The sequence below is a fragment of the Merdimmobilis hominis genome (assembly GCF_900104615.1).
Classification (GTDB): Bacteria; Bacillota; Clostridia; order Oscillospirales; family Ruminococcaceae; genus Merdimmobilis; species Merdimmobilis hominis.
In genome coordinates this window covers 1821071-1935093 of sequence record NZ_LT629939.1, presented here as the reverse complement: position 1 = coordinate 1935093, position 114023 = coordinate 1821071, and the positions used below count along the sequence as shown (strand labels likewise).

The window sequence follows — 114023 nt, the reverse complement described above, 5'->3', positions numbered from 1 at the left end:
GCTTAACATCAGAGGACTTCTTGGTGTCGATGGTCACATAGTAGCCGTACTTGTCAGTGTCTTTAGATTTCAGGTACTCGATATCGACCTTCTCAACCAGCTCTGCACCGCTTCTGTAGTCAACTTTGACCTTGACTTTATCCATTTCTTTCTTTTCATCATCAGTGTCAAAGGTATTATCCAGCTTAATGCAGACTTTATCGCCTTTTCTGATTTCCTTGTCAAACTCAACTACGCTATCGCTGTCATCATAAACACCCAGTTTTTCATCAGCAAAAGTGACATTACCAGTAGCAGCAAAAGCAACAGAAGCGGTACCGGCGACCATCAGAGCAGCCAGAACCAGGGAAAGTGCCTTTTTCATGGGATTTCATCCTCCTAGAATTTTCTTACAGTCTGCCAAAGGCATATACTCTCCAATATATTCCTCTGAACTATCGCTATTATACCGTATTTTGGCAGGGAATGCAATACTTTCCTCCGTTTTTCTGTCATAATTTTGTAATATTTCCAAAACAAAAACCCCTCAACCGGGAGAGACGGTTGAGGGGAATTGCAGAAACCTATTGGAGGTTTACTTGGCCGCGCATTTTACGGCAACGGCACCTGCCGCAATAAGGGACACGGCCGAAACCGCCAGCGCGAAGGTAATCACAGCGATAAATTATCTACCGGTGTTGGGGTTGTATTTGTCACCGGGGTTGCCGCCAGTGGTGCCGGTGGTGCCACCGGTGGTGGGGTTAGAGGAAGAAGTGCCGGAGGAGGAAGCGTCCCCAGAAGAAGAGGAAGCGGACAGATCCAGCTCGGTGTCGGAGATCACATAGGTGCCCAGTCTGCGGGTTCTCAGGTACCAAGCGCCGTAATCCTCATCGTACTCAGCTTTGGAAACCTCTTTCAGGCCGTCAGCGGTCACTTCGTACAGGAAGGTGTCCTCATCAGCGTAGATGTACAGGTCACCAGTTCTGTTGAAGGTGGGGTTAGCGCTCCATCTGACGAACTCCAGGTTAGCCTCGGGGTATTTAGCAGCGATATCAGCGTCAAATTTGGTGTCAAATTTGACATTGACTTTGCCCTGGCCAGTTACATCAACGGTGAACAGAGCATCGTTGCCGGACTCACCGAACTCGATGTCGATAACATCCTCAATATCGTCGAAGTCCAGAACGGGCTTATCATCATCATAGGTAACGCTGTCGGTGACTTCTTCTTTGCCGTAACCAACTTCGATCTCAAAGTCAACTTTCTCAGCGTCAGCAGAGGTGGTCTTGGCAACGCGGATGGTGCCGGCCAGGTCGCTCATCTTGGTGCTGTTGCTGTCTTTCAGATCAACGTAAGCAACCCAAGCGTACTTCTTATCGGTCTTAGCAGTGTCTTTCTCATAGTAGTAACCAAAGACTTTTTCCTTCAGATCGTTGTCTTTCAGAATCTCTGCCTTGAGGTTATCCAACACAGCTTTGGCATCAGAAGAATCATCTTTCTTCACCGCAGACTCAACGCGGGTCTTAACCAGAGCCTCAATTTTTGCTGCTTTCTCGCTCTCACCAACAAAATCGGTAGCTTTTGTGGTACTAAGAGTAACAGTATAAACTTCACCGTTATAGCTTACATCCATCTTAGGAGCAGAAGGAACATCTTTTCCTTTGTACGCCCCAGTAACAGACTTCTCTACTTTTTTGTACTCAATGTCCATGTCCTCGACCAGGGAAGAACCAACTTTCCAGTCAGCGAACACACGGAACTTATTGATGTTCTTGGTCTCATCATCTTTAGAATCGATCAGATCACCTTCCAGCAGCATAGCAACTCTGTCGCCATACTCAAAGCTGGTAGCCTCAGAGTAGTAGCCATCGGAAGATTTCCATACATAGTAAGGGCTGCTAGCGTCAACAGACAGATCCTCTTTAGGAGTAGCAAAAGCAACGGAAGCAGTACCAGCAACCATCATTGCAGCCAGAATCAGTGCAAGAGACTTTTTCATGGGGTTATTTCCTCCTTACAATTTTTCAAATAATCAGTTTTACCGCGGGGGCGCTCTCCACATCCCCTTGGTGTAACCCCATTATAGCCGATGCTGGAACAAATTGCAAGACCTTTTTGATATTTTTTTGTAATTTATTTGTAACTATCTAACTCCCCTGGTGAAATTCGTTACAAAGATTGTAACTTTTTGGCGTCCCTATGCGGGTTTGCAGGCCCACGCAAAAAAACACCCCCGGCCCAGAGCCAGGGGTGTTTTTGGAAGAAAAGATTCTCTATCGCGAATTATTCCTCGTCTTTGGAAGCTTTTTTGTAAGCTGCTGCGCCAGCGGCAACCAGGGAAACCGCAGCAGCGGCTACGGCTGCGCTCACCATGTCAGCAGAACCGGTGTTGGGGTTGCTGGGCTTGGTGGTGGTAGAACCGCCATTGCTGGAACCGCCGTTGCTGGAGGAGCTGCTGGAAGAGGAAGAATCATCCTCCACAGCGGAACCGTTGTAGGTCAGCTCCATATCGCTGATGGCGTAGGAGGTCAGGGTTCTGGTCTCAAACACATAAGCGGAAGAATCCTCGTCGTATTTGGCGTTCAGCTTTTTCAGGCCGTTTTCGGTCACTTCGTAGATGTAGGAATCCTCATCGGCGTAGATGTAGAACTCACCGATACGGTTGAAGGAAGGCTTGCTGGAGAAGGTGATGAAATCAATGCTGGCATCCTCGTTCTGGTCGATGATGCTGCTGACGGGCTTCTCGGTGTAACCCAGGAACAGCTCGTCCTGATTCTTGGCATTGACAATGAAGGTGAAATTGTTGCCGAAGGTCAGCTCCACTTCGCCATCCACATCGTCAAAGGTGACAACAGGGGCATCTTTGGAAACTTCCAGGCTGTCGCCGTCTACGTTGGCTCTCTCATAAGCAACCACTGCGTTGACCTCCACAGAGCTGGCGGAAGAGGAGTTGCTGCTGGTCTTCTTGACCACCTTCACGGTGCCGTTCAGATCGACCTCTTTGGTGCTGTAGGAAGCTTTGGTGTTGATCTGGGCCACATATTTGTAATCGGTTTTAAATTCCTGGGTGTAGGTCTTGATGACTGCCGCTTTCTGCTCTTCGGTCAGGGGGACCTCAGCAATGGCGGCAGCACCGGAAGAGCTGGAGTTGTCTTCCACTTTTACAGCGTCGACGGCAGCTTTCAGAGCGTCCAGGCTATCATAGGAAGCAGCCAGGCCGTACTGGGGGTTCTTGGTGATGTATTTGCCGGTGGCCTCCGCTACCTTTTTGGTGGTGATGGAAGCGCTTTCAAAGCTGGATTTGCCGGTCTGCCAGTCGGTGACAACTTTGTACTGGCCAGCCAGTTTGGTGGGGATGTTCTCACCAGCGTTCTCAGGCAGAATCTCGATGAAGAACGAATCGCCGGGCTCCAGGGACAGGTTGCTGCCGTCGACTTTGTTCAGGACGTTGCTGTCTTCGTCTTCCAGCATATAAATGGCAGAAGTCTCGTCTACCTTAATGGTTTTGGTGTCGGTGGTGGTGTCAGCAAAAGCCACGCTGGACATGCTGGCCAGCATTGCACAGGCAATTGCAAGGGCGAGAGTCTTTCTCATGGGTGGTTTCCTCCTTGGTTTTTGGTTGATGATGAATCGTTTCGGCCTAGTGGGTCTTCCCCATCGGCTGTCGCCATTATACCGTGGCTTTTTCAAAACGGCAACACCCCAAATTGAAACCACTTGTCATTTTTTTGTAACTATTTTATATTATAGTTGCACAATTAATTTTGTTTATTTCAGTTTTTTCATTGTGATTTTATACATTTTTCTACAAAACACTCGCCCAGCATTCCCCACTGGTGGCAGTGGCTTCCGATTCCATCCCCAGATATTGCAAACCTATTTTGCACTGGCGATTCCTTCCAAAAGCGAAAGCCCAGCTTGCCGTTTTCCCGAAAAACCCCTTGACTGCGCCATTTTTCGCCCTCCTATTCCCCGGTTATCCCAGCAAGACCTGCTTGGTTGCCACCTTCTCGCAGAACATTCTGTCATGCTCCACAAACAGCATGGTGGGCTGGAATTCCTCAATCAGCACCTCAATCTGGGTGCGGGAGATCAAATCCACATAGTTGAGGGGCTCATCCCAGATATACAGGTGAGCCGGCTGGCAGAGGCTCCGGGCCAGGAGGATTTTCTTCTTCTGCCCTTGGCTGAGGGCCTCCAAGGGCTTCTCCAGCTGGGCACGGGAGAAATCCAGTTTCCGTAAAATGGCTTTGAACAGGCTTTCGTCCAGCCCTTCCCGCTGGATAAATGCCCGCATCTCCCCCGCTAAAGAGGAGGTGTCCTGAGGCACATAGGAGAGCATCAGGCCACTGCCCATCCGCAGCGTGCCAGACGCCTTGACTTCCTCCCCCAATAGAAATTTGAGGATGCTGGATTTCCCCGACCCGTTGCGCCCCACCAGGGCCACCCGTTCCCCCCGCTTGACGGTGAAGGACACTTCCTTTACAGCAATTTTCTCCCCATAAAAAAGGGATAGGTCTGTCGCCTCCAACAGCGTTTCCTTATAATAAGGAGTATAGGGGAGCTTGAGGCGGCCAGCCTGTTCCAGGTTGTGGAGAAGCTCTGCCTTCTCCTGGGCGGCATCCTCCCGCCGGGCTTCGATGGATTTGGCCCGCTTCATCATTTTGGCGGCCTTGTGGCCGATGAATCCCCGGTCGGGCCGCAGCCCGGCGTTGCGGGTTCCCTTTTTGGTTTTCTCCACCGCGTCCGACCATCCAGCGGTCCGGCGGGCGGCCTGCTCCAACCGCTTGATATCCTTTTTCAGCTGCTCGTTCTCCGCCAGTTCCCTTTGGTCCTGGCGGTCCTTGTTCTGCTGCCAGGAGGAGTAGTTCCCCCGCTGCACTTCAATATCCGCCCGGTTGATGGACAGCACATGGTCCACACACCGATCCAGGAAAGCCCGGTCGTGGGAGACCAAGATAAACCCCTTCTTCCCCGCCAGGTACTCCCCCACCTTCTCCCGGGCGAGGGTGTCCAGGTGGTTGGTGGGTTCATCGATCAAAAGGAATCGGTTCTCCTTTAAAAAGAGGGCCGCCAGCAGAGTTTTGGTCTGTTCTCCATTACTTAAAGTAGAAAATGGCCGGTATAATACCCCTTCCTCCACCTCCAACAGGGAGAGCTCCCGCTGAATCTCCCATAGCTGCGCCTCGGGGGCAATCCCTTCCAGGATGGTCAAGGTCATCTCTTCCCGGTCTTCCACCGGGTAGGGGAAATATTCAAACTCCACCGAGTGGGTGATGGTTCCGGTATATTCATACCTCCCCAGCAGCAGGTTTAAAAAGGTGGTTTTTCCCCGGCCGTTGCGGCCAATAAAGCCCAACTTCCAGTCGGTGTCGATCTGGAAGGAGACATCTTCAAAAATGTTGTCAAAGCTGCCCTCGTAGCCGAAGGTCAAATGGGACACTTGAATCATAGACATTTGCATCGCCTCCAAACAAAATGGCCCCACAGGGCGAAAAAAGCCGCGAGAAAGAATTCCTTTCCCACGGCTTTGCGACGCACAGGGCTATCCCCTTAAAAAGGGACGGCATCCGCTGGAATGAGGCAACTCTTTCTTGCAGCGGGCAACACAAATCGGGCGGCCATCTGCCGCCAGCCATCGGTTCCCCAAATCACTAGCAAGAAAAATTGCGCACATTCCCAGCTCCCATCTGTTTGAAATTATGGGTATCATAGCACATTCCAATGGCAGTGTCAATGGAAACGCCCCATTAAAACAGGGTTCCCAAGACGACCTCCGGCCATGCATCCCGGAAGGGCACCCCATCCAGAGACGCCTGTTCCAGGAGGAGGGGGATGCTGCCATACCCCGTTTCCCGCTCCCCTTGGCAGAGGGAAACATAGGCCACCTGGGTATCCCGGGAGAGGAAGTATTCCCTCCCCCGGTAGGTAAACTCCAGCTCCCGCCCCGCTTCGATCAGATAGGCAAGCGCCGGCAGGGATTTTTTCTCGTATAACTCCTGGACCATGCGGTCGTGGAGATCGACAGGCGACGGCTGCAAAGGTACCCTCTCCCTTCCCGGCCGCTTATTGCAGCTGGCCCCACTCTCTAAGGTACTGCTCCTTGGTCATAATGGGGCGGAATTCCTCCTTCACCCGAAGGGCCTCTCTGGCGCCGTCGCACAGCAGGTCCACCACCGTCATGGCCAGGGCCTTGCTGGATACAATATAGGACATCTCCTTGTCGGCGATGGAGTAGTTGCTGTTGTGGGAGATGCCTGCGGCTCCGGTGGTCCTGCCTTGGATAACTGGCATCAAAGCGGAGAGGTCGCCCAGGTCGGTGGAACCGCCCATCATGCCGTGGTCGAAGAGGACGTTCTCCTCCCCTAAAAGGGCGCAGTAGTTCTCGTACAGCAGCTGCTGGAGGTTTTTGTCCGGCTCCACCGGCATATAGCCGGGGATTTCGGTGATCTCGCACTGGGCCCCCACCGCGTCGGCGCCGGCTTTAAAGGCCCGGTTGACTTTGGCGGAGGCATCCAGAATGGCGGAGACGCTGGAGCCGCGGACATAAGTCTCAATGCGGACATCGGCGGGGACCACATTGACCAAATCGCCGCCCTTGGTGATGATGGGATGGACCCGAATGTGGTCTTTGTCCTGGAAGGTTTCCCGGTTGGCGTTGACCGCCGCCAGTCCGATCTGGGCGGCGTTAAGGGCGTTGATCCCCAGGTGGGGCGCGCCGCCGGCATGGGCCTCTTTGCCGATGTAGCGGACCAGCTTGCCGGTAAACCCGTTGTAAGCGCCGCCCGCCTGAGCGAGACCGCCGTTCTCCAACAGGCTGGGGACGGTGAGGTGGTGCATGACCACCATGTCCACATCGTCGAAGAGGCCCAGTTTGATAAACTCCTGCTTGCCGCCCAGGAAGGTGATCTTGCCCTCTTTTTTCAGCTGGCTGCGGTACTCAATCTCGGCGTATTCCTCAGCGGGGATGGCGATGAGGGTGACATCGCCGGAGAGTTCTTGCAATACGCCGCTGTATTTTAGGCCGTAGCCCACCCCCACCATGGCGGCGATCTGAGCATTGTGGCCGCAGGAGTGGGCGGCACCAGTCACGGGGTCGGCAAACTCCTGCTGGGGTGCGATAATGGCATCCAGTTCCCCCATGACCGCCACGTTGACCTTAGATTCCCCGCCCTTCAGTTTGGCCATCACTCCGGTGAGGGCCAAGCCGCTCTGGTAGGAGAAGCCCAGTTTGTCAAACTCCTCGCAGACCTTCGTTGCGGTGCGGGTCTCCTTATACCCCATTTCCGGGTGGCGGAAGATGTCCTCCCCCAGGGCGATGATCTCTTCCCGGTGCTGGTCGATGGCAGCGCAGATTTTTTGCTTTAGCTCGGTTCTATCCATCTTGTCCAAATCCTCCTAACCTTTTTTTACAGTAATTGCAAAAAGAGAGCGCCGGAAACCGGCGCCCTCTTACAAGGCAGATTATTCGATGTGGCCCCAATCCTTCAGGTACTCCTCTTTGGTCATGAGGGGTTTGAAGTGGGATTTGATCTCCAGGGCCTTGGCAGCGCCGTCAGCCAGCAGGTCGATGGTGGTAGTAGCCAGCAGTTTGGCAGCGGTGATGTAAGCCAGCTCCTTGTCCGGGACCTCAAAGCTCTCGCTGTGGAAAATGCCTTCCGCACCGCCCACATGAGCGTGGATGATGGGCATGATGTGGGACAGGTCGCCAGCGTCGGTGGAACCGCCGGTGCCAGGGCCTTCCAGGTCGACTTTGATCTTGTCAGTGTCAACCAGCTTCAGGGCGTTCTGATACATCACGTCATCCAGCTCGTTGTTGACCACGAAGGGCATATAACCAGGCAGCTCGGTGACTTCGCACTGGGCGCCCACTGCGTCGCCGCCGGCTTTGAAGGCACGGGTGACTTTAAAGCTGCCGTCCAGGATGGCGGGGACGTTGTTGCCGCGGACATAGGTCTCGATGCGGACGTCGGCGGGGACCACGTTGACCAGGTCGCCGCCCTTGGTGATGATGGGATGGACGCGGATCTGATCCTTGTCCTGGAAGGTCTCCCGGTTGGCGTTGACAGCCATCAGACCGATCTGGGCGGCGTTGAGGGCGTTGATGCCCAGGTGAGGCGCGCCGCCTGCGTGGGCCTCTTTGCCGATGTACTGCACCAGTTTGCCCACAAAGCCGTTGTATTTCTGGCCGCAGTTGATGACATTGCCCAGCTCGGTGTGCTGCATGACGCAGATGTCGATGTCATCGTACAGGCCCAAACGGACAAACTCCTGCTTGCCGCCCAGGAACCAGATCTTGCCAGCTTTGCGCAGCTCGTTGCGGTAGCCCAGCTCCACATACTCTTCTGCGGGGACAGCCATCAGCACCACGTCGCCGCCCAGCTCTTCCAGGATGCCGGTGTCTTTGAAGGCGTAGGCAGCGCCGACCATAGAGGCGATCTGAGCATGGTGGCCGCAGGAGTGGGCAGCGCCGGTCTCTTTGTTGGCGCAGCGGTGGTTGGGGGCGACAACGGCGTCCAGCTCGCCCATGATGGCGACCTTCACTTTGGACTCGCCGCCCTTCAAAGGAGCGATGATGCCGGTGATGGCGTGGCCGTCGGTGTATGTATAACCCATCTCGTCAAAGGCTTTTTTCACCTTTTCAGCGGTTTTAAACTCCTTGTAGCCCAGCTCAGGCTCGGAGAAAATCGCATCGCCCAAAGCGATGATCTTGTCACGGTTTTTGTCGATGGCTTCGCAAGCTCTCTGTTTGAGTTCTTCTCTAGTCGCCATAATAAACAATCTTCCTTTCCATCTTAAAAGTGCAGCACCCCTCTTTCTAGAAGAGGGAAATTGAGGGAACTGTATGTGCAGGACGGACAAAACAGCCCCTTATGCTCTTTAAGTATAAACGAATTTTGGAAGTTCGGCAACTGGTTTTTTCCAAAATTTCCGGTTCTGCCCAGGGAATGGCCCATTTCACCAGTATTTTTATTAATATTATGAATTCCAACCAACCGGGAGTTCTCCCCCTTTTTATAAGGTGGCTCCGCCTGGCTGCCACAGGCTCCTTCCAACAAAAAGGGACCGCCGAAAGCGGTCCCTTTTCCTACGTATTGGCGCTGCTCTTACAGGTTTCCCCACTCCTTGAGGTATTGCTCCTTGGTGTAAGGGGCCTTCCAGCTCTCCTTGATTTTGAGACCGCGCTCAGCCCCATCTGCCAGCAGGTCGATGCAGCTCATCAGCATCATCTTGGTGGCGACGATGTAAGCGTTCTCTTTGTCGGTGATCTCATATTCCGAGCTGTGGCCCACACCGGCCGCACCGGCGATGCAGGCGTGGACGGTGGGAACAATATGGGCGACGTCGTTGGCGTCGGTGGTGTAACCAACGCCGGGGCCCACATTCTCTTTGCCTACCAGGGCTTCCAGGTTCTCGGTGACCAGCTCTTTCAGGGGCAGATGCTCATAGGGAAGCATGTAGCCGGGCAGATCGATGATCTCCACTTGAGCGCCCACGGCGTCGGCGCCGGCTTTCAGGGCCCGATCCACCTTCTTGGAGGCGTCCAGGATGGCGGGCTCATTGTTGCCGCGGCAGAAGGTCTCGATGCGGACATCGGCGGGGACTACGTTGACCAGGTCGCCGCCCTTGGTGATGATGGGATGGACCCGGACGGAATCCTTATCCTGGAAAGTTTCCCGCTGCGCGTTGATGGCCATCAGGCCGATCTGGGCCGCGTTGAGGGCGTTGATGCCCAGGTGAGGCGCGCCGCCCGCATGGGCCTCTTTGCCGATGTAGCGGATGTATTTGGCGATGAAGCCCTTGCCGACAGCGCCGCCGGCAGTGGCCTTGACATTCTCGTCCACCATGGTGTGCTGCATGATCATCATATCGATGTCGTCAAACACGCCCTCATAGATGAACTCCTGTTTGCCGCCCAGGAAGTGGATCTTGCCCTCCTTGATCAGGCCGGCGCGGTATTCCAGTTCCACGCCCTCCTCGGCGGGGACGCCCATCAGCACGATGTCGCCGGACAGTTCATCCATGATGCCGCTGTCTTTCAGCGCCAGGCCGCAGCCGATGATGGAGGCAATCTGCACATGGTGGCCGCAGGAGTGGGCAGCGCCGGTGACCGGGTCTGCGCAGCGGTGGCCGGGGCAGACAACTGCGTCCAGCTCGCCCATCAGGGCCACTTTCAGCTTGGATTCCTTGCCTTTAAAAGGGGCGATGACGCCGGTGATGGCATGGCCATCGGTGTAGGCGACGCCCATCTCCTCAAAGGCTTTTTTCACTTTGGCGGAGGTCTTGAACTCTTTGAAGCCCAGTTCCGGCTCTGCAAAGACCGATTCGCCGAAGGCGATGATCTTGTCCCGGTTTTTGTCTACTGCTTCGCAGGCTCTTCTTTTCAGTTCTTCTCTGGATACGCTCATTTGCAGCACTTCCTCTCTTTGTCTCAAGCGGGGGTGCCCCGCGTGTATCAAGACGGGCGGGCCGCAGGTGCGGCCCCTCCCCTTCTTCCGGTTGGTTGAGGGCTACATATTGCCCCACTTTTTCAGGTATTCCTCTTTGGTCATCTCCGGCTTGTAGTTGTTTTTCACCTCAATGCCCTTGGCCGCGCCATCCCACAGCAGGTCGATACAGGTCATCACCATCGCCTTAGCGGGGACAATATATGCCAGCTCTTCGTCGGCGATCTCATAGCTCTCGCTGTGTCCGATGCCAGAGGCCGCCGCAAAGAAGGATTGAACGGTGGGCATGATGTAGGAGAGGTCGCCCTGGTCAGTAGACCCAGAATTGGCCGGGCCGGTGACCGCCACATTCTCCTCACCGATGAGGCCGGAAAGGTTGCCGGCCATCAGCTCGTTGAGTTCCATGGCCTCGATGGTGGGCAGGTAGCCGGGAAGGTCGGTGATCTCGCACTGGGCGCCCACCGCATCACCGCCCGCTTTGAAGGCACGGGACACCTTAAAGCTGGCATCCAGAATGGCTTCCATATTGGAACCGCGGACATAGGTCTCCAGCCGTACGTCGGCAGGGACCACGTTGACCAGGTCGCCGCCCTTGTTCATGATGGGGTGTACCCGGATGTGGTCTTTGTCCTGGAAGGTCTCCCGCTGGGCAGCCAGCGCCGCCAAGCCGATGTTGGCCGCGTTGAGGGCGTTGATGCCCAGATGGGGCGCGCCGCCCGCATGGGCCTCTTTGCCGATGTAGCGGATCAGCTTGCCCACAAAGCCGTTGGATCCGCAGCCGCAAAGGACCTTTTTGCCCTCATAGGCATATTCCGGGGTGGTGAGGTGCTGCATGACCATCATGTCGATGTCATCCATGACGCCCAGTTTGATGAACTCCTGTTTGCCGCCCAGGAACCAGATCTTTCCAGCCTTCTTCAGCTCGTTGCGGTACTCGATCTCCACATATTCCTCCGAGGGGACGGCCATCAGCACGATGTCGCCATCCAACTCTTCCATGATGCCGGTGTCCTTGAGGGCGTAAGCCACCCCCACCATCGAGGCGATCTGGGCGTTGTGGCCGCAGGAGTGGGCAGCGCCGGTTTTGGGGTCCGCACAGCGGTGGCCGGGGGCAACTACCGCATCCAGCTCACCCATGACCGCCACCCGGATATTGGATTTGCGGCCCTTGCGGGGGGCGACAATGCCGGTGATGGCCACCCCGTCCTGATACGCATAGCCCAGCTCGTCAAAGACCTTCTTCACCTTGTCGGCGGTTTTGAACTCCTTGTAGCCCAGCTCCGGCTCACTGAAGATGGAACGTCCCAGGGCTACGATCTTCTCCCGGTTCTGGTCGATGGCCTCACAGGCTTTCTGCTTCAGTTGCTCTTTGGTCATGCTCATGAAATACTTCCTTTCCGTATAAAATCAATAGAATATTACAGATTCAGCCGGTAAATCCGGTTGGCATTGCAGAAAAACACCTGCTCCCAGTGCTCCTCCGGCACAATGCCCTTGATAAAGGCGATGTACTCCCCCAGGTTGACAATGGGCCAATCGGTGCCATATAGGATATCATCCCACTGGCAGATGGCGGTGAGCCAAGTGCGCAGCAACCCCACATACCCGGATTGCTCCCGGAAGTAGCGGGGCAGGTCCACCCTTCCCTCCAAGAGGCCGGAGAGATCGGCGGCCACATTGGCATTTTTCTCCACCACCGCTGCCGCCGCTTCCAAAAACGGGTTGCCGAAATGGCACATGACGAACTGGGTTTCGGGGTGGTCGGCGGCCACCTCGTCCAAGGCCAAGGGGTGGCAGTATTTTAGATGGGCTCTGGGGTGGGCGGTCAAACCCATGTGGACGGCCACCGGCTTATCATAGTGGGCAGCCAGTTCATAGACCGGCTGGTACACCGGGTCAGAGAGCCAGATTTTGTTGTACCCGGGGTAAAGCTTCACCCCGCAGCACTCCTCACGCTTTAAGTGCTCCTCCACTTGGGCGGCCAAATCGGGGATCACCCGATCCCCCTGATCCATCAAAACGCTGTCCAGCCCCACGCAATAGTGGAACAGGTCGGCGGGATAGTTGTGGTACCCCACTTCGAGACTGCGGTTGCCCATCACCACACCGTGGACGATATCCAACTCCCCAAATGCCTGCCGGAGATGAGCAACTGAATTTTGGTGGCCCACTCCCTGTGCCATAGCGTCGGTCTTGGGTTCAGAGGGGAAAAGATGAAGATGGGCGTCGATGATTTTCATGGGGTATTTTCCTTTCTCGCCTTGGGGGCTGTTGCATGAATGCAGTCTATATCTATTTTGGATTGGAGCTGCCATGACCTATTGCGGTTCTCACTGGCGGGAGGGTTCTCCAGCGAAAACAAAGAAAACCCTCCCCGCTGTGTTCCGGTTGGCTACAGGTCCAACCCGCCCCAATCCCGCAGGTACTGTTCTTTGGTCATGGGGGCTTTAAAGTTGTCTTTTACCTTCTGGCCGAGGACAGCGCCCTCTGCTAGCAGGTCGATAGCAGTGGTGGCCAGAATCTTAGCCGCGGTGATGTAAGCCATCTCCTTGTCCACAATTTCGTAGTTGGCGCCGTGGCCAATGCCTTTGGCGCCGCCGATCCGCATGTGGACCACAGGGATGATCTGAGACAGGTCCTGGGCATCGGTGGAGCCGCCCGAGCCGTTGCGCACTGCGGAATCCCCCATCAGGGCGTGCATATTCTCCCAAACCACGTCTTTAAGCTCCTCGCTTTCATAAGGGAGCAGGTAACCGGGCAGGTTGGTGATCTCACACTTGGCGCCCACCGCGTCAGCGCCGGCTTTAAAGGCCCGGTCCACCTTGGCGGAGGCGTCCAAGATGGCTTCCATGTTGCCGCCGCGGACATAGGTCTCGATGCGGACATCAGCGGGGACCACGTTGACCAGGTCGCCGCCTTTGGTGATGATGGGATGGACCCGGATGGTGTCCTTATCCTGGAAGGTTTCCCGGTTGGCATTGACCGCCGCCAGGCCGATCTGGGCTGCGTTGAGGGCGTTGATGCCCAGGTGGGGTGCGCCGCCGGCATGGGCCTCTTTGCCGATGTAACGAACCAGTTTGCCCATAAAGCCAAGGCCGGTGGAACCGCCGCAGTTGCCTTTGATTTTTCCCGCCTCATCGCCGTTTTCGGTGGTGGAGGTGTGCTGCATAATCATCATGTCGATGTCATCGAACACACCCAGGTAGATAAACTCCTGTTTGCCGCCCAGGAAGTGGATCTTGCCCGCTTTACGCAGCTCGTTGCGGTACTCGATCTCCACAAATTCCTCCGAGGGGACAGCCATCAGCACAACGTCGCCGGAGAGCTCTTCCAGGATGCCGGTGCCGGCCAGAGCGTAGCCCACACCCACCATTGAGGCGATCTGGGCGTTGTGGCCGCAGCAGTGGGCCGCGCCGGTCTCCTTGTTGCACAGGGCGTGGCCGGGAACGACCACAGCGTCCAGCTCGCCCATGACGGCAACCCGGATCTTGGACTCTTTGCCCTTCAGGGGGGCGATGACGCCGGTGATGGCCACACCGTCCTGGTACTGGAAGCCCAGCTCATCAAAGACTTTTTTCACCTTATCGGCGGTTTTAAACTCCTTGTAGCCCAGTTCCGGCTCCATCATAATGGATTCGCCCAGGGCGATGATCTTATCCCGGTTTTTGTCGATGGCTTCACAGGCTCTTTTCTTTAATTCTTCTCTGGATGCTGCCATAAGTAGTACCTCCCTTGCTCCGGCCTTAAAGCCGGCTTTGTTGTTATGAAGCAAATGCCGGTAGAAATACTTCTACCGGCATTCTGACGCTCCAGGTTATTTGGTCATCAGGCCCCATTTTTCCAGGTACTCTTCCTTGGTGAAAGTGGGTTTGAAGTTGGCTTTTACCTTCAGGCCCAGTTCTGCGCCATCGGCCAGCAGGTCGATCGCGGTCATAGCCAGGCATTTTGCTGCGGCGATGTAAGCGATGTCCTTGTCGGCGATCTCGTAGTTTTCGCTGTGGCCGATGCCTTCAGCGCCGATGAAGTAGGAGTGGATCATGGGCATCAGGTAGGAAATATCGCCGGCATCGGTGGAGCCGCCGCCTGCGGTGTTCTCGTACCGGACGAATTTCTCGTCGCCAAAGACTTCCTTCATGTTCTCATACATGATGTCGAACAGGTCATAATTCTGGATGGTGGGCAGGTAACCGGGCAGATCGGTGATTTCGCACTTGGCGCCCACGGCGTCTGCACCAGCTTTGAAAGCGCGGGAAACTTTGGCGGAAGCATCCAGGATAGCATCCACGTTGGCGCCGCGGACATAGGTCTCGATGCGGACGTCGGCGGGAACCACGTTGACCAGGTCGCCGCCCTTGGTGATGATGGGATGGACGCGGATGTGGTCTTTATCCTGGAAGGTCTCACGGTTGGCGTTGACAGCCATCAGGCCGATCTGGGCTGCGTTGAGGGCGTTGATGCCCAGGTGGGGTGCGCCGCCCGCATGGGCCTCTTTGCCGATGTAGCGGACCAGTTTGCCCATAAAGCCGTTGCCGGTACCGCCGCAGACGCCCTTGACACCGGTGCCATCAAAGGTGGAGGTGTGCTGCATAATCATAATGTCGATGTCATCGAACACGCCCAGTTTGACAAACTCCTGTTTGCCGCCCAGGAACCAGATCTTTCCAGCCTTTTTCAGCTCGTTGCGGTATTCGATCTCCACGTACTCCTCAGCGGGGACAGCCATCAGCACAACGTCGCCGGAGAGTTCTTCCATAATGCCGGTGCCGGCGAAGGCATAGCCGACGCCAACCAGGCCGGCACACATGCAGTTATGGCCGCAGGAGTGGGCAGCGCCGGTTTCTTTGTTGGCGCAGCGGTGGCCGGGGGCAACTACCGCATCCATTTCGCCCATGACAGCGACCCGGATTTTGGATTCTTTGCCCTTCAGGGGGGCGACTACACCGGTGATGGCCACGCCATCCTGGTATTTGTAGCCCATCTCATCAAAGGCCTTTTTGATCTTTTCAGAGGTTTTGAACTCCTTGTAGCCCAGCTCGGGCTCGCTGAAGATGGAATCGCCCAGGGCGACGATCTTATCCCGATTTTTGTCAATGGCTTCGCATGCTCTTCTCTTGAGTTCCTGTTTGGATACCGCCATAACTTGAATCTCCCTTTCCTATTTTATCTGTATAACTCTCATGGATGAGCCGCCCCATAGGGGGCGGCCTCACCCTTGGTTACGGAGATGCGGGGGGATTGCTTATTCGATGTGGCCCCACTCTTTCAGGTACTGCTCCTTGGTCATCTGAGGTTTGAACTCGGCCTTGACCTTTTCGCCCAGGACTGCACCGTCAGCCAGCAGGTCGATCACGGTCATGACCAGAGCCTTGGCAGCGCCCAGGTAAGCGGTCTCTTTATCGGCGATTTCAAAGCGCTCGCTGTGGAAGTCGCCCTCTGCACCGCCGATGTCAGCCTGCAGAGTGGGAAGGATGCTGGCAACATCGCCCACGTCGGAGGAGCCGCCGCCTGCTGCGGGATTGGTGTTGACATGCTCTGCACCAAACAGCTCAACCAGGTTGCCGGTCATAATCTCTACCAGGTTCTTATCGGTGACAACAGGCATGTAGCCGGGCAGCTCGGTGATCTCGCACTTGGCGCCGACAGCGTCTGCACCGGCCTTGAAGGCGCGGTTGACTTTGGCGGAAGCATCCAGAATTGCGGGGACGTTGGCGCCGCGGACATAGGTCTCGATGCGGACGTCAGCGGGGACTACGTTGACCAGGTCGCCGCCCTTGGTGATGATGGGATGGACCCGGATGTGGTCTTTATCCTGGAAGGTCTCACGGTTGGCGTTGACAGCCATCAGGCCGATCTGGGCTGCGTTGAGGGCGTTGATGCCCAGGTGGGGCGCGCCGCCCGCATGGGCCTCTTTGCCGATGTAGCGGACCAGCTTGCCCACAAAGCCGTTGGAAGCTCCGCCGGGAGAAGCCAGGATGCCATCAACGGTGTTGGCGGTATGCTGCATAATCATAATGTCAATGTCATCGAACACGCCCAAGCGGATGAACTCCTGTTTGCCGCCCAGGAACCAGATCTTTCCAGCTTTGCGCAGCTCGTTGCGATACTCGATCTCCACATACTCCTCAGCGGGGACAGCCATCAGCACCACATCGCCGGAGAGCTCTTCCATAATGCCGGTATCTTTCAGCGCGTAAGCAACGCCAGCCAGGCCGGCGCACATGCAGTTGTGGCCGCAGGAGTGGGCAGCGCCGGTTTCTTTGTTGGCGCAGCGGTGACCGGGAGCCACAACGGCATCCATCTCGCCCATGACAGCGACACGGATCTTAGACTCTTTGCCCTTCAGAGGGGCGACAATACCGGTGATGGCCACGCCATCCTGATATTTGTAGCCCAGCTCGTCAAATACTGCTTTCAGCTTAGCGGAAGTTTTCACCTCTTTGTAGCCCAGCTCAGGCTCGCTGAAGATGGAATCGCCCAGGGCGATGATCTTGTCCCGGTTTTTGTCAATTGCTGCGATTGCTCTTTGTTTGAGTTCTTGTTTGGATACTGCCATTTTAAACTCCTCCTATTATAATAATGTATAGAAATTGGTATAAGCTTACTCTTTCATGCCGCCCCAGACGGTGAGGTACTCCTGTTTTGTCATCTTGGGGCGGAAGTTTGCCTTGACGGCCAGGCCGGTTTTTGCCCCATCGGCCAGCAGGTCGATGGCGGTGGCAACCAGAAGTTTGGCCGGTACAATGTAGGCCAGCTCCTTGTCACCGATCTCAAAATTCTCGCTGTGGAACACCCCCACTGCGCCGCCGATGCTGGCTTGGATACAGGGCATAATGTGGGAGACATCCCCCAAATCGCCGGAAGCGGTGCTCAAAGGGGCTTGGTACCCTGCCTGCTCCTCGCCGATGATCAGCTTCAGATTCTCATAGTTGAGATCGTAGAGGTCTTTAGAAAAATCCGTCGGCAGATAGCCGGGGAGATTGGTGATCTCACACTTGGCGCCTACGGCGTCAGCGCCAGCCTTAAAGGCCCGGTCCACCTTGGCGGAGGCGTCAAAGATAGCTTCCACTGAGCCGCCGCGGACATAGGTTTCGATGCAGACGTCAGCGGGGACCACGTTGACCAGGTCGCCGCCTTTTGTCATGATGGGATGGACCCGGATGTGGTCTTTGTCCTGGAAGGTCTCCCGCTGGGCGTTGACCGCCATCAGGCCGATCTGGGCCGCGTTGAGGGCGTTGATCCCCAGGTGGGGCGCACCGCCGGCATGGGCTTCCTTGCCGATGTAATGGACCAATTTGCCCAAAAAGCCGATGGTCTCCCCTCCGGCATAAGCCCGTTTCTGCTCCCCTTCGTAGTTGGCGGAGTGCTGCATCAACAGGACATCAACATCATCCAGGTAACCCAGGCGGATGAACTCTGGTTTGCCGCCCAGGAAGTAGATTTTTCCCTCTTTTTTCAGCTCGTTGCGGTAGCCGATTTCCACGTATTCCTCCGCGGGGACAGCCATCAGCACAATGTCGCCGGAGAGCTCTTCCATAATCCCGGTGTCCTTTAGGGCATAAGCCACGCCGGACAGGGCGGCGATCATGCAGTTGTGGCCGCAGGAGTGGGCAGCGCCGGTCTTGGGGTCGGCACAGCGGTGCCCGGGGGCGACTACGGCGTCCAGCTCGCCCATGACGGCGACCTTCATCTTGGATTCTTTGCCCTTGCGGGGTGCAATGACGCCGGTGATGGCGGCGCCGTCCTGATATTCATAGCCCAGTTCTTCAAATACCTTTTTGATTTTGGCCGCGGTCTTGACCTCTTTAAAACCCAATTCCGGCTCAGCGAAGATGGAATCACCCAAGGCGATGATCTTATCCCGGTTTTGGTCAATGGCTGCAAAAGCCCTCTCCTTCAATTCCTGGCGGGAAACTGGCATGGTATTCCTCCCTTGGTTCTGCGGGGCCCCGGAAAGCGGCAGCCCCCCCACTCCATTAAAATAATGTATCTTCTCCCAATCGCCCAGTCTACTGGATCATTCCAACGGGATTCATGGGGAAACTTGCTAAAAAAGTACAATTGCATTGTAAATACTGCACAACTGCAATCCAATTCCAACCAAAAGACTATCTATAATATACCACACAGGGGGTTCGATTTCAACGAAAAAGGAATGCCCAGCCGATGATTTAACCATTATAGCCAATTTGTTTAAAGATTCCTATGGAGTTTAGCTAGAGACAAAAACGAATGTTTTGTCCTCCAGGGGAGAAATATCGAAAATATCAATAACAAGCTGCTGCTCTATCTATATCCACCTTTCCCAAGGCAAAAAAAGCAACCAGGAATCAAGGGATTTGTTAGAAATGGATGGCACGGCAGGGGCAATTTCCCTGCAAAAATAGTATCGTCATGCAAAAAAATTTATATTTTTTAGAAAATTAGACAAATTCCTTTAGCAATCATGATCAATATTCACATACACCGTCTTTATGTTGCAATTATTTTGCAGGGATTCCCCCACTTTTTTTATGCAAATTCGTTAGGATTTTTTGAAAAAGCTGTTTAGAATATCAAAATCGTCTGCCGCACTCCCCGGAAAGATTGCATTTGTATTTACATTGTGTTAATATCTTAGACATGAGACCAAGGAATGTTAGGCTTTCTCCTCATTCGTATCGTTGAGAAGGCCTACTATTCTTTGTGGTCACACACAGTATTGAGAAGGCGGAGCAGGACCTGCCTTCAAACAAAACAAAGAAAAAGGGGTTATGTCATGAAGTATCTCAAGGATTGGAAAGTCCACGCGCTGTGCTTTGTCATGGTGATCGTCAGTGAGCTCATCGGTAAGCATTCTTTTAACTTCGGACCGGTTGGCTTCACCCTGTTCCCCATGCTGTACGCTCTGATTATCGGTATCATCCTGGCTCAGTTCAAACTGATTGACAGAGAGATGATGACCACCGCTTCTCCCTACATTACCATTTCGGTAATGTACCTGACCGCCAAGATGGCCTCTTCCATCGGCCCCAACCTGGAAGCTGTTCTGAACGCTGGTCCCGCTCTGATCCTGCAGGAGTTCGGCAACCTGGGCACCATCTTCCTGGCGCTGCCTATCGCTGTCTGCGTCTTCAAAATGGGGCGTGCTGCTGTTGGTGCTTCCTTCTCCACCTCCCGTGAGGGCTCCATCGCCATCGTCGGCAACCTGTATGGTCTGGACTCCCCCGAGGGCCAGGGCGTTATGGGCGCTTACATCACCGGTACCCTGCTGGGCACCATCTTCAACGGTCTGATGGCTAGCATGCTGGACAAGACTGGCCTGTTCCACCCCTATGCGCTGGGTATGGCTGCTGGTACCGGTTCCGCTTCCATGATGTCCGCTGCTTTGGCTCCCGTTGTTGCCGCTCACCCCGAAATGGCCGGCCAGATTGAGGCTTATGCCGCCACCAGCCAGGTGCTGACCAGCGTCGATGGCATGTACATGTCCCTGTTCGTGGCTATCCCTGTCACCAACTGGCTGTACAGAGTTCTGAAACACGAGAAAAAACCTGCCAAGGCTGCGAAATAAGAGGAGGATTATACACTATGGAAAAAACAAGCATGATGGAAACCTGGATCACCAGGGGTAAGGTACTGCTGTTCAGCGGTGTCTTCGCTGCAATTGCAAACTATATTTCTTCCTCCAAAACCGGCGCTCCTGTTACCCCCCTCGAGGCGGTTCCCGGCCTGGCTATGATGCTGTTCTGCGTTGTTGTAGGCTGCATCCTGGATGACACCCTGCGTAAATTTAAGATCAACCTGCCCAGCATTCTGTACATCTCCGCTATCTCCATGCTGCTCAGCATCCCCGGTTTCTCCCCTATCGCTGAGTATTTCTGCGCTGAGCTGAACAAAATGAACCTGATGTCTCTGTGTACCCCCATTCTGGCTTATGCCGGTATCTCCATCGGTAAAGACCTGGATGAGTTCAAGAAACAGGGCTTGGGTATCATGTGCACTGCTATTGCTGCTTTCATCGGTACCTATGTTGGTTCCGCACTGATCGCACAGGTTGTTCTGATGATGACCGGCGTTATCTAACCGAATATTCTTTTTCCAAAAAAAGCGGCTGCAATTGCAGCCGCTTTTTTTATACCCCTGTTCCATCTAAGATCCCCATCCTTCTGGTTGGTCTGTATTTCCCCCACAGGCTGTGAAGCTCCTCCTCTCGCCAGGGCACATGCTATTTTTCCAGCCTTTCTCCCTGTCATCTTGCCCAACCCGCTTTTTCTCACTCTATCACAGGAAATATGATAAAAATTGTATCATTCTGTCCTTCGATATAGTAAGGCTGCCTGTAACTTTGCCACATTTTTGTACGAATTGTCCGCCTACGAAAGAATATTAAGAATCCTTTGTTTTATTTCATAAAAAATATTAACAAATCATAAATATTTCATTGAAAATATATAGTGCTTATGATACTATAAAGATACAGAGTAGCTACTGGAAAACCCAAAGACAGGCGCCCAACCTACCCACGATGAACCAGCCAAGCGTATCCGTCTAATCGTACCAATTGTTTCTATCTGGGCACCGTTTGCCCGGAGAAATACTGTGTGAGAAAAGGGGTTGCATTATGAAGTATTTGAAAGACTGGAAAGTTCATGCCTTCTGCTTTGGAATGGTCTTGGTCAGTGAGCTGATCGGCTCCAAGCCATTCAAATTCGGACCGGTTGGCTTTACTCTCCTTCCCATGTTGTATGCTCTGATCATCGGTATCATTCTGGCGAAAATGAAACTGATCACGATGGAGATGATGACCACCGCCGTTCCCTACATCACCATTTCGGTCATGTATTTGACAGCCAAAATGTCTTCTACTGTTGGTCCTAATCTGGAGACGGTATTTTCCGCCGGACCCGCTCTGTTGGTCACTGCGGTCACCAAAAAGCTCGCTGTCCCCTTGTTGGCAGTTCCCGTCGGCGTTTTAATTTTTAAAATGGGGCGCCAAGCCGTGGGGTGCGGTTTCTCCACCTCCCGTGAGGACGCCATCGCCATCATCGGCAACATGTACGGCCTGGATTCTCCTGAAGGCCAGGGCGTTATGGGTGGTTATATCACCGGCACCTTGTTGGGCACTATCTTCAATGGCCTGATGGCCTCTCTCTTCTGCAGCTTAGGCTTCTTCCATCCTTATTCTTTGGCTATCGGTGCAGCAGTTGGTTCCTCTTCTATGATGGCCGCTTGTATGGGCGCTATTGTAGAAGCATATCCTCAATATGCTGATCAGATTCAGGCGTACACCGCAGGAGGACAGGTAATTGGCAGTGTCACCGGCATGTATGTCACCTTGTTCCTGGCCCTGCCTTTGGCTAACTTTATGTATCGGATCTGCAAACGGGAGCCTAAACCTGCAAAAGCTTCGGCCAACAACAAAGCAGAATAAAGGAGGATTGTGTTATGTCTGAAACTTGGATTACTCGAATCAAAGTCCTGTTCCTCAGTGCGGTATTCGCCTCCATCGGCAACTATATTTCCTCGTCCAAAACAGGCCGTCCCATCACTCCTTTGGAAGCCGCTCCTGGATTGATCATGATGTTCCTGGTGGTTGTGGCCGGATGCTTGGTGGATGACCTGGCCCGCAAAACCATCAAAGTAAAACTTCCCACTATTATTTATATCAGCCTGCTTTCTATTTTGATCAGTATTCCCGGTTTCTCCCCCATTGCGGAATACTATGTGGCAGAACTGAATAAAATGAATCTGCTCTCTCTGTGCACCCCCATTCTCGCCTACGCAGGTATTTCTATCGGCAAGGATTTGGATGAATTTGTAAAACAAGGCGTGGGCATTGTTGTGACCGCCTGTGTCTCCTTCTTTGCCATTTTCTTTGGTTCGGTGATCTTCGCACAGGTTATTTTGATGACGACAGGCGCTATCTAGCTGGTGTTATGCAAAGGAGGCGGAAATCCGCCTCCTTTTTCTTTTGCCTTGACTTCATCACCCAAATATTGTATGATATTTGAGTAATAAATTGGCCGCTGTGGTGGAATCGGCAGACACAAGGGACTTAAAATCCCTGGCTGGCAACAGTGTGCGGGTTCAAGTCCCGCCAGCGGCACCAGGCTGAGCCTGGACGCAATCCGCGTTCCAGGTTCAGCTTTTTCTTTTGCCTTGCCGCTTGCGCTTATAGCAGGTATCTATTTTGTCAGCGCTTCCCAGCGGCGAGTCACCGCAGACAGATCGCGCACTCACTTTTGTGGGTGCGCTTTATTTTGGTTCCCGCGCTGAAAATATCGATTTTAACCGTCCTTTGTATTTATGGTAAAGCCTGGAGCCATTTCGCGCTCCGGGCCTTTGCTTTGGCCCAAATTTGCGCCTGCGTCCCAAGAAATCTAAAGTGACCCCACTATTCCTTTTTGCGTACAACAACCGGATCCTCTGTAAAAAGGCCTTTTCCTTGACGGTGAAAACACAATCGGATATCATAAAACCATAGGGATTCTAAGGCTACACAAGAAAGGCTGGGGACAAAATTGAACACACCGTCGACCGACAATCCACAATTGGAGGAAGCCAAAGCCCTCACCAGCCGTCTGATGCATATGCATTACTGCGATGGCAATTCCAAAGGCATCACCGCTTTTTTAGCGCCGCAGTTCTCCTGGCTTGGCACCGGAGAAGAGCAATACATCACCGGTCAGGATTCGGTGGATGCCTTCTTCCAAAAGCTCACCGGGAATATTCCCCCCTGCCGGATTTGGGATGAAGAGTATGACGCTTTGGAACCGGTTCCCGGGCTGTATATAGTCACCGGCCGGATGTGGATTGCCACCAACCCCGAAACCAAAATGTTTATAAAGGTGCACCAGCGGGTGACCTTTGTTTATCAGCGGATGGAAGAGGAGTTCCGATGCGTCCACATCCACTGTTCCAACCCCTATCAGGAGCTGGTGGGGGACGAGCTTTTCCCCGAAAAAACAGGCAGGCAGTCCTACCATTTTGTCCAGGAACGCCTGACGGAATTGGAACAGCAGGCTCTCCAGCAGAATCGGCAGTTGGAGGTTGTCATGTCCTCCATTGCAGGGGGGCTGAAAATCAGCAATGACGATGACGCCTATTCCTATGCTTTTGTCAGCAAAGAGGCGGCTGCCCTGTTCGGCTACACAGTGGAGGAATTTTTGACCGTTACCGGCGGCACTGCCGTGGGCGCCGTCTATCCCCCTGATCTGAAGCGCGCCCTCGCTGATTGCGCCGAAGCCTTCCGGGACGGCGGCCTCTCCTACTCCACCCGGTACCGGGTGCGCTGCAAGGACGGTTCTTTAAAATGGATCATAGACAGCGGCAAAAAAGCCCAAGATGCAGAGGGCCATTGGATGGTCAACAGCCTATACCTGGATGTGACCCAGTCGGAGGAGGATTCACAGCGCATCCGGGAACAATCCCAGCTCTTGACCAGCATCTACGACACCGTCCCCTGCGGGATTATCCGGTTCATCCGCCGTGCCGGCGGAGAGTTTGAACTGATCTCCCTCAATCAGGCGGCCCTCTCCCTTTTGGGGTATAAGAGCATGGAGGAGGGCCTGCGGGATTGGCATGGCGGTTTACTGGGTTCTGTTCTAGAAGAGGACCAGGAGATGCTGCGGCAGACCTATTTTCAGCTGCACCGGGTCGGGGACAGGCAGGACCGGGAATACCGTGTCCGGTGGGGCGACGGCTCGCTCCACTGGCTGGAGGGCACCAATATGGTGGTCGGATCTACCGAAGACGGGGATTCCATCATCCAGCGGACACTGATCGACATCACCCAGCGCAAAATCCTACAACAGCAGCTGAACCAGGAACAGGAGATGTACCGGGTGGCCATGGAGTCCAGCGCCGACATCATGTTTGAATACCTGACCGATTCCGATACCTTCATCAGTTATGAACCTCGCCCCAGACAAGGGGTGAAGCGCCGGGAGCTCTCCGGGTATTCCAAGCTTCTTTCCGACAAATCCTTTATCCACCCAGAAGATGCCCCCGCCGCCATGGACAATATCTGCAACGGCTGTGGGGAATCCTTTGAAATGCGGGTAGTCACGCCAGACAGCGCCCCCGGCTACTATCAGTGGCACCGGATCAGCAGCCGGCCCATCTACCACAGCGGCCGCCTCACCCGGGTGGTGGGAACCATCCGCAACATCCATGCCATGAAGGAAACCCTGCTGGAAAACAGCACCCGCCTGCATATGAACCAATCGGCGCTCCAGGCCATCAGCGGCGTTTACCTCAGCATTTTCTATGTAAACCTAACTGGAGGACCAATACTACGCTGTGCGTCTGTCCCAAGCCCGGGAGGGCCTCCCCTTCCCCCGCATTGGCAGCTTCTCCGGGGGGTTATTCCAGCGTTTGCTCGCCCTAGCCGAAGAGCAGGACCGCCCGCGGGTCGCCCAGCTTTGTGACCGGGGACGACTGCTCTCCCGATTCTCTGAGATCAGCGGGCACACCGAAGTGGAATTCCGTCAGGGCCCTTCCAGCAGTGGGGGGCACCTTGGCTTCGTCTGGAAATCCACCCAGTTTCTATGGACAACGCACAGGAAAAAAACGCCATCGTCACCCTGCGCAATGTCAGCGAGGAGAAGCAACGGGAATTGGAGCGCCAAGCCGAGGAAAAAGCCGCCAAACAGGCGTTGGAAGAAGCCTATGAAGGGGCCCGCCGGGCCAACTTGGCCAAGTCGGACTTCCTTTCCAAAATGAGCCACGATATCCGCACCCCTATGAATGCCATCCTAGGCATGGCCGCCATTGCGGAGCACCAGCTGGACGACCGGGACAGGCTGGCGGACTGCCTGGAAAAAATCCGCTCCTCCGGCAACCTCCTCCTGGGGCTGATCAACGAGGTACTGGACATGTCTAAAATTGAATCTGGCAACATCGGCCTCAATGAAAGTGCCTTCCGCCTCAGCGACTGTCTGACCGCCGCTGTGCAGATGATCCGCCCTGACGCCGAGGGCAAAGGCCAGCAGCTCTCCCTGGCTATCTCCGTACAAAGCGATGCCGTCCGCGGGGATCCCACCCGAGTGCAGCAAATCCTCCTCAACCTGCTGTCCAACGCGGTAAAATACACCGGTGAAGGCGGTCACATCTCCTTGAAAGTGGAAGAAAAGCTCTCCGGTAAGAGCGGGGTCGGCTGCTTTGAATTCCTGGTGGAGGACGATGGGATCGGCATGTCCCAAGAGTTCCTCGGCAAGGTGTTCACCCCCTTTGAACGGGCGGAAGACCCCCGGGTGAATGCAGTCCAGGGCACCGGCCTCGGCCTTGCCATCACCCACAACCTGGTGCAGATGATGAACGGTACCATCCGGGTGGAAAGCAAACTGGGCGAAGGCACCCGGTTTGTGGTAACTATCTTCTTAAAACTAGCCCAGCAAGGGGCATCCGAACCAGCCAGCACCGATCCAGCGGTGGAACTTCCCCCCTTCCCAGTGGGGACAAAGCTCCTTTTGGTGGAGGACAACGACCTCAACCGGGAAATCGCCCAGGAGCTATTAGGCATGGCCGGCTTGGACACCGTCAACGCCACCGATGGCCAGCAGGCGGTGGATCTCTTTTCCTCCAACCCGCCAGGGACCTTCGCTTTGATTTTAATGGACATCCAGATGCCGGTGATGAACGGCTATGAAGCTGCCACAGCCATCCGCCGTCTGGCGGAAACCGGACAAAGGCCTGACGCAGCCACTATCCCCATCATCGCCCTGACTGCCAACGCCTTTGCCGACGACGCCTACCGCGCCCGGCAGGCCGGTATGAACGAACATGTGGCCAAACCCTTAGAAATGGACCGCCTGTTGGGGGCGCTCCACCGCTGGATCAGCTGACCTAGCCCATTTGGCACTGCCATTCCATATTTGCACTTAAAAAGGCGGAGAGGTTTCTCTCCGCCCTTTTGCGCTATTTTTAATTGTTACCAAGTCAGAGCATCCAAGCCCGCCTTTAAATCTGCGATGATATCCTCTGGGTTTTCCAAGCCCACCGACAACCGCACCAATCCCTCAGAGATGCCCACTGCTTTAAGCTCCTCTGCACTATAGGGGGAATGGGTCATGGATGCAGGGTGCTCGATGAGGGTTTCTGCGTCACCCAAGCTGACTGCCAAAGTGCACAGCTTCAAACTGTTGAGGAGTTTCGCTCCGTTGGCACGGCCGCCCTTGACCTCAAAGGAGATCATGGCACCGGGGCGGGACATCTGCTTCTTAGCGACCTCGTGGCCGGGGTGCTCCGGCAAGCCGGGGAAGTTGATGGCCTCCACCGCGGGGTGGCCTTTGAGGAACTCCACGATCTTCTTTGCAGAATCGCAGTGGCGATCCATCCGCACCTCCAATGTCTTCATGCCGCGGAGGATCAAAAACGACTCAAAGGGACCGATGACCGAGCCGGTCATATCCTTGATGCCGAACAGCTTGACCTGGGATATGTAATCGGCTTTTCCCACCACAGCGCCAGCGATGACATCTCCATGTCCATTCATGTACTTGGTGAGGGAGTGGACCACCACATCCGCTCCCAGTTCCAGGGGACGCTGGAGATAAGGGGTGGCAAAGGTGTTGTCACAAATCACCTTGATTTCTGGATTGTAAGCGTGTACCAGGTCGCTGACCGCCTTGATGTCGGTGATTTTCAGGTTGGGGTTGGCCGGGGTTTCCAGGTACACCACAGTGGTGTTAGGGCGCAGGGCGGCCTCGATCTCCTCCAAGCTGCTGGTGTCCACAAAGCTGACATCCACGCCATAGCGGGAGATGCCGTGGGACAGGTATGCATAGGTGCAGCCATACAGCGTGCCGTCGGAGATGATGTGATCCCCCGCCTTGCAGATGGTCCAGATGGCCGAGGTGATGGCCCCCATGCCGGAACTGGTGACCGCGGCGGCTTCCCCGTTTTCCAAAGCGGCAATCTTCTCCTCCAAAATGGTAGAGGTGGGGTTGCCCAACCGGGAGTAAATATACCCGCGCTCCTCTCCGGCAAAGCGGGCGGCACCCTGCTCACAGCTGTCGAACACGAAGGTCGAAGTTTGGTAAATAGGGGTGGTCAGTGCTCCATTGACGGTGTCCTTTTTGTTCCCGGCGTGGATGGCGCGGGTCCCGAAACCGTAGTTGCTTTTCTCCATCACAGATTCCTCCTTGCTGTCGTGGGTGATTTCCTTACAATTCCATTATAGCTTTTCAACAAAAATAGTGATAATATGTTTTTGAAATGGTTTGTTATATCCAAAAGGAATAACCAACTGGAGATTATTTCTAACAGCTATGGAAATGCACCAAGAAAAAGGGAGGGGTTCTATGACATTTCAACAACTACAATATGTCCTGGAGGTGGCCCGCTGCGGTTCCATCAACAAAGCTGCCCAGGGGCTTTTTGTCTCCCAGTCGAGCATCAGCAAATTGCTTAAGGATTTGGAGGAGGAATTGGGGGTCACCCTCTTTTGCCGGACTAACCGGGGCATCACCGTCACCGACCAGGGCAAGGAGTTCATCGGCTATGCCCGAATTTTAGTGGAGCAGAAGAGGCGGCTGGAGGGGCTTTACTCTGCCAAGGAAGAGACCCCTTCCCTGCACTTTTCCATCTCCTCCCAGCACTATCCCTTTGCAGTGGATGGGTTCCTGCGCTTTCTCGGGGACTGCAACCCTCCCCAGTATGTGCTGCACATGATAGAAACCGACATGTACCAGGTCATTGAGGACGTCTACCAAAGCCGCAGTGAAATCGGGGTGATCTTCCTTTCCAACCTCACCGAAACCTTTATCAAGAAGGTGCTCAAATCCAAAGGCCTTGTCTTTCACCAGCTGCAAAGCCTCCTCCCCCATGTGTATGTGGGGGTCCAGCACCCTTTAGCGGGACGGGAATCGGTGCGGCTGGAAGAAATTGAAACCTACCCCATTGTGGTGTTTGAGCAGGAAAGCGGGGTGGGGATGGATTTTTCAGAGGAAATCGCCCTCCTGGACCTGCGGCGCACTGGCCGGATCATCTACATCAAAGACCGCTCCACCTTCTACAATGTTGTGGAAAACACCGATGCCTTCTCCATCGGCAGCGGCATTCTGCCCCGTCGGTTCAGCAGCGACCGGGTGGTTTCTATCCCTATCGCAGGGGAGCAGGACGCCATGAAACTGGGGTGGATTGCTCATCAGGACAAGCCGGTCACCCGAGAGATGACCGCATTTCTCCACCACATGACCGAAGCCCTCAACGACGCCCTCTCCCCGTCGGAGGAGATGCGCCAGTAGAAAAACCCCCTCCACAGTTGGAGGGGGGAGTTGTTGGGCTGGGGCTGCCGCAATAAGGGAACTTCCCCCATTGTGGTCGCCGCGGCAAAACTATACAATTTGGATATTTTTTAATCCATTTTACTATTTAGATTAAAATTGATACTCTCGAGGTGGGTTCCCGGAGAAGTCAGCGAGTACGGCGCGGGCCTCTTCCAAGTAGAACACCACAAAAATTGGGTTGTCTGCGGTCTGGTACTGGCTTTTGACAATGGGGTTGCCCATACACATCTCCTTGGCCTCCCGGCTGTCTTCAAACACGGCTTTGCCGCTGAGCCGGATCCAGGCGTAAGCAGGGCTTGCCACCGATACTTCCACATAGGGGTTTTCCACAATATCCCGGTAGACATCTTTTTGGTTGTTGGTGCAGAACCACAGTTTGCCGTCCAGTTCCCCGGCGAACATAAAGGGGCGGCATTTGGCCCTGCCGTCCCGGCCAACGGTTGCCAGATACTGCACTGGGTTTTCCCGCAGAAAGGCGATTGCTTCATTCATGATTTGTACCTCCTTGGAATGGGTTTGCTTGGGGCTTGCTTTTTCCCCCTGCTGCCTTTATAATAAATCCATAGAGTAATTATGTAAAGTAAGCATAATTTTGTACTGTAGGTACCAAAATGATACTATTGGATTTACAAAGGGGATGATTCCATGTCTGAAAGAACTGCCACCCAGTTGCCCGCCTGCCCAGTAGAGACCACACTATCCCTGATCAGCGACAAGTGGAAGGTCCTGATCCTGCGGGACCTCCTGCCCGGGACCAAACGGTTCGGGGAGCTGAAAAAATCCATTGGCCACGTCTCTCAAAAAGTGTTGACTGCCCAGCTGCGGGAGATGGAGGCAAGCGGCCTCCTCACACGGACAGTCTATGCCGAGGTTCCACCCCGGGTGGAGTACACCTTGACCGATTTGGGGTATAGTCTCAAACCCATTCTGGACGCCATGTGGGACTGGGGGGAAGGATACCAGAAAAAGTGCCGCCAATAGCCCTCTTCCGTTTGACAATTTCCCCCTACGACAGTACAATGGATATCGTAGTGGCCCAAAAGGGGATAAGCTGCGTTTCATGCCGCTTTCGCCGGTGGGGCCTCCCCATTTTTCCGAATAGAATTGGGGGAAATCGCCCATGCTGGTCTGAGAATGGATGGATATGGAGGTTGGCTGTATGAACCAAAAGCGGATTTTAATGATAATTGGCTCCCTGCGGAAGGAATCGTTCCAGCGGCAGTTGGCCCAATTGGCCCAGGAAATGCTGGGGGAACGGGCTGAGGTCGCGTTTCTCGATTACACGCAGGTTCCCTTTTTTAATCAGGATATGGAATTCCCTGTGCCGCTGCCGGTGGCGCAGGTCCGGGAGGCAGTCTCCCGGGCGGATGGGGTATGGCTCTTTGTCCCTGAATACAACCACAGCCTCCCCGGCGTGCTGAAAAACCTGCTGGATTGGCTCTCCCGTCCCAATCAGCCTGGGGAAGCAACCTGCCTCTTTGGCAAACCAGTCACCTTTTCCGGGGCTGGCGGAGCTGCGGGTACCGCCTGCGTCCAGGACCATTTGATGATGCTTCTCTCTGTCCTGGGCATGAAGATGATGGCAGTCCCCCGCACCGGGATCCCCCTGTCTCCCGAGGCGTTCAAAAGCAACTGCCTTTCCCTCACCGAGAGCCAGGAAGGACGCCTGCGCAAACAGGCGGAGGCATTTCTCACCTTCTTAGATTAACAAATCTCCCCATCTGCATATACAGATGGGGAGATTCTTTTTCCAATTGCGTTCCGAAGGCCTTATCCCCGGTGGAGGCCGGTTTGGGCTGGGCCATCGATCCGGTTGCCCTTGTAGTCAAACCGGGAACCATGGCAGGGGCAATCCCAGCTTTTTTCATCGGGATTCCACTCCAGCTGGCATCCAAGATGAGGGCAGCGGGTGGACACCAGGAAGACCTCCCCTGCCTCATCCCGGTAAGCACCCACCTTCTCTTCCCCCCACTCCACGATGCCGCCGTGGCCAGGCTGCAAATCCTTGAGCAGAGCCCGCGGCGGTTCCAGAAGCTGGCTGCCCAGGCCTTTGACCGCTTGGAGGCCGTTTTCCAAAAAGGTTTTAGCCGAGGCGCCTGGGGTGAACCGCTGGGGGGAAAAAACCTCCCAATCCGGGTTTTCCCGGCCTAGAATCCGGTCGGAAATCAGTTGGGCCGCCACCATGGAATGGGTCATTCCCCATTTTCCAAACCCGGTGGCCACATACCAATTGGGGGTGGATTCGGCAAACTGCCCAATATAGGGAACCCCATCCAGGGTCATGCAGTCCTGGGCGGACCAGCGGGCTGCCTCCCGGCTCTGCGGCCAGAATTCTTTTGCCGCATCGGCGAGGGAGCGGTATTTCCCCCCGGATCGGTTGTCCCCCGTGCGGTGGTTGCCGCCGCCCAGGAGGAGATATTCCCCTGCGTTGCGCATGGACCAGCCTCCCTCTTCATCGACGCCATAATAGACGCCATCCAGCTTTTGGGCACCTTCCAGGGCGATCACATAACTGCGCTCCTGGTGCATCCGGGCAAAGTACATCCCCGGCAGGTTGAGGAACGGGTAATGGGTGGCAAAGACAATCTCCTCCGCAGTGACCCGCCCTCCTGGAGTGACCAAGGCATCCCCCTCCACCGAGAGGACCGGTGTTTCCTCATACACCGTCAGCTTCGGCAGAATCCCCTGGAGAAATTCCAGGGGATGGAACTGGGACTGATTTTCAAACCGGACTGCCCCCGCCACCGGAAAAGGAAGGGTGGTATCCATGGTGAAGGCTGCATCAAAGCCTAAAGATTTGGCAGCGTCTGCCTCCCGGCGCAGAGGCTCTTCCTCCAACCGGGAATACAGGTAGGCGGGAAGCTCCTCCATCCAGCAGGAAATCCCCAAATCCCCGGCGATCTGGCGGTATTGCTCAATGGCCCGTTGGTTGGCGTGGGCATATTGCTGGGCCTTTTCCCGGCCTAGGGTATCCAGCAGTTTGTGGTAGATCATGCCGTGCTGGGCGGTGATTTTGGCCGTGGTGTTGCCAGTCTGGCCGCCTGCCACCCGGTCCGCCTCCAGCACCACTGCCTCCACCCCATTGCGCTCGAGGAAAAGTGCAGTCAGCAGCCCCGCCATGCCCCCGCCTACAATGGCGCATTGCACTTGTAAATCTTGTCCCAGCACCCGTTGGCGGGGCAGTTCCACCGTCTTTTTCCATAAGGATTCCATATGTTTTCACCTCCTCTTTAGGATGGGCAAAAACCGTGGAATTACCCCTTCAAAGGGTGAAATCCCGGCGATTTTTTCCTGGGCAGAGGAGATAAAATTTATTTCAAAAAATGATAAGCCTTGGTTCCATTTTGTCCGCATTCTGATTGGGTAATACCCCGTCTTTTCCCTTTGAGACAAACCGTTTATCTAGGGGATTCTGTTTTTGCAAGCTGTTTCTTGCCTCAGTGCGGCCCCTCTTTGCCATCAGCGGGCTTCCAAAAAGTGGATATCACAGCAGCCGTACATTTTTTCCTGTATATCAATGTTTTACACAAAAATTCGCTCTTTTCTCCAAAAACCTCTCATTTTATCTCTGCCAGGCCAGGGGATTCTCCAAACTTTTGACAAATACTTGACAAATTTCTCCTTTTCGTTCTATACTGGGGCTACAACAAAACACCTCTTCGCCACTGGCAGATAAGTGGACAAAACCACAGGGCGGCGCAGGGGATTGGGTTTACGCCGGCTGCCTGGGCAACATGGATGGATACACCATCTGTGTTGCCCTTTTTGTTTTGTCCGGTTGGCAGCCGGGGCACCTGTCAAAAGAAAGGGGAGCATCACCATGGAATTTGCAGCTTGGAAGGGATTCAAAGGCGGGCACTGGCAGCAGGAGATCGACCTGCGGGATTTTATCCAACAGAACTACACCCCCTATCTGGGGGATGAAGGCTTCCTCACCCCTGCCACAGATCGGACAAAAAGCCTGATGCACAAACTGGAGGGCCTGTTCCGGCTGGAGCAGGAGTTCGGCGGGGTGCTGGATGTGGACACCCAGACAGTCTCCTCCCTCACCGCCTACAAGCCCGGCTACCTGGACAAGGAGAAAGAGATCATTGTGGGCATTCAGACCGACCGGCCCCTCAAGCGGGGGGTCAACCCCTTCGGCGGCCTTCGCATGACCCGGGAAGCCTGTGAGGCTTACGGCTATCAGCTCTCCCAGAAGGTGGAAGATGAATTCCAGTACCGCACCACCCACAACGACGGGGTGTTCCGGGTGTACTCCGACGAGACCAAAGCCGCCCGCCACTGCGGCATCATCACCGGACTGCCCGATGCCTACGGCCGGGGCCGGATCATCGGGGATTACCGCCGGGTGGCCCTTTACGGCATCGACGCTTTGATGGAGGAGAAGCGCCGGGACAAGCGGCAACTTTCTTTGGAGGTCATGGACACCGACACCATCCGCCTTTCGGAGGAGCTATACCAACAGATCAACTTCTTGGGCAAGCTCAAAGAGATGGCCGCACTCTACGGCTATGACATCTCCCTGCCTGCCCAGAACGCCCGGGAAGCTGTCCAGTGGACCTATTTCGGATACCTGGGAGCCATTAAAGAGCAGAACGGCGCCGCTATGAGCCTTGGCCGGGTCTCCACCTTCCTGGACATCTATTTTGAACGGGATCTGGCTGCCGGCACCCTCACGGAGGAAGAGGCCCAGGAGATCATGGACGACTTTGTCATGAAGCTGCGGATGGCTCGCCACCTGCGTACTCCTGCCTACAACGAACTGTTTGGCGGCGACCCCATGTGGATCACCGAATCCCTGGGCGGCATGGGGGAGGACGGCCGGACCCTGGTCACCAAAAACTCCTACCGGATGCTCCACACCCTATACAACCTTGGCTCCGCCCCCGAACCCAACTTGACCATTTTGTGGAGCGAGGCCCTGCCCGAATCCTTTAAACGGTACTGCGCCAAGGTCTCCTGCGACACCGACTCCATCCAGTATGAAAACGACGACCTGATGCGCCCCATCTACGGGGACGATTACGGCATCGCCTGCTGCGTCTCGGCCATGCGGCTGGGCAAGGAGATGCAGTTCTTCGGGGCCCGGGCCAACCTGGCAAAGCTGCTGCTCATGAGCCTCAACGGCGGCAAGGATGAGCGGTACGGCATCCAGGTGGGACCGGAGGGGCCGGTTTACGAGGAGGAGATCCTAGACTATGACAAGGTCCTGGCCCGGATGGCCCCCTATCGGGACTGGCTGGCCCGTCTCTATGTCAACACCATGAACGTCATCCACTACATGCACGACAAATACGCCTATGAAAAGACCCAAATGGCCCTCCACGACACCCAGGTCCACCGCAACATGGCCTTTGGCATCGCGGGGATGAGCGTGCTGGCTGACTCCCTCTCCGCCATCAAATACGCCAAAGTGCGGGCCATCCGCGGGGAAAACGGGCTGATCACCGACTTTGCGGTGGAAGGCGATTATCCCGCCTTTGGCAACGACGACGACCGGGTGGACTCCATCGCCTGCCAGCAGGTGGAGGCGTTCTACAACGCCCTAAAACAGAACCCCACCTACCGGGATGCCACCCACACCCTATCCATCCTGACCATCACCTCCAACGTGGTGTACGGCAAAAAAACCGGCTCCACCCCCGATGGCCGCAAGGCTGGAGAGCCCTTTGCCCCCGGCGCCAACCCCATGCACAACCGGGAGAAAAACGGCGCCCTGGCCTCCCTCAACTCGGTGGCTAAACTGGATTACAACCTCTGTCGGGACGGCATCTCCAACACCTTCTCCATCGTCCCCGACGCCCTGGGCAAAACCGAGGAGGAGCGCTGCCGCAACCTCTGCGACCTTCTGGACGGCTACTTCGCCCAAAAGGCCCACCACATCAACGTCAACGTCCTGAACCGGGAGACATTGGTGGACGCCTACCACCACCCGGAGAACTACCCCAACCTGACCATCCGGGTGTCGGGGTACGCGGTCCACTTCCACAAGCTGACCCGGGAACAGCAGCGGGAGGTCATCGCCCGCACATTCCACCAAGCCATGTAGAAACGGGGGAAAACCATGGAAAACACCGGAAGAATCCACTCCTTCCAGTCCCTGGGGGCGGTAGACGGCCCTGGCCTTCGCTATGTGGTCTTTTTGCAGGGCTGTCCCCTGCGCTGCCAGTACTGCCACAACCCCGACACCTGGGATCCCGCCGGCGGCACCCCCTATACCCCCACCCAGGTGGCAGAGCAGATCGCCCGGTACCGGCCCTACCTCAAGCGTGGCGGGGTGACGGTCAGCGGGGGGGAACCCCTTGCCCAGCCGGAATTTGTAGCGGAACTGTTCCGCCTACTTCACAGCATGGGCCTCCACACCGCTCTGGACACCAGCGGCGCAGGCAACCTGCAAAAGGCACGGGAGGTACTGCTCCACACCGATTTGGTCCTCTGCGACATCAAATTTCTCTCAGAGGAGGCATACCGTCAGCGGTGCCATGGCAGCTACCAACATACCCTTGATTTCTTGAACTTGGTCCAGGAGATGGAGATCCCCCTCTGGGTGCGCCACGTGGTGGTGCCCGGCCTCACCGATTCCCCAGAGCACATCCGGGAGCTGGCCGCCAAGGCCGGAGAATACCCCAACCTGGAAAAGCTGGAGCTTCTCCCCTTCCGCAAGCTCTGCCTGACCAAGTACCAGGAGCTGGGCATTCCCTTCCCTTTGGCGGATGTCCCCGAAATGTCCCCTCAAGGAATGGGGCCTCTCTTGGCCATTGCAGAAAGCTGCGGCAAGTGCCGATCCATTCCCCTGTAACCCCTTTTTCTGTGTCAAAACCCGGGCGGAGAACCTAAATTTCCTCGCCCGGGTTTCTTTATTCGGGACAATCCGGCAAAATTCTGCAAAAAGCCCTGCAAAATCCCTCTAGATTTTGGCAGTTCGCCCTGCTCCCTTTGCTTCAAAGTGTGCTATAATAGATACAATTCTACTCTATATGATTTTCCATCCAGATAGATCCCTACATCAGATGCAAAGGAGCGTAACTTATGGCGTTTTATTTTGAAGAGCCCTCCCACACCTTTAGCGAGTATCTGTTGGTGCCCGGCTATTCCTCCGCCGCGTGCATCCCTGCCAATGTCAGCCTGAAAACCCCACTAGTCAAGTTCAAAAAGGGGGAGGAACCCGCCATCTCCATCAACATCCCCATGGTGTCCGCCATCATGCAGTCGGTCTCCGACGACAGAATGGCCGTCGCCTTGGCCCGGGAAGGCGGCATGTCCTTTATCTACGGCTCCCAGTCCATTGAAAGCGAAGCCGCTATGGTGGCCCGGGCCAAGTCCTACAAGGCCGGGTTTGTGGTCAGCGACTCCAACATCAAGCCCGACCAGACCCTGGCCGATGTGCTGGAACTTCTGCAGAAGACCGGCCACTCCACCATGGCCGTCACCGAGGACGGCACTGCCACCGGCAAACTGCTGGGCGTTGTCACCAGCCGGGATTACCGGGTCAGCCGGATGGACACCTCCACCAAGGTCAGCGAGTTTATGACTGGGATGGACCACCTGGTCTACGCCGGCCCCGCCACCACCTTGAAGGAAGCCAACGACATCATCTGGGACCACAAGCTCAACAGCCTGCCCATCGTGGACGACAACGGCCACCTGATGTATATGGTCTTCCGCAAGGACTATGACTCCCACAAGGAGAACCCTTTGGAACTGCTGGACAGCCACAAGCGCTACATGGTGGGCGCGGGCATCAACACCCGCGACTATGAGGAGCGGGTCCCCGCCCTGGTGGAAGCCGGCGCTGACGTGTTGTGCATCGACTCCTCCGAGGGTTTCTCCGAATGGCAGAAACGCACCTTGGACTTTATCCGCGGCAAATACGGCGACACCGTCAAGGTGGGTGCAGGCAATGTGGTGGACCGGGAAGGGTTCCGCTTCCTTGCCGAAGCCGGGGCTGACTTCATCAAGGTCGGCATCGGCGGCGGCTCCATCTGCATCACCCGGGAACAGAAGGGCATCGGCCGCGGACAGGCCACCGCCCTCATCGACGTGGCCAAGGCCCGGGATGAGTATTTTGAAGAGACCGGCATCTACGTTCCCATCTGCTCCGACGGCGGCATCGTCTACGACTATCACATGACCCTGGCCCTTGCCATGGGCGCAGACTTCCTGATGCTGGGCCGCTACTTCGCCCGGTTTGACGAGAGCCCCACCGAGAAGGTCAACATCAACGGCAGCATTATGAAGGAGTATTGGGGCGAGGGCTCTGCCCGTGCCCGCAACTGGCAGCGGTACGACATGGGCGGCGCGGCCAAGCTTTCCTTTGTGGAGGGTGTGGATTCCTATGTTCCTTATGCCGGCAGCCTGCGGGATAATGTGGCCGTCAGCCTGAGCAAGGTTCGTTCCACCATGTGCAATTGCGGCGCCCTCACCATCCCCGAGCTGCAGCAGAACGCCAAGCTCACCTTGGTTTCCGCTACCAGCATTGTGGAAGGCGGCGCCCACGACGTGGTGCTCAAGGACAACGACCGCTCCAACTTCCCCAAATAACCAAAGTTCCCATCTGAATGAAAAGCCCCCGGCTTTAAGCCGGGGGCTTTTGTTATGGAACGCGTCATTTATTTCTCTTCCTGGGGCGGCACGGTTTTTAGCTGGAACCAGAATGTGCTGCCGCCCGGCGTGGATTCCACCCCATATCTCCCGCCGTGGAGTTCCAGCACCGATTTGACGATGGAGAGGCCCAATCCAGTTCCGGTCACTGCCCGCTTGTGGGTTTTATCCACCTTGTAGTACCGGTCCCAGATATAAGGCAGGTTCTCCGGGGAGACCCCTTCACCGGTGTCCCGCACCCGAACGGTGACCCACTCCCCCGCCGCCGATTGTTCCACATAGATTTTTTTATCTTCACCGGTGTAGTTGATGGCATTGGTCAGCAGGTTGTAAAACACCTGGTGAATCCAGGTTTGATCCGCATGGACCCACACCGGCTGGTCATAAGAAAACTCCAGGGAATAGCCATCTTTGCGGAGCAGCTCGTTCATCCGCAGCACCGCCCCCGATAGGGAATCGGTCAGGTTATAATCGGTTAAGTTGACGCTCTGCATCCCCGACTGGAGCTTGGAGAGGTCGAGGACATCATTGACCAAAGTAGAAAGCCGCTGGGCTTCATCGATGATGATTTGGGCGTTTTCCGGGGTGTTTTCATCGGGCAGATCCCGCATCACCTCGGCGTAGCCGCTGATCAGGGTCAGCGGGGTGCGCAAATCATGGGAGATGTTGGCGATCAGCTCCTGCCGAAGCCCGTCCACTTTGGAAAGCTCCTGGGCCGCATAGTTGAGGGTGGTGGAAAGCTCGTTGATCTCCCGGTAACCGCTGCCGGAAAAGTGGACGTCATAATCCCCTGTGGCCAATTCCTTGGCCGAGCGGTTGATAGCCTCAATGGGGCTGGACACCCATTTGGAGATCACCAAGGCCAAGAGGGTGGCAAACAGCAGCATAAACCCGGCGATGTAATAAAACTGGGTTCGCAGGGTGGCCACGGTGGCATCCACCGGCGATACCAAGGCATTGATCATAATAAATACCAATTCCCCATTCTGGTCCTCCATGACCTTGGAAAAGATGATGGTCTGCTGGGGGGAGTGTTCCACCTTGGGGAACGGCCCTTTGAACTTCCCAGTGTCAAAATTTGGGAGGCGGAAGCTGTCATAGTTGTAATACCCCAACAGCTCTCCGCCGTTTTCCAGGGTTTTTTGGAAAAGCCCAAACCGTTCCTCGTTGGGCATCCGGTGGATGAGGCAACCTCGCAGCGCGTCGGAGGAGACCCTTTTCTCCCCATTCTGCCATCGGATGTCCACACAGACCTCGTTGCCGAAGGAAATCTGCTCTACCAATTCCTGGAGATGCTCATTGTCTATGTTCTGCACAATGGAGTTGGCGCTCTTTTTCACCGTGCTGATTTTGATGTGTTTGTAAAAGCTGTCCAGAAAGACCACCTGGAACAGCCAGAGCAGCACCAGCAAGATGGTGCAGAAGCTGATGAGCACTGCAAAGATCTTCCATTTGATGCTGGTGTTGTCAAACCGCTTTTTGATTGCCGCAATACCCATACCCGTCCCCTTCTCTATCAGCCTTCAAACCGGTACCCCACACCCCGCAGAGTGACAATCCGGTCGCTGTAATTGCCCAGGCTTTTGCGCAGAAGCTTGATGTGGGTGTCCAAGGTGCGGGCATCGCCGTAGAAGTCATACCCCCACACCTCGCAGATCAGCTTCTCCCGGGTCAAGGCAATGCCCCGGTTTTTCACCAGGTAGAAAATCAGGTCGTATTCCTTGGGGGACATCTCCACATTTTCCCCATCAATCAACACCTTGCGGGCGGTGAAATCCACCAGCAGGCCGCCGGTTTTATAGACCTCATGGCGGTCTTGATCCCCACCGCGGCCGGATCGCTTCATGATGGCATCCACCCGCATCATCAGCTCCTTGGGGGAAAAGGGTTTGACCACATAGTCGTCCACCCCCAGCTCAAAGCCGTGGATTTTGTCGTATTCCTCCCCCCGGGCGGAGAGCATGATCACCGGGGTGGAGGCGGTCTTGCGGATCTCCTTGACGGCGGAGAAACCGTCCAGTTCCGGCATCATAATATCCATAATGATCAAGTCAAAATCCTTTTTCCGGCAAAGTTCCACCGCTTCTAGGCCATTGGACGCCTCAGATACGGCATGCCCTTCAAACTGGGCGTATTTTTGAATCAGAGTGCGGATGCGTTCCTCGTCATCCACCACCAAAATCTGGTACATAATCCATCACCTTTCCTCGGGCAATTGTTAGCGGTTTTCACAGTCACCCTTAGTATAATACAAAAAGGATAAATTGAAAATGTGTTTTTTGAGTGAATACAGATTGACCGCTATTCGAAAACAAATCGGCTCTTTCCGGAAATAGGAAGCCTCTTTGCCATTGGTTAGTCCCTAAATTGGGAAATCGATGGGAAATTGTCTAATATTTACATATAAATGCTGGTAAAAACTGTTTTAGTTGACATTTTGGGCAGTTAGTGGTATCGTTTAGACAGTTAACATTCCGGTCATAACCGATTCACATTTGCAACGCGCCAAGCGGAATACAGCAGGAGGTCATTTGTTTATGCATTACGATTTCGAAACGCTGGTCAACCGAACCGGTACTGGTTCCTCCAAGTGGGAGGGGATGAAAAAACACAACCCCAATATTGAGCGGGACATCGTCCCCCTGTCGGTGGCGGACATGGAGCTGAAAAACGCGCCGGAAATCATCGAGGGGCTTCAGGATTACCTGGGCGATGCCATCCTGGGCTATACCACCGAGACCGAAGGATATCTGGCTTCGGTGACCTCTTGGATGGAACGCCGTCACAACTGGAAGGTGGATCCCCAGTGGATTGTCACCGCTCCCGGCGTGGTGCCGGCCCTGGGCTACGCGGTCCAGGCGTTCACCAAACCCGGCGATGGGGTCATCATCAACCGCCCCGTCTACTACCCCTTCAGCATGGTAGTGGGGATGACCGGCCGCAAGGTGGTCAACAACCCGCTAATCCACGACGAGGAGAAGCGCAGCTATACCTTTGACCTAGAAGACCTGCGCCAAAAGGCCGCAGACCCTGCCAACACTCTGATGATCCTTTGCAGCCCCCACAACCCGGTGGGCCGGGTCTGGACCCGGGAGGAACTGACCGAGGTGGGCCGCATCTGCCAGGAGAACAATGTCATCCTGGTGGTGGATGAAATCCATCAGGATTTTGTGATGCCTGGCCACAAACACACCGTTTTGGCCTCCATCTGCCCCGAGTTTGCCCAGAACACCATCACCTGCACTGCCCCCAGCAAAACCTTTAACCTGGCCGGCATGCAGACCTCCAACATCATCATCCCCAACGCTGAATTGCGGGAAAAATTTGCTTCTGCCCGCCTGGCCAACGCGGTGATGTCCCTGAACATCCTGGGCTACAAAGCCTGCGAAATCGCCTACAATAAATGTGAAAACTGGTTGGACCAGCTGCTCTCCCTCATCCACCTCAACGCCAAAACAGTGGAGGCCTTTGTGGAGAAGAAGCTGCCTCAACTCAAGGTGTATCCCCTGGAAGGCACCTATCTTCTTTGGGTGGATTGCCGCGGCTTGGGCATGTACGGCAAGGACCTGGAAAACTTTATGAAGGATGAAGCCAAGCTCTTCCTGGATGAAGGTATCCTCTTTGGCGAGGAAGGGGACGGCTTTGAGCGGATCAACCTGGCCTGCCCCACCAAAGTGTTGGTGGAAGCCCTGGAGCGGCTGAAAGCCGCTGTGGACGCCCTCAACGCCCGGGGTGGATTCCAAAGCAAAAAGCGCAAAGCCGGCGACAAGATGCCCGACTTTGTGGTAGACACCCCCTTCCGCTCCGGCGTCTCCCTCCGGAAGCTGACCGGCGGCCGCCCCACCGCCATCCTCTTTTTGCGGTACTATGGCTGCACCCTGTGCCAGTATGACATCCATCAGCTGAAGGTGCAGTATGAGAAGATCGCCTCTCAGGGGGCAAAAGCCCTGGTAGTGCTCCAATCCGACCCTGCGGGGATGGCTCAGCAGCTCCAGCCGGGGGATCTGCCCTTCGAAATCGTCTGTGATCCACAGCAAAAGCTGTATGGGGAACTGGACATCCGCCCCGCCAAGGATAAGATGGAACTGGCCGGCGGCGACGCCCTGGGCAAGATCGCCAAGGTCAAGGAGGAAGGATTCCAGCACGGCGCCTATGAGGGGGAAGAATTGCAGCTTCCCGCCTGCTTTGTGGTGGACGGGAACCTGACCATCACCTATGCCCACTATGGCAAAAATGCGGCTGACATCCCCACCGTGGAAGAACTGGCCCAGCTGGTAAAAGAATAATCGAATCCGTTTGCATCCGGTAGAAATTTCCATGGCCCAGCGAACGGGACTGGGAAATAAAATACATACCGTCGGCGGGAGGGCTAAGTTAGCCCTCCCGCTTTTTGCGCCCCCAGCCGGAGGGAACCCGTTTTATCCCTATGGATCGCCTCTCTATTTACAATACAATTCGTAATAATTTTTACAAATTATCCTATTTATACTTATGAATTCCACCGTTATAGAAAACGCAGCCTTTCCCCACATCCGCGTAGGAAAAGGCCGCAAGGCCATCGATATAACCGGCCCATGCCTTTCCGAGAGTTGGGAAGGGCCGGGGAGGATGCCCTCCGCTACAGAGCCGGGATATCGGTCCTGCGGTTGGCGCTGATGATCATAAGGCAGTTCCTTTGGTGGGGATGGTGAAACGAGAGGTGTCCACCCCTTCCCTCTCCAGCAGCTGAATCTTTTTCCCGATGCCTCCGGCATAACCGGTCAAGCTCCCGCTGGTGCCCACCACTCGGTGACAGGGGATGATAATGGAGATGGGGTTACGGCCCACTGCACTGCCCACCGCCTGAGGTGACATGCTCGGCCTCTTTTGGATGGCCGCTATTTTTCTGGCAAGCTCTCCATAAGTAGTTACCGACCCATAGGGGATTTCACAGAGCAGCTTCCAAACTTCCTGCTGGAACCTGCTGCCTTCAGGAGCCAAAGGGAGATCGTCAATCTTCGGCTTCTCCCCCGCAAAATACCGGTCCAGCCACCTTTTCGCGGCCTGGAGCACCGGCGGCTCCTCTTGAAGGGGCATCTTCCCCTTGAGGGTGCTGGCAAAGTACTTCTGCCCCTCCAACCACAAACCGGTGAGATTTTGGCCGTCACTGGCCAAGGTGATCATACCGAGGGGAGAGGGATATTGGGCTGTATATACCATGTCGATTTCCTCCTTCATTGAGAGCATATGGCCGGTCCGGATACACTTTCTGGCACTGCTCCAGCAGATTCATAAATATTCTTCTTTCTGATCACTGATTGTAACTTTCCGCAATATCGATGAAATGGACATACACCCCGCAGACCTTGTCCTGGGCGTCATAGCCGAAATAAACCGGATAGACCCCATCGCCCCAGCCGGAGGCAAAGATGGGGAGGTCACAGTCCGTCTCCGGCACTGTCCAGTTGAGCCAGTCACCGCCCTCTCTCTGGTACATAGGGTTCATCTGGAAATTTTTCTCCAACAAATCACAGAACAAGTCGTTATAGGGGTCGATGTCCTCATCCTTCCCCAGGCGCTTGGCCCAATATACCAGGAAGGCTTCCCGGGTCTGGATGTCCGCAATACAGCCCATACCGGCATCCACGCCGAAACCGAAGAAATCGCCGTCCTCTAGTTCTTCCTCCAAGTCCTCATTGCCCACCATGCCCAGCTCGTACCGGACTGGCTTCTGGTCGCTGACAGCTACTTTGACACAGGCGTAGCGGTCGCCGTATTGTTCGCTGGGCACCACGCAGATCTGCACCGAGTAAGTCCCGGCGGGGATGGTCTGGAGATAGGGCCGGGCGTCCTCCAGCTCCACCAGAGGGTCGCAGGCAAAGACCGTCCCGGTGGGGAAATGGACTGTGCCGATGTCCAGTACATCCACCGCCATGCTGCCAATGCCCTTTTCTGTGAAATAGGCATCCAGGTCGATTTTACAGGCTAGTTTGCCTTGGATGGATTCATATTTATTCAGCCATTCTGTTGCAGGCATTTCATTCTCTCCTTTCGGTTCCAGCTTCACCCGGATGATGGGCCGGTAAAAGTCATAGTTGCCATTCAGTTCGTTTTCCTCCTGCACTTCCGGCTTGCAGTGTGGAGAACAGGGCAGGAAACCGAGGAACGGCCCCAGCCCGCCGCAGATATTGCACCCGCCGTCGCCGCCGCAGGTGGTGAGCCGGTCGGCGTTCACGACTTCCCGCATATAGGGGTCGTAGGCGATGGACAGGCCGAAGAAGTTGGGCTCCTCCATGTCGTAAGGCCTGTTCTCGTCCTCATCCATATCCTCAAACCAGCGCAGACGCATAGAGTAGTCTAACCCATCCCCCCAAGGAAACAGGGTGCGGCACCCACCACCGCACAGGTAGGCCCATTCATCCGGTGTAGGAAGGGAAAAGCCCTGTTTTTGCAGCCAGCTTTGAAAGTCCGGATAGTCCACCTCGTGATAGAGGCTTGCCTGCCAGCTGTCGCTATCCCGCTCGAAGCGGGCACGGCCTGCCAACGTCAGACTGTCCCTGCCAGTCGAAGCGAATTGGCGGAAATCTTCCAGCCATTCTGGGCGCAGCCGTGGGTCTTCCAGCTTGACCGGCTCCCAGTTGATCTCCTCCAGCTCCCGCCCCACCAGCATGGGGCTGATAGACACCTGCCGGACGGGAGCCATGCTTTCTCCAATGAATTCTGCCGGGTCCTGCTCCAATTCCCATTCCTGAAACAGGTACTCCAATTCCTCCCGGCTCTCCCGGTTCAGTCCTACGGCAAACTGTTCCCAGCCCAAGGTGACAGTATCGCCGGGGACAAAGACGAACTCCCGGCCATCTTTTTTGAACATGCCGGTGGTGCAGCTTTGGCCCCAGCGGTCAAAGTGCTCCATCCGCACAAAATCCAGGCGATACTGCGCTGCCAGCTGCTCCATGAGCGACTGTTTTTTCTCGGGTGAGAGTTGGCCGAACTGGAGGCGGAGCAGAGGGCTGCCTGTGTCATGGGAGCTGTTTGCGCCATTCTGCTTTGGTTCTTCCCCTGGGAGGAAGAAGGGCAGGTTTGGATAAGTTTCTTGATACTCCCGCCAGGGCTCCAGTTTGCGGGGCTTACCCGCTGTCCGCAGAAAGCCCCAGAAGTCGGTGGGGTAGCGGAACACCGGCCCTACGCCGCCCCGCCGGGTGACGATGACCACCGCACCATCGGTGAGCACTCCGATGTGCTGCATCTTTTCGCCGCCGAACATCCCCGGACGGATGCGGAGCACCTCACGGGTGGTCATATTGATGAGCTGGGCAAAGTCGTCGGAGAGGAGCTCGCCGTTTCCCTGTACCAGCAGCCAGTCCTCGGTAAACCAGCGAAGTTTCAGCCCCTCGCCCATGCCGGGCAGAGCGGTGATGCGGCAGCGCCCGGTGTCCATGTCCAGTTCCAGCAGACATTCCTCGATCCGCCCTTTTCCGCTGACGCTGTGAATCATGTAGATGCGGCCTGTGCCGGGAACAGGGACCGCTTCGGAGAGATGGTCGTATCCGTACAGAGGGAAGGGATGTTCGGTCACCTGACCGTCCGCCCAGCGGTAAATGCGCCCTTTGTACCACTCATTGGAGAAGTAGACCCGGCCCAGCCCGTCGGCTGTAATGCCGCAATGGTATTTGCTGCTCCATCCATCTTCTGGCAGAGTCCAATTTTTTACATCCTGACAGGTACCCCGGTCGGTCAGTTCAATCCGTGTGGCGTTGGTGGGATCACCCACCCAGAGCGAATGGCCAGCCCAGCAGAGGGTCCGGGGCGGTCCGTCATACCCAATGGGGGAGGGCTCAAAAAAGTTTAGGGTATTGGGATTTTTGCATAGCAAGACCTTTCCAATCAGTCCGCTTGCAGAGGCCCCTGAGGCGGCATACACCCCGGTTTTATCCGAATAGGAGATGCACCCGAAATGGTATAGGCTTTTGGAGCGGGTCACCTTCGGCGGGCGGCAGCGCAGATCCGCCACACAGCCATAGTTCCATTCCTCGGAATGACTGCTTTTCCACTCCCCCGCCGCAAAATCCCCCGACAGAGAGTTGAAGAAATAGTCGTATTCATCTTCCAGGATGTATTCCTCGCAGGGCATCAGCGCCCCGGGATCCTGCTCCTTGGCGTGGTCTCCCCATTTTCGCCCCGGCTGTTTCATCAGGCGGCAATATTGCCCCTGCTTTTTGCAGTAATGTTCCCAGTCGCTGCGTTCTTCTTCTGGAATCAGGGTAAACAGATACTCGTCCTCATCGTCCAGGTTATACAGGGCCCAGCCGAAGGCGGACAGTTCCTGTCCCAGCGCCGCCGCCCCTTTTTCGTGGGGCAGTCTCATATACTGGACGCCGACGGCATCAAAGCGTTCATCGAGCAGCGCCGGGACCTGTGCGCCCCATTTTCTCCGAAGCTCTTCCAGGGTGTCCTGAACCGCCCCGTCATAGTTTAAAATATCCAGCGCATCCGCTGTGATTTTCATGAAGTCCAACATGAAACACCTCACTTCAAATAATCAAAAAGCCCTGCGCTGAACTGTCACAAAGACAGATTGACACAGAGCGTGAAAAGGCCGCACAGAACCAGCGGCCAGTTACAAAGAACCGGCCCTTTTCGATGATTGTGAGTATTTGATTGCTTTGTGCCCTTATGGGGTACTCAGGTTATCTCTGTTCATCTTTTTTCACCTAATTGGTTCCTTCTTTCGCCCGCTGTATCTCATCCAGCGGGGCATTGATCTGGAACTCGCTCCCGCTAAGGATTTTATAAACAGATTTGCTTATGGGATTTAGCTCAGATCATTGGTATTCTTTGCATTATTCAGATAGCAGAGGCTATCTGATTTTTTATTGCCATGGTGTTGCCATGATATAGAGGTATTATACAGTCCTAGGGACCGAAATAGGACGGGGTGAACTCCCGCCAACCCAAGGCCAAACTTGCATAGGACTGCCCCCGCTGCAAACGGCGTTGAAAGATAGCTTGATAGGCGTGGCCGGGAGAGGTGATCTTGCTATCTCACTCCAATGCCCGCTCAGGCAGGTTTGCCTTGTGGGGGTTTGGGACTACGAGCCCATAGAGGCGGTAGCAGACATCCACCAGGACCGTGACGAACAGACGAACAGCTGGTAGTTATTTCCACTTTTGATAGAAGTACTCTTTCGGATCGGTCCACCGTAATTGGTTGCATAGGAATGGTACTGGATGGAGCGACACAGCTCCACCTTTTGCGGAATCACCCATACATCCGGGCCCCATAGTACCGACTCGAATAGACCCTTCACCGCCGAATAGGTGGGAGCTGGATAGCTTGTGGGGCTATCGCCCGTGTCCGGTCTCGACCAGAGAGCCGTTGGGCCGGCTATCTCCATTTGGATGGGATAGGAGTTTGGCAAGTGGCATCACACTCCTTATTTATTGATTTTATTGTAGAATAAACAACAAAAAAATCAAGTGATTCAGGAAAATTTTTGAGTTGTAAGTAGTAGATATATAGGGTATACTTTTTTCATCGTCTTCGATTCAGGGGGCGTGGATTGAAACATTGAGTTTATCATGTTGAAGAAGGAATCTCCACTCCGGTTTTGATTTGGAGTGGGGATTCTCTTTCTTTTTACTATTTTTAATACCTCGTTCTCCACAAAGGGTACCAAAACGGCGTCTCCATTACCCGCATAAAACTCTGTTTCTGCATAAATGAAATACCTTTCTTTGTTGCGTTTCATAAATGCCTCCTCACTCTCTACTGCCACTTTTTCTCGGTTTCGCAACCAAAAATCTGACGGTCTATTTGATGCGCTATATTATCTAAGCTTATTGGCTTAGTGTTCTTATGATACTATACATATAAGCTTAGTTCAAGTGTTTTGAAAGAAATATTATTAAATAAATTTGCTTAGATTATCTTGACAAAACTAAGCAAATATGCTATGTTTCAAATAAGGACAATCATAGATTGGAGTTGATGATATGGCGATTGGTGAACGAATTCACTTTTTCCGTCTCCTTCGGGGGATGACACAAAAATATCTCGGCATGGCGCTAGGCTTCCCGGAAAAGTCTGCTGATGTGCGCCTTGCACAATATGAAACAGGATCAAGAACCCCAAAGGCAGACCTGACCGCCGCCTTGGCTGAGGTGCTGGATGTCTCACCCCATGCGCTCTCTGTCCCGGACATAGACTCCTATGTAGGGCTCATGCACACCTTGTTTACTCTGGAGGACAACTACGGTCTGAAGGTCACAGAGCAGGACGGCGAGCTTTCCTTGCAGGTGGATTTGCGCAAAAACAAGGATGCTGCCCGACTGCACGAGATGCTCTGGACCTGGCGGGAACAGTCCGCCAAGTTGGAGGCCGGAGAGATCACACAGAAGGACTACGACCGCTGGCGCTACCACTACCCGGAGTTTGATAAAGCTCAAACCTATGTGAAGGTGCCGCCCCAGGATCTCTTTTGATCCTCTCACTTGTAGGCCATGAATGGTAGAGAGGCAGCCGTCTTGGGATAAATATGAAGCAGCCATCCTATTAGAAGGGCTTCTTACCTCTATGAAAGGCGAACTCACACGCTCGGACGCAATTAAGGCAGTATCTCGTGACTTAAGGGTAATGGCACTTCATCGAGGTATGGAAGTTGATGAAGTGTACCGCAATACAAATGGTATTTCATTTCAAATGAAAAGCATGGAGTCAGCGTATCTCGGTCGCACAGTTTTCAAACCAGCCACCAAACTTTTTGCAGATGTTGCAGGTTTGTATCATGAATCCTATGATGAGTACCAAAAATTACTGAAGGAGGCAAGGGCAATGATAAGCAATAGAAAAACCGTTGAAGACGACTTCATGCGGTATCTTGCTGAACGAGTGTCTCCTACACAGCTGTCGGAGTTTTATAGATGTTATTCTGAAATAGAAACTTTTTGTCTGAAAATAAAAGTCCTACAGAATCCACTGTTCGAGACAACAGATTTTGAAACCATAAAAAAAGTGCGACGCACCATTGAACAGAACAAAATCTTCAGAATAACCCGTAGACGGCAAATAAATAAGATTGTTGATGCGGGACAGCATTACTATAACTACATAAAAGAAGGTCTTTACGCTCGCATTACTGATGGAAAAACCGTTGAAGATCGTAGCACCATCGATTATGAAATGTCGAATCAAAGCCCGCCCGATGTAGAGATGGCCGAGGTAGAATCTCCTATTACTGCATACACAAAAACCGAGCAAGACGAAAGGTTGTTGCAAAAACACCCTGCTGTATATAATCAAATCTATAACGCACTGAAAGCCTCTCCCGAAAGTCAGCGAGTCACAATTCGAGAGATATGTGAGGCCATTAACCATACTGCTCGTCCCGCTATTGTTGAGGAGATTCTCGATAATGTGAGCTGGGCATCAAATATTGGAGATTCCTACATCATCATACAACTCTGTCAGCGATACAGTATGCAGATAATCTGGACTGTTCATCTTACGCATTTGTCGGAGCCAAACTTCCATTTCCTCCATTTCAACTCTTTCATGGTTGCCATCCTGCTGATTATCTGTTAAAATGGTTTCGTTACATAGTGGTGGCTGTCCTCCGTCTGCGCCAACAGACGGGATTAGGGCAGTCATCTTTTCTTTTTTCTCATTGGTCATAAAACTCCTCCTTTTTCGCATCGGTAATCTGGATTAACTGCTCCATCAGTGCTCTGCATTCTAATAGCAAATCAACCGTTTCTTCTGGGACTTTTACTCCATTCAGAATATCTTTCAGCCGACGCACCTCCAGACTCAGCCGGTCGCTTTCAAATTTACCAACCCGGATACTAATGTGCTGTTCCAGCATGGAACGAATCATGAACTCATTTTTAGGAAGTCCTGTTATCTTGATTCGCTCCTCCATCTGACGGTATTCCTCCGGTGTCAAGCGAAAACTTACTGTTTTATTTCGTGTTCTGTTGTGGTCTTGATACAGACTCATTTTTCTTCCATCTCCTTTTTTCCGTTATGAAACTGATCCAGCTGCTCCGCCAGACGCTCCTGTTTGTCTGGATACAGATGGGAATAGGTGTTCAGTGTGGTTTCGATATTCTCATGTCCCAGGCGTTCTGCAATCTCTTTTGGAGAAACTCCCATCTCAATCAGAAGTCTGGTATGGCTATGACGAAGTGAATGGATATGAATTTTTTTCATTCCGCTGAGCTTCATTCCTCGCTGCATCTCCTTTTCCAGAAAAGTCTTTGCTACTGGAATCACCCGATCCTCTGGTTGTGGAGCATAGAGACTTTCTTTGTAGTCCCGAATGTCATCTGCCAAAAATTGAGGAATATTGACTCTGCGGTTGCTTTTTGGGGTTTTAGGTGGTGTAATGACATCTTTACCTTTCAAGCGTTGATAGGACTTGCTGATGGTGATGACCTTTCCGTCCAAGTCCACGTCTCCGAAGGTAAGAGCCAACAGCTCACCAATCCGGATTCCTGTCCAGAAAAGAATTTGAAACGCCAGCCAGGAAATCCGTTTATCCATCAGACAGTCAACAAACTGCTGAAACTCATCTTTTGTCCAGATTTCCATCTCATCTGCCTTGGCTTTCCCCATGCTGCCAGCCTTGCGACAGGGATTGTCTTTCAGCTCATAATATTTGACTGCATAGTTGAAGATGGCTGAAAGTTGATTGTTGATGGACTTAAGATAAGTTGGCTTGTACCCCTGCTGAATCAATTGGTTCTGCCAGACCCGGATATCAGCCGCTGTAATCTCGTTGATACGCTTTTCTCCAAAGTATGGAATCAGCTTATCCCGTATCACATACATCTTGTTGATCATGGTGTGCTCACAGAGTCGATGTTTCATATCTTCTGCGTAGAGCTCGGTAAAATCCTTGAATTTCATGTCACAGCTCTGGCTCTGCTTCATCAAGAAATCCCGGTACCATTCCTCTGCCTCTCGCTTGGTTTTGAATCCTCGTTTGGTGGACTTGCGATTCTTGCCTGTCCAATCCTTATAACGGTATTGGATCAGACATTTCCCAGTTTTGGGGTCTTTCTCTGTGGTCATCAGGCACTCGCCCCCTCTCCCAGACCATAGCAGCGCTCTTCCAAGTACTTTCGGGGGATTCTGCCTGAGAAGGTCAGATACCCCTTCTGTGCCAGTTCATCATTCAGCCTGTGAATCACCTTGTAAGCGTGTCCTGTGGAGATGTTCAGCATCTCTGCCAGTTCCTTGGCTGTGATAAAGCTTTGTTCTTTCATTATGGTATCCTCCTTTTTATTCATTGTAGCTTGATCGCTACATTCATTATAACGTAGCGAATTCGCTACGTCAACCCATTTTTGATAATTTTCAGTAATTTTGTAGCTTATTCGCTCTATCCGTGCTATACTAAATGAAAAGAGGATCGAAAGGGGATTTTTAATGCTTACAGTTGGTGATAAAATTAAATATTTTCGCAAACAGCGAGGTATGACGCAGGCACAGTTAGCTGAATTGACCGGTATCCATCCTGTGTCCATCCGAAAATATGAAATAAATAAAATGCAGCCCCAGTCCCAGCAGATTGAGCGAATTGCAGAAGCATTACGGGTCAACAGCGGCGCTCTCAGCGATTCCCATTCTGATATCATTCACATGGAAACCAAAGGCGATCTGATGGGCTTGCTGATGCTGTGGCACAAGTCCGGCATCCTGTCCATTGAGGGTGAGCGTGGGGAAGATAACCTTCTGGACGCTGCCACCGTTCGGCTTCAACCCAATACAGTTTTCGGGACTTATCTGGCACTTTCCTGCGACCAGGCAAAAAAAGAAGAGATCATCCAGTTGGATAACCTCAGTGTGGTATTACAGGATAAATCCATTTTACAGAATCTGCTTCGTTGGGAGAGTCTCTACAATGGCTATGTCCTCATGTCCAAGAAATATGGAGACAGTGACAGCGAACCGACACTTGCTGCTCTCAATGAGCTGGGAGAAAATCTGGAGCTGATTGAAATGGAACTGCAAGGAAATACAGAAAAGCTGATTTGATAGCAAGATGATAGCATTTATTCCTAGCATAAAAACCTAAATGTACTCAATCTGTACTCAATAGACATGGAAAAACCCCGGAAACCCGCATAAATACGGGCTTTCCGGGGTTTTGATTTTTATTCCCACTCGCTCCCGTCAGCCATATTCTAAACGGATTTGCTTATGAGATTTAGCTCAGAGTATTTGCATTGTTTCCATTATCCAGATAGTTTGGGCTATCTGATTTTTTGTTGCCATGGTGTTGCCATAAATCACAAGAACTACGAAAGATTTTAAGGCTCTCCCATCATCATTTTATAATGAGCTTCGTGGTGCATCCTTATAAAAATTTCTCGAAAAATACATTTATACCGGTCAACAGAATCAGTATAGCTGTCAATATATAGGTCATCCGGTATTGAATGTGAACCATCGTTTATCCAACTTATAAGCGAGCGGCAAATCATTTTATCTTCTGGTGTATCGAATGAATCAACAATGGCATCGTCAACATTTTTCCCTAGAATGCTAAAATAGTTTTCAATGATTCGCCTCATAATATTCTGCGTAGTTACAAGTGAAGCATTTTCATTGTTTTTGAGTTCTTGCCATAAAAGCTCGTATGATGTTTTAATCGGATTGGTTTTTCCGAATGCTCGTATAGATGATATGTTATTATCTTTACTTATTATCCAATAATTCACATCATTGAGTTCCGCTGTTCGTCCATCTACAAATGATGCTTCCTTGTGAAAGAACACATTATGAGTAAGAATAAATATTTGCTCTACATCCGATATGCCATTTCGGATTTCCTTGATTAGAGATTTTACCATTGAGCTTACAATGTAAAGAACTGTACTATCAAGACTACAAATTGGATCATCTAAAACCAAAACTTTCTTTGCTGATACTTTGGATTCCTCAACTGAACCATTGGCGAGTTGAAGAAAATATAAAAATGTTATAAATGTTTCTTCTCCTTCACTGAGCGTGGTTGTTGCAAGTGTTCCGTCTAGTCTTTGAATTTGATAGCAATTCTCTTTATTTGGTGAGGGTGCAATCCGAAAATTTGTAAAACCGTAAGCCTTAAGGGAACGATTAATTTCATCGACAGTTGGTTGAACACTCGTGATATTCTTTCCTGCCTCGATTATCTTGTTGTCTAGATCATCTAACTGTTGCTTGCAAATATCTATACCTTTCTGCATTCCCTGTTTGGCTTTATTGAAATTGGATATATCGCCTAAGTAGCCAGCAATCAACGCCTCTTGTTCATCCATTAAAAATGTCCAAACAGCATCAACCAATGCCAACCTTTCTTCATTTATGTGGTCAACCATTTGATTATGTTTTGCTATTTCCGTGTTTGCTGTTGAAATAATGGATAATATCTCAGTTATTTCGCTAGAACTTCGAGCTATAGTTATTTTCGTGCCGGCTTCTTTCTCTTTGAAAGACATTGAAGCCAGAGTGCTTGCAAATTTTGATTGTAAAATATCGTTCAAAGAACTAAATCTTTTAACATCAATATTTCCGACTGATACAGCAAGTGCATTTGAAACTACACATTGAAGATAATCTAGCAATTGCTTAGAAGCTTCTTCATATACTGCCTTTAGTTTTCTTATATATTCGATATTAGCATCATATTCACCGCTGAAGAAAGATTCGATCTGTTTCCTAAAATCTTCTGAAATTGTTTTCTGCTGACAAAAAGGGCATACACCATTTTCTCGAATGTATGAACGGCCTTTATTCACCCAGTCTGCATTTCCAAGAAATTCTATAAGGTTAGCAATAGGAATATCCTTGTTTCCAACGATTACTTTTTCCCAAATCGGATCATTTTCGACAGCATCAATCATAGACAAGAGTTTCTCGGACAGAGGGGACAAAGATTCACATCGTTCTGGGCGTTTTGCAAAAAGGGTCGCTGCTCGTTTTCGCAAATCATCTTTTGTTTCAGATGATGAATGAGAAATATTATAGCGCCTAATTACCTCATTCATAAACTTTTCTTTGTTCCCTCTAAAGCCGCGAAACACTTCTTGAAAGTCAGTTTCATTCTGCTTAAGGATCACATTCCACACAGTATCGCGGAAATTTTCTTTGTGCGCCTGCTCTTCCGCTACTTTTTTAGCAAGCGCTGCTTTTCGAGCAGCCAAATCTTGACTCTTTATCTCTCTATCTCGCTTTAAATCTTCAAGGGCTTTCACTTCTTCAATGGTAGCCTCGCCCAAAGTAAAAACGCCATCAATATCTTCTTGAAAATGCCGCGTGCGAAACTCCCGATTATATACCGCAATATCAAGTACAGAGCCGTTTTCCCATTGCACTGTACAAGAAGAATATTGAGGATCATTTTGGTTGTTCAAAAAATTACTAATAGTCGATTTACCACTTCCGTTTGGTCCATAGAAGAAATTAACTTTTTGACAATTGTCAATAGATACCCCCGTTGACGGATATGTAGCACAATTTTTCATTAGTATTGATGTAATCATTATCGTAGTTTCACCTCGGAACCAATCTCACATTATCTACAAGGGGTATTCTTATGGACACGAATATAGAGCTTATTGCTAAAGGCAGATTTCTATACAGATTTATTATTAATTTTCAATCTTTTCGATTAAATCAGCTATTGTTAACTCTAAATGGTTTTTAATCTCACATTCCCAAAGTACAATCACTTTCCAGCCATTGGCTTCCAGTTTTTGAATATGCTCCTGATCACGCTGCTTTGTCCGCTCTATTTTGGGTCCCCAATATGCTCTGTTTGACTGGCTCGTATGGGCATACCGGCTTCCGCAGTCATGCCCGTGCCAGTAGCACCCGTGAATAAAAATGGCTATTTTCTTCTTGGTAAAGACAATATCAGGCTTGCCTGGAAGAGCCTTATAATTGACACGATACCGGTATCCCATCGCAAAGAGGCGGCGGCGTACCATCATCTCAATGCTGGTATCCTTGCTCTTGATGTGGGACATGATTTTACTTCTCCGGTCAGAAGAAATCGTATCAGCCATTATACAGCCAAATCTAACGGGAGGTCGGAAATATCTTTCAGACGTTTTCCTTGGACCAGTGTTTCCAAAGTTTCAGCTGCATCCTCGGACCCTACTTCTTTTACAGCACGAATCAGCTCATAAAGGGCAAAGTGATAAACGCAGTCAATATCACCCGTTCCTAAAGCAAGAGAGGCAAGCCGGTTTGGCATCGGCTCCGCTGTCACTACAACAATATGGGGCAGATGTCCCTTCCTATTGCGAATTAAATTCAATGCCTCAGTCCGGCTGTTTTGTGCCCGGTCGCTCCGCATGGTGTACTTAGCAGATACGCTGGCGTGGAGTAACGGTTTTCCACCGTTTGCCTTGCGAATATCCGCCATTCTGCTGACATCGCCATCAACGATGCACTGGGCAGCGTTAATTTCGCTATCCTCATACAGATCACGGTAAATGACCACATCCGGCGCAACTAAGTAATCGTTTCCCAATGCAGCGGCCAACTGAGCGTTCTGTGCGGTAAGCTCATTCAAGTATGCCAGATGCTCATACTGGGCAAAATCGCTGGTTTTTAACTTGTTATTATTACCAAGCTGCAGTATTGTCCAGCGTCCAGGACGAAGGTTTTGGAGGTTCGGAAAGGTTTCCCGCAAGAAATCCATAGTCAAAGTCTCAAATTGCTTGCCAAGAGTCTGACCGGAAATCTTATCAACCGTTGAAACCGCATGATGCTGCTCATCTACCAGAATATCAACAATCCTGCGGGCTATTGCCTTGGAGCCGCGGCTACTGGTATCGGCGTTGGACGCCACACCGGCCGAAGTCAAAGTCAACGTATTCGTTTCAAATAACTGCTTGTGAAAGTGGAACCTCGCGTTTGCAATCAGCGCATCCATACTCAAGACACTCCTTAATTTTTTCTCCTACTGCCTGGGCAACCGGGGGTGGAAAAGCGTTGCCAATCATGCGGCAAGCCACGGTCTTTCGTTTGCCAAAGGTCCATGTGTCTGGAAATCCTTGAATCCTGGCCATCATTCGGCTCGTCAATCGGGGCATTCCCTCGAATCCGGCAGACGGTGCTTCGTTGGCAATTCCCCGTCCATCAACTCCGAGTTCGGCCCATGCATTCCTGGCTCGTGTGGGGCCGAGATCTGGCCCGCCATGCTTTTTTGAGCCACCGACTAAGGTGGGAGCAATCCGGTCAGCACGAGCCGCCCATCCCTTTGCTTTTTCCCATCCGTTCTCAGCCATCAAGTCATACAGCACTTTTCCAACTGGGGGCGCACTATCCGGCTTTTCTTCGGGATAAGCAAACGCGCCAAGCTGATCTTTCCGTATCCCAACAATCACAACTCTTGGCCGCAGCTGCGGAACTCCAAAATTGGACGCATTAAGCAATTTAATGTGGGTGACATAGCCAAGTTTTTTGATTTCAGAGAAGATATGCTCCCTGTATTCATCAAATCCAGGGTCCAAGAACCCACGCACATTTTCCAACATGACAGCTCTTGGTTTAATTTCGCCGATAAGCCGGATTGCCTCTGGGAATAAATCACGTTCATCATCTTTTCCAAGTTGTTTTCCCGCAACAGAAAAAGGCGGGCAAGGAACGCCGCCGGCAAGTAAATCTACGCCTCTATATGGACGTCCATCAAAATCGTGGACATCGGCACAAATGATATTCCATTCCGGGCGGTTTTCTTTCAAAACTTTGCAATAATCAGCTTCATATTCTACAAGAGCGACGTGGACAAAGCCCGCCATAGCAAGGCCCAGAGCCTGTCCACCCGCTCCGGCACAAATTTCAACGCAAGTCAATGGTTGCTGCATAAATCGATCTCTCCTGGTAGTTCCGTAAAACGGGGAAACTTTGGTGTTATTTGTGTTCATCGTTGTCAGTAAACTCCATGATTTCGCCTATATCACAAGATAAGGTGTGGCAGATTTTATGCAGGCTCTCCATTGAAACAAACTCGTTTCGTCCCATCTTAGCCAAAACATTAAAGCTGATACCAGCCGCATCTTTTAGGTCGGTACGATTCATCTTCCTATCTATCAGCATTTTCCATAACTTATCATAGCTAACCGGCATAACGAAATCTCCATTCGTTGTCGAATTCATTTTTATTATAGCACGACAGACACGAATATTCAAGATAATCTCACAAAAACATGAGTATTAAAACGAGAAAAACCGCCTGCAGGGAATCATTCTCCCCACGGGCGGTGTATCATCACTTTTTGTCTTGCTGCAAGTTCTGGATATTCTTCTTTGCCAGCTCGCTGGCCGCCTTCCGGCGCTCTGCGCTGTATGGTGCGTTCAGCTTGAAACTGAACCGCCCTTTCCTGATCTCAAATGTGAGACAACCATTCTCGTCATCGTCCACCAACCGGCACTCGGCTGGGTACTTTGCCGCATACTCGTTCAAACGGTTTTTAAGGGACGTGTTGTAGGTACACACCTCAATGATAGGGCTTGCCTCGTCAAAAAAGACGCTGGTTGTCTTTTGCTTCTTGGAAAGACCTGTTCTCATAAAACCTCCATATTTTCATAAATTTTCTCTGGGTCTAAACCGGCAAAAGTAAGCGGATTTTCAGATAGAAAGCACCCAAACGATACATGATTCAGTTCGGATGCCTCTATCCGTAAAAATCCTATTTTCTCAGGTCTAAACGGGATTACCGCGCATCCCGGTTATACCGCCGCGTTTGACTGCGTTTCTGCTCTTTTTCCGCCTGTTCCTGCTGCTTGACAGCGGCCACCGTTTCAACTACCCGCTCCGGCCCATAGGCCCGGCACAGCCGGTGATAGTCTCTTGCAGTTTCTTGCAATTCTGCATTTTCACCCTTGACCTCGTCCAACTGCTTTTTCAAATACGAAATCTCCGTATCATATTTGCGCTGCAACAGTTCGAATTTCTGGCAGACATCCAGGTAAGCCCGGTAAACAGAGCGCACCACCTTGACGATCTTCTCCAGCAGCGGTTTGGATTTTTTCTCCCGGTAGGATTTTGCGGACTCCATACGATCGGGGAGCGGCAGCAGGTTCTCCGGGTCGGAGGAATACTCGGCCGCCAATTTCTCCATGTGTTTTAGTTTAGGCGCTAATAGACGGAGTTCCGTCTGCGCTTCTTTGGCCGCCTTCTCGGCTTCGGCCTTATCTGTCCGAAGCTGGCCGATCTCCGCCTGAACCTCCGATTTTTCTGTTTGCAGCTTCGCCAGCCGCGCCTGCTCCCGCTCAACCTTGAACTGCGTCACTGTCAGATGTTCCTCAGAGCTGCCGCGCTCCACATCGGCGTATCCGGCCTCACGCATATATTGAAAGAAATCGTCCTGCAACACGCTGTACGATTTTTTGAGAACAGGCTTACCCTTTGCTGTTTTCAGCGGTTCGCCAGTGACTTCATCCAGCACCGGCATGGATGCCCACTTCTTGCTCATGCTGACCTGCATGACCGTTTCTTTTACCTTGCCCACTAGCGACTTGTCCTTGCAGCGTTTGGACCAGCGGATCTGCTTCTCCACCACCGGTACATAGACCACATGGAGGTGGTAGTGGTACACATCCTGCCCCAGCGCCTCGGACATAGCCCGGTTGCGCTCATCGGCGTGCATAACTGCCGACAGAATGTACTGTTCGCCGCCCACGATTTTGATTGCAGCTTGGTAGGCGTCGTGGTAAAATTGTTTTGCGAAGTCATATCCGCCGTGGTTGAAAAAGTAGGCGGAGTTCACATCGAAGATCAACTCGCCGTAGCGGAAAGCGTCCTCCTTGATACCGCGCGTGGAGATGATTCCATCGGCCACCATCTGTTCAAACTGTTCCAGATAGCCGCTGTCCGGTTGCTTGAAGTGAACATTCAGATGGGAGCGTTCCGGGACTATATCCTGGTTGACATACGATTCTTTTTCACGCTCGTTGTGTTGCTGCGCGTTTTTCAGTTTGGGTGTGGTCAGTCTCATGTTTCTTGCGCTGGTACGATGGATACCGTCGCCTCTTGCCATAGAACTCCTTTCTCGCCCCACAAGGGCGGTTGAGATGCGGGTAGCTTTTGGGGATGCACTTCTGCGGAAGTGTAATAACCCACTATCATACTTTCATCCTGCGGCTGCAAAGTATCGTGGGCTCTCCGAGGGGGAATGCGGCTCCTGCGGGAGCCTCGCCGCCTTTTTCGGCTTGCAGGTGATACCCACAGCCTCAAAATGCGGTGTGACCGGCGGATTTTTCGCACCCATGTTTGCTCCAATTCCACCGCCCACAGGCCGGGAAAATCTACTGGATTTTCCCGACCTTAGCCATCGCCAAATCTGCGGATTTTTCGATGGGGACGGGGGATGCGGAAGATGCACTGCTGGCCAATTCACCTTGTCCGCCAGCCACAGGAGCGTGTCACGCTCCTGTCCATGCCATCAGGGAGAAGATTGACTTCGGCGCTAATTTCATCTGCGAGATTAGTATGAAAGTAAATTCCTGTTACCAGCGAAAATCCGGGAATACGCCGCGCCGGTCCAGATACGCCTGCCGGGCTTGTTCCCGTTCTTCCGGGCTGGGTGCAGTTTTATATTTGGCGTACAGCTCGTGCCGCACCAGGGCGTCCAGCTTCCGCTCCAATCCCTGCCGGATTTCATCCGCGTATTCGTCATCATAGCTGAGGTGATACTCCAGCAGCGCCACGAACAAGTCATAGGGAATCTGCACATTCTTCATTCGCTTCCGTTCCTTTCCGCGACGGCTGCGACGATAGCGACGGTTGTTTGGGCGGCAGCGTTTTCACCGTTGCAACCGTCGCTACCGTCGCGCCCATCCTCAACCACTTCAAAAGCCGGAGCCTCCACCAGCATATAGGTGAGTTTCACCTGCCGTCCGGCGTGGCGCGCCTTGTTCTCGTAGCCCACATGATATTCCTCCAGCAGCCTACCGGATTTGACATTCAGATACTTGGTCAGCGCATTTGCCGCCATGCCCACCTGTACTGCTGCGGCCAGCTCCGATGGAGAGCCCGTCCACTCCGGTTGACTGGCATTGACCATCCGGGCCACCGCTTTCAACACAGGATCCGGCGGCTCCTTGTGCGGCTCCGTTTCCATGCGCTCCAAGTTCCAAATCTGCGTTTCCGGGTCCTTTTTCAAGTAGAGGATCTGATCCTGCTGGTCACGCCCCACTACATCAATGGTGGCCTCCAACGCGGTTCGCTTTTTCTTCTGCATCAGCAGGGAGCCGTCCGCGCAGCCCAACAGGCCCGTGGTGCCGGAGATCATCTCGAAGGCTTCCCCGGCGGGTTGCTTCCGGGTATGATGAACGGTCAATACGCAGATACAATGTTTGTCCGCAAACTGCTTGAGCTTGCCAATGATTTCATAGTCGCTGGCATAGCTGTATGCCTCGCCTCCCACCTCCCGGATTTTCTGCATGGTGTCAATGATAATGAGTTTGGTGTCCGGGTGCTCTCGCATGAAATTCTCCAACTGCTCGTCCAAACCGTTCCCGATTTTTCTGGCAGTGGTGGCGAAGTGCAAATTGGGCGTGTCGTTCACGCCGTACATCATAAACATCCGGTTTTGGATGCGCTGGAAGTCATCCTCCAATGCAAGATAGAGGACGGTTCCCTGGTGGACTTTGCAGCCCCACAGCGCCTGCCCGGTGCTGACATGGTAGGCAATCTGCGCAACCAGGAACGACTTGCCGATCTTGGGAGCGCCAGCGAGAAGGTACGCCCCTGAATGGAGCAAATTTTCAATAATGGGCGGGCGGCTTTTATAGGAGGTCTGAAACAGCTCGGTCATGGTGAGCGTGTGCAGGTAGCGCGGGTCAGCCATACGCTGCATCTTACGGTACATTTCCTCCAAATTTTCCATTTCCCCGTTGCCTTTTGCCTCCGAAGCGGGTATACTGTTGTCAGAATCTTTTTGAATGGACTGCCCAGCATCTGCGCCAACAGATGTGCTTCGGGCAGCCTTTTCTTTTGCGTCAATTCCCATAGGCAGCTTCCTCCTGCATTCCGTTCATAATGGTTGCAATCATCTGGATGGTGTCCAGCAGCTCATCGTTCACGCCCTGCCCAGCCTCAATCCGGCGCAGCTCGTCCAACACAGCGGCAAACTGATCTCGCAAGGCCTTGTAGACTCTGGGATTGCCCTGGACCACCACTTCCTTTTCCAGCAGCCGCCGGGTGATGTAGTCCTGTTTCGTCAGGCCGGACAGCTTGACGAAGATTTCCAGCTGCTCGTCCTCCTGCGGGGACACCCGGAAAGCTACCGTTTTGTTCCGCCAGCGGTTGTGCTTGTCCAAATTCTTTGCTGACATTTTAATTACCCCTTTCCATGTTTAATTTATCCGCCATTTCCGCCTGCTTGGACGGAAACAGGTGCGCATAGTTGTAAGTGATGTCGATGCTCTCGTGGCCCACCCGGTCGGCAATGGCTGTGGCCGAGAAGCCCATATCAATCAAAAGCGATACCGCGCTATGCCGGATGTCGTGGATTCGGATGCGCTTGACCCCAGCCTCTTTCGCGCCCCGCTCCATCTCTCGGTGGAGATAGCTCTTAGTGACAGTGAACATCCGATCATGCGGCCCGATGCCGTAGAGCATTTTGAGATAGTCTTGGATTTCATTTGCCAGAAACTGCGGCATGGTGATGACGCGGTTGCTTTTCTCCGTCTTTGGCGTGGTAATCAGGTCCTGGCCGTTCAGCCGCTGATAGGATTTATTGATGGACACGGTGCCTTTCTCAAAATCGAAATCAGCGGGAGTGAGGGCCAGCAGCTCCCCCTCCCGGATGCCGCACCAGTAGAGCATCTCGAACGCATAGAACGATAGAGGCTTGTCCATCATAGCCTCCGCAAATTTCAGATACTCCTCCTTGGTCCAGAACAACATCTCCCGGTTTTTCTTTTTGCCCATGCTCCCGGCCTTTTTACAGGGATTCTCCCGCAAATTGTAATACCGCACCGCGTGATTGAAGATGGCGCTGAGCTGGTTGTGGACGGTCTTGAGATAGACCGGCGAATAGGGCTTGCCCTGCTCGTCCTTGTGGTTCATCATCTCATTCTGCCAGGTGATGATCTGCTGAGCCGTGATTTTACACATTTTCAGTTTACCGAAATAGGGCAGCAGCTTGGTGCGGATGATATGCTCCTTGGTGGCCCAAGTGTTTTCTTTGAGCCGGGTTTTCATGTCTGCCGTATAGAGGTCCACAAAGCTCTTGAAGGTCATGTCCAAATCAGCGGTGGCTTTATTGAGCTGTTCCCGCTCCCATGCCTGAGCCTCCCGCTTGGTCTTGAAGCCCCGCTTCTGGGTCTGCTTTCGCTCACCGTTCCAGTCAGTATAGCGGTAGACGGCCCGCCAGGTATTGGTCTTTTCTTCCTTATAGACCGCCATCAGATACCCCTCCCTTCCTTTTCGCCGTAGCACAACTTCTCGTAGAAGAAATTTCGGTTGACTCTGCCGGATATGGTCAAGTAACCAAGGCTTTTCAGCTCTGCATTGAGTTTCTGTACGATCTTGTAAGCATAGGACTTGGAAACGCCCAATTCCTGCGCTACTTCATCGACTCGCATAAATGACTGCTTTTCTGCCATACGCAAAAATACCTTCCTTTCCTTGCCGTAATCGCTTCTTGTTTGCCGTTTCACCCTTCAGACTCTGGCAGGCAACCCTTCCCGGCGCTGTGCCGTTTGTTCTTCTCCTTGGCACGCTCATATCGCCGCCTGCTTCCCCGGAGAAAGTATCTGTCGGACGGTCATTCAGTTTTGCTTCGTCTGAAATTCCCCCTCTCACCTTACAACGGACATTTTTTCGCTGTTTGTCCCCCATTTGTATTTGTAAAATTTCCGTTACTTAAACTTATTTGTTTATATCATCTTCATTATACTAAGCATATCGGTTAAAGTCAAGCGGATTAAAGGAAAATATTAAATAAATTTGTTTAGAGTTCTCTTGACTATCCTAAACATTTCTGCTATGCTAAATTTATCAAGAATTCGGATGGGAGTTGGCCGTTATGGCGATCGGAGAGCGCATTCACTTTTTCCGCACCCTGCGGGGCATGACGCAGAAATATCTCGGTATGGCGCTGGGCTTCCCGGAGAAGTCCGCCGATGTCCGCCTTGCCCAATATGAGAACGGGTCGCGGACACCCAAGGCAGACCTAACTGCTGCACTGGCACAGATATTGGAGGTCTCTCCCCATGCCCTGGCCGTGCCGGACATCGACTCCTATGTGGGTCTTATGCACACACTCTTTACCCTGGAGGACCGCTACGGCCTAAAAATCTGCGAGTGTGATGGAGAAGTACATCTCCGGGTGGATGTGTTCCAGGGTAAGGACGCTGCCAGGCTCCATGAGATGCTCTGCGCCTGGGGAGAACAGGCAGCCAAGCTGAAGTCGGGGGAGATCAGCAAGGAGGACTACGACCGCTGGCGTTACCGCTATCCGGAGTTTGATACCACAGGCCACTGGCATAAGGTTGTCCCTTCTCAGGGACTGAGCGATCTGTTAGCAGACACCTTTAACGCCAAAGGTTCAAAGGAGAAATAATCATGAAATTAAAGAAGGTAGCCATTACCCTTGTTGGCATCGGGGGCACAATTCTGACTGGGATACTACTGAAAAAGGGCGGGGCATCAAACACCACCAAAGTTGTACAAGGGATTGTTTCAGAACCTGAACAATATTTTCATGGAGTACCTCTTTCAAAACTTACAGAACTAGCTAAGCAAGTCCATCACGGGCTATACTGTTCCATAGATAAGTGGGGATTTTTAATTTTTCACTATAAGTCAAATAGAGGACACCAGATCTTCCACCCTCAGATGACTCTGGATAAAGCCGGAAAACTGATAAGTCTTGGAGGCCACTATCCTGGACAATTGCGATCCAGCGCGGATGAATTTGCAAAAAGAGCAAATGAAATATTCAAATTCAAAACATGAAGATGCACCCCAAAGTGGTAACTAAAAGAAAAAGAGCTACCTGACTTTCGCAAATCAGGTAGCTCTTAATCTTTGGAATAATGAAAAACTGTTGCCAAATCGTTGCCACAGAGGGCATCAAGTCTTGAAAAACCCAGTAATCACGGGCTTTTCCGGGCCTCTGAAATTATTCCCACTCGTTGTTGGGCATCGTGTTTAACGGATTTTGCTTCATAAATTTGATACCTCATTTTTTTGATTATTTGATGTGTCCATATTATCCAGCCTATACGATGGGCTGTTATCAAATTGTTATCGGTGGTGATAACGGGGGGTAGCAGGGTTGTTGTTTTCTCTGGTGGTTTACAACTACATTTTACCACGAAAGGCAGGGAAATGCAATAACCATCCTTGCTGTGGCGTATCAAGGAATCTTACTGAACATATGGCGCACCTTATCCAAACGGCTGTTTGGACGACGGGGCTGGATGACTGGCTCGCCGACAGTGGCCTGATACCCTTTCAGTTCCGTCAGGCACACGCTCCGCCCGTTGGTGTAAAAGGCCAAATCAGTACGGTATGCCTGTATGCAACGGGCGGGAATCTCGCCAGTAAAGACAACTTCATCCTTTTTTATCTGGGCCGTTTCGATGGTGGCACAGTATTTCGGCGCATCATGATAAGCCCTGGAAAGGTATTCCTGGGGCGCATAGAGGGTGAAGGAGAGATAAGGTTCCAGCAACTGCGTCCCAGATTTCTTCAATGCCTGTTCCAATACAATCGGGGCCAATGAGCGGAAGTCCGCCGGCGTACTGACCGGGCTATAGTAAAGTCCATATTCAAAGCAAATCTTACAGTCCGTTACGTTCCAGCCACACAAGCCTTGCCCCAAACCGTAACGGATACCATCCATGACAGCGTTTTGAAAACTCTGGTTCAGGTATCCCAGGGAAACCCGGCTCTCGTATTTTACACCGGAGCCAAGCGGGAGCGGTGTAACAGACAGTCCGATAGATGCCCAAAACGGGTTAGGCGGCACCTCGATATGGATGGTGTGACTGGCCACTTTGAGCGGCCGCTCTAAATAAATGACGGTGGGTTCCTTCACTGCTGTTTCAATCTTGTATTTTTCCGTCAGCAAAGCGGAAACAACCTCCAACTGCATCCGACCCAAAAAAGAAAGAATGATCTCATGGGTGGTGGAATCCACCTCGTAGTGCAAAAGCGGGTCAGTATCCGCAATTTGCGTAAGAGCGTCCAGCAACCGGTCTCTTTGCTCTGCCGTTTTTGGCGTAATCGTCGTCCGCAGCATAGGGAAGGGAACATCACTCCACATTTCACGAGGAAGTTGGGTTTTGTCCCCCAATATATCGTTTAATCTCAAGCTGTCGCTGGGAAGGATGACAATTTCGCCCTTATGGGCGGTATCTGTCCGAACAATCTCCCCTTTGGATGGAATACGCATCTCTGTGATTTTCAGCTTTTCTCTCCCGGCCAGGGCCACCGTATCCCGCAGACGCAGCGTTCCGCTGTATAGCCGCAGATAGACAAGCCTCTGGCCGCAATCTGTATACTCCACCTTAAAAACTCTACCGCACAGGGCGGCGCTCCCCTGTTCCTTGGTCGATTGGAACAGCCCTATCACCGCATCCATCAACTGTTGAATGCCAAGGCCGTTTTTGGCGCTACCATGATAGACCGGGAGCAGGGAGGCGTCTTGAACTCGCCGCTGTTCTTCTTGCGCAAGTTCTTTCTGACTGATTGATTCTCCTGCGATATACTTTGCCAATAACTCATCGTTATTTTCGATGACCGAATCCCACACCTCTGCACTAGTGTTTTCTGTCAGAGTTATTTTCGAGGACAGCGACACTGTCTGCTTGATGATAATATCAGCGGAGAGCTTATCCCGAACAGACTGATATACGCTCTCCAAATCAATGCCAACCTGGTCGATCTTGTTGATAAAGATAATGGTGGGGATGTTCAATTTCCGTAGGGCATGGAACAGAACACGGGTCTGGGCCTGCACGCCATCTTTAGCGGAGAGCACCAAGATGGCCCCGTCCAAAACAGCCAGAGAGCGGTATACCTCTGCCAAGAAATCCATGTGGCCGGGAGTATCCACAATATTGACTTTACAACTGTGCCACTGGAAAGAAGTGACTGCCGTTTGAATGGTAATTCCACGCTGCCGCTCCAAAAACATAGTGTCCGTTCTCGTTGTCCCTTTTTCGACGCTCCCCGGCTCTGAAATGGTTCCGCTGGCATACAGCAGGCTTTCTGTCAGTGTCGTCTTGCCCGCATCTACATGGGCAAGAATCCCGATATTGATAATGTTCATGTCTATCCTCCATACAAGGCCCAAAAGGGCGCAAAAATCCCCAGCGGCAAATACTTTTACCGCTGGGGATCATGACTTCGGATACATAGAAACGCATTCAGCTAACATGAGCCGTTATCCGTCACGATATTTGATAAAAAGGCAAAAGCATTCTTAAATTGGGTACAAAAACCAAGCCCCTGCAAGGGGCAATTATTTTTGTGCCCATTATCAAATTTTATTTAAGAATACCTTGCCGCATGTTGAATAGACTCCTCAAATCAGGATGACAGCAGTATAGCATAGCACACTCTAAAATGCAAGAAGTTTTTACCCGCTGTCCCAAATAAATCAGGAGGGCATTCACCGGGACACCCTCCGATTTGGGGCCTCATGCGCAAATAATTTCTGTGTCCACGATTTCCGCCGCACACGCCCGAATATTGTTAGTCCCTCTGCAACTCATACCACAGACCGTTGCCCTCGTCAAAGATGTACTTTTCCATGAAATTACCTCCATTTTTTGTGATTATCGTGCGCCTACCCTCATTTTTGACCTTGCACCCCATTTCCGCTCCTTTTCGACCTGTTCCTGCTGGTAAGCTGCCTCCAGTATCCTGTCCGCCTGTTCCGGGCCAATGGCCCGTCTGACCCGCTCATAGTCCCTGACTTGCCCTTTCAAGCCGTCCCTCTCGGCACAAACCTCATAAATCCTGGCTGACAGGGAGCCGTTCTTACTGACCTCACGATCATAGGCGCTCTGCAACCGCTCAAACTTGCTCTTGAGGTCGAAGTAGGCCCGGTAGACGGAGCGCAGCACCTTGACGATCTTCTCCCAAAGGGGCTTGGCCTTTTTCTCCCGGTAGGACTTGGCCGATTCCAGCGGCCCCGCCTCCGGCAGCGTCCGCTCCGGGTCGTCGGAGAAGTCCGCCGCCAGTTTCTCCATGCCCTTGAGCAAGGGCGCTACATCGTCCAGCTTAGCCCTGGCCTGGGCCGCTTTCTTCTCAGCTGATGCTGCCTCCTTATTCTTTTTGTCGGCCTCAACCTGGGCCAGCGCCGACACCTCTTGAAGCTGTGCAAGCCGTTCCTGCTCACGCTCCGTCTTGAACTGCGTAACAGTCAAATGTTCTTCGGAACTACCACGTTCCCCACGCTCTACATCGTCATAGCCAGCGGAGCGCATATGCTCAAAGAAATCATCTTGCAGGACACTGTACGACTTTCGTAGAACGGGTTTGCCCTTAGCTGTGCGTAACGGCTCCCCGGTGGTTTCGTCCAGAATGGGCTTGGACGCCCACTTCTTGCTCATGCTCACCTGCATGATCGTTTCCTTGACCTTGCCCACCAGGGACTTGTCCTTGCACCGCTTTGTCCAGCGTATCTCCTTCTCCACTACCGGGATATAAACCACATGGAGGTGGTAGTGGTACACGTCCTCCCCCAGCGCCTCGGACATGGCCCGGTTGCGCTCGTCAGCGTGCATGACCGCCGACAAAATATACTGCTCTCCGCCCACGATTTTGATTGCGGCTTTGTATGCTTCGGTGTAAAATTGTTTTGCAAAGTCATAGCCGCCGTGGTTGTAGAAGTAAGCGGAGTTTACGTCAAAGACCAGCTCACCATATCGAAAGGCATCCTCCTTGATACCACGAGTGGAAATCACGCCATCAGCCTCCATTCGAGCAAACATCTCTCGATACCCGGCAGACGGGGTTTTGAAATGGACATTGAGCGGCGTCCGCTCCAGTACAATGTCCTGATTGACATAGGAATCCTTCTCACGCTCGTTGTGCTGCTGGGTGTTACCGATCTTGGTTTCGGTCAGCCTCATATTTCTTGCGTTGGTACGGTCAATACCGTCGCCTCTCGCCATAGGCAAAAATCCTCCTGTTTCAGATGTTGGGTTGTTGAAAGAGGACGGGGGTTCGGGGGAGGCACTTCCTGCGGGAAGTGTAATAACCCACTATGACACTTTCATCCCTTCGGTCTGCAAAGTGTCGTGGGCTCTCCGAGGGGGTGTGGGGGCTTTGCCCCCGGCAACTGCGGTTGCCTCCCCCAGCAGGGCCGCCCTTTGAAAAGGGCACCCTGCACCCCGCCTAAACTTTGCTGCTCCCCGTGACAGCCGTGACGACCGTGACGATGTTTCAGACACCGCCGCCACTCTCAAAAAAGCCGTCACAGCCGTCACGGTCGTCACGCCTGGGACGGTTCCAGCGTCAGGCTGATACTTCTCCCGGCGTGGCTCCTGCTGTTCTCATAGCGGATGTGGTAGTCTGTCAGCAGCTTCCCGGCCCGGACGTTTAGCCGCATCGCCAGGGCGTTGGGCTTCATGTCAGTCTGGAGCGCCGCTACCAGCTCGGTGGCCGTACCACCCCAGGTCGGCTTCTCCACCGTCACAAGGGCGGCTATGGCCTCCAGCACCGGGTCGGGCGGCTCTGTCCATGCCTCCGTTTCCGTACGCTCCAGCGTCCATATCAGCCGTTCCTTGTCCTTGGTAAGATAGAATCGCTGGTCTTGCTGGTCACGCCCGGCCACGTCCAGAACGGCGCTGCCGTCTGTCCGCTTCTCCTTTTGAAGAAGAAAGGCCCCGTCCGCCGCTCCGAGCAGGCCGTTGGTGCCGGAAATCATATCGAACTTATCATCGGCCTGTTGTTTGCGGGTGTGATGTACCAGCAGGAGGCAGACGCCGCAATCATCGGCAAGGCGTTTCAGTTTCCCCACCACTTCGTAATCATTGGCATAGCTGTACTTATCCCCGCCAGCCTCCCGGATTTTCTGGAGAGTGTCAATGATAATCAGCTTGGTGTTCGGGTGTTCCCGGACGAACTTCTTTAGCTGTTCCTCCAGGCCAACGCCAAGCTGTTTGGCGTAGACCGCAAAGAGCAGATTGTCGGTGCCCTCTGTGCCGAACATTCGGTATAGCCGCCCCTGCAAGCGGCGGTGGTCGTCCTCCAACGCCAGGTAGAGGACAGTCCCCTTGTGAACAGGATAGCCCCACAGGGGGAGGCCCATGCTGACATGGTAGGCAAGCTGAGCCATCAGGAACGACTTGCCCACCTTGGGCGCTCCCGCAAAGAGGTATGTCCCAGGGTAGAGCAGACCGTCAATGACGGGCGGTCTGCTCTGGTAGATGTTCTGGTAAAGGTCGTTCATAGAAACCGTGTGGAGGTAGGCCGGGTCGCTCATGCGCCGCATATCTCGGAGCATTTCTTCCAAACTTTCCTCTTGGGGGTTGTTTTCAGCCGTTTCCTCTGCTATACTTTTGGCAGTTGTTTGTGAAATGGGCTGTTCCCCGTCTGTTGGCGCAGACGGAACCGGGACAGTCCTTTTCGTTTCTCTGGAATCCATCAATCTATCAATCCTCCTTCATGCCGCCCATGATAGCGGCGATCATCCGAATGGTGTCCAGCAGCTCGCTGTCCACGTTGGCCCCGTCCCTGATCCGCCACAGCTCGGCCAGCACAGTGGCCAGTTCGTCCCGCAGGGCCTTATACACCCTGGGATTGCCCTGCACTACCACGTCCCGGCACAGGAGCCGCTTGGTGATGTAGTCTTGCTTCGTCAGGCCAGAGAGCCGCACAGCGGCGTCGATCTGCTCGTTTTCCTCCGGGGATACCCGGAAGGCCACGGTCTTGTTCCTCCAGCGGTTGTGAGTGTCCAAATTCTTAGCTGACATTACGCTCCCATCCTTTCAAAGTCCAGTTTGTCCGCCATCTCCGTCTGCTTGGACGGAAACAGGTGGGCGTAGCGGTAGGTGATCTCGATACTCTCATGCCCCACGCGGTCAGCAATCGCCACAGCGGAGAAGCCCATGTCAATCAGAAGTGAGATGTGCGAATGCCGGAGGTCGTGGATTCTGATACGCTTGACCCCTGCCGACTTCGCCCCTCTGTCCATCTCATGGTGGAGATAGCTTTTCGTGATGGTGAAAATGCGCTCCTTCTTCTTGATGCCGTAGAGCATCCCCAGGTAGTCCTTCATCTCGTCACAGAGGAAGTTGGGCATTTTAATGGTGCGGTTGCTTTTCTTCGTCTTTGGCGTGGTAATGACGTCCTTGCCGTGGAGCCGCTGATAGGACTTGCTGATTTTCACCGTCCCGGCCTCAAAGTCAAAGTCTGCCGGGGTCAGGGCCAGCAGTTCCCCCTCCCGAATACCACACCAGTAGAGCATTTCAAAGGCGTAGTAGGAAACGGGCTTGTCCATCATGGCGTCCGCAAACTTCTGGTACTCCGCTTTCGTCCAGAACAGCATTTCCTTCCGTTCCTCTGACCCCATGTTTCCAGCCTTGGCGGCGGGATTGGAGCGCAGCTCATAGAAGCGGACGGCGTGATTGAAGATGGCGCTAAGCTGGTTGTGCAGGGTTTTGAGATAGGTAGCCGAATAGGGCTTGCGCTTCTCGTCCCGGTAGGCCAGCAACTCGTTCTGCCATGCGATCACGTCCTTGGTGGTGATCTCGCTAATCTTCCGCTTGCCAAAGTAGGGCAGAATTTTCTTCTGGATGATGTTCTCCTTGGTCAGCCAGGTGTTCTCCTTGAGCCGGGGTTTCACATCCTTGGTGTAAAGCTCGGTAAAGGCTTCAAAGGTCATATCCAGGTCGCCGGAGGTCTGCATCTGGAAACTGCGCTCCCACTCCTGGGCCTCCCGTTTGGTGGCAAAGCCACGCTTGCACTTCTGTTTGCGCTCCCCCGTCCAGTCCTGATACCGCACCATGACGTACCATGTTCCTCTTGCTTCGTCCTTAAAGACTGGCATTTAGTTCCCTTCCTTTCTGGCCCCGTAGAGCCGTTCGTTGAAATACTGGCGGTTGACCCGCCCTGCGATGGTGATGAAGCCCTTGTCCTTCAATTCTTCGTTGAGCTGCCGGATGAGTTTATAGGCGTAGGGCTTCGATACACCCAGCTCGTCCGCAACTTCTTCCGCCCGGATGAATCTGTTCTCCATATGGATTCCTCCTTTCTTTTGATTTAACGCTATTTGCTTAACGTAGTCCTATTATACTAACTCTATTCCGTTATGTCAAGACCTTCCAACGAGAAAATATAAACAAATTTATTTATTTTTCTCTTGACTGGTCTAAACATATCTGTTATACTTCAAGTGTCCCCATTACATAGATTGGAGTTGGCAGTTATGGCGATTGGTGAACGTATTCGTTTCTTCCGCAACATGAAGGGCATCACACAGAAGTATCTTGGCATGGTGGTGGGTTTCCCGGAACGCTCCGCCGATGTGCGTATGGCACAGTATGAAACCGGGAGCCGCACCCCCAAGGCCGACCTGACAAAGACACTGGCTGACTTCTTTGATATTTCCCCTGATGCCCTGACCGTCCCTGACATAGATACCGACATCGGCCTGATGCACACCCTCTTTGCTTTGGAGGATATTCGGGGGCTGACTATTGGGGAGATTGACGGCGAGGTTTGTCTGCGTCTGGACAAATCCAAAGGCAAGACCTATACCAATATGCTTGATATGCTGTCCGCCTGGGCGGAGCAGGCCAAGAAGCTGGAGGCCGGGGAGATCACCAGGGAAGACTATGACCGCTGGCGGTACAACTACCCCAAGTACGACACCACTCACCGCTGGGCCAAAGTCCCCTCCAAAGAGTTGAGCGATTTTCTGGTAGAAGCGTTCCGGGACAGGCTTGACATAGACGAATAGACAGCAAAAGCCCTTACCGACGTTGCCATCGGTAAGGGCTTTCTAATATGGTTGTCCTCACTTATAAGCCGTAAAAAAGCATTCTTTACCCGCAATCCAGTGGGAATATAGAATGATACGGTATATGGGGAGCGTTATCAAATCGTTATCAAAAGAGAGATATAAAACCGTAAAATCGTTGTGCCACAACGGGTTCGGAGTTTCAAAAAATCACTCCCACTCAATAGTTGCCGGGGGTTTGGAGGTGATATCATACACAATACGGTTGATGCCGCTGACTTCATTGATGATCCGGCTAGAAGCCTTCTCCAGCACCTCATAAGGAATTCTAGCCCAATTAGCAGTCATGAAATCGGTGGTGGTAACCCCACGAAGGGCCAAAGTGTAATCATAGGTTCTTCCATCGCCCATGACTCCCACCGACCGCATGTTGGTCAGTACAGCAAAATATTGGTTGATATCCCGGTCAAGGCCAGCCTTGGCGATTTCATCCCGGAAAATCCAATCCGCATCCCGCAGGATGGACAGCTTCTCCTCGGTAATTTCGCCGATGACCCGGATGGCAAGGCCAGGCCCTGGGAAAGGCTGTCTCCACACTAGGTAATCTGGCAAGCCCAACTCTTTGCCCAAAGCGCGGACCTCATCCTTAAACAGGAGGCGCAGAGGCTCCACAATTTCTTTAAAATCCACATAGTCAGGCAGTCCACCCACGTTGTGATGGCTTTTGATAACGGCGGCATCGCCGGCGCCGGATTCGATGACATCGGGGTAGATCGTCCCCTGTGCCAGGAAGTCCACCTTGCCGATCTTTTTGCCCTCTTCTTCAAAAACGCGGATAAACTCCTCGCCGATGATCTTGCGCTTTTTCTCCGGCTCGGTGACCCCAGCCAATTTGGCTAAAAACCGCTCCCCTGCATTGACCCGGACAAAGTTGACCGGGCCGCCGGCAAAGACTGCTTCCACTTCATCGCCTTCGTTTTTGCGCATCAGGCCGTGATCCACAAAAATGCAGGTCAGCTGGCTGCCCACTGCTTTCTCCAACAGCTTAGCCACCACAGAGCTATCCACGCCGCCGGAAAGGGCCAGCAGAACCTTGCCGTTGCCCACCTGCTTACGGATATTCTCAACGGCGGTTTTGGCGTAATCCCCCATAGACCAATCGCCTTTGGCACCGCAGACTTCAAAGAGGAAGTTGCGGATCATTTTGATCCCATTTTCCGTGTGATTGACTTCGGGATGGTACTGGAAGCAGTAAATTTTTCGCTCTGCATTTTCCATCGCCGCCACAGGGCAGTCATCCGTTTGAGCCACCGAGGTAAATCCGGTAGGCATGGCATCCACATAGTCGTTGTGGCTCATCCAGGTGATGCCGCTCTCCGGCAGGTTCCCAAACACCTTGGATTGGTTGTTAAATCTGGTCTCGGTCTTGCCAAACTCCTTATTGGGAGCGGATTTCACCGAACCACCCAACAGCTGGGCCGTCAACTGGCAGCCGTAGCACAGGCCCAAAATCGGAACGCCCATCTCAAAGATGGCGGGATCGACTTTCGGAGAGTTCTCGTCGTACACGCTGTTGGGACCACCGGTAAAGATGATGCCGATGGGGTTCATCTCCTTGATTTTTTCCAGGGGCGTGGAATAGGGATGAACCTCGCAATATACACCGCATTCACGGACGCGGCGGGCGATCAGCTGATTGTACTGTCCGCCAAAATCCAGAACCAATACAAATTGATGTGTCATAGCTTCCCCGACTTTCTTAACAGATTTCAAAAAGTTTCTTTTTTCCATTTTGCCATGATTGGGTTAAAAAATCAACTGATTTTACTGTGTTTCCACTTTTTTCGCCCCTGTGCCAATTTCCCATCGCCAAGGGGCTTTGGGATTGTGAAAATAGCCGGAGGGCTGCCCCCCTCCTATTTCGGCCTTCTCCCTTTCCCGATCCGCTGCAGCGGTTTTGATTCCGCCCTGGCAAAAAATTTTTCTCCCCGCTTGACATCGCCCCCTTTCCGGGGTAAGATAAAGATGATATAGTAAAATGGCGTTGACAAAGAGGAGTACACACCCTTCCAAAGCACAGAGAGAAGATGGCTGGTGAAAATCTTCGTGAGGGCGGTGTGGAAGTAGCTTTCGAGCCGTGGACCCAACGGGCACAAGCCTCAGTAGGCTCCACCGGAGTTTCCACCGTTACCGGGAAAGCGATATGAATGTATCGGCAGAGTGCGGGCAGCTTGCCCGAAGTTAGGTGGTACCACGGACCAAACGGTTCGCCCTAAGCAGAAAATGCTTGGGGCGGGCCTTTTTTGTTGTATCCAAAAAGGAATATCCCCGCCCGCCTCCCCGCAAGGCGGCAGAAAAGGAGTTGTCTTATGCGAAAAGAACTGGAAAAGCTCTACGACCCCAAACAGGTGGAAGACCGCACCTACCAATTTTGGCAGGATGGCGGCTACTTCAAAGCCCAGGTCGACCCCAATAAAAAACCCTACACCATTATGATGCCCCCGCCCAACATCACCGGCCAGCTCCACATGGGCCACGCCCTGGACGCCACCTTCCAGGATGTGCTCATCCGCTTCCGCCGGATGCAGGGCTACAGCGCCCTCTGGCTCCCCGGCACCGACCACGCCTCCATTGCCACCGAGGCCAAGATCGTCGCCGCTATGAAACAGGAGGGCCTCTCCAAAGAGGATCTTGGCCGGGATGGCTTCCTTGAGCGCGCCTGGGCCTGGAAGGAGACCTATGGCAACCGGATTATCGAGCAGCAGAAGAAGATGGGTTCCTCCTGCGACTGGGACCGGCAGCGGTTCACCCTGGACGAAGGCTGTTCCAAAGCTGTCCGGGAAGTGTTTGTCAAGCTGTATGAGAAGGGCCTCATCTACCGGGGCGAGCGGATCATCAACTGGTGCCCCGACTGCCTGACCTCCATCTCCGACGCCGAGGTAGAGTATGAGGAAAAAGACGGCTTCTTCTGGCATATCAAATACCCCCTGGCCGATGGAACCGGTTACCTGGAAGTGGCCACCACCCGTCCCGAGACCATGCTGGGCGACGTGGCCCTTGCCGTCCACCCCGACGATGAGCGGTACAAAGATTTGGTGGGCAAAACCGCCATCCTGCCCCTCATGGGCCGGGAGATCCCCATTGTGGCAGATACCTATGTGGAGATGGACTTCGGCACCGGTGTGGTGAAGATCACCCCCGCCCACGACCCCAACGACTTTGAAGTGGGCCTGCGCCACAACCTGCCCATCATCAACACCATGAACCCCGACGCCTCCCTCAACGAGAACGCCGGCAAATACTGCGGCCTCTCCCGGGAGGAAGCCCGCAAACAGGTAGTATCGGATCTGGAAGAGGGCGGCTGGCTTCTCAAGACTGAGCCCTACAAGCACAACGTGGGCACCTGTTACCGCTGCGGCAGCGTGGTGGAGCCCCGCATCTCCAAACAGTGGTTTGTGCGGATGGCCCCCTTGGCCGAACCTGCCATTGAGGCGGTGCGCAATGGCGACACCAAATTTGTCCCCCAGCGGTTTGACAAGATCTACTACAACTGGATGGAAAACATCAAGGATTGGTGCATCTCCCGCCAGCTGTGGTGGGGCCACCGGATCCCCGCCTGGTACTGCGACGACTGCGGCGAACTGATCGTCTCCCGGGAAGATCCCTCCTGCTGCCCCAAATGCGGCGGCACCCATCTCACCCAGGACCCCGACACCCTGGACACCTGGTTCTCCTCTGCCCTGTGGCCCTTCTCCACCCTGGGCTGGCCGGACAAAACCCCGGAGATGGAGTACTTCTACCCCACCAACACCCTGGTCACCGGGTATGACATCATCTTCTTCTGGGTGGCGCGGATGATCTTCTCCGGTTTGGAGCACACCGGCAAAACCCCCTTTGACACCGTTTTGATCCACGGCATCGTCCGGGATGCCCAAGGCCGAAAGATGAGCAAATCCCTGGGCAACGGCATTGATCCCTTGGAGATTATCGACCAATACGGCGCCGACGCCCTGCGGTTTACCCTGGCCACCAACAACAGCCCGGGCAACGACATGCGGTTCAGCGACGACAAGGTCAAAGCCAGCCGGAACTTTGCCAACAAGATCTGGAACGCCTCCCGCTACATCCTGATGAACCTGCCTGAGGGGGATGACTTCGACCTTACCCTCCCTGCGGAGCTCTCCACCGAGGACAAGTGGATCCTCTCCCAGTACAACCGCCTGGTGGCTGAGGTCACCGACAACCTGGAAAAATTCGAGCTGGGCGTGGCTGTCTCCAAACTCTATGACTTCATCTGGGATGTGTTCTGCGACTGGTACATCGAGCTGACCAAACCCCGGCTCCAGGCCGGCGGCGGCACCGCCATGGGCGCCCTGCGGGTGCTGGTGTATGTGATGAGCGGCACCCTCAAGCTGCTGCATCCCTTTATGCCCTTTATCACTGAGGAGATTTGGCAGGCTCTGCCCCACCAAGGGGAATCCATCATGATCGCCCAATGGCCCGTTTGGGAGGAATCCCTCAACTACGCCGCTGAGGAGGCAGAATTTACCCGGGTGATGGACGCCATCAAGGCAGTGCGCAACGTCCGCACCGAGATGAACGTCCCCCCGAGCAAGAAGGCCAGCCTCTTCATCGAAACCAAGTTCGCTGAAACCTTCCTGGCCAGCGCCCTCTTCTTCCAGCGTCTGGCCTCTGCCTCCACTGTGGAAGTAGAGGAGCACTACGATATGCCCGGCGCCGTACAGGTGATCACCGACTCCGCCCGGGTGTTTATCCCCATGGATGAGCTGATCGACCGGGAGAAGGAACTGGCCCGCCTGGCCAAGGAGAAAGCCTCCTGCGAAAAGGACATTGAGTTTGTCATGAAGAAGCTCTCCAACGAAGGGTTTGTGGCCAAAGCACCCGCCAAGGTCATTGAGAACGAGCGGGAAAAGCTGGCCAAAGCCCAGGAAAAACTCCAAAAGATTGAACAGAGCATTGCGGCTTTCAGCAAATAGAGAAAAAAGAGACAGCGCTTGATCCCAGGAGGGGGACCAGCCGGAATGCGTGGAGCGCGCTCGCCCAAACAAGGCGGGCGCTGTTCCTGTTTCCAGCGCTGTGGCTTCATCAAACAAAAGAGGGGGAGGCTCCCACATGGGAGCCTCCCCCTCTTTTGATGAAAAGGCCAATAGCAGGCAGGGGAGCTTTGACGGCGCAGCATCAACCGCACCACTAGGGACTCCGCCCCAAAAGGATGAAGGAATAGCCGCTCAGGAGGGGGTTATGCTTTTTGAATGGTGCTTAAAACCGTTTCAAACTCCTCCCTCTGGGTGCCGATCCCAAGGCCAAAGGCAGGGTAAAAAGCGATGGTGACCAGTTGATCTTCCACGGCGATGCAGTAAAAAACCGTGTTGTCATAACCGCCCACAGCTCCTTCTGTAATCGGCTTCTGGATCAGGTACCCCTTCCCCGCATATTCCCCAAAGGTGGATTCCCAGGTGTTTTCGGCTTCTGAATACAACTGGTCACAGGCCAAGAACGGGGAATCGGAATCCGCGATGGGGCTGACAGAGATCAGCTCTGCAACCACCCTTGCCGATTCACCGGCATCGCTGTACAAGATGCCCTCCTTAGCCACCACCGGTTCGGTCATCCCATAGGAAAACCCTTCTTTGGGGAACCAAAAAGAAAATTCCCCCAGCAGGATTTGGTAGGAATCTTCTGGGATTGAGGATTCCCCTTCCATCTGGGATGCCGTGGAAAGGGGCTCCTCCCGCGGCGCTTCTCCTGCGCCCTCGTCCCTCTGGGCGCAACCCGCCAACAGGATCAGCGCCAATCCGCAAGCGAGAATGCTCTTCTTTTTCATCTGCTGTTCCTCCTTCTTTGCCATGCCGGCACAACTTTTTGCCCTGTAGGCTTTTCCCCTAGCCTAACACAAGCTATAAACCCTGTCAAACCGCCTTGCAAAAGCCATCCTGCTGTAGTACCATGGAGGGAAAGAGAGCTATGCCACTTCAATCCAACCATGTATAGGACGTGATACATTTGAACGATCAACAGGCCCTCGCCTTCATACACAGCCGCCACGCCGTGGGCCAAAAGGTGGAACTGCGCAACATCACCCACCTGCTGGAACGGCTGGGCAATCCCCACAAACAGCTGAAATTTGTCCACGTGGCCGGAACCAACGGCAAGGGTTCCACCTCCACCTACACCGCCGCCGCCCTCACCAAGGCTGGTTACCACACCGGTCTTTTCATCTCCCCCTATGTCATCGAGTTCCGGGAGAGGATCCAGCTGGACGGCCAGATAATCCCCAAGGAAGAACTCGCCCAGGTAACCGCTTCGGTCAAAGAGGCGGTGGAATCCCTGGATGCCCTGGGGGAACGGTGCACCGAGTTTGAGACGGTGACCGCCATCGCCATGGTGTGGTACTCCCGGAAGCAGGCGGATATTGTGGTGCTGGAGGTGGGACTGGGCGGCCGGATCGATCCCACCAATGTCATCGACCGGGCCCTCGTATCGGTGATCACTTCCATCGGTTACGACCACACCGATGTGCTGGGGGACACCTTGGGGGAGATCGCCGCCCAGAAGTGCGGCATCTTCCGCCCAGGAGGACGGGTGGTGGCCTACCCGGATCAGGACCCGGAAGCTATGGCGGTGATCCGCAAAAAAGCAAAAGAACTCTCCTGCACCCTCACCCTCCCAGACCCCCAGGCGGTAACCCTCCGCAAAATGGACCTCTTCGGGGAGGAGATGGACTACAAAGGCCTGGCCCTCCGGGTGCCACTGATCGGCAAACACCAAATTCTCAACTGTATCACCGCGGTGGAAACCCTCTTCCAGCTGCGGGAACTGGGCTTTGTTATCCCAGATGCCGCCATCCAGGACGGCATTGCCGGGGTTCGGTTCCCCGCCCGGATGGAGATCCTCTGCCGCGACCCCTTGGTCATCCTGGACGGCGCCCACAACCCGTCAGGCCTGGCCGCCCTGGCCGCCGCCCTCGATCTGGTTCCCGGGCAAAAGGTCTATGGGGTCATCGCCATGATGCGGGACAAGGACTGTGAACAGGCCCTCTCCCTCCTGCTTCCCAAAGTCAGCCGGGTGATGGCGGTCTCCGCCTCCAACCCCCGCTCCCACACGGGGGAATCCTTGGCGGCCATCTGCCGCCGGCACTGCGGCCAGGTGGATTTCCGGGAATCCGCCCAGGAGGGCCTCAAAGACGCCCTGGCTCAGTTGGAACCGGGGGAGGCCCTGGTCGTCTGCGGTTCCCTTTACCTGGCCAGCGACCTGCGCCCCATCGCCAAGGAATTGGCGGAAGCTTCCAAAACCCGCTAAACCCGACGGGATCTCCCACCGGATGACCGGTTTTTCCCCCTCGGTGCGGCAAACCTCTCACTCAAAATCCTCTATCCTTATGGATAGGGGATTTTTTTGTTGCCCTTTTTTAGGACAACCTCCCACTGGACTGAATTCAAGCGAAAGGATGAACAACATGCCGGTTCGTTTACAGATTCTCGACGACCAAATCACAGCTTATCTCTCCGGCGAAATTGACCACCACACCGCCGCCCCCATGCGGGAGGAAATTGACGAGACCGCCCAGCGGGTGCAGCCAAAGCTGCTGATCCTCGATTTTTCCGGTGTCACCTTTATGGACAGCAGCGGCATTGGCCTGGTGATGGGCCGTTACCGCCTGATGCAGGAGCTGGGCGGCGAGCTGCAGATCGCGCGGATTCCCCGCCCCCTGCGCCGGGTGATGCAGGTGGCCGGCCTTTCCAAATTGACAAACCTTGACGACGGAGGAGACAGCCATGAAAACCAGTAACCGGATGAAATTACAGTTTGACAGCCGCTCGGCCAACGAATCCTTTGCCCGGATGGCCGTCAGCGCCTTTATCGCCCCCCTGGATCCCACGGTGGACGAGCTCTCCGACATCAAAACCGCCGTTTCGGAGGCGGTGACCAACTGCATTGTCCACGGCTACCGGGATGAGATCAACACGGTGACCATCACCGCCGACATCTACCCGGACAACCGGGTGGTCATCCGGGTCCGGGACAAGGGCTGCGGCATCCCCGACATCAAGGCGGCCATGGAGCCTTTGTTTACCACCTGCACCACCGGCGAGCGGGCCGGCCTGGGTTTTGCAGTGATGCAGAGCCTGATGGACAAGGTGAAAGTCTCCTCCAAGGAGGGGAAGGGCACCACCGTCACCATGGAGCGGAAGATCACCTCCCGGGGGGAGGCCAATGGTTAGCCTTTCTGAGCGGAACCGGGAGGAAGTCATTGAACAGAACATGGGCCTGGTCCACTCCTGTGCCCACCGGTTCAAAGGCCGGGGCATCGAGTACGACGACCTGTTCCAGGCGGGGTGCATCGGCCTGGTGAAAGCGGCGGATGCCTTTGATTACGACCGGGGGGTCCGGTTTTCCACCTATGCGGTGCCGGTGATCCTGGGAGAGATGCGCCGCCTATTCCGGGACGGTGGGGCCATCAAGGTCAGCCGCACCTTGAAGGAGCTCTCCCTCAAGGTGACCCGCACCCGGGAGCATCTCTCCGCCAGCTTGGGACGGGACCCCACCATCGGGGAACTGGCCAAGGCCCTGGACATCCGGGAGGAGGATGTGGTGGAAGCCCTCAATGTGTCCTCCCCTCCCCTTTCCCTCACCGAAAGCGATGACGAAGGCGGCGGCCAGATCGACCTGCCGGTATCCTCCCCCGAGGAGCGGATCTCCGACCTTCTCTCCCTCAAACAGGTGGTGGGCCAGCTCCCGCCGGAGGACCGGAAGCTGATCGTCCTGCGCTACTTCTCTGGCAAGACCCAAACCCAGACCGCTCAGGTGTTGGGTCTCACCCAGGTGCAGGTCTCCCGCCGGGAGAAGAAAATCCTCACCTCCCTAAGGGAAAAACTCCTGGAATGAGATTGACCCCGCTCCCTTCTTCTGGTACAATCGGTGCAAACGACGACAAAGGAGCCTTTCTATGATCAAACCCTATACCCCTGACTGCCAGGATCGGGTGATGGCCATCTGGCTAGAATCCACTGTCCAGGGCCACCCCTTCCTCCCCCGCGCCTATTGGGAGAAAAACTTCCCGGTGGTGAGGGATCAATATCTCCCCTCGGCAGAAACAACCCTGTATGTGGAAGATGGGAAAATCCTCGGTTTTTTAAGCCTCATCGACGGCACGTTTATTGGGGCGCTTTTTGTAGACCCCGCCCACCAGGGAAAAGGAGTAGGCCGGGCGCTGGTTGAGGATGCCAAAGGCCGCTATCCCCAGCTCACCTTGGCGGTGTATGCCCAGAACACTGGTGCCATCGGCTTTTACCAGCAAATGGGGTTTCAGGTGGTCACAGAGCAGCCCAATGAGGACTCCGGCCTCCCAGAGCTGTTGATGGCCTGGCAAAGAGAGAATTAGTCAAAAGATCCCGCCCCCTAAAATTTGGGGGCGGGATCTTTTTCGGGAAGCGGCTATTTTTTCCCTCTGGAACGGAACCAGTCCATACCGCAGAAAAACAGGAAGGCAAAGACAAAGGATACCCCCAAATAGATGGCGGCCTGGATATGAAAAGGCTGATCGCTGGTGGATGGCCCGGAAAAGACAACCTGGGGCAAGATAAGGCCGCCCAGGGTGATGCCCACCGAAAACCAGATGGCGTTTCTAAAGTGCCGTTTAAATTGAATCATGCTGTTTTCCCTCTTTCTTTCGCATTATTGGGGGCTTTTGCCTTTTGGGCAGACCTCCAGAAAATATTGGCCGTTCACCATCTCCTGCTGGTATATGTGGGAAAAATCCCCATTGGCGGCGGCATAGCCGATGGACTGCCCTTCCCCGCTGTAGATTTCATACTCTTGGCAGCTCTCCCCCCGGATCTCCACCATTTCTCCCCGTTTTAGGGTGATGGAGCCCTCCGGGTACCTGCCCTCTCCCTCAAAGAAGGGGCGCAGATAATCCAGCAGCAGCTGCTCCTGCTCCTCCCGGGGCTGCCCCGAAAAAGACACCGCCTCCAGGCCGTGCCGGGGCATGGACCGCATCTCCTCCCCCTGGGAGAAAAACACCAGCTGGTTCCCATCCCCGCTCAGCTCCACCGGTTGGATCTCGCGCCGGTCCACCTTCACTTCATCCCGCAGCAGGTAGGAAAATTCCTCCCACACGGATTCCCCGTCGGTGTAAAACCAATCCACATAGCAGGGGAGGGGCTCCCCCATCCCAACAAAGGCGATGCTGTCCGGCTTGCCATCCAGGCAGTTTTGGCAGAATTCCGCCACCCGGTCGTAGCGGAACAGCGGGTGATCCAGGCCGTAGGAAGCGATCATCCCATCGCTTCTGTAGTCAAATACCAGGCTGCCTTCCACCCCATCGGTTTCCAGCCACTCCTCCAGCTGGTCTTCTCTCATCCGCTTTGCAGCCTCCCGGGTGACCTCCCCGGTGACCGCAAAGGGCTCCTCCTTACCAGTAGTCGCCATCACAACGGCAAAGTCGTCTGCCCTCCCGCAGCCGGCCAGCAGCAGGACAACTGTCAACAACAATCCGATCCATCGTTTCATCCTCGCTCTCTCCTTTCTTTCAGCCGGGTCTCAGCCTAGCAGTTGATTGATCGCACCCAGCATAGCCTCCCTGCCGTCGGGAAGCTGGCCCTGGATGGTGTATTTCCCCAAAACGGTGGTGTCCATGTAAAAGCAGTCCTTCACCGTCAGGTTTTCCAGCAGGAGCCGCTCCTCCAGCAGCATACCCCGGTAATCGAGGGCGTCAAACTCCCCCCGCTTTTCTGCTTTATACAAGGGGGTGCCTGGCCAGAGTTTCAGCGCCAATGCCCAAATGCATTTGGGGTGGGTCTTATTCAGCATCCGGGCGGTTTCAATGGCGTGGAGGTTGCGGAAGGTCTTCCCCCCCAGCCCCAAAATGATGGTCAGGTAATAGCCAACCCCCAATTTGTCCAGCCGCTGGAGGGCCGTCAACGTATCAAAGGAGGTGATCCCCTTGTTCACCATTTCCAGGATGGAATCGCTGCCCGACTCCACTCCGATGTGCAGGTCGCACAGACCCATGCTCTTGAGCAGGAGGATATCCTCATCGCTTTTGCGCAGCACGTCGTCGATCCGGGCATACATGGCGATCTCCTCCACGTTGGGCATGTGGGCGTGGATCAGGTCAAAAACCTCCACCAGCTGGTCGGTGGAGAGGACAAAGGCGTTCTCCCCCAGCAGGAACACCCGCTTAGCGTCCCGATCCAGGAGGCCGAGCATCCGGGCGTTGAACTCAATTTTGTCCATGGGGTGGATGGAAAAAGCGTCCTTGGCAAAATCACAGAAGGTGCATTTTCCCCAGCTGCACCCCAAGGCTACCTCCAACATGGCGCTGCCCTCCTCCTGGGGCGGGCGGTAGACGGTGTCATGGGAATAAATGGAGGCATACATCTCTTCTCGGGTCATCGCTGCACTTCCTTCCTGCGCGCGGCAGCGGCTGAACAGCTGCCGGCCATCCTTTTTTTCGCCGCATTGGCACAGATTTTCCACGGCCTATCCCTTTGGGACCATTATAGCATGGAAAGGGGAAAAATATCCACCCCAAAGAAAAATGGAAAGTTTACTTGACATTGCAGAATGCGTGTGCTATCCTATGGATGTAAAGTTAACTTTCCACTTCAAATACAAAGAAGGTGACCACTTGAAAAACCGCTTAGAGGAGTTCCGCAAACAGCGGGGTATCCGGCAGGAGGAATTGGCGGAGATTCTGCAGGTCTCCCGCCAGACCATCGGCTCGTTGGAAAACGGCCGGTACAACCCCTCCATCCTGCTGGCTTTTAAAATCGCCCGGTTCTTTGGAACCGCCATTGAAGACATCTTTATCTATGAGGAGGAGGAATCCAAATGATCGACAAACTGCGCAAAGATAGTATCATTCTCATCGCCATCGGCCTTGGCATCCTCGTTGGCGCTTACTTCTATCCTTCCCCCGCGGTGGTCGGAGCGGGGTTTGGGGTCCTCGCCCCCGGGGTGGTGCGGCTGGCCCGGTATTACTACTACCGCACCCCGGCCCACCTGCCGGAGTATGAGGCCCAACAGAGGGCATTTTCCATCAACATGAAGGATGAACGCAAGGTGTTCCTGCGGGCCAGGGCCGGGCAGATCGCCTACCAAATTCTCTTTCTCACCCTGCTGCTGTTGGGGGCTGTGGGCTCCCTGTTCAAAGTGAACCCTTGGTTCTGTTTGACCTTTCTGCTTCTCGCCTTGTTTGCCTATCTGTGCGGCGCCATCGCCTTTTACTTCCTAAGCCGTAAACTGTAAGGAGGATTTTTGTATGAACAATTCCAAACGCTGGGTTTCTTGGACCCTGTTGGGCCTGGCTGGGGGAGGTGCGGTCGCCGCAGCCCTTCTCAATGGGCTGGAACAGAACAACTATCTTTTCAGCCTAGGCTGCGGCTTATTGGGTGCCCTGGCTGGACAGATTATCCGAACCCTGTACTGGGCTATGCCCTCCCGCCGGGAGGAGCGCCAGCGCCGGCTCAAGGAACAGGAGATCAGCCTGGGGGACGAGCGCAAAATCATGCTGCGCCAGCTGTCCGGCTACCGGATGAACCAGATTATGTTCTTCGTCAACTTCCTGCTGTGCCTCTTCTTTGGATTGCTGAAAGCCCCTCTCTATGTGACCGCCACCATGGCTTTTGTACTGGTATTCCAGTACCTGTGCGGAGTAATTCTCTTCCACCGCTACAGCAAGACCATGTAACACACAGCTCTGAAAGCCCCCATAAAAAATCCCCCTTCCCATCTTTGTTTCGGATGGAAAGGGGGATTTTGCCGCTATTGGACGGCGGTTTTCCCGCAAAAACAATCTATCACTGCTGGCCCAGGACCGCCTGAACTTCCGGATCCACCCCGGCCACATAGTCCGCATAAGTTTGGGCCACAGGCTGGTCGGGATAGAGGGAGTCCTTATCATAGCCGGGGATCAATTCGAAGTACTTGGTGGAGTAGTAGACCTGAATGGGGGTGTTCTTCAGCTGGAAGCTCTGCAGCTCCCCATAGCCGTTGACACTGCCGCTGGTCTGTTCGCCCACCAACACGGCGTCCAGCGCCTCCTGGGCCTGGATGGAATTGATGATGGCCGAAGAAAAGGTATTTCTCCCAATGAGGACATAGACCTGGAAGCCCTGCTGCTCCTTGAGCTCCCCCAATTTCTCGATCATCGGCTCAAAAATCCGGGAATCGCCGCCGGTGTTGTACCGCAGGTCGAGGATCACCTTGGTGTACTGCCCGGCGCAAAGGGCATCGGAGGTGAGTTCCACAAACTCGGCCATGGGCAGGTCTTCCGCCTCCTGGCAGGTGTTGTATTGGAGGAAAAAGGCCCCATCCCCTAAATCCAGGGTGCGGTAGTAACCCCTCGCCGCGGTGGCGGGGGTTTCCCTGCGCTCCACCTGGAGGATGGCGGCGGCAAAGATCTCCTCCTCATTCATCCCCTTGAGGGGGAGGGTTTCTTCAGGGCTGCCCTCCCCTTTCTGAATGGTCAAGGTGATGCTGTCTGCATCCTCCCCTACAATGCCCAGGTACTTTAGGGCATCCAGGAAGTTGATGGTGTTGGAGAACTGCTGACGGGCCCAGGATTCATTTTCATAGCTCATAATGGTCTTGGCCTTTGCATATACCTCGTCGATGGGGGTCCCGTCGATGGCCAGAAGCCGGTAACCCAGGTACTGCTGGTTTTGCTCTTCCAGCATCATCAGATGCCAGCCATCCTCAAAATACATCACCGCAAAGGGGAGGGCGGTCAGATGACGGTAGTTGGAATCGGTAAAACCCAGGCTGGTGTGAGCGTCCCCCACCAAGGAGAGAAGGCGCCGCAGGGAATAGTAAAACTGGCCCTCGCTCATGCCCGGCAATTCTGCCCGCACCTGTTCCACCTCTGCCTGGAACTCCTCTTTTGAGATGTTGGCATAGAGGTTTTTGTGGTTTTCCTCCAGGGTGGAGGTGAAGAGATCCAAATCCTCTTCCATGGGGGTTTTTTCCACCCCGGAGGACTGGGTGCTCCCGCTGGAGCCAGAATTCCCAGCGGCGGGGCCGCAGGCGGCCAGCAACACCGCCAAAACGGCGAGAAGGGCCGCAAGTTTTTGTTTCATGGAATGTACCTTCCTTTCCGATTCCGCTCCAGGGGAGATTTCCTCGGGCGGCGTTCCCCGTCTGGGGAAACCCCCATGTGCCCATTATGCCTGCCGCCCCTAGATGGCCTGGGCTACCGCTTCGATGAGGGCGGTGAACTTCTCAGTCACCTTGCCAGCGGTCTCGCTGACCTCTTCATGGCTCAAAGGCTGGTCCAAAATTCCCGCCGCCATGTTGGTGATGCAGGAAATGCCCAACACCCGCATCCCCATGTGACGGGCGACCATCGCCTCCGGCACGGTGGACATGCCCACTGCATCGCCCCCCAAGGTGCGCACCATGCGGATCTCCGCGGGGGTCTCATAGGTGGGGCCAGTCATCCAGGTGTAAACCCCGCTTTGCAGAGAGAAGCCCAGTTCCGCCGCCTTCTGGTGGGCCAAAGCCCGGTATTCTTTGTCATAAGCGGTGGAGAGGTCGGTGAACCGCTGTCCCCAGCCCTCCAGGTTGGGCCCGATGAGGGGGCTCTGCCCGGTCAGGTTGATGTGGTCGTCAATGACCATCAAATCCCCGGGTACAAAGGAGAGGTTGACCCCGCCCGCCGCATTGGTCAGGATGATGGAATCCACCCCCAGGGCGTGGAGCACCCGCACCGGCAGGGTGACTGTCCGCAGGTCATACCCCTCGTAGTAATGGAACCGGCCCTGCATGCAGATCACCGGCTTCTTGCCGATGTAGCCCGCCACAAACCGGCCGGCGTGGCCTGCCACTGTGGAACGGGGGAACCCGGGGATGTCGGCATATTCCACCGGGATGGGATTTTGGAGCCGGTCCGCCAAACCACCCAGCCCAGAGCCCAAAACAATGGCCAGTTCCGGTTGAAAACCGCCCAAAGTGCGGCGGATATAAGCCGCGGAATCCTCTACCCATTTTATATAACGTTCATTTTCATACTGCATAAGCTGCCTCCCAACGATATTTGTACCCAGTATATCAAATTCTCGCCTCCTTGGGAAGGAGAACCCCACAAGACCCCGAAGGAAGATTTTTCTTCCCCATTCCACGGCCAAGGTGTATAATGAGGGTAACAAATTCGACACCATTTCCGAAAGGAGACACTTATGAAGCGTAAACAACTGGGCCGCACCGACCTGATGGTCACCGAGAACTCCTTTGGCGCCCTGCCCATCCAGCGCATCGACAAACAGAGCGCGGTGGAGCTCCTCCACATGGCCTACGACGGTGGAATCAACTTCTATGACACCGCCCGCGCCTACTCGGACAGTGAGGAAAAACTGGGGGAAGCCTTCCACGACCGGCGGGACAAAATCGTCATCTCCACCAAATCCATGGCCAAGGACAAAGCCGGCCTCCTAAAGGATTTGGACGAGAGCCTTCGCATGCTCCGCACCGATTATGTGGACATCATGCAGCTGCACAACATCCAGTCGGTTCCCGACCCGGAGGATGAAAACGGCCTGTACCAGGGCCTGCTGGAGGCCCAGCGCCAGGGCAAATGCCGGTTCATCGGCATCACTTCCCACCGCCGGGCCATCGCGGAGGAAGCGGCTAAGAGCGGCCTTTACGATACCATCCAGTTCCCGGTGTCCCACATCTCCCCCCAGGAGGACATCGACCTCATCGCCCTGTGCAAAGAGCTGAACTTGGGCTTCATCGCCATGAAGGCCCTCTCCGGCGGGCTGCTCACCTCGGCGGAGGCGGCATATGCCTTCTTCCAGCAGTTTGACAACGCGGTCCCCATCTGGGGGATGCAGAAAAAAGAGGAACTGGCCCAGTTCCTGGACTGCGCCCAGCGGGAAGTCACCCTCACCCCGGAGCTGGAGGCGGTCATCGCCAAGGACCGGGAGGAGCTGGCCGGCAACTTCTGCCGCGGCTGCGGCTACTGCATGCCCTGCCCCCAGGGGATTCAGCTGAACACCATCTGCCGGCTTCCTCAGCTGCTGCGCCGCTCCCCTTGGCAGCAGTACATGAACGAGTATTGGACTGCGGAACTGGCCAAAGTGGAGACCTGCCTCCACTGCGGGCTGTGCGAATCCCGTTGCCCCTACGGCCTCAAATGTTCCCATCTGATCGCCGAGAACCTGGAGGATTGGCGCCAATTCCGCAAGGAAAAAGGCATCGCGGACTAACAGCTGTTCCAGCGGCTTGGGGCCAAAAAATCGTTTTTCCCAAAAAACAAGATCCCGGGGACAGCATCCCCGGGATCTTTCCTTTTATTTGCTGGCGTTGATGTATTTGTCCACATTGCGCTCCACCACGCAAAACGGTGCGGCGCCGCTCTTCAGAATGGCTTCATGGAACGCCTTTTGATTAAAGCTGTCCCCCAGCTCCTTCTCTGCCTTCCGGCGGAGGGCCATAAACTCCTCATACCCCACATAATAGGGCTGGAAAGCACAGGGGGTGGATTGGAGCTGCTTGTACTGGGACTCATACAATGCCTCATCCCCCAATTCCAGGCCCATTTCGGTCAGGAAATCCTGAAACTCCTGGAGGGACCAGCCGTCGTAATGAATGCCGATGTCCGACAGGACGATGGCGCAATAGGTGTAAAGTTCCTGTTGCCGGTAGGCATCCAAAACCCTTGGGTCGATCCCATCCAAGTACTGAAACGCGGAGTATTGGGCATAGACGGCAAAGCCTTCGCTGTACGCCGGCGAGTTTGCCAGCGCCTTGCGATAGGGGGAATCCAAATTTTCATAGGCATAGGCATTCTGGTACATATGGCCTGGGTAGCCCTCATGGGCTACCACGCTGTAGGTGTAGATGTCATCCACGCCCCCGATATCCGGGTTGACCCGCAGCTGTTTATCCCCGGTGTCGTCGATGGGCGGGATGTTAAAGTAGGCGGCCACCCCAGAATTGGCAATCTCCTCGTTGATGTTGACGATGTTGTAGTCCAAATTGCTGACCTCTGGGTAATCCCGGTACATCTTCCCCTGAATGTTGTCCAAAATAGCGGTATAGCTGCCAAACCCAGTGGTGGGGAAGTTGACAAAGGATTCATAGAGATCCGGGTTTTCCAGGATGATTGTCTCAATGCCTTTGTCATACCGGTTGCAGGCATCCTCCATCATCTGGCGAATCTCCTCCACCGACTTGTTGCTTCCCACATTCTGCTTCAGGAGGAGTGTGTAATACTCCTTGCCATATTCAAAATGGGCGAGCCCCTCTTGGTTGTTGTCGCCGGATTTAAGGGCTTCCATGGTGGTGATAATCTCTTCATATGCGGGCAGGAAGGAATTTTCAAACGCCTCTTTCAGCTCCGCTTTGTAGCGGCCGGCTGTCTCTTTGTCCAGCTGCAAAGCGTCAATATTCGCATTCATGGAGTGGAGCACCGCGCTGTTTTCCCCCGCGGCGGTCACCCCCTGGCAGTATTGGATGACACCGTCCAAATCGGTCATCAGCAGGCCCTTTTCCTCCTGCTTCCGGGTGTAGTCCAGCAGGCTGTCCACATACGGCTTGACGTCGCCGACCACCGCGATTAGGTCCTTGACACCCTGTTCACTCCGCAGCTGCCAATCGGACAGCAGTGTCGGGATCTGGGTGTGCAGCCCCGTTGTCGATCCAAACGCCTGCTGGTAATAATCAAATTTGGGGTCACACAGTTTGGAGTCCAAATCAATCTGAAATTGGTAGATGTCGTAGGTGTCCTGCTGTTCCTCTGTCAGCAGTTTGCGGTCGAAGGTCTGGAATTCCTCCCGGGCCGCGGCCACATCCTGGGCTGTCTTCTCGATCGTTTGTTCATCTACCCGAAGGCCGAGGCCCACCTCCACAGCGCTGGGGTCCACCCCAAAATCCTCCGGATGAATGAGAAATATATGCATACTCGGATAGTCGCTCTCCATGGTATCCACAAATTCCTGCTGGATGAATTGGTCAAACCGTTCCTGTTCCCCTGTGGCGTCCTTTTTGCTGCATGCAACAAGGGAAAGGGCCGCCAACGCGCCCAGCAGTAGAGCGCTGCATCGTTTGAACTGTTTCATGGTATTTCCTTTCCGGCACATCTTCAACCTTTTGTCCATTTGTCTCTGCGATTTGGCGGGTATAGAAAAAACTGCGTAAACAAAGACTTGTTTACGCAGAACTTTTTGGAGCGGATGACGGGAATCGAACCCGCAACCTCAGCTTGGGAAGCTAATATTTTACCACTAAACTACATCCGCATTGCTATATTATTATGCATCAAATTTTGGAAAAAGTCAACCCAATTTCATCGACAGAATTTTTACTTTTTCCATGGCCCGCTACCGGTGGGCAGTGAGATAGGCTTCATATTGAGCGTTGAGCCACTCCCCTGCCCCCTGCAAGCCCTGGTCGCTCATCTCCACCCGGGTTTCCGCCAGTTTGGGTGCAACCTCAAAACAGTAGGTCTCGTAGGTGTACACCTGGATACCGTCCCCATCGGGGATCATCATATAGCGGAAATTCCCCAGGCTTCCGCTCAATTTGTTCTTGCTCTGGAAAAAATCCACACCGCGAAAGTCAAACTCAACCTTTCCCATAACAATCTCCCTTTCCACTGTCAGCCCGGCTCAGGCCCGCTACTCAAAGATACCGGCGCAGCAATAAAAAAAGCATAACAGCCACAACGTGACCATTATACCAGCAGGAAGAAAAAAAAGCAATTTTTACTGGTGAATCCTGTCCAGCCGTTTATTCAGCGGCCAGACCCAGTGGTATCCCCACTTTAGTTTTGCAACAAGTCCTTTACATCCACGTTTAAAACATGAGCCAATGCCATCAGTTCAATATCTGTGACGAAGCGCTGACCGCTTTCAATCCGCTGGATCGCATTTTTATCGATGTCCAGCCCTGCCACCTGAAGCATTTCTGCCAGCGCCCGTTGGGAGACTTTAGGAGTCATACGTTTGCGAAGCCGTGCAACCTGTTTTCCGCAGATGTTGTTCTTGCCATCACTGGTCTTATTGATGAACATACTGCACCTCTTGACATTACAATTGCCAACAGTAACAGTATATGTTATACTATATACAATATTGACATTTAGTAAATGTCAAATTATCCGGTCCTTTTTTCCTTTATTTTCTTCCCAAGTCGGATTTTCGAGAAAGCAAGGGAAAATTCCCTTCCCCGCTGGACCTGCCGCAGAAAGTCCCCTCTTCCTGTATCGAGATGTGTTGTAAAGGAGTGCTGCCGTTATGTTTGAATTGGAAGATCTGGGCCGGATATTCTCCGGCCAAAGCGATCTCTGCCGGATTTTTGACAATTTTCGCCTCGTCGACCCTCAAAACGGCCTCTCCTACCGCTTGGACCAAGGGAAGCTGGTCTTATTGGCCTGCCATGGGGATCCCACTGAAGGCCTTGCCCGGCAATCCCAGCTCCAGCGGCGGCAGCTAGCCAAAGTGGAATTGCGGGACCAAAAGGCGAAGCTGCTCATCGCCGTTCCCATCACCTGCCTTTGCCAGCCCATGGTGCTGGAATTGGAGAAAGAAATCGCCGGCCCTGGAGGCGATTTCCAGGCCGTTTGCTCCAACTGCGGCAATATCCCTGACATCCTGCTGGAGCTGGGGAACCTGGCCTCCACCGACTCCTTTACCGGCTTATATAATAAAAACACCTTGGAACTCCGGCTGCGGCGCAATCTACAGGAGGCAAGGGACACCGGCCGCAGCCTGTGTGCCGCTATGGTGGATATTGACAACTTTAAACAGATCAACGATCTGTATGGCCATACCTTTGGAGATGAGGTCATCCTACAGATTGTGGCCCTGCTGCGCAGGCACACCGACGGTGGGGAAAACTGGTCCGCCCGATTTGGCGGGGATGAATTTCTGACCATCTTCCCTGGCGAGGACCTTTCCAGCGTCAAGCGGCGGTGCGATTCTTTGGAGCAGGCCATCGTCCTCTTCCCCTTCCGGCGGGGGGATCAGCCGGTATCGGTGAGCGTCAGCATCGGCACGGCAGCCTTTGATCCTCAAACCGATACCCTATCCCAGTTTCTGGACCGGGTGGACCGGGCCATGTATCAGAAGAAAAAACAAAAGAAAGCCGTTCAATTGTAAGAAAAAATTCCTTCTTCTCCAGCCTGATCTCTGCTATACTGATGGGGAACGCAGAGGCTATAGGCAAGGAGGCAGAACAATGATTGTCACAACAACAAACAATGTGGACGGCCGCCCGATTTTGGATTACAAAGGGGTTGTCTTTGGCGAGGTAATCACTGGAATCAACATGTTCCGGGACATCGGCGCGGGGATCCGCAACATCTTCGGCGGCCGCAGCCAGGGGTATGAAGAAGAACTCCAGGCCGCCCGGGAAGAAGCCATCCAGGAGATGTGTGGCCGCGCCCAGCAAAAGGGTGCCAATGCCGTTGTCGGGGTGGATGTGGACTATGAAATCCTCGGCTCTGACAACGGGATGCTAATGGTCAGCGTCTCCGGAACTGCAGTGGTCATCTAAAAAGCCAAGAAAAACGAAAGGCCCCCGGCAGATGCCGGGGGCCTCTTTTTCTGTCGCAATACTAGCTCAGGCAGACTTTTTCAGCTTCCTCAGGGTGGAAGTCGTTTTTCATATCATAGGTGTTGTGGCTGGTGGAATCCCGCAGGACACGGCCCTTCAGGGAATAGCAGCGGATAAACCGCCGGCCGTCCACGCTGGTCCAGTGCTCCACATCCCAGGTCAGGTACCCGTCGGAGTCGGTCTTCTCCTTGGGCAGGTACAGGTCAACCTGGCGTCCTTTGACCATAAAATCAATTAAGCCGTTGTAATCGGTGTCCAGCTCGGTCTTATGTACGGTGTCAACAACATGCATTTTTTATTCCTCCCGTTTCAAAATCGTTCCATACTCCCTTATTATATGCGATACCGCCCCAAAATTCAAACCTATTTTTGCCAGCTGCCAGAAATTGTGGCATCTTCCAAAAATGAGGTGGCCAATTTGGGGTTACATCCGCAGCCGCTTCTGCATCAGCTCGGGGTTGGTGGAGAAATGAAGGGCTGTCTCCGCCGTGATCTTCCCCTGCTGGCAGAGGCCCAGGAGGGAGCTGTCCATGGTGATCATCCCTTCGCCCGATGAGGTCTGGATCACCGTGTCCATCTGGTGGACCTTGGATTCCCGAATCATGGTGCGAATGGCGTTGTTGAGGAACATCACCTCACAGGCGGGGACCACCTGGCCGTCCACTGTGGGCACCAGCTGCTGGGAGACCACAGCCTGCAGGGTCATAGAGAGCTGCACCCGGATCTGCTGCTGCTGGTTGGGCGGGAAGGCGTCGATCACCCGGTCGATGGTCTTGGCCGCCCCGATGGTGTGCAGGGTGGAGATGACCAGGTGCCCTGTCTCCGCTGCGGTGATGGCGGTTTTGATGGTCTCATAGTCCCGCATCTCCCCCAGCAGGATCACATCCGGCGCCTGGCGCAGCGCCGCCCGTAGGGCGACTTCGTAGCTGTCGGTGTCGGTGGAGACCTCCCGCTGGCTTACCACGCTCTTTTTGTGGCGGTGCAGGTATTCGATGGGGTCCTCCAAGGTGATGATGTGGACATCCCGGGTTGTGTTGATGGCGTCAATGATACAAGCCAAAGTGGTGGATTTGCCGCTGCCCGCCGGGCCGGTGACCAGCACAAAGCCCTTGGTCATCCCCGCTATGCGCATCACATTATCCGGGATGCCCAAGTCCTTGTAATCCGGCAGTTCAAAGTTGACCACCCGGATCACCGCAGCCAGGGAACCCCTCTGTTTATAGGTGCTGACCCGGAACCGGGAAAGCCCGGGCAGGGAGAAGGAAAAGTCGTCATCCCCGTGTTCCAGCAGATGGTTGGGGGAATGGCCCTTGGAAAGGCCATAGATGGCTAAAATCAATTCATTGGTCTGTGCGGGGGTCAGTTTCTCCTCGTTCTGATGGCGGATCTGCCCGTTGATCTTATAGGAGAGGGGAAGGCCGGCCACCAGGAAGATATCGGCCGCCTTGCTTTTCACCGCGCCGGATAAAATCTGTTGAATATCCATAGATACACCTGCTTTCGCTTGCTGTTGCTTAAGGGACCCAGACGTCCAGGCTGTCGTCCCCCACCCATTCTTTGGTGATGACCACCCGCCATTCCTCCACCTCCAAAGTGGGGGCGGCCAGGGTCACCCGCAGGGCCTGCCGGTCATCCAAAGGGAACTCTTTTTGCAGGGTGCCCTCCTGCCGCTGCCAGCCCATCTGTTCCAGTTTGACGGCATCCCCCTCCGCTGCGTTGACCTCCCGGGCGGCTTTGGCGTCCGCCTCATAGTAGGCGTTTACGGCCTGGGCAGTCTTTTCCGACAGCTTTAAATCCGCTTTGGCAGACACCAGGGACAGAGAGGAGAGGGCGGTGAGGCAGACGGCCACAAACACCATGACGATGGAGGCGCTGCCGATGGGATAGCGTTTCTCACTGGCCAAATCCGCCCCCTCCTTCCCGATGCAGGGGCACCGCTTCGATGGAGAAGAGGGTTTCCTCCCCTTTTTTCACAGTGATGCGGGTGGAGCCATCCCCTTGGTCCAGCAGCTCCATCCGGTAGACGGCGCCAGATGGGGAGCCGGAGATGGGCCGCCAATCTTTATCATACTCCACCGCCGCCTGTCCTTCTCCAGTTGGGGTGAGGTATTCCAGCCGCTGCCAGCCCTCCGGGCTGGCCTTCACCGTTTCCGCCACCGATTGGGCGAGGAACACAGCTTGGCTTAAATCCACGCTTCGGCTGCTGGTTTTGTGGGCCCCCACAAAGATGCTGATACAGACCGCCGCCGATGCGGCGAAGAAAAAGATGGCCACAATCAATTCCATGAGGAAGAGGCTGGATTTGTTCTTGGTTTTCATCGGTCCTCTCCCCCTTTCATAGAGCGCAGAGACAGGGTGAGCCCCAATTCCTCCCCTTGGGGGCCAATGGCCTCCACCCGGAGCAGGCCGTCCTCCTCCCGCATCGAAAAGGCGGTCATGGGCAGGAGCTCTACCCCGTCGGCGGCAGTGAGGCCGCTGTCCTTGGCAGTGTACAGCTCCCGCAGGGAACCCTCATACCAGTAGATGGCGGTGAAGTACCGGCCATCCCCGTCCCCATCCTCCAGAATCAAAGCGGGCTGGCCGGTGATCTCTGAAAGATAGACCCTCCCGGCGGCATCGTGCTGCCGCACCTGGTTGGCCACATAGGCAAGGCAGGTGCGCTGGTTGTAGTTTTCATCCATCTGGCGGACGGTGTTTTGGTACACATTGGCCCCAAAGAGGAGTGCCATCACCGCCGACGCGGCAAACACCAGAAACAGCGCCAAGGTGAACAGCAGGTCGGCGATATGGGTTTGTTTTTTCATCTCCAAAAGCCTCTCCTCCTATTCCTCCCCGTCCTCCAGGGCGAAGACGGTGATATCCGGCATCAGGTTGGAGGCGATCACCGTGTAATGAACCACATACTCCCCTGCCTCAATGCCGTAGTTTTCTTTCAAATATTCCAGGGAGGGAGGGTACTCCCCTTCGATGGCATAGCACTGGACTGCCGCCCGGCGGATGGCCTGCTCGGTCACCCGGACCCCCTCCTCGGCGTTGCGGGCCTGCAAGTCCCCCATGCCATACCACAGTGCCGCCGCCAAGATCAGAAAGATGCCCACCGGCACCAGATAGCCCAGCCATTTTCCCTGTGCCTTCATACAATTCCTCCCAACTTGGGGAACCCCTCCCCAACAGCAGCAGCCGGGACCCCAAAGGCAGACCGCCCCGGGACCTCGGCTGTCAAATTCGGATTAGATGATGGAGGACATAACCCCCATCAGCGGGAGCATCACCGTCATTAGGATGAGCCCAATGACAATGGAGAGCACCGCCACCATGGCCGGTTCCACCACCCCGATGGCCCGGGAGAGGAGGTCGTCCAGCTGCTCATCGCACCGGCGGGAGATCTCCTCCATCACCGTGTCCAGCTGGCCGGTCCGCACCCCGACGCCCAGCATCCGGGAATACATGGCGGGCAAGATCCCCGCCTTGGCGATGGATTCTTCAAAGGCCTGACCTTCGTCCATCCAGCGGCGGCATTCTTCTACCTTCTGCCGCATGGGGGGATAGTCCACCAGCCGGGAGGTCATCTCCATGGATTCATCCAAGTCAAGGCCGCTTTTCAAGGTCATGGTCATGGCCGAGGAAAAGCGCCGCATAGCGCTAAGCGTGGCGAATTTCTTCCAGCCGAAGCTGGCGGCGGACCACCGGGCAAAAGCTGCCCTTCCCGCCTGGGTGCGGCTGTAAAGCCACACACCTAGAAGCGCGGCGGCCAGGATGCCAACCCCCGCAGCGGAAAACCGGCCCAGCCAGCTCCCAGCCGACAAGAGTCCCTGGGCCACTGGGGACATCACTGCCCCCAGCTGCTGGAACACCTGCTGGAAAATGGGCAGGACCTTGGTCAGCAGCAGAAATACCACTGCGGCCATCATCACCAGCATCACCGCGGGATAGGCCACCGTGCTTTTGATGGTTTTTTTCAGATCTTCTTCTTTGGTGTAATAGCGGGACAGTTCAAAGAGGACGTCGTCCAGCCGGCCGGTGGTCTCGCCAATGCGGCACATGTCCACCAAGTACTGTGGGAACCTCCCCGCCTGTTCCAGGCTGGAGAAAAAGGGCTCCCCCAAATCCAGCCGTTCCGCTAGGGGGGAGAGCCATTCCCGCTCCGATTCCGCCGCATCCTCACAGAGGATGGACGCGCCTTCCCCCGCCGGGATGCCGGAGCGCAGAAGGAGGGCCATTTGCAGGCAAAAAGCAGAAAGTTCTTGGGCTGGCAATGTTTTTTTGGTTGCAGCGGGCCGTTGGGTCACCATGCATTCAGGCTCCTTTTTTGGCAGGTTAATAGGTGTATTTGCTGCGGTAGTTGCGGCCGTCGCCGATGTACTTCATGATTTCCGGGCTGGATTTGCCATTGGAGGCAAAGGTGGGGTCCATCAGCTTCCAGCTGGTGCCGTCAAAGTAGATCATGTTGTTCACCCAGCCCACATTGGGGATATAGGTGTTGATCCATGCGTGGTACAGGTCGCCGGTGTAGCCCACTACCAATTTGGTGGGGATCCCCTGGCTGCGGAGCATAGCGGTCATCAAGGCTGCATAGTCAAAGCAGATGCCCTTGCCGGAAGAGAGCACCGAATCCACCTTTGGCAGGTACCCAGAACTGACCGTGGCGGCTTTGGCGTCATCATAGGTGACATTGTTGATGACAAAATTGTACACATTGGCGATGGTCTCCAACTGGTCGCCGGTGGGGCTGGCCAGTTCAGCAGCCTTCTTCACCGCCTTGCTGTCGGCGTTGAAATCCACATACTGGTTGGGATACAAAAATGGGGTGAAATTGTTTTTTAAGGTCACTGAAAAGGTGGTGCTGTAGGCCTGGGCATATTTGTTGCCCGAAACATTCTCAAACACCTTTACGGAATAGGAGCCGTCCCCTTCGCTCAGGGGAAACACCTCATAATTGCCCTTGTTGTTCAAATCATAGGTGTAGGTGGTGTTCTTGGTAATCTGCACTTTGATGCGGCTGGAAGAAGATCCAGTGTACTTCACCGAGACGTAGCCTTCGCTGGCGTTGGAAGCATCGATGGAGGCGCTGCTGTTGGAGTACACCGTAATGCCCGGATTGGTGGGGACCTTGACATAGGAAACCTGGGGGATCTTATCCTTGGGCACCGCCTCCCGCTCGATTTCCACCAAAGCGGAGCTGTCCCCTTGGCTCTCCACCTCCTGAGGGGCCGACTGGCAGGCCGTCAGCGACAGCAGCATAGAGACAGCCAGCACCGCTGCCGTGGTTTTATAAAAATGAGTTTTCATTCAAAAATCTCCCTTTTCACACAGAACTCGCCGCCCTGCTACAAGGCGGACTTTTGCCATAAAACAATTTTTTACAAGAAAAAATGATCGTTTTACCTATTTTTATTATATATCATTGGCATGGCCCTGCACCAGTACATTACCATACTTTTGGGAAAAAATCTCGCCAATTTTTCTCCATATTGTGACTACTTCCCTTGTACAGATATGCCAGCGGAGGAACCTCTTCCCTCCGTCGGGTTCCTGGGGCGTCCCCCGCGCCATAAATTGGGGCTGAAGAGGCTTCCCTTGTAAATCAGCCTTACGAACGAAAAATTTGTCTGGTATGGCTAGCTCGCCCCAGGGGAAACTACCATTGAGGTGATAACATGCCCCAGGAAAGCGCATATTTTATTGTAGAACGAACCGCAGGCAAGCGGAACCTTCAGGAAGTTAAAGCCAAGCTGGACACCATCCACGGCGTGACATCCGCCGCCGTCAATCCGGACCGCCGGCTAATCGCCGTGGATTATGACAGCTCCGGCACCTCCTACGATGAGATTGAGCACTGTCTCAACAATCTGGGGTATCAGATTGCGGCAGATGCCAGCGTGATTCAGAGCCGATGACCTCATCCCCTCCCCCGGCTGGGGGAGGGGATTCTTTTTCCTCCCTTTCTTCCGCGGGGTTTCCCTCCGGCCTTTGGTGAGAGAAACCCTCCGCAGAAGTGGACGGCGTACAAACACCCCTCATGGGAAAGGCATGCTTCCCCATCCCCTGTTAAACCCGCAAAACAATGCCCTTTTGTCCCCGAAAAAAATTGTTTAAACAGAAAAAATTCGTCAAAAATAGATGGCTTTCATCATTCTTTGTGCTATAATAAAAGTGGAAAAGTTTCTAACCGATTCCCATAACAAACCACCTACCGCAACGCTCGCCGCTCAAAATGGGAATGCATCGTATCCCGATCCCGTCTGGCTCCATTGGGGAGGCGCCTATCTTGACCTCCCTCTTAGCCAACTTCAGATAAGCCGGGTTTTCCCCCATTGATAGACCGGGCCTTACCCGCAAACGGGCTGTTGCACACATTTTTGATAAGGAGGGATTCTCATGTTTGACACCCGTTTGAAAGAACTGCGCACCGGTGCCGGCTTGACCCAGGCTCAGCTTGCCAAACAATTGGGCGTCACCCAGAGCACCATCGGCAACTGGGAGAGCGGCTGCCGCGTGCCCCGCACCGAAACTGCGCGCAAAGTGGCTGCGTTTTTCGGTGTTTCCACCGATTACCTGCTGGGGGAGGATTCCCCTGTCTCCTTTGGGCCGGATGGGGAATCCATGCCAGACATCTACTTCCGTCTGGCCCAGGGCGCCAAGGCCCTGGATTTGACCCAACACGATGTGGACCTTCTGCTGGGCATCGCCCGGGAGATCAAGGACAAAGAGAAAAAGTTCAAAGAAAGGAATGAGCGGCCATAGAAAGCTATGCCACCAAAGCCCAGCTCTACCGCCGGGTAGACGAAATCCGGCGGGAGCATGGATTTACTGCGCCCTTTGACCCCTTTGAAGCCGCTCAGCAGCTGGATGTGCCCGTGCGGCTTCTGGATTTTCAAAGCACACGGCTCTGCGGCGTTTTGATCCGGGGGGAATTCCTCTCCCAAATCGCACTCAACCAAAACGCCTCTTTGCCGAGCCAGCGCTTCACCTTGTCTCACGAACTGTCTCACTATCTACTTCACCAAAATCACACGCAATTTCTCTGCGATGGCTGCGAACGCTCTCCGCTGGAATGGCAGGCCAATGAGGCTGCGGCGGAGCTGCTTTTGCCCTATCGTATTTTTTTGCCGATTTTGTCGAACATACGTTCTAATTCTAACCGGTTGTCGGGTTTGCTCGAACTGGCCCAGCGCTTTGGAGTCAGCACCCAGATGGTCCGAAACCGGGTGGAATCCCTCTCCTATGAGCTGTGGCAGTACAACCGCGGCGTGCCGGTGGACAAGCTGAAATTGATCTCCCGCAGCCGCCAAACCCGGCTTGGCTTGCCCCGCGGCCCGGGGCCGGATTACTATTTTTCCCGTCCTTCCATTACCGTCTGGGACGATGGGGTCTAACCCAGTTTCTTCCTGCCGCAAACTCCCTGGTCCAAACGCTGTTAACTGCACCGCGGGGTGAAATAATAAAGGGGAAAGGAGCTGTTTTTTCATGCAAAAAAAACACAAGCCCATCCTCCCCTACGATTCCCCGGACGGCCAGCCCTATGAAGAGCTGTATGGCGTGGCCTCCAGTACCGAGTGCACCGGACTCATCCCCAGCGCGCCCCTCGACCCTGCTGAGGTCTCCTCTTATCAGGCGATCTACGACGTGCCGATGAGCAAAAATGCCAAAGCGGCTGACCACGGCCTACAGACCGAACACCGTGCCCACAAATAGTTTTCCGCCCAGTGGGGCGGTACATACTGGTCTTTCTTTACAATCTTCCCCATGCTTTGCTATAATAAGATAAAACGGTAAACTAAGGAAGCAGGAGGAAGCAACAGCATGATGAAATATTTTGACTTTGAAATCTGCGGCGTAAAACGCAAGCTGCCCTATGTAAAAATTGCAGACGATAAGGCGCTGGCCAGCTTTGTGGTCATCTCGGACACGGAACTGGTACAGGCCGTGGCGCCGGAGCTGGTCAAACGGCTTCCCGAGGTGGACTACCTGATGACCGCCGAGGCCAAGGGCATCTGCCTTTGCTATGAGATGAGCCGCCTGCTTGGGATGAAGGAATTCATCGTCGCCCGCAAGTCCCTCAAGCCCTATATGCAGGATGCCCTCTCCCACAAGGCCTGCTCTATCACCACCCAGAAGGAGCAGACCCTGTATCTCAACGGCTGCGACGCCGAGAAGATCCGCGGCAAACGGGTCGCCCTCATCGACGATGTCATCGCCACTGGGGAATCCCTGGCCGCCATTGAGGGCCTGGCGGTAGAGGCAGGCGCCCAGGTGGTCGCCCGCGCCGCCATCCTGGCGGAGCTGGGTGCGGTGAAGCGGGACGACATCATCTTTCTCAAGGAGCATTTTGTCTTTACCCCCCACGAAGACGGCACCTTTACCCCCATCTCGGTGGACTAAGCCGAACATCGTTTCTGCCGGTCTTTGGAGGGATGTTATATAAAAGTTGAAAAAGAAACTCCAAAACCATTAGGTTGTAGTGCAGTCCAATAAGAAATAGAAGCCCCCTTCTTCCTGTGGGAAGAAGGGGGCTTCTCTGCTGTTTTGTCCCCTGTGCAAGAGGACCGGCGAAGCCAAGGCCATCCGCGGCCGCTGTTATTTCCAGAACTCAAACCATTTGCGGGGGACGGTTTTCACTTCGGTGTGGGCCTCCCTCTGGAAGGCGATCTGGGGGCGTTTTTCCTCCGGAGCTACCGGCTGTTTCGGGGCCTTCTGTTCCCGTTGGGGCGCTCCCCGGCGAGCCGGTTTTTTCGCTGGGCGCTGCTGGGGGGCTCCCCCCTGTGCCCTCTCCCTACTAGAGGCAGGTTTCGCCGGGGAATCTTTTTTCTGGGAGGGCAAAGGGGTTTTTCGCTGGGGCGCTTTTTCAGCCGGCTCCACCGCGCTCCCCTCCCTCTGGGGCCGGGCGGGGTGTTCTCCCCGCGACAGATCTTTTTTCTCTAGCTGCCGGGCCGGCTGTTTCACTTTTTTGGGAGCGGCCTTCCCCTGTTGCGGCTCCCGGGCCCTGCGGGGCTGGGGCGGCTGCTTTACCGTGGGCTCGAAGATCTCCATGGGGTAGGGGTGGCCCTCCACCACGGGGATCTGTTTGCGAATCAGTTTTTCAATATCTTTCAGGTTTTCCTTCTCATCAAAGTTGCAGAAGGCGATGGCGGTGCCTCCTGCCCCTGCCCGGCCCGTCCGGCCGATGCGGTGGACGTAGGTCTCCGGCACGTCGGGCAGGTCGTAGTTGAACACGTGGGAGAGCTCGTCGATGTCGATTCCTCGGGCGGCGATGTCGGTGGCGACAAGAACCCGGATCTCCCCTTTCTTAAACCGGGAGAGGGCGGCTTGCCGCGCCCCTTGGGATTTATCCCCATGGATGGCCGCAGCCCCAATCCCCGCCTTTTGCAGCAGTCGGGCTACCCGGTCCGCGCCGTGTTTGGTGCGGGTGAACACCAGAGCCGACGTGATAGCTGGGTCCTGGAGCAGGTGGATCAACAGCTTGGGCTTGTTGGCCTTGTCCACAAAGTAGACCGACTGGTCAATGATCTCCACCGTGGAGGAGACCGGAGTCACCATGACCTTCACCGGATTTTTTAAGATCGTCTCCACCAGTTTGATGATCTCCTGGGGCATGGTTGCGGAAAACAAAAGGGTCTGCCGCTTCTGGGGCAGCTTTCCAATCACCCGCTTCACGTCGTGGATAAAGCCCATATCCAGCATCCGGTCGGCTTCATCCAGCACAAAAATCTCCACCTTGGAGAGGTCGATGTACCCTTGGCCAATCAGATCATTGAGCCGGCCCGGGGTAGCCACCAGAATATCCACCCCCTGTTTGAGTGCTTCCACCTGGGGTACCTGGGATACCCCACCAAAGATGACGGTGGTGCGGATGGGCAGATGCCGGCCATAGCTCTGGAAGCTCTCGCTGATCTGGAGGGCCAGTTCCCGGGTGGGAGTGAGCACCAGGCCCCGGATCGGCCGGATTTTCTCCCGCACCGGCCGCCCATACAGAGTTTGGAGCATGGGGCAGGCAAAGGCACAGGTCTTGCCAGTGCCGGTTTGGGCACAGCCCAATAGGTCGCGCCCTTCCAGCACCGGAGGGATGGCCTTCTCCTGAATGGGGGACGGGGCGGTGTAGCCCTCTTCCGCCAGCGCCTTCAGGATAGGGGCAGCCAAGTTCAGTTGTTCAAATTTCATATAAAGTCCTTTCAAAAAAGGGTAATTTCCCTCTGTGGTTGTTGTTGCAACGCCGGAGCCTTACCGACCGCCGCCGTGGGATTATTGTAGCATGGGCTGGAAAAAAATTCAAGCAAATTGGGGGCATTGCAAGAGATCCGTCCTCAATTCATACTGCCTTCTTGCCGGGTTCCATCCATTAAGGCGTAGATAATCGACAAATATCTACTCAATATAAATGGTCAAAGTGTTAAAATATTCTAAAATTTTTTTCTTTTTGTTGCGATATTGCCAACTTTATATTATAATAAAGTTGTTAGTTTTGAATGTATTGAAAATTGAAATGCAAGGAGGTCCCCCATGAAAAAACGTTTTTTTTCAACCCTTGCCCTTATGCTGACTGCAGCAGTAGCGGCAGGGCTGTTTGCCGGATGCAGCAGCAGCGGCAGCGGCGATAAACAGGTCGTCAACATTCTCTCCGCCAACTATGAAGACCAGATCGCATTGCAGCTGGACTATCTGCGGGAAATTTACCCCGATGCGGAAATCAACATCACCTATATGTCCTCCGGCAAGCTGGCTGCAAAAATCCAGGCGGAGGGAGCCGATTCTGAGGCTGACATCCTCCTCTCCCTCTCCAGCGGCTATGCCAATCAGCTGAAGGACGGCGGCTACCTGCGGTCGTTCACCCCCAAGAGCACTTACAAAGCCGAATACACCGACCCGGACAATGTGATCATCCCCAACGGCGTTTGGTCCGGTGCCATCCTGGTCAACACCCAAGAACTGGAAAAGTTGGGTCTTCCGGAGCCCACCTCCTATGAAGACCTGTTGAACCCTATTTACAAAGGCCACATTGTTATGAGTAACCCCAACACCAGTTCCACCGGCTACTTCTTCCTCCACGGCATTCTGGGCTTGTACGGTGAGGAAAAAGGCTGGGAGTATTTTGACAAACTGAGTGAAAACATCTTCCTGTTCGGTGAATCCGGCTCTACCCCGTCCTCGATGGTCGCCTCGGGCGAAGCCGCCATCGGCCTGGGCATCGATTACGAGGGCCTTCTGCTGCAAAGCGAAGGCAAGCCGGTCAAAGTCCTGTTTGCCTCTGAAGGCGCCCCTTATGACTACGACACCGTTCTGCTGGTCAACAAGAAAGAGGAACCCTCCCAGCTGGTACTGGATGTATTGGACACCATCACCAGTGCCGAGGGCAACGCCGTCTTCAACAACTACAACCTTTCCGTCATCGAAGGCGGGGAAAACCGGGGCGAGTACCCCGAAAACTTCAAGCTCCTGGATATGACTGACATCGCTGACCCGGACTTGAAGGCGGAAAGAGCACAAAAATGGAGTGAGCGGTATGAGTAATGTCTTAGACATCGTCGGTGTAAATAAATATTTTGGGCAGCAGCATGCCCTGAAGGACATCAATTGTTCCATTGAAAAAGGGCAGTTCATCTCCATCCTGGGGCCCAGCGGATGTGGCAAGACCACTCTGCTGCGGGTGATGATGGGGCTGGAATCCCCATCATCCGGCCAAATCCTCCACCACGGCAAGGACATCACCAATCTGCCGCCGGACAAACGGGGTTTCTCCATCGTGTTCCAGGATTACGCCCTGTTCCCCCACATGACCCTATATGACAATATCGCCTACGGCTTAAAGCTGCGCAAAACTTCCCCCGAAGCAATTCGGGGGAAAATTGAGCCCATGCTTAAAATGCTCAAGCTGGAACGGGCCGTCAAGAAGTACCCCTCCCAGCTGTCCGGCGGCATGCAGCAGCGGGCTGCCATCGCCCGGTCACTGGTTCTAGAAAACGACCTCCTTCTTCTCGACGAGCCTTTCTCCGCATTGGACGCCATGGTCAAGGTGGATTTGAGCGAAGAGCTCAAAGAGCTTCAAAAACAGTTCGGCATCACCATGATCATGGTCACCCACGATCAGGAGGAAGCCCTCTCCCTCAGCGACCGGATCATTCTGATGCGGGCGGGGGCCATTGTAGCGGACGACACCCCGGATGGACTGTACGCCAGCAAGGACGATCCCTTTATCCGGTCCTTTGTCATCGACCAGATCGACAAGCGGGCGCGGTATATCTGGGAGCTTAAAGGGGGCGGAGCCTCTTGAAGAACAGTCCCACTACAACCCAGCGCAAACCGTATTTCCTCTTAACCGCACTCATCGCCATCGTGTTGATGAACTTGGTGCTGCCGCTGTTGGCACTGTTGGCAAAATCGGTGGACTACACCCCGTTTTACAAAGGGTTTGCCACCGTCCTCTCCAGCAGCACCACTCGGAGCGCCATCTTCAACTCCCTGAAGGTCACCCTTATCTCCTGCGTGATCTCCATCAGTGCGGCCTTTTTCTTCGCCTATATCGTGGAGTATAAACTCTCCCACAAAATGCGGGTGTTCTTCCGCTTTTTTGCCCTGATGACCATGCTTGTCCCCTCTATTACCCACGGTATTGTCATCGTGTACCTGTTTGGCAAGATGGGCATCTTCACCCGGCTGTTTGGGCTGAACCTTCCCATATACGGCCCTCTGGGCATTGTGATGGGCAGTTTTTTCTATGCGTTCCCCACCGCCTTCTTGGTGCTAAGCCAGGGCTTTGCCAATCTGGACGGCCGCCTTTTTGAAAACGCCGTCATCCTGGGCGCCAAGCCGATGCGCCGGTTCTTTGACGTGGTGTTGCCGGTGATGAAGTATTCGGTGTTCTCTGCCTTCGCCGTGGTTTTCACTATGGTGTTCACCGATTACGGTATCCCCCTGTCAGTGGGTGGTACATACTCCATCCTGCCGCTTCTCTTTTACAAAAACGTCATCGGCATGCTGGATTTTTCCAAGGGCGCCATTTACAGCACCATCATCCTAGTGCCGGCTGCTGTGGTGTACCTGCTGGACATCTGTTATTTCAGCAAAAAGCAAGCCCAATCGGCCCACAACCTGCGCCCGGTGAAATCCGGCCCCTTTCACCCCATCCAGAAGCTGTTCTTCGGGGTAATCTCTTTGATAATCGCCATCCCTATCGTCATTATCATCGCTGCCCCCTTTATCGAGGGATGGCCCTATGACCTGACTTTCACCCTGCGCCATTTCCAGCGGATCATCTCGGTGGGTGCCCTGGGGAAACTGGTGGCCAATTCCATCCTCATCTCCCTGCTGACCGGCCTGGTGGGCACCATCCTAGTGCTGACCGCCAGCTATGTGTATGTGCGGAACAAAGGCGGCCTCCAACCCATGAAAAAGGTCACCCACGGCTTGTATATGACCTCCCTTGCCATCCCCGGCCTGGCCCTCGGCCTCGCCTTTGCCCTGTTTTTCAAGGGGACTGCGCTGTACAATACCATGGCGATTCTTGTCATAGTCAACGTGGTTCACTTCTTTGGTTCGCCATATATGATGGCTATCAGCCATTTTAAACTCTTAAACCCCAACTTGGAATCCATCTGCAAAACTCTGGGAGGCAATTGGTTCAACGTCATTTTCGATGTGATCTTGCCAAACAGCAAACAGGTACTGACCGATGTGTTCATCTACTTTTTCACCAACTCCATGGTGACCATCTCGGCGGTGTCCCTGCTGTACACCTCCAAGTCCATGACTTTGGCGCTGCAGATCACCACTTACAACGACCAAGGCCATTGGGAGAGCGCTGTGGCTGTCTCCCTGGTGATCCTGCTAATCAACACCGCTATGAAGTTGTGGCAGAACTACCGGTTGGAACACGCCCGCCGCCTGGCATTGGAGCAGCCAATGGTGGAGGGATAACCAGCTGCAAGCACAAAACACTAAAAGGCCAGGCCGGAAAATCCGGCCTGGCCTTTTGCTGGGAACACTCAATTCTTCCGGCAGCCGGACCCGCTATTTCTTGGGCATGTCAAACGCCGGATTAAAGGCGTAGAAGTTCTTCGCATCCAGGTGGTCCTGGGCGATGCGGAGCGATTCACCGAACCGCTGAAAATGAACCAGTTCCCGCGCCCGCAGGAATTTTAGGGGATCCCGGACATCTGGGTCGTCCACCAGGCGCAGCAGGTTGTCATAGGTCAAACGGGCTTTTTGCTCTGCGGCCAAGTCCTCGGTCAAATCCGCGATCACATCGCCGGTGGAAGCCAGGGTCTCGGCGCTGAAAGCGGAGCCGGAAGCTGCCTGGGGATACAAACCGGTGGTGTGGTCGGCAAAGTAGACATCAAAGCCGCTCTTCTTGATCTCGTCAGGGGTCAAATTGCGGGTCAGCTGGTATACAATAGCGCTGACCATCTCCATATGGCCCAGTTCTTCGGTGCCGATATCGGTCAGGACCCCTTTGACCTCTCCATAGGGCATAGAATACCGCTGGGAAAGATACCGGGTCGCCGCACCCAATTCACCGTGGGGGCCGCCAAACTGGGAGATGATCACTTTGGCCATAGCGGGGTTGGGCCGCTCGATCTTAACCGGATACTGTAATTTCTTGCTATAACTCCACATACATTCGGTCCTCCCTTACTGTTTTTCCCATGGCCAGGGATCGTCTACCCAGTTCCATCGGTTGCCGCCTTCAAAGTCCCACATATTTAAGGGGCCATATTTTTCGGTGAACTCTTTGGCAGCAGTGCGGCGCATTTCATTGTACTTTTTAAAATAGTCCAATGCCGCTTGGTCGTTGGGGTGGGTATCTAGGTACTCATTGGTTTCCACCAGGATAAAATCGCAAATCTGGACCCGCTTCAGCAGCATTTCACGGTTATCTTCCACGGCTTACGGCCTCCTCTCCCAAAAAGGGCTTATCCAGCTCCGGGAACATTGTCCCGCGGTTGAATCCAACTTCCGGCTCATAGGTGGGACACCATCTCTGGAAGGGGACATAAGCCATCGCCAGCGAAACTTGAGGGGATTCGGTGAAAATCCGATCGCTGGCAGGCGCACAGCCTTGCGGCATGTTGGTAATATCACTCATGGCGATACCTCCTGATTTTGATGGGTTTCTTGGCAGGGTCTTCATCCCCATCATACGGCCCCTTTCACCCCTACGTTCCTTGGAGAGAGGAACTGATTCTTTGCATTTAAAAGGGATTCTCCACAACTGCGCCCCCTGTGGATTGGTTTTCCCCAAATACGGAAAAAAAGAAAATTTTTTGTTCCCTTTTCAGATTCTTCAGAACCCTCTCCCCTCTGAGGTGGATTTGTGCTACAATGGTTGCAAAGCAACCATTAGGGAAGAAATCCCTCTCGGGGCAAAGCCCCTCCCGCCGCAGAGCGGCATCGGGATTTTTCCAGTCCGTGCAGACTTTTTGCTGCAATAGCTGCAAAGCAACCATTGGGGAAGAAATCCCTCTCGATAAGAAGCCCCCACTTCCAAATCGTTCTCGTCAAGTTATTTCGAGGGTGCCCTACAACTGCTGGGATTTTGCCCTTTTTCTAGGAGGAACCATCCATGGATTTTCAGCCCGTCCAAGAAATATTTACCCATGTTATCTCCGGCCAGACCTTGAAAAAAATGGTATTCAGCCGCCCACGGGATCGGGCTATCCTCCGGTTGGAGGTCCATCTTTTCGCCCAAAACGGGGAGCCCATGGTCCAGCTGACCCGCTACCCAGCGGACAACAAGGCCCTGCATCAAAACCTTCCCCCAGAGGAGGCACCCGCCCTCCTCTGCGGGGAGTTGGAACAAAATTTCCGCCAGTGCAACATTCTCACCACCGGCGGGGATTGCGAGGTGAAGGTGGGGAAAAAGAGCCTTCTCATCCACAACAACATTCGGGAAGCCGGCCCTGCCCCCCTCCAGGAACACAACCGGGACAAAACCCGCTTCCTGCCTGACAACAAGCCCATCCCTTTTTTGCAGGAGCTGGGCATCATGGACCGGGAAGGAAGGGTCATCCCCCGGATGCGGGATAAATTCAAGCAGATCAACCGGTTTTTGGAGCTGATCGACGATGTGGCCGGCAGCCTTCCCACTGGCCGGCCTCTGGAAATTGTGGACCTGTGCTGCGGCAAAAGCTACCTCACCTTTGCAGTGCACCATTATTTCTCGGTCATCAAGCACAGGGAGGTCCACGTCACCGGGGTGGATTTAAAAGCGGATGTCATCGCCCGCTGCAACGCTGTGGCGGAAAACCTGGGCCTCCATGGCCTGACCTTTTTGCAGGGGGATATCCTCCAGTACAACCCGGACTTCCCAGTGGATATGGTTATCAGCCTCCACGCCTGCAACACCGCCACCGACATCGTGCTGGCGGGCGCGGTGCGGTGGGGCTGTAAGATCATCCTCTCCTCCCCCTGTTGCCACCACGAATTGGCAGAGCAGCTGGAGTGCCCCGACCTCTCCTTCCTCACCGGTTACCCCATCCTGCGGCAGCGTCTGTGTGAGCTCTCCACCGACGCCCTGCGCAGCCGCCTGCTGGAGGCCCTGGGGTATGAGGTGCAGATCGTGGAATTCATCGACCCAGAGAACACCCCCAAAAATCTGATGATCCGGGCCGTCAAAGGAAAGAAGCCCCTCCCCCAGAAGGAGCGTTCCCGCCGCCTGGCCGAGTACGATGCCGTCTGCCGGTGGCTTCACGTTTCCCCCACCCTGCGCAAGCTGATCCAGGTGGAAGAGTAGGGCCGTTTATATTTTGGAAAAATTTGGCGAATCAATTGACATCCCGTTACCTCTGTGGTATTATTATAAAATAGTATATGAATAGCAACCCTGAAAACGAGGATGTTCATTCCTCGTTTTTTTGTTGAGTGAATTTTGAAAGAGGTTTTTCATGACAGAATCCCAGTTTTCCTCCCTCGGCATCTCGGACGAGATCGTCCGCGCCATCACCGAAATGGGCTTTGAAGCCCCCACTGAAATCCAAGAAAAGAGCATCCCCTTAGTTCTGGCCGGGCGGGATGTCATCGGCCGCTCCCACACCGGTACCGGCAAGACCGCTGCCTTCGGCATCCCTGCTGTGGAACGGATCGACCCAGAGGAAGAGCATGTCCAGGTGCTGGTTCTCTCCCCCACCCGGGAACTGGCCATGCAGTCCTGCCAGGAGATCCGCAAGTTCTCCAAATACAAGCCGGGCATCAAAGCGGTGCCAGTCTATGGCGGCCAGCCCATTGAGAAACAGCTGTTCCTGCTCAAAAAAGGCGCCAACATCGTCATCGGCACCCCCGGCCGGGTCATGGACCACATGCGCCGGCGCACCCTCAAGCTGGATCATCTCAAAATGATCATCCTGGATGAGGCCGATGAAATGCTCAACATGGGCTTCCGGGAGGATATCGAGACCATCCTCAAAGACATCCCCCAGGAGCGGCAGACGGTGCTGTTCTCCGCCACCATGCCCCCGGCCATTCTGGCCATCACCCGGGAATTCCAGACCGACCCGGAGATGGTGGAGATCCGCAAGGACACCCGCACCATCGATACGGTGGAGCAGACCGCCTACAACGTGCCCCAGGGCCGAAAAATGGACGCCCTGCGCCTCCTGCTGGAATTTCATCAGCCCGCCCTTTCCATCATCTTCTGCAACACCAAAAGCATGGTGGAACAGCTGGGCGAGTACCTGAACAACGCCGGTATCGGTTGTGAAGTCCTCCACGGGGATATGAAGCAGTCGGCCCGAACTCAGGTCATGGACCGGTTCAAGTCCCGCCGGGTCTCCATCCTCATCGCCACCGACGTGGCCGCCCGAGGCATCGACGTAGACGATGTGGACGCTGTATTCAACTTTGACATCCCCCAAAATGCGGAGTATTACATCCACCGCATCGGCCGGACCGGCCGGGCAGGTAAAAACGGCCGGGCTTTCACCATCTTCAGCGGACGCAAGCAGATGTACGAGCTGTTTGACATCCAGAAGGTCACTGGGGCAAAGATCCCGGTGATGAAGGTCCCCACCCCGGAATCCATCTTGGAGAGCCGCTCTACCCAGTTCCTCAGCCGGATCAAAGAGGTGATGGACACCGCCGACCTCTCCTCTTACCTGGAGCAGGCGGAAGCCCTATGTGCCAGCGGCTACACCCCAGAGCAGGTGGCCGCCGCCGCCCTCTCCATGGTTTTGGAAAAGGAGCGCCCCGACATCGAGGCGGTCAACGACATTGTGGTCTCCGACCGCCCCCGCCGGGATTCCAGCTTTATGGCCCGGCTGCACCTTTCCGCAGGCCGCCAGCAGGGCATGGCCCCCAACTACATCGTTGGAGCCATGGTGGAGCGCACCAACCTGGAGGGCCACCAGATCGGAAAAATTGAGATCCACGACACCTACACCACCGTGGAAGTCCCCCAGGATAGCCGGGACGAAGCCATCCAAAGCCTGAATGGATGCAAGATTAACGGCCGCAAGGTGGCGGTCCGGCTGTATGAAGACCGCGGCCCCCGCCGTCCCTACGGCGATCGGGGCGGGTTCTCCGGAGAAAAGCGGTATGACCGCCTGCCCCGCAAATCTAGCCGGGACGGAGGCTGGAAAAAGAAATATTCCAGCGAAGATTAAATACAAAATCCCCAGGGCCGAAGCCTCGGGGATTTTTGTTTGTTGCAAGGCGGGGATCCAGGGCCATTTCTTACAATTTCCAGGCTTTTTGGAAAATTCCTGGAAATTCTGCCTTTCAAGCAGTATACTTGACACAAGATTGTCAAATTGTTTATTTAAGGATAAGGAGTTGGTTTTGTGTCAATTTTAGCGTTGGAAGAGCATGAGTGCACAGTCTATGAAACCAAAGGGGATTGGTGGGCGGACAGCATCCTGGGCAAGCAGCAGCTCCCCGGAATCTTTGAAGTGACCAACAAACGGTTTGCCTTCCGGGGAAAGACCCTGCTTGGCACGGCCAAAGAAAATGGGCTGGAATTCGACCTGTCGGACCTGGCTTCGGTGGAAAAGTGCAACATCGGCAATGGCATTGTCAAAATCATCCCTACTGGATTAAGGCTGACCATGCGGGATGGCGGCCAATATGTGGTCTCCATACTCAAGCGGGACAAACTGTTGGAGATATTGGAAAACGCAATCCGCTAAGGGCAGAAAAATAAGAGGGCGGTCAACCCAGCTGGGTTGACCGCCCTCTTGTTTTTCCATATTTAAGCAAGCCCCAGGAGCCTCGCGCCAGTAGCCACAGTAAAGCATACGGCGATGCCGGTCAGGGTGGGAAGAAGAAACGCTACAGCCGTCCACTTCCAACTCCCTGTCTCCTTGCGGATAGTCCAGCAGGTAGTGCCGCAGGGGAAGTGCATCAGCGAAAACAACATGGTGCACAGGGCAGTCACCCAGGTCCAGCCGTGGTCGATCAGCAGGCTGTGCAGCTGGGCCAAATCCCCCAGTTCCAACAAGGAACCAGTGGAGAGGTAGGCCATGATGATGATGGGGATTACAATCTCATTGGCTGGGAAGCCCAGCAGAAAGGCGATGAGAATCACCCCATCCAACCCGATCAACCGGGCGAAGGGGTCCAGAAACCCGGCACAGAGGGCGAGAAGGCTCTCCCCACCCCAAGTCAGGTTGGCCATTAGCCAGATGATCACGCCGGCCGGCAAGGCCACTGCCACTGCCCGCCCCAGTACAAACAAGGTGCGGTCGAAAACGGAGCGGATAATCACCTGCCCGATCTGGGGGCGGCGGTAGGGGGGCATCTCCAGCACAAAGGAGGATGGCATCCCCTTGAGGACGGTTTTGGACAGCAATTTTGATATTATTAGAGTTAAAAATACACTTAGTATAATGAGCCCTACCAGAAGGAGGGCGCTCCACAGGGAATGCAGCCCCCCTGATCCGGCAAAAAACATGGTGATAATTGCAATCAGCGTCGGGAACCGGCCGTTGCAGGGGACAAAATTGTTGGTCAAAATGGCGATAAGCCGCTCCCGGGGGGACTCGATGATCCGGCAGCCGATCACCCCACAGGCATTGCATCCGAATCCCATACAAGTAGTAAGCGCCTGCTTTCCATGGGCGCCTGCTTTTTTAAAACAGCGGTCCAGGTTAAAGGCGATTCGCGGCAGGTAACCGGAATCCTCCAGCAGGGTAAACATGGGGAAGAAGATGGCCATGGGCGGCAGCATCACCGAGATCACCCACCCCAAAGTGCGCAGGATTCCCTCAGTCAGCAGGCTGTGCAGCCAAGCCGGGGTGCCGATTTCCAGCAGCCAGGCGGAAGCTGCCCCCTCCAACCAGCCAAACAGAGAGGAGAGCCATTGGCTAGGCAGGTTGGCCCCGGCGATAGTCAGGTAGAACACCACCCCCAGCAGAAGCAGCATCACCGGGATGCCGGTGGCCTTGGAGGTCAAAAACCGGTCGATGGCCCGGTCCCGGGGGCCGTAGCCTGGTTTTTCCTCCCGGATGGAGAAGTGGCTGATGGTTTCTGCCCGCTGGATTAAGCTCTGGGTGATTCGGTCGATAAGCCCTTCCCGGTCGATATCTCCCCCGCCAAGGCATTTCTTTGCCTCTTCCAGGGCTTTTTTCACTTCGAGGTCCCCCCGCAGGTCAAATCCCAGGCGGGCTTGGGCGGCGGCCAACAGCTTCTCCTCTCCATCCAGGAGGCGCAGGGCAAGCCACCGGCTGTCAATGGCGTCCTGGACCTTAGCGACCGCTGGCTCCAGCAGGGAGATGGCTTCTTCCAACTGGGGGCCGTAGTCCACCTTGACCCGATATGTCTTTTTCTCCCTGAAGGCGATGGCTTCCACCTGATCCATCAACTCCTCCAGCCCTTTCCCGGACCGGGCGCTGGTGGCCACCACCGGCACCCCCAACTGGAGGGAGAGTTCCTCCAAGTCCACCTGGATTCCCTTCTTCTCCGCCTCATCCATCAGGTTGAGGCAGACCACCACCCGCTGGGTGATCTCCAGGGTTTGGAGCACCAGGTTGAGGTTCCGTTCCAAACAGGTGGCGTCCACCACCACCACAGCGGCATCCGCACAGCCGAAGCAGAGGAAATCCCGGGCTACCTCCTCCTCCACCGAGCTGGCCAGGAGGGAATATGTCCCCGGCAGATCCACCAAAATGTAATCTTTCCCCTTGTGGCGGCAGGCACCCTGGGCATTGGCAACCGTCTTGCCCGGCCAGTTGCCAGTGTGCTGGTTCAAGCCGGTCAAGGCGTTAAAGACTGTGCTTTTCCCCACGTTGGGGTTTCCGGCCAGGGCGATCACCCGCTGGTTCTCCCCCTTTTCGATGCAGAGGGTATCCCCCAGCACCGCCGCCCCGGTGGATTGATTGGTTAAACCCATTGCGATCCTCCCCCTTATGGTTCTGGGACGAGCAGCACCCGCCCCGCATCTTCATCCCGCAGGGCGATCAGCGCCCCCCGCACCAGATACGCCACCGGATCCCCAGCCGGGCTCTTGTGAACCGCCTCCACCTGGGTGCCTTCCACAAGGCCAAGGTCCAGCATCCGCCTTCGCTGTATGCCGGCGGCGGTCAATTCTGCCACCCGGCCCCGCTGGCCAATGGCCAACAGGTTCATTGTCATAGGTTCTGGTATCATTGCAACAAACGCCTCGATTCTTTCATTTGCTGTAGGGAGAGACAGTCCCCTACCCTACTAGGCTATGCTGGGGGCGGTTAACCTGCCAATGAAGGCCGGTCCGGTTGACAAAGGGCACAGGGCAGGGTATCATGAAACAAACCAAAAAATTGCATTATGCAGGGAAAAGGAGCTGAACTGGGATGAAACTGACCGAAGAAACTTTTTTAGCACAGCGCAAGGAGGTATTCTTCCAGCAGCCAGCTGGGGCCATCGATTTGCAAAACGCCTTCGATTGGCAGAAATCCCTGCCTGCAAGCAAACAATTTTCCACCGTTCTTGCACGGGCGGTGGAAAAGGGCCGTGTGCTGACCCAGCCCCGTGGCGGCGTGGTCCTCCCCGAGGAACAGATCGCCCTGATGAAGTGCCAGGTGCGGGAAGGCCAGGCGGACCTCCTCACCGCCATCACCGACAGCGCCACCAACAAGGGGGATCTATCTGCCGCCCAGCGGCTCGTTGAGGACTCCCGGCGGCTGGGCCATTCCGCCCAGGAGGGGTTCCCGGTCACTGCCCATGGGGTTTCGGGCTGCCGCCAGGTGATGGAAGGGGTGGAGCGCCCGGTCCAGCTGCGCCACCGGTGCGTGGATGCCCGCCTGCTGGTGGAGACGGCGCTGGCCGCCGGGTTCACCTC

109 protein-coding genes, 2 tRNA genes, 2 pseudogenes, 1 riboswitch and 1 other annotated feature (1 of these 115 cut by a window edge) are annotated in these 114023 nt (G+C 54.3%); of the genes and pseudogenes, 44 read left to right on the top strand and 69 right to left on the bottom strand.

The annotated features are described in order from the left end of the window. The 14 genes from BQ5353_RS09360 to BQ5353_RS09295 all read right to left on the bottom strand — a co-directional run. On the bottom strand, positions 1-364 hold the 5' end (the start) of the coding sequence (locus BQ5353_RS09360) for a hypothetical protein (protein WP_054331763.1). 608 nt of this gene lie to the left of the window's left edge; the window shows 364 of its 972 coding nt (coding positions 1-364); its start codon is at positions 362-364; its stop codon lies off the left edge, out of view. A gap of 300 nt (positions 365-664) precedes the next feature. Beyond that, positions 665-1798, bottom strand: coding sequence for a hypothetical protein (locus BQ5353_RS09355; protein WP_143117209.1), 1134 nt, complete (start codon positions 1796-1798; stop codon positions 665-667). Positions 1799-2262: 464 nt separating this feature from the next. Continuing rightward, on the bottom strand, positions 2263-3573 hold the full coding sequence (locus BQ5353_RS09350; RefSeq protein WP_071427992.1) for a hypothetical protein: 1311 nt from the start codon (positions 3571-3573) through the stop codon (positions 2263-2265). Positions 3574-3955: 382 nt separating this feature from the next. Continuing rightward, positions 3956-5437, bottom strand: coding sequence for a ribosomal protection-like ABC-F family protein (abc-f, locus tag BQ5353_RS09345; RefSeq protein WP_071427990.1), 1482 nt, complete (start codon positions 5435-5437; stop codon positions 3956-3958). 292 nt (positions 5438-5729) lie between these two features. Further along, a complete protein-coding gene (locus BQ5353_RS09340) occupies positions 5730-6020 on the bottom strand; it encodes a hypothetical protein (RefSeq protein WP_054331760.1) in 291 nt (96 codons plus the stop codon). Positions 6021-6045: 25 nt separating this feature from the next. Next, complete coding sequence (locus BQ5353_RS09335) at positions 6046-7362, bottom strand: amidohydrolase (protein WP_054331832.1); 1317 nt, start codon at positions 7360-7362, stop codon at positions 6046-6048. A gap of 81 nt (positions 7363-7443) precedes the next feature. Next, entirely contained in the window at positions 7444-8751 is a 1308-nt protein-coding gene (locus BQ5353_RS09330; RefSeq protein ID WP_054331759.1) for an amidohydrolase, read from the bottom strand. Positions 8752-9086: 335 nt separating this feature from the next. Then, positions 9087-10388 (bottom strand): amidohydrolase, encoded by a 1302-nt coding sequence (locus BQ5353_RS09325; protein ID WP_071427988.1) that lies wholly within the window; start codon positions 10386-10388, stop codon positions 9087-9089. Between the two features lie 102 nt (positions 10389-10490). Further along, positions 10491-11810: an amidohydrolase gene (locus tag BQ5353_RS09320; RefSeq protein ID WP_204211298.1), complete on the bottom strand. Its 1320-nt coding sequence runs from the start codon at positions 11808-11810 to the stop codon at positions 10491-10493. A gap of 35 nt (positions 11811-11845) precedes the next feature. Next, the gene (locus tag BQ5353_RS09315; protein ID WP_054331756.1) at positions 11846-12667 is read right to left on the bottom strand and encodes an amidohydrolase family protein; all 822 of its coding nucleotides are present in this window, start codon (positions 12665-12667) and stop codon (positions 11846-11848) included. 152 nt (positions 12668-12819) lie between these two features. Beyond that, positions 12820-14145, bottom strand: a complete 1326-nt coding sequence (locus BQ5353_RS09310; RefSeq protein ID WP_071427987.1) for an amidohydrolase — start codon at positions 14143-14145, stop codon at positions 12820-12822. Positions 14146-14241: 96 nt separating this feature from the next. Continuing rightward, a complete protein-coding gene (locus BQ5353_RS09305) occupies positions 14242-15564 on the bottom strand; it encodes an amidohydrolase (protein WP_054331755.1) in 1323 nt (440 codons plus the stop codon). Between the two features lie 102 nt (positions 15565-15666). Then, positions 15667-16980, bottom strand: a complete 1314-nt coding sequence (locus BQ5353_RS09300; RefSeq protein ID WP_071427985.1) for an amidohydrolase — start codon at positions 16978-16980, stop codon at positions 15667-15669. Positions 16981-17025: 45 nt separating this feature from the next. Continuing rightward, the gene (locus BQ5353_RS09295; protein WP_071427983.1) at positions 17026-18345 is read right to left on the bottom strand and encodes an amidohydrolase; all 1320 of its coding nucleotides are present in this window, start codon (positions 18343-18345) and stop codon (positions 17026-17028) included. A gap of 837 nt (positions 18346-19182) precedes the next feature. On the opposite strand from BQ5353_RS09295, the gene BQ5353_RS09290 reads away from it, so the two are divergent. The 7 genes from BQ5353_RS09290 (at position 19183) to BQ5353_RS13335 (ending at position 26248) form a co-directional block, all read left to right on the top strand. Then, complete coding sequence (locus BQ5353_RS09290) at positions 19183-19974, top strand: DUF3100 domain-containing protein (protein WP_071427981.1); 792 nt, start codon at positions 19183-19185, stop codon at positions 19972-19974. Positions 19975-19991: 17 nt separating this feature from the next. After that, a complete protein-coding gene (locus tag BQ5353_RS09285; protein ID WP_054331753.1) occupies positions 19992-20486 on the top strand; it encodes a hypothetical protein in 495 nt (164 codons plus the stop codon). Between the two features lie 538 nt (positions 20487-21024). Next, a complete protein-coding gene (locus tag BQ5353_RS09280; RefSeq protein WP_054331752.1) occupies positions 21025-21834 on the top strand; it encodes a DUF3100 domain-containing protein in 810 nt (269 codons plus the stop codon). Positions 21835-21848: 14 nt separating this feature from the next. Then, positions 21849-22331 carry a hypothetical protein gene (locus tag BQ5353_RS09275; protein ID WP_054331751.1) on the top strand — a complete coding sequence of 161 codons (483 nt, stop codon included), beginning with the start codon at positions 21849-21851 and terminating at the stop codon, positions 22329-22331. Positions 22332-22425: 94 nt separating this feature from the next. Then, positions 22426-22512 (top strand) — tRNA-Leu (locus tag BQ5353_RS09270). A 412-nt stretch (positions 22513-22924) separates the two neighbouring features. Further along, on the top strand, positions 22925-24832 hold the full coding sequence (locus tag BQ5353_RS13340; protein ID WP_233424508.1) for a PAS domain-containing protein: 1908 nt from the start codon (positions 22925-22927) through the stop codon (positions 24830-24832). Positions 24833-24952: 120 nt separating this feature from the next. After that, positions 24953-26248: a hybrid sensor histidine kinase/response regulator gene (locus tag BQ5353_RS13335; RefSeq protein WP_233424507.1), complete on the top strand. Its 1296-nt coding sequence runs from the start codon at positions 24953-24955 to the stop codon at positions 26246-26248. 86 nt (positions 26249-26334) lie between these two features. On the opposite strand, the gene megL is transcribed toward BQ5353_RS13335, so the two are convergent. After that, positions 26335-27534, bottom strand: coding sequence for a methionine gamma-lyase (gene megL, locus BQ5353_RS09260; RefSeq protein WP_054331750.1), 1200 nt, complete (start codon positions 27532-27534; stop codon positions 26335-26337). Positions 27535-27706: 172 nt separating this feature from the next. Between megL and BQ5353_RS09255 the strand changes: the two genes are divergently transcribed. Beyond that, positions 27707-28651 carry a LysR family transcriptional regulator gene (locus BQ5353_RS09255; protein WP_054331749.1) on the top strand — a complete coding sequence of 315 codons (945 nt, stop codon included), beginning with the start codon at positions 27707-27709 and terminating at the stop codon, positions 28649-28651. Between the two features lie 132 nt (positions 28652-28783). Here BQ5353_RS09255 and BQ5353_RS09250 read toward each other — a convergent pair whose 3' ends face one another. Continuing rightward, positions 28784-29185, bottom strand: a complete 402-nt coding sequence (locus BQ5353_RS09250) for a pyridoxamine 5'-phosphate oxidase family protein (protein WP_071427979.1) — start codon at positions 29183-29185, stop codon at positions 28784-28786. A gap of 153 nt (positions 29186-29338) precedes the next feature. Here BQ5353_RS09250 and BQ5353_RS09245 point away from each other — a divergent pair, with 153 nt between their 5' ends. Together BQ5353_RS09245 and BQ5353_RS09240 are read left to right on the top strand one after the other, a co-directional pair. Further along, complete coding sequence (locus tag BQ5353_RS09245) at positions 29339-29674, top strand: winged helix-turn-helix transcriptional regulator (protein WP_071427977.1); 336 nt, start codon at positions 29339-29341, stop codon at positions 29672-29674. Between the two features lie 178 nt (positions 29675-29852). After that, positions 29853-30401, top strand: coding sequence for an NADPH-dependent FMN reductase (locus BQ5353_RS09240; RefSeq protein ID WP_071427975.1), 549 nt, complete (start codon positions 29853-29855; stop codon positions 30399-30401). 62 nt (positions 30402-30463) lie between these two features. Here the strand turns inward: BQ5353_RS09240 and BQ5353_RS09235 are convergent, their stop codons facing one another. Then, positions 30464-31906, bottom strand: a complete 1443-nt coding sequence (locus tag BQ5353_RS09235; RefSeq protein WP_054331746.1) for an FAD-dependent oxidoreductase — start codon at positions 31904-31906, stop codon at positions 30464-30466. Positions 31907-32344: 438 nt separating this feature from the next. Continuing rightward, a riboswitch (ZMP/ZTP riboswitch) is annotated at positions 32345-32431 on the top strand. An 82-nt stretch (positions 32432-32513) separates the two neighbouring features. On the opposite strand from BQ5353_RS09235, the gene pflB reads away from it, so the two are divergent. The 3 genes from pflB to BQ5353_RS09220 all read left to right on the top strand — a co-directional run bounded on the left by pflB (position 32514) and on the right by BQ5353_RS09220 (position 37237). After that, positions 32514-34745 (top strand): formate C-acetyltransferase, encoded by a 2232-nt coding sequence (gene pflB / locus BQ5353_RS09230; RefSeq protein WP_071427973.1) that lies wholly within the window; start codon positions 32514-32516, stop codon positions 34743-34745. Positions 34746-34760: 15 nt separating this feature from the next. Then, a complete protein-coding gene (pflA, locus tag BQ5353_RS09225; protein WP_054331744.1) occupies positions 34761-35495 on the top strand; it encodes a pyruvate formate-lyase-activating protein in 735 nt (244 codons plus the stop codon). Positions 35496-35725: 230 nt separating this feature from the next. Continuing rightward, the gene (locus tag BQ5353_RS09220) at positions 35726-37237 is read left to right on the top strand and encodes an IMP dehydrogenase (RefSeq protein WP_054331743.1); all 1512 of its coding nucleotides are present in this window, start codon (positions 35726-35728) and stop codon (positions 37235-37237) included. 68 nt (positions 37238-37305) lie between these two features. Here the strand turns inward: BQ5353_RS09220 and BQ5353_RS09215 are convergent, their stop codons facing one another. Both BQ5353_RS09215 and BQ5353_RS09210 read right to left on the bottom strand, forming a co-directional pair. Next, positions 37306-38796: a sensor histidine kinase gene (locus BQ5353_RS09215; protein ID WP_083386466.1), complete on the bottom strand. Its 1491-nt coding sequence runs from the start codon at positions 38794-38796 to the stop codon at positions 37306-37308. A gap of 17 nt (positions 38797-38813) precedes the next feature. Next, the gene (locus tag BQ5353_RS09210; RefSeq protein WP_071427971.1) at positions 38814-39488 is read right to left on the bottom strand and encodes a response regulator transcription factor; all 675 of its coding nucleotides are present in this window, start codon (positions 39486-39488) and stop codon (positions 38814-38816) included. Between the two features lie 346 nt (positions 39489-39834). Between BQ5353_RS09210 and BQ5353_RS09205 the strand changes: the two genes are divergently transcribed. Then, positions 39835-41583 carry a PatB family C-S lyase gene (locus BQ5353_RS09205; RefSeq protein WP_071427969.1) on the top strand — a complete coding sequence of 583 codons (1749 nt, stop codon included), beginning with the start codon at positions 39835-39837 and terminating at the stop codon, positions 41581-41583. A 373-nt stretch (positions 41584-41956) separates the two neighbouring features. Here BQ5353_RS09205 and BQ5353_RS09200 read toward each other — a convergent pair whose 3' ends face one another. From BQ5353_RS09200 to BQ5353_RS09185, 4 genes are all read right to left on the bottom strand, one after another. Then, complete coding sequence (locus tag BQ5353_RS09200; protein WP_054331742.1) at positions 41957-42496, bottom strand: methylated-DNA--[protein]-cysteine S-methyltransferase; 540 nt, start codon at positions 42494-42496, stop codon at positions 41957-41959. Between the two features lie 91 nt (positions 42497-42587). Next, a complete protein-coding gene (locus BQ5353_RS13325; protein WP_233424506.1) occupies positions 42588-45794 on the bottom strand; it encodes a DUF4241 domain-containing protein in 3207 nt (1068 codons plus the stop codon). A 571-nt stretch (positions 45795-46365) separates the two neighbouring features. Then, positions 46366-46671: a CRISPR-associated protein Cas5 gene (locus tag BQ5353_RS13320; RefSeq protein WP_231358219.1), complete on the bottom strand. Its 306-nt coding sequence runs from the start codon at positions 46669-46671 to the stop codon at positions 46366-46368. 87 nt (positions 46672-46758) lie between these two features. Next, positions 46759-47025 carry a hypothetical protein gene (locus tag BQ5353_RS09185; RefSeq protein WP_071427967.1) on the bottom strand — a complete coding sequence of 89 codons (267 nt, stop codon included), beginning with the start codon at positions 47023-47025 and terminating at the stop codon, positions 46759-46761. Between the two features lie 244 nt (positions 47026-47269). Between BQ5353_RS09185 and BQ5353_RS09180 the strand changes: the two genes are divergently transcribed. After that, positions 47270-47758 carry a helix-turn-helix domain-containing protein gene (locus tag BQ5353_RS09180; RefSeq protein ID WP_054331740.1) on the top strand — a complete coding sequence of 163 codons (489 nt, stop codon included), beginning with the start codon at positions 47270-47272 and terminating at the stop codon, positions 47756-47758. A 22-nt stretch (positions 47759-47780) separates the two neighbouring features. Then, positions 47781-48857, top strand: a complete 1077-nt coding sequence (locus BQ5353_RS09175; protein WP_054331739.1) for a hypothetical protein — start codon at positions 47781-47783, stop codon at positions 48855-48857. Between the two features lie 79 nt (positions 48858-48936). On the opposite strand, the gene BQ5353_RS09170 is transcribed toward BQ5353_RS09175, so the two are convergent. Genes BQ5353_RS09170 through BQ5353_RS09160 form a run of 3 tightly spaced genes read right to left on the bottom strand, consistent with a single transcriptional unit; the run spans position 48937 to position 50542 of the window. After that, positions 48937-49272 (bottom strand): plasmid mobilization protein, encoded by a 336-nt coding sequence (locus BQ5353_RS09170; RefSeq protein ID WP_054331738.1) that lies wholly within the window; start codon positions 49270-49272, stop codon positions 48937-48939. Next, on the bottom strand, positions 49269-50348 hold the full coding sequence (locus tag BQ5353_RS09165) for a site-specific integrase (protein WP_071427965.1): 1080 nt from the start codon (positions 50346-50348) through the stop codon (positions 49269-49271). The genes BQ5353_RS09170 and BQ5353_RS09165 overlap by 4 nt, the downstream gene beginning before the upstream one ends. Then, entirely contained in the window at positions 50348-50542 is a 195-nt protein-coding gene (locus BQ5353_RS09160) for an HTH domain-containing protein (RefSeq protein WP_054331737.1), read from the bottom strand. Before BQ5353_RS09160 ends, BQ5353_RS09165 begins: the two co-directional genes overlap by 1 nt. A 163-nt stretch (positions 50543-50705) precedes the next feature. Here BQ5353_RS09160 and BQ5353_RS09155 point away from each other — a divergent pair, with 163 nt between their 5' ends. Then, positions 50706-51314: a helix-turn-helix domain-containing protein gene (locus BQ5353_RS09155; RefSeq protein WP_071427963.1), complete on the top strand. Its 609-nt coding sequence runs from the start codon at positions 50706-50708 to the stop codon at positions 51312-51314. Between the two features lie 275 nt (positions 51315-51589). On the opposite strand, the gene BQ5353_RS09150 is transcribed toward BQ5353_RS09155, so the two are convergent. From BQ5353_RS09150 to BQ5353_RS09095, 12 genes are all read right to left on the bottom strand, one after another. Continuing rightward, positions 51590-53803, bottom strand: coding sequence for an AAA family ATPase (locus tag BQ5353_RS09150; RefSeq protein ID WP_054331735.1), 2214 nt, complete (start codon positions 53801-53803; stop codon positions 51590-51592). 108 nt (positions 53804-53911) lie between these two features. Further along, positions 53912-54328 carry a very short patch repair endonuclease gene (locus tag BQ5353_RS09145; protein ID WP_054331734.1) on the bottom strand — a complete coding sequence of 139 codons (417 nt, stop codon included), beginning with the start codon at positions 54326-54328 and terminating at the stop codon, positions 53912-53914. Next, positions 54328-55203 carry an NgoMIV family type II restriction endonuclease gene (locus BQ5353_RS09140; RefSeq protein WP_082398616.1) on the bottom strand — a complete coding sequence of 292 codons (876 nt, stop codon included), beginning with the start codon at positions 55201-55203 and terminating at the stop codon, positions 54328-54330. The genes BQ5353_RS09145 and BQ5353_RS09140 overlap by 1 nt, the downstream gene beginning before the upstream one ends. Further along, positions 55151-56137 carry a DNA cytosine methyltransferase gene (locus BQ5353_RS09135; protein WP_071427961.1) on the bottom strand — a complete coding sequence of 329 codons (987 nt, stop codon included), beginning with the start codon at positions 56135-56137 and terminating at the stop codon, positions 55151-55153. Before BQ5353_RS09135 ends, BQ5353_RS09140 begins: the two co-directional genes overlap by 53 nt. 46 nt (positions 56138-56183) lie before the next feature. Next, the gene (locus BQ5353_RS09130) at positions 56184-56399 is read right to left on the bottom strand and encodes a helix-turn-helix domain-containing protein (RefSeq protein WP_054331732.1); all 216 of its coding nucleotides are present in this window, start codon (positions 56397-56399) and stop codon (positions 56184-56186) included. Positions 56400-56541: 142 nt separating this feature from the next. Next, a complete protein-coding gene (locus tag BQ5353_RS09125; protein WP_071427959.1) occupies positions 56542-56841 on the bottom strand; it encodes a hypothetical protein in 300 nt (99 codons plus the stop codon). Between the two features lie 145 nt (positions 56842-56986). Then, on the bottom strand, positions 56987-58312 hold the full coding sequence (locus BQ5353_RS09120; protein ID WP_054331731.1) for a plasmid recombination protein: 1326 nt from the start codon (positions 58310-58312) through the stop codon (positions 56987-56989). 469 nt (positions 58313-58781) lie between these two features. Beyond that, positions 58782-59015: a complexin-2 gene (locus tag BQ5353_RS09115; protein ID WP_071427957.1), complete on the bottom strand. Its 234-nt coding sequence runs from the start codon at positions 59013-59015 to the stop codon at positions 58782-58784. Further along, the gene (locus tag BQ5353_RS09110; protein ID WP_082398615.1) at positions 59012-60286 is read right to left on the bottom strand and encodes an AAA family ATPase; all 1275 of its coding nucleotides are present in this window, start codon (positions 60284-60286) and stop codon (positions 59012-59014) included. The genes BQ5353_RS09115 and BQ5353_RS09110 overlap by 4 nt, the downstream gene beginning before the upstream one ends. Next, a complete protein-coding gene (locus tag BQ5353_RS09105) occupies positions 60276-60611 on the bottom strand; it encodes a plasmid mobilization protein (RefSeq protein ID WP_054331730.1) in 336 nt (111 codons plus the stop codon). Before BQ5353_RS09105 ends, BQ5353_RS09110 begins: the two co-directional genes overlap by 11 nt. A 1-nt stretch (position 60612) precedes the next feature. Continuing rightward, entirely contained in the window at positions 60613-61686 is a 1074-nt protein-coding gene (locus BQ5353_RS09100) for a site-specific integrase (RefSeq protein ID WP_054331729.1), read from the bottom strand. Further along, complete coding sequence (locus tag BQ5353_RS09095) at positions 61686-61865, bottom strand: DNA-binding protein (RefSeq protein WP_233424504.1); 180 nt, start codon at positions 61863-61865, stop codon at positions 61686-61688. Before BQ5353_RS09095 ends, BQ5353_RS09100 begins: the two co-directional genes overlap by 1 nt. 443 nt (positions 61866-62308) lie before the next feature. Here BQ5353_RS09095 and BQ5353_RS09090 point away from each other — a divergent pair, with 443 nt between their 5' ends. After that, entirely contained in the window at positions 62309-62845 is a 537-nt protein-coding gene (locus tag BQ5353_RS09090; protein WP_071427955.1) for a helix-turn-helix domain-containing protein, read from the top strand. Positions 62846-62847: 2 nt separating this feature from the next. Continuing rightward, positions 62848-63240, top strand: coding sequence for a hypothetical protein (locus tag BQ5353_RS09085; protein WP_054331726.1), 393 nt, complete (start codon positions 62848-62850; stop codon positions 63238-63240). 403 nt (positions 63241-63643) lie between these two features. On the opposite strand, the gene tet is transcribed toward BQ5353_RS09085, so the two are convergent. From tet to BQ5353_RS09055, 6 genes are all read right to left on the bottom strand, one after another. Further along, positions 63644-65563, bottom strand: a complete 1920-nt coding sequence (gene tet, locus BQ5353_RS09080) for a TetM/TetW/TetO/TetS family tetracycline resistance ribosomal protection protein (RefSeq protein WP_050625029.1) — start codon at positions 65561-65563, stop codon at positions 63644-63646. A gap of 508 nt (positions 65564-66071) precedes the next feature. Beyond that, positions 66072-67415, bottom strand: coding sequence for a plasmid recombination protein (locus BQ5353_RS09075; protein WP_031583917.1), 1344 nt, complete (start codon positions 67413-67415; stop codon positions 66072-66074). 320 nt (positions 67416-67735) lie between these two features. Next, on the bottom strand, positions 67736-68890 hold the full coding sequence (locus tag BQ5353_RS09070; protein WP_019541683.1) for a helicase RepA family protein: 1155 nt from the start codon (positions 68888-68890) through the stop codon (positions 67736-67738). Between the two features lie 7 nt (positions 68891-68897). Continuing rightward, a complete protein-coding gene (locus tag BQ5353_RS09065; RefSeq protein ID WP_016412726.1) occupies positions 68898-69218 on the bottom strand; it encodes a plasmid mobilization protein in 321 nt (106 codons plus the stop codon). Next, on the bottom strand, positions 69218-70294 hold the full coding sequence (locus BQ5353_RS09060) for a site-specific integrase (RefSeq protein ID WP_016412725.1): 1077 nt from the start codon (positions 70292-70294) through the stop codon (positions 69218-69220). The genes BQ5353_RS09065 and BQ5353_RS09060 overlap by 1 nt, the downstream gene beginning before the upstream one ends. Beyond that, positions 70295-70483, bottom strand: coding sequence for a helix-turn-helix transcriptional regulator (locus BQ5353_RS09055; RefSeq protein ID WP_016412724.1), 189 nt, complete (start codon positions 70481-70483; stop codon positions 70295-70297). A 189-nt stretch (positions 70484-70672) separates the two neighbouring features. Between BQ5353_RS09055 and BQ5353_RS09050 the strand changes: the two genes are divergently transcribed. Then, the gene (locus tag BQ5353_RS09050) at positions 70673-71206 is read left to right on the top strand and encodes a helix-turn-helix domain-containing protein (RefSeq protein ID WP_016412723.1); all 534 of its coding nucleotides are present in this window, start codon (positions 70673-70675) and stop codon (positions 71204-71206) included. Between the two features lie 210 nt (positions 71207-71416). On the opposite strand, the gene guaA is transcribed toward BQ5353_RS09050, so the two are convergent. Then, positions 71417-72949, bottom strand: a complete 1533-nt coding sequence (guaA, locus tag BQ5353_RS09045) for a glutamine-hydrolyzing GMP synthase (protein WP_071427954.1) — start codon at positions 72947-72949, stop codon at positions 71417-71419. 292 nt (positions 72950-73241) lie between these two features. After that, positions 73242-73484: a binding site (T-box leader), on the top strand. 91 nt (positions 73485-73575) lie between these two features. Here guaA and BQ5353_RS09040 point away from each other — a divergent pair. After that, positions 73576-76203: a valine--tRNA ligase gene (locus tag BQ5353_RS09040; RefSeq protein ID WP_071427952.1), complete on the top strand. Its 2628-nt coding sequence runs from the start codon at positions 73576-73578 to the stop codon at positions 76201-76203. A 263-nt stretch (positions 76204-76466) separates the two neighbouring features. Here the strand turns inward: BQ5353_RS09040 and BQ5353_RS09035 are convergent, their stop codons facing one another. Further along, a complete protein-coding gene (locus tag BQ5353_RS09035; RefSeq protein WP_071427950.1) occupies positions 76467-77051 on the bottom strand; it encodes a hypothetical protein in 585 nt (194 codons plus the stop codon). 179 nt (positions 77052-77230) lie between these two features. Here BQ5353_RS09035 and BQ5353_RS09030 point away from each other — a divergent pair, with 179 nt between their 5' ends. The 5 genes from BQ5353_RS09030 to BQ5353_RS09010 all read left to right on the top strand — a co-directional run bounded on the left by BQ5353_RS09030 (position 77231) and on the right by BQ5353_RS09010 (position 80609). Next, entirely contained in the window at positions 77231-78526 is a 1296-nt protein-coding gene (locus BQ5353_RS09030) for a bifunctional folylpolyglutamate synthase/dihydrofolate synthase (RefSeq protein ID WP_071427948.1), read from the top strand. A 157-nt stretch (positions 78527-78683) separates the two neighbouring features. Beyond that, a complete protein-coding gene (locus BQ5353_RS09025; RefSeq protein WP_308588512.1) occupies positions 78684-79016 on the top strand; it encodes an anti-sigma factor antagonist in 333 nt (110 codons plus the stop codon). Next, positions 79003-79449, top strand: a complete 447-nt coding sequence (gene spoIIAB, locus BQ5353_RS09020; RefSeq protein ID WP_054331721.1) for an anti-sigma F factor — start codon at positions 79003-79005, stop codon at positions 79447-79449. The genes BQ5353_RS09025 and spoIIAB overlap by 14 nt, the downstream gene beginning before the upstream one ends. Further along, a complete protein-coding gene (locus BQ5353_RS09015; protein WP_054331720.1) occupies positions 79442-80113 on the top strand; it encodes a sigma-70 family RNA polymerase sigma factor in 672 nt (223 codons plus the stop codon). Before spoIIAB ends, BQ5353_RS09015 begins: the two co-directional genes overlap by 8 nt. A gap of 61 nt (positions 80114-80174) precedes the next feature. Next, complete coding sequence (locus tag BQ5353_RS09010) at positions 80175-80609, top strand: N-acetyltransferase (protein ID WP_054331719.1); 435 nt, start codon at positions 80175-80177, stop codon at positions 80607-80609. A 53-nt stretch (positions 80610-80662) separates the two neighbouring features. Here BQ5353_RS09010 and BQ5353_RS09005 read toward each other — a convergent pair whose 3' ends face one another. From BQ5353_RS09005 to BQ5353_RS08995, 3 genes are read right to left on the bottom strand one after another with little or no spacing between them, the layout of a single operon-like run. Further along, the gene (locus BQ5353_RS09005; protein ID WP_054331718.1) at positions 80663-80878 is read right to left on the bottom strand and encodes a hypothetical protein; all 216 of its coding nucleotides are present in this window, start codon (positions 80876-80878) and stop codon (positions 80663-80665) included. Between the two features lie 24 nt (positions 80879-80902). Continuing rightward, positions 80903-81739: a hypothetical protein gene (locus BQ5353_RS09000; protein ID WP_054331717.1), complete on the bottom strand. Its 837-nt coding sequence runs from the start codon at positions 81737-81739 to the stop codon at positions 80903-80905. 30 nt (positions 81740-81769) lie between these two features. Further along, entirely contained in the window at positions 81770-82624 is an 855-nt protein-coding gene (locus tag BQ5353_RS08995; RefSeq protein ID WP_054331716.1) for a radical SAM protein, read from the bottom strand. A gap of 235 nt (positions 82625-82859) precedes the next feature. Here BQ5353_RS08995 and BQ5353_RS08990 point away from each other — a divergent pair, with 235 nt between their 5' ends. The 3 genes from BQ5353_RS08990 to BQ5353_RS08980 are packed head-to-tail and all read left to right on the top strand — an operon-like array spanning position 82860 to position 83921. Then, a complete protein-coding gene (locus BQ5353_RS08990; protein ID WP_054331829.1) occupies positions 82860-83066 on the top strand; it encodes a helix-turn-helix transcriptional regulator in 207 nt (68 codons plus the stop codon). Beyond that, positions 83063-83479 carry a hypothetical protein gene (locus BQ5353_RS08985; RefSeq protein ID WP_054331715.1) on the top strand — a complete coding sequence of 139 codons (417 nt, stop codon included), beginning with the start codon at positions 83063-83065 and terminating at the stop codon, positions 83477-83479. Before BQ5353_RS08990 ends, BQ5353_RS08985 begins: the two co-directional genes overlap by 4 nt. A 13-nt stretch (positions 83480-83492) precedes the next feature. Further along, positions 83493-83921 (top strand): hypothetical protein, encoded by a 429-nt coding sequence (locus BQ5353_RS08980; RefSeq protein WP_054331714.1) that lies wholly within the window; start codon positions 83493-83495, stop codon positions 83919-83921. 109 nt (positions 83922-84030) lie between these two features. On the opposite strand, the gene BQ5353_RS08975 is transcribed toward BQ5353_RS08980, so the two are convergent. Further along, a complete protein-coding gene (locus tag BQ5353_RS08975; protein WP_071427946.1) occupies positions 84031-85308 on the bottom strand; it encodes a S41 family peptidase in 1278 nt (425 codons plus the stop codon). Positions 85309-85407: 99 nt separating this feature from the next. Further along, complete coding sequence (locus tag BQ5353_RS08970) at positions 85408-86244, bottom strand: purine-nucleoside phosphorylase (RefSeq protein ID WP_054331712.1); 837 nt, start codon at positions 86242-86244, stop codon at positions 85408-85410. Between the two features lie 162 nt (positions 86245-86406). Here BQ5353_RS08970 and BQ5353_RS08965 point away from each other — a divergent pair, with 162 nt between their 5' ends. Continuing rightward, positions 86407-87435, top strand: a complete 1029-nt coding sequence (locus BQ5353_RS08965) for an aldo/keto reductase (protein ID WP_071427944.1) — start codon at positions 86407-86409, stop codon at positions 87433-87435. Between the two features lie 84 nt (positions 87436-87519). On the opposite strand, the gene BQ5353_RS08960 is transcribed toward BQ5353_RS08965, so the two are convergent. The 4 genes from BQ5353_RS08960 to BQ5353_RS08945 form a co-directional block, all read right to left on the bottom strand. Then, positions 87520-89289 (bottom strand): DUF885 domain-containing protein, encoded by a 1770-nt coding sequence (locus BQ5353_RS08960; RefSeq protein ID WP_071428444.1) that lies wholly within the window; start codon positions 89287-89289, stop codon positions 87520-87522. A gap of 106 nt (positions 89290-89395) precedes the next feature. Beyond that, a tRNA-Gly gene (locus BQ5353_RS08955) sits at positions 89396-89469 on the bottom strand. A gap of 81 nt (positions 89470-89550) precedes the next feature. After that, complete coding sequence (locus tag BQ5353_RS08950; RefSeq protein WP_054331530.1) at positions 89551-89808, bottom strand: hypothetical protein; 258 nt, start codon at positions 89806-89808, stop codon at positions 89551-89553. A 185-nt stretch (positions 89809-89993) separates the two neighbouring features. After that, the gene (locus BQ5353_RS08945) at positions 89994-90242 is read right to left on the bottom strand and encodes a helix-turn-helix domain-containing protein (RefSeq protein WP_071427942.1); all 249 of its coding nucleotides are present in this window, start codon (positions 90240-90242) and stop codon (positions 89994-89996) included. A gap of 223 nt (positions 90243-90465) precedes the next feature. Here BQ5353_RS08945 and BQ5353_RS08940 point away from each other — a divergent pair, with 223 nt between their 5' ends. Together BQ5353_RS08940 and BQ5353_RS08935 are read left to right on the top strand one after the other, a co-directional pair. Next, on the top strand, positions 90466-91329 hold the full coding sequence (locus BQ5353_RS08940; RefSeq protein WP_054331529.1) for a GGDEF domain-containing protein: 864 nt from the start codon (positions 90466-90468) through the stop codon (positions 91327-91329). A 79-nt stretch (positions 91330-91408) separates the two neighbouring features. Next, on the top strand, positions 91409-91726 hold the full coding sequence (locus BQ5353_RS08935) for a putative heavy metal-binding protein (protein WP_054331528.1): 318 nt from the start codon (positions 91409-91411) through the stop codon (positions 91724-91726). A gap of 61 nt (positions 91727-91787) precedes the next feature. On the opposite strand, the gene BQ5353_RS08930 is transcribed toward BQ5353_RS08935, so the two are convergent. The 8 genes and pseudogenes from BQ5353_RS08930 to BQ5353_RS08895 form a co-directional block, all read right to left on the bottom strand. Beyond that, positions 91788-92078 (bottom strand): hypothetical protein, encoded by a 291-nt coding sequence (locus tag BQ5353_RS08930; RefSeq protein ID WP_054331527.1) that lies wholly within the window; start codon positions 92076-92078, stop codon positions 91788-91790. A gap of 132 nt (positions 92079-92210) precedes the next feature. Beyond that, positions 92211-93281 (bottom strand): annotated as a pseudogene (locus BQ5353_RS08925) (type IV pilus twitching motility protein PilT); the annotation flags it as partial. Positions 93282-93300: 19 nt separating this feature from the next. Next, on the bottom strand, positions 93301-93690 hold the full coding sequence (locus tag BQ5353_RS08920; RefSeq protein WP_071427938.1) for a hypothetical protein: 390 nt from the start codon (positions 93688-93690) through the stop codon (positions 93301-93303). Next, complete coding sequence (locus BQ5353_RS08915) at positions 93680-94105, bottom strand: hypothetical protein (protein WP_071427936.1); 426 nt, start codon at positions 94103-94105, stop codon at positions 93680-93682. Before BQ5353_RS08915 ends, BQ5353_RS08920 begins: the two co-directional genes overlap by 11 nt. Then, positions 94102-94590, bottom strand: a complete 489-nt coding sequence (locus BQ5353_RS08910; RefSeq protein ID WP_071428443.1) for a DUF4860 domain-containing protein — start codon at positions 94588-94590, stop codon at positions 94102-94104. Before BQ5353_RS08910 ends, BQ5353_RS08915 begins: the two co-directional genes overlap by 4 nt. Positions 94591-94608: 18 nt before the next feature. Continuing rightward, complete coding sequence (locus tag BQ5353_RS08905; protein ID WP_071427934.1) at positions 94609-94923, bottom strand: hypothetical protein; 315 nt, start codon at positions 94921-94923, stop codon at positions 94609-94611. Positions 94924-95016: 93 nt separating this feature from the next. Continuing rightward, the gene (locus BQ5353_RS08900) at positions 95017-96078 is read right to left on the bottom strand and encodes a type II secretion system F family protein (protein WP_071427932.1); all 1062 of its coding nucleotides are present in this window, start codon (positions 96076-96078) and stop codon (positions 95017-95019) included. 25 nt (positions 96079-96103) lie between these two features. Further along, a complete protein-coding gene (locus BQ5353_RS08895) occupies positions 96104-97075 on the bottom strand; it encodes a transglutaminase-like domain-containing protein (protein WP_071427930.1) in 972 nt (323 codons plus the stop codon). 368 nt (positions 97076-97443) lie between these two features. Here BQ5353_RS08895 and BQ5353_RS08890 point away from each other — a divergent pair, with 368 nt between their 5' ends. The 5 genes from BQ5353_RS08890 to BQ5353_RS08870 all read left to right on the top strand — a co-directional run bounded on the left by BQ5353_RS08890 (position 97444) and on the right by BQ5353_RS08870 (position 100168). Continuing rightward, on the top strand, positions 97444-97683 hold the full coding sequence (locus BQ5353_RS08890) for a heavy-metal-associated domain-containing protein (protein WP_054331518.1): 240 nt from the start codon (positions 97444-97446) through the stop codon (positions 97681-97683). A gap of 481 nt (positions 97684-98164) precedes the next feature. Then, complete coding sequence (locus tag BQ5353_RS08885) at positions 98165-98530, top strand: helix-turn-helix transcriptional regulator (protein WP_054331517.1); 366 nt, start codon at positions 98165-98167, stop codon at positions 98528-98530. After that, the gene (locus BQ5353_RS13415) at positions 98527-99162 is read left to right on the top strand and encodes an ImmA/IrrE family metallo-endopeptidase (protein ID WP_083386463.1); all 636 of its coding nucleotides are present in this window, start codon (positions 98527-98529) and stop codon (positions 99160-99162) included. The genes BQ5353_RS08885 and BQ5353_RS13415 overlap by 4 nt, the downstream gene beginning before the upstream one ends. 91 nt (positions 99163-99253) lie before the next feature. Next, on the top strand, positions 99254-99481 hold the full coding sequence (locus BQ5353_RS08875) for a hypothetical protein (RefSeq protein WP_071427929.1): 228 nt from the start codon (positions 99254-99256) through the stop codon (positions 99479-99481). Between the two features lie 108 nt (positions 99482-99589). Further along, entirely contained in the window at positions 99590-100168 is a 579-nt protein-coding gene (locus BQ5353_RS08870; protein WP_054331515.1) for a type I phosphoribosyltransferase, read from the top strand. A 195-nt stretch (positions 100169-100363) separates the two neighbouring features. Here BQ5353_RS08870 and BQ5353_RS08865 read toward each other — a convergent pair whose 3' ends face one another. After that, a complete protein-coding gene (locus tag BQ5353_RS08865; RefSeq protein WP_083386462.1) occupies positions 100364-101944 on the bottom strand; it encodes a DEAD/DEAH box helicase in 1581 nt (526 codons plus the stop codon). A 339-nt stretch (positions 101945-102283) separates the two neighbouring features. Between BQ5353_RS08865 and BQ5353_RS08860 the strand changes: the two genes are divergently transcribed. Genes BQ5353_RS08860 through BQ5353_RS08850 form a run of 3 tightly spaced genes read left to right on the top strand, consistent with a single transcriptional unit; the run spans position 102284 to position 105694 of the window. Continuing rightward, positions 102284-103291, top strand: a complete 1008-nt coding sequence (locus BQ5353_RS08860; protein WP_071427927.1) for an extracellular solute-binding protein — start codon at positions 102284-102286, stop codon at positions 103289-103291. Further along, positions 103284-104051, top strand: a complete 768-nt coding sequence (locus BQ5353_RS08855; protein WP_071427924.1) for an ABC transporter ATP-binding protein — start codon at positions 103284-103286, stop codon at positions 104049-104051. Before BQ5353_RS08860 ends, BQ5353_RS08855 begins: the two co-directional genes overlap by 8 nt. Continuing rightward, complete coding sequence (locus tag BQ5353_RS08850) at positions 104048-105694, top strand: ABC transporter permease subunit (protein ID WP_071427922.1); 1647 nt, start codon at positions 104048-104050, stop codon at positions 105692-105694. The genes BQ5353_RS08855 and BQ5353_RS08850 overlap by 4 nt, the downstream gene beginning before the upstream one ends. A gap of 93 nt (positions 105695-105787) precedes the next feature. Here the strand turns inward: BQ5353_RS08850 and BQ5353_RS08845 are convergent, their stop codons facing one another. From BQ5353_RS08845 to BQ5353_RS08835, 3 genes are read right to left on the bottom strand one after another with little or no spacing between them, the layout of a single operon-like run. After that, the gene (locus tag BQ5353_RS08845; RefSeq protein WP_054331507.1) at positions 105788-106393 is read right to left on the bottom strand and encodes a manganese catalase family protein; all 606 of its coding nucleotides are present in this window, start codon (positions 106391-106393) and stop codon (positions 105788-105790) included. Between the two features lie 15 nt (positions 106394-106408). Then, positions 106409-106660 carry a spore coat protein CotJB gene (locus tag BQ5353_RS08840; protein ID WP_082398578.1) on the bottom strand — a complete coding sequence of 84 codons (252 nt, stop codon included), beginning with the start codon at positions 106658-106660 and terminating at the stop codon, positions 106409-106411. Continuing rightward, entirely contained in the window at positions 106650-106862 is a 213-nt protein-coding gene (locus BQ5353_RS08835; protein ID WP_231358114.1) for a spore coat associated protein CotJA, read from the bottom strand. Before BQ5353_RS08835 ends, BQ5353_RS08840 begins: the two co-directional genes overlap by 11 nt. Positions 106863-107339: 477 nt before the next feature. Between BQ5353_RS08835 and BQ5353_RS08825 the strand changes: the two genes are divergently transcribed. From BQ5353_RS08825 to BQ5353_RS08815, 3 genes are all read left to right on the top strand, one after another. Further along, complete coding sequence (locus tag BQ5353_RS08825; RefSeq protein WP_054331506.1) at positions 107340-108509, top strand: class I SAM-dependent methyltransferase; 1170 nt, start codon at positions 107340-107342, stop codon at positions 108507-108509. Between the two features lie 151 nt (positions 108510-108660). Then, complete coding sequence (locus BQ5353_RS08820; RefSeq protein WP_071427918.1) at positions 108661-110373, top strand: DEAD/DEAH box helicase; 1713 nt, start codon at positions 108661-108663, stop codon at positions 110371-110373. A 177-nt stretch (positions 110374-110550) separates the two neighbouring features. Then, positions 110551-110895 carry a hypothetical protein gene (locus BQ5353_RS08815; protein WP_143117205.1) on the top strand — a complete coding sequence of 115 codons (345 nt, stop codon included), beginning with the start codon at positions 110551-110553 and terminating at the stop codon, positions 110893-110895. Between the two features lie 62 nt (positions 110896-110957). Here BQ5353_RS08815 and feoB read toward each other — a convergent pair whose 3' ends face one another. Beyond that, positions 110958-113096 carry a ferrous iron transport protein B gene (gene feoB, locus BQ5353_RS08810; RefSeq protein ID WP_071427916.1) on the bottom strand — a complete coding sequence of 713 codons (2139 nt, stop codon included), beginning with the start codon at positions 113094-113096 and terminating at the stop codon, positions 110958-110960. A 14-nt stretch (positions 113097-113110) separates the two neighbouring features. Beyond that, complete coding sequence (locus BQ5353_RS08805; protein WP_231358065.1) at positions 113111-113338, bottom strand: FeoA family protein; 228 nt, start codon at positions 113336-113338, stop codon at positions 113111-113113. Positions 113339-113535: 197 nt separating this feature from the next. On the opposite strand from BQ5353_RS08805, the pseudogene BQ5353_RS08800 reads away from it, so the two are divergent. Then, positions 113536-114023, top strand: a pseudogene (locus tag BQ5353_RS08800) (methylaspartate mutase subunit E); the annotation flags it as partial.

Bases quoted from the DNA above. Each gene is read 5' to 3' on its own strand.
- BQ5353_RS09355 (WP_143117209.1), bottom strand. From the start codon at position 1,798: ATGCTGCTGGAAGGTGATCTGATCGATTCTAAAGATGATGAGACCAAG.
- BQ5353_RS09350 (WP_071427992.1), bottom strand. From the start codon at position 3,573: ATGAGAAAGACTCTCGCCCTTGCAATTGCCTGTGCAATGCTGGCCAGC.
- abc-f (WP_071427990.1), bottom strand. From the start codon at position 5,437: ATGTCTATGATTCAAGTGTCCCATTTGACCTTCGGCTACGAGGGCAGC.
- BQ5353_RS09335 (WP_054331832.1), bottom strand. From the start codon at position 7,362: ATGGATAGAACCGAGCTAAAGCAAAAAATCTGCGCTGCCATCGACCAG.
- BQ5353_RS09330 (WP_054331759.1), bottom strand. From the start codon at position 8,751: ATGGCGACTAGAGAAGAACTCAAACAGAGAGCTTGCGAAGCCATCGAC.
- BQ5353_RS09325 (WP_071427988.1), bottom strand. From the start codon at position 10,388: ATGAGCGTATCCAGAGAAGAACTGAAAAGAAGAGCCTGCGAAGCAGTA.
- BQ5353_RS09320 (WP_204211298.1), bottom strand. From the start codon at position 11,810: ATGAGCATGACCAAAGAGCAACTGAAGCAGAAAGCCTGTGAGGCCATC.
- BQ5353_RS09315 (WP_054331756.1), bottom strand. From the start codon at position 12,667: ATGAAAATCATCGACGCCCATCTTCATCTTTTCCCCTCTGAACCCAAG.
- BQ5353_RS09310 (WP_071427987.1), bottom strand. From the start codon at position 14,145: ATGGCAGCATCCAGAGAAGAATTAAAGAAAAGAGCCTGTGAAGCCATC.
- BQ5353_RS09305 (WP_054331755.1), bottom strand. From the start codon at position 15,564: ATGGCGGTATCCAAACAGGAACTCAAGAGAAGAGCATGCGAAGCCATT.
- BQ5353_RS09300 (WP_071427985.1), bottom strand. From the start codon at position 16,980: ATGGCAGTATCCAAACAAGAACTCAAACAAAGAGCAATCGCAGCAATT.
- BQ5353_RS09295 (WP_071427983.1), bottom strand. From the start codon at position 18,345: ATGCCAGTTTCCCGCCAGGAATTGAAGGAGAGGGCTTTTGCAGCCATT.
- BQ5353_RS09290 (WP_071427981.1), top strand. From the start codon at position 19,183: ATGAAGTATCTCAAGGATTGGAAAGTCCACGCGCTGTGCTTTGTCATG.
- BQ5353_RS09285 (WP_054331753.1), top strand. From the start codon at position 19,992: ATGGAAAAAACAAGCATGATGGAAACCTGGATCACCAGGGGTAAGGTA.
- BQ5353_RS09280 (WP_054331752.1), top strand. From the start codon at position 21,025: ATGAAGTATTTGAAAGACTGGAAAGTTCATGCCTTCTGCTTTGGAATG.
- BQ5353_RS09275 (WP_054331751.1), top strand. From the start codon at position 21,849: ATGTCTGAAACTTGGATTACTCGAATCAAAGTCCTGTTCCTCAGTGCG.
- BQ5353_RS13335 (WP_233424507.1), top strand. From the start codon at position 24,953: ATGGACAACGCACAGGAAAAAAACGCCATCGTCACCCTGCGCAATGTC.
- megL (WP_054331750.1), bottom strand. From the start codon at position 27,534: ATGGAGAAAAGCAACTACGGTTTCGGGACCCGCGCCATCCACGCCGGG.
- BQ5353_RS09255 (WP_054331749.1), top strand. From the start codon at position 27,707: ATGACATTTCAACAACTACAATATGTCCTGGAGGTGGCCCGCTGCGGT.
- BQ5353_RS09250 (WP_071427979.1), bottom strand. From the start codon at position 29,185: ATGAATGAAGCAATCGCCTTTCTGCGGGAAAACCCAGTGCAGTATCTG.
- BQ5353_RS09245 (WP_071427977.1), top strand. From the start codon at position 29,339: ATGTCTGAAAGAACTGCCACCCAGTTGCCCGCCTGCCCAGTAGAGACC.
- BQ5353_RS09240 (WP_071427975.1), top strand. From the start codon at position 29,853: ATGAACCAAAAGCGGATTTTAATGATAATTGGCTCCCTGCGGAAGGAA.
- BQ5353_RS09235 (WP_054331746.1), bottom strand. From the start codon at position 31,906: ATGGAATCCTTATGGAAAAAGACGGTGGAACTGCCCCGCCAACGGGTG.
- pflB (WP_071427973.1), top strand. From the start codon at position 32,514: ATGGAATTTGCAGCTTGGAAGGGATTCAAAGGCGGGCACTGGCAGCAG.
- pflA (WP_054331744.1), top strand. From the start codon at position 34,761: ATGGAAAACACCGGAAGAATCCACTCCTTCCAGTCCCTGGGGGCGGTA.
- BQ5353_RS09220 (WP_054331743.1), top strand. From the start codon at position 35,726: ATGGCGTTTTATTTTGAAGAGCCCTCCCACACCTTTAGCGAGTATCTG.
- BQ5353_RS09215 (WP_083386466.1), bottom strand. From the start codon at position 38,796: ATGGGTATTGCGGCAATCAAAAAGCGGTTTGACAACACCAGCATCAAA.
- BQ5353_RS09210 (WP_071427971.1), bottom strand. From the start codon at position 39,488: ATGTACCAGATTTTGGTGGTGGATGACGAGGAACGCATCCGCACTCTG.
- BQ5353_RS09205 (WP_071427969.1), top strand. From the start codon at position 39,835: ATGCATTACGATTTCGAAACGCTGGTCAACCGAACCGGTACTGGTTCC.
- BQ5353_RS09200 (WP_054331742.1), bottom strand. From the start codon at position 42,496: ATGGTATATACAGCCCAATATCCCTCTCCCCTCGGTATGATCACCTTG.
- BQ5353_RS13325 (WP_233424506.1), bottom strand. From the start codon at position 45,794: ATGTTGGACTTCATGAAAATCACAGCGGATGCGCTGGATATTTTAAAC.
- BQ5353_RS13320 (WP_231358219.1), bottom strand. From the start codon at position 46,671: ATGGAGATAGCCGGCCCAACGGCTCTCTGGTCGAGACCGGACACGGGC.
- BQ5353_RS09185 (WP_071427967.1), bottom strand. From the start codon at position 47,025: ATGAAACGCAACAAAGAAAGGTATTTCATTTATGCAGAAACAGAGTTT.
- BQ5353_RS09180 (WP_054331740.1), top strand. From the start codon at position 47,270: ATGGCGATTGGTGAACGAATTCACTTTTTCCGTCTCCTTCGGGGGATG.
- BQ5353_RS09175 (WP_054331739.1), top strand. From the start codon at position 47,781: ATGGTAGAGAGGCAGCCGTCTTGGGATAAATATGAAGCAGCCATCCTA.
- BQ5353_RS09170 (WP_054331738.1), bottom strand. From the start codon at position 49,272: ATGAGTCTGTATCAAGACCACAACAGAACACGAAATAAAACAGTAAGT.
- BQ5353_RS09165 (WP_071427965.1), bottom strand. From the start codon at position 50,348: ATGACCACAGAGAAAGACCCCAAAACTGGGAAATGTCTGATCCAATAC.
- BQ5353_RS09160 (WP_054331737.1), bottom strand. From the start codon at position 50,542: ATGAAAGAACAAAGCTTTATCACAGCCAAGGAACTGGCAGAGATGCTG.
- BQ5353_RS09155 (WP_071427963.1), top strand. From the start codon at position 50,706: ATGCTTACAGTTGGTGATAAAATTAAATATTTTCGCAAACAGCGAGGT.
- BQ5353_RS09150 (WP_054331735.1), bottom strand. From the start codon at position 53,803: ATGATTACATCAATACTAATGAAAAATTGTGCTACATATCCGTCAACG.
- BQ5353_RS09145 (WP_054331734.1), bottom strand. From the start codon at position 54,328: ATGGCTGATACGATTTCTTCTGACCGGAGAAGTAAAATCATGTCCCAC.
- BQ5353_RS09140 (WP_082398616.1), bottom strand. From the start codon at position 55,203: ATGGATGCGCTGATTGCAAACGCGAGGTTCCACTTTCACAAGCAGTTA.
- BQ5353_RS09135 (WP_071427961.1), bottom strand. From the start codon at position 56,137: ATGCAGCAACCATTGACTTGCGTTGAAATTTGTGCCGGAGCGGGTGGA.
- BQ5353_RS09130 (WP_054331732.1), bottom strand. From the start codon at position 56,399: ATGCCGGTTAGCTATGATAAGTTATGGAAAATGCTGATAGATAGGAAG.
- BQ5353_RS09125 (WP_071427959.1), bottom strand. From the start codon at position 56,841: ATGAGAACAGGTCTTTCCAAGAAGCAAAAGACAACCAGCGTCTTTTTT.
- BQ5353_RS09120 (WP_054331731.1), bottom strand. From the start codon at position 58,312: ATGGCAAGAGGCGACGGTATCCATCGTACCAGCGCAAGAAACATGAGA.
- BQ5353_RS09115 (WP_071427957.1), bottom strand. From the start codon at position 59,015: ATGAAGAATGTGCAGATTCCCTATGACTTGTTCGTGGCGCTGCTGGAG.
- BQ5353_RS09110 (WP_082398615.1), bottom strand. From the start codon at position 60,286: ATGGGAATTGACGCAAAAGAAAAGGCTGCCCGAAGCACATCTGTTGGC.
- BQ5353_RS09105 (WP_054331730.1), bottom strand. From the start codon at position 60,611: ATGTCAGCAAAGAATTTGGACAAGCACAACCGCTGGCGGAACAAAACG.
- BQ5353_RS09100 (WP_054331729.1), bottom strand. From the start codon at position 61,686: ATGGCGGTCTATAAGGAAGAAAAGACCAATACCTGGCGGGCCGTCTAC.
- BQ5353_RS09095 (WP_233424504.1), bottom strand. From the start codon at position 61,865: ATGCGAGTCGATGAAGTAGCGCAGGAATTGGGCGTTTCCAAGTCCTAT.
- BQ5353_RS09090 (WP_071427955.1), top strand. From the start codon at position 62,309: ATGGCGATCGGAGAGCGCATTCACTTTTTCCGCACCCTGCGGGGCATG.
- BQ5353_RS09085 (WP_054331726.1), top strand. From the start codon at position 62,848: ATGAAATTAAAGAAGGTAGCCATTACCCTTGTTGGCATCGGGGGCACA.
- tet (WP_050625029.1), bottom strand. From the start codon at position 65,563: ATGAACATTATCAATATCGGGATTCTTGCCCATGTAGATGCGGGCAAG.
- BQ5353_RS09075 (WP_031583917.1), bottom strand. From the start codon at position 67,415: ATGGCGAGAGGCGACGGTATTGACCGTACCAACGCAAGAAATATGAGG.
- BQ5353_RS09070 (WP_019541683.1), bottom strand. From the start codon at position 68,890: ATGGATTCCAGAGAAACGAAAAGGACTGTCCCGGTTCCGTCTGCGCCA.
- BQ5353_RS09065 (WP_016412726.1), bottom strand. From the start codon at position 69,218: ATGTCAGCTAAGAATTTGGACACTCACAACCGCTGGAGGAACAAGACC.
- BQ5353_RS09060 (WP_016412725.1), bottom strand. From the start codon at position 70,294: ATGCCAGTCTTTAAGGACGAAGCAAGAGGAACATGGTACGTCATGGTG.
- BQ5353_RS09055 (WP_016412724.1), bottom strand. From the start codon at position 70,483: ATGGAGAACAGATTCATCCGGGCGGAAGAAGTTGCGGACGAGCTGGGT.
- BQ5353_RS09050 (WP_016412723.1), top strand. From the start codon at position 70,673: ATGGCGATTGGTGAACGTATTCGTTTCTTCCGCAACATGAAGGGCATC.
- guaA (WP_071427954.1), bottom strand. From the start codon at position 72,949: ATGACACATCAATTTGTATTGGTTCTGGATTTTGGCGGACAGTACAAT.
- BQ5353_RS09040 (WP_071427952.1), top strand. From the start codon at position 73,576: ATGCGAAAAGAACTGGAAAAGCTCTACGACCCCAAACAGGTGGAAGAC.
- BQ5353_RS09035 (WP_071427950.1), bottom strand. From the start codon at position 77,051: ATGAAAAAGAAGAGCATTCTCGCTTGCGGATTGGCGCTGATCCTGTTG.
- BQ5353_RS09025 (WP_308588512.1), top strand. From the start codon at position 78,684: ATGCCGGTTCGTTTACAGATTCTCGACGACCAAATCACAGCTTATCTC.
- spoIIAB (WP_054331721.1), top strand. From the start codon at position 79,003: ATGAAAACCAGTAACCGGATGAAATTACAGTTTGACAGCCGCTCGGCC.
- BQ5353_RS09015 (WP_054331720.1), top strand. From the start codon at position 79,442: ATGGTTAGCCTTTCTGAGCGGAACCGGGAGGAAGTCATTGAACAGAAC.
- BQ5353_RS09010 (WP_054331719.1), top strand. From the start codon at position 80,175: ATGATCAAACCCTATACCCCTGACTGCCAGGATCGGGTGATGGCCATC.
- BQ5353_RS09005 (WP_054331718.1), bottom strand. From the start codon at position 80,878: ATGATTCAATTTAAACGGCACTTTAGAAACGCCATCTGGTTTTCGGTG.
- BQ5353_RS09000 (WP_054331717.1), bottom strand. From the start codon at position 81,739: ATGAAACGATGGATCGGATTGTTGTTGACAGTTGTCCTGCTGCTGGCC.
- BQ5353_RS08995 (WP_054331716.1), bottom strand. From the start codon at position 82,624: ATGACCCGAGAAGAGATGTATGCCTCCATTTATTCCCATGACACCGTC.
- BQ5353_RS08985 (WP_054331715.1), top strand. From the start codon at position 83,063: ATGATCGACAAACTGCGCAAAGATAGTATCATTCTCATCGCCATCGGC.
- BQ5353_RS08980 (WP_054331714.1), top strand. From the start codon at position 83,493: ATGAACAATTCCAAACGCTGGGTTTCTTGGACCCTGTTGGGCCTGGCT.
- BQ5353_RS08975 (WP_071427946.1), bottom strand. From the start codon at position 85,308: ATGAAACAAAAACTTGCGGCCCTTCTCGCCGTTTTGGCGGTGTTGCTG.
- BQ5353_RS08970 (WP_054331712.1), bottom strand. From the start codon at position 86,244: ATGCAGTATGAAAATGAACGTTATATAAAATGGGTAGAGGATTCCGCG.
- BQ5353_RS08965 (WP_071427944.1), top strand. From the start codon at position 86,407: ATGAAGCGTAAACAACTGGGCCGCACCGACCTGATGGTCACCGAGAAC.
- BQ5353_RS08960 (WP_071428444.1), bottom strand. From the start codon at position 89,289: ATGAAACAGTTCAAACGATGCAGCGCTCTACTGCTGGGCGCGTTGGCG.
- BQ5353_RS08950 (WP_054331530.1), bottom strand. From the start codon at position 89,808: ATGGGAAAGGTTGAGTTTGACTTTCGCGGTGTGGATTTTTTCCAGAGC.
- BQ5353_RS08945 (WP_071427942.1), bottom strand. From the start codon at position 90,242: ATGTTCATCAATAAGACCAGTGATGGCAAGAACAACATCTGCGGAAAA.
- BQ5353_RS08940 (WP_054331529.1), top strand. From the start codon at position 90,466: ATGTTTGAATTGGAAGATCTGGGCCGGATATTCTCCGGCCAAAGCGAT.
- BQ5353_RS08935 (WP_054331528.1), top strand. From the start codon at position 91,409: ATGATTGTCACAACAACAAACAATGTGGACGGCCGCCCGATTTTGGAT.
- BQ5353_RS08930 (WP_054331527.1), bottom strand. From the start codon at position 92,078: ATGCATGTTGTTGACACCGTACATAAGACCGAGCTGGACACCGATTAC.
- BQ5353_RS08915 (WP_071427936.1), bottom strand. From the start codon at position 94,105: ATGAAAACCAAGAACAAATCCAGCCTCTTCCTCATGGAATTGATTGTG.
- BQ5353_RS08910 (WP_071428443.1), bottom strand. From the start codon at position 94,590: ATGAAAAAACAAACCCATATCGCCGACCTGCTGTTCACCTTGGCGCTG.
- BQ5353_RS08905 (WP_071427934.1), bottom strand. From the start codon at position 94,923: ATGAAGGCACAGGGAAAATGGCTGGGCTATCTGGTGCCGGTGGGCATC.
- BQ5353_RS08900 (WP_071427932.1), bottom strand. From the start codon at position 96,078: ATGGTGACCCAACGGCCCGCTGCAACCAAAAAAACATTGCCAGCCCAA.
- BQ5353_RS08895 (WP_071427930.1), bottom strand. From the start codon at position 97,075: ATGAAAACTCATTTTTATAAAACCACGGCAGCGGTGCTGGCTGTCTCT.
- BQ5353_RS08890 (WP_054331518.1), top strand. From the start codon at position 97,444: ATGCCCCAGGAAAGCGCATATTTTATTGTAGAACGAACCGCAGGCAAG.
- BQ5353_RS08885 (WP_054331517.1), top strand. From the start codon at position 98,165: ATGTTTGACACCCGTTTGAAAGAACTGCGCACCGGTGCCGGCTTGACC.
- BQ5353_RS08875 (WP_071427929.1), top strand. From the start codon at position 99,254: ATGCAAAAAAAACACAAGCCCATCCTCCCCTACGATTCCCCGGACGGC.
- BQ5353_RS08870 (WP_054331515.1), top strand. From the start codon at position 99,590: ATGATGAAATATTTTGACTTTGAAATCTGCGGCGTAAAACGCAAGCTG.
- BQ5353_RS08865 (WP_083386462.1), bottom strand. From the start codon at position 101,944: ATGAAATTTGAACAACTGAACTTGGCTGCCCCTATCCTGAAGGCGCTG.
- BQ5353_RS08860 (WP_071427927.1), top strand. From the start codon at position 102,284: ATGAAAAAACGTTTTTTTTCAACCCTTGCCCTTATGCTGACTGCAGCA.
- BQ5353_RS08855 (WP_071427924.1), top strand. From the start codon at position 103,284: ATGAGTAATGTCTTAGACATCGTCGGTGTAAATAAATATTTTGGGCAG.
- BQ5353_RS08845 (WP_054331507.1), bottom strand. From the start codon at position 106,393: ATGTGGAGTTATAGCAAGAAATTACAGTATCCGGTTAAGATCGAGCGG.
- BQ5353_RS08835 (WP_231358114.1), bottom strand. From the start codon at position 106,862: ATGAGTGATATTACCAACATGCCGCAAGGCTGTGCGCCTGCCAGCGAT.
- BQ5353_RS08825 (WP_054331506.1), top strand. From the start codon at position 107,340: ATGGATTTTCAGCCCGTCCAAGAAATATTTACCCATGTTATCTCCGGC.
- BQ5353_RS08820 (WP_071427918.1), top strand. From the start codon at position 108,661: ATGACAGAATCCCAGTTTTCCTCCCTCGGCATCTCGGACGAGATCGTC.
- feoB (WP_071427916.1), bottom strand. From the start codon at position 113,096: ATGGGTTTAACCAATCAATCCACCGGGGCGGCGGTGCTGGGGGATACC.
- BQ5353_RS08805 (WP_231358065.1), bottom strand. From the start codon at position 113,338: ATGACAATGAACCTGTTGGCCATTGGCCAGCGGGGCCGGGTGGCAGAA.